This window comes from Amycolatopsis sp. cg9, from assembly GCF_041346945.1.
GTDB lineage: Bacteria > Actinomycetota > Actinomycetes > Mycobacteriales > Pseudonocardiaceae > Amycolatopsis.
The window spans coordinates 4,594,870-4,707,379 of record NZ_CP166850.1; the positions used below are offsets into that span (position 1 = coordinate 4,594,870).

Consider the following 112,510-nt stretch of genomic DNA (forward strand, 5'->3'; position numbering starts at 1 on the left):
TCGACGACGCCGCCATCACGTTCGCCTACTCGCGCAACGTCGCCGACGGCTTCGGCCCGGTCCTGCAGCCCGGTGCCTCGCCGGTCGAGGGGTACTCCAACCCGACCTGGATGGTGCTGCTCGCGCTCGGCAAGCTCGTCGGCCTGTTCGACCACGGGACGCTGTTCGGGGTCAACGACCAGATCCTCTTCCCGAAGGCGCTCGCGCTGGCGTGCTGCCTGGGTGTCCTCGTCCTGTTCTACTTCGGCGCCAAGACGCTCACCCGCCGCCCGGCGCTGGTCACCTTCCTCACCGGGGCCGTGCTCGCCGCGATCCCGTCGTTCGTGATCTGGTGCTTCTCCGGGCTGGAGAACTCCTTCTACGCCCTGACCGTCGCCGCGCTCGCGGTGCTGATCCTGCGCGCGGTCCAAGGCGGCCGGCTGCTCAGCACCCAGGTCGCGGCCGGCACCGGGCTGATCGCCATGCTCGCCGCGCTGACCAGGCCCGACGGCATCATCTACGCCGGCGCGTACCCGATCGTCGTCCTGCTCTTCCTCAAGCGGGAGCTGCTCGGCCGCAGCGTCCGCGCGGTCGTCGTGTCCGTCGCCGGGTTCGCCGTGCCGTACGGCGCCTACGTCGTCTTCCGCTGGTTCGAGTTCGGCCGGCTGGTGCCCAACACCGCGGTCGCGAAGGGGCAGGAGCCGCCGAACCTCGACGACCTCGCGCGGCCCGGGGAGATCGTCTCCTACGTCGGCTGGCTGGTCGTCGCGATCGCCGTCGCGTGTCTCGTGATGCTGATGATCCGCCCGTCGAAGCTGCGGACCGGCCTGATCGCGCTGCTGGCGCCGTTCGGGCTCACCGTCGTGGCCTACATCGTCCTCGAATACGACTGGATGGGGCAGCTGCGCTTCGCCACCCCGGTCTGGACGCTCGGCGCGTTCGGCGCCGCGGTCGTGGTCGTCGAGGCCCTGTCCGCGGCCCGGCTGCGCGGCCGGATCGTGCTCGCCTGCCTGCTGGTCGTGGCCGCGGTCAGCTCGGTGAGCGGGTTCTACACCCAGGGCACGACCTACCGCGCCAACGTCAAGACCGCGTTCTGCATCGTCGCCGAGCGTGACGCCCAGGCCGTCAACGGCTTCGCCGACATCCTCAAGCTGCCGGACACCGCGCAGGTCGGCCTGATCGACCTCGGCGGGACGTCGCTGGGCAGCCGCATCCGGGTGCTCGACCTGGCCGGCCTCGGCGACAAGCCGATCGCCGACTACCTGCACCGCGCCGACATGCAGGGCCTGCGCGACTACGTCTTCACGCAGGCCAAGCCGGAGCTGATCACGTTCATCGGCTCGTGGATCACCACGCTGCAGTTCGACAAGGACCCGCGGTTCGACCAGGACTACGTGACGATCTTCGTCAACCAGCCGATCGGGAACATGACCGTCGATTCGCGCAACTGGGTCAGCTACCACGTCCGGCGCGACCTGGTCGACCCGGTGAAGCTCGCGGAACTGCAGGCGTACGCGCAGAAGACGCTGCCGCCGATCCTGGAGCTGAACAAGACGGCCGGCCTGCGCGGCTGCGCGAACATCCAGCCCGGCATGAAGGTTTCCTGACAACCGGAACCCAAGACGCCCGCTTGGTCCACAAAGGACCGGGCGGGCGTTTTTAATTGCGTTGCCGCGCCCTCGCGACTCCGGCATCCTTTTCGCAGCCAGCCGGAACCGCCACCGAGAGGAGGAGATCGTGGACCGACAACTGAAGCGCTGCGGCACGATCTCCCGAGCCGTTCGCTGAAATCTTTCCGAAAAGCTCTTCGCGCCCACCCGCCGCTACCTTGGGTCGGCCGCGGCGAAGAGCGCGGTCTGCGCGCCCACCCGGGGAGGGGTGTGTGCGCGGACCGCCCCGTCCCGGTAGCTCAGCAGGACAGAGCGCGGCGCTACGAACGCCGAGGTCCGAGGTTCGACTCCTCGCCGGGACACCAGAAGAGCGCACAATGGAGTCATGACCACCGCCGCCGACCCCGTCGCCGGGTACGCCGGGTTCGCTGCCGCGCTGCGCGAAGCCGGGGTGGCCTGCGACGCCCGCCGCGTGCAGGCGTACCTGGCCGCCGTCGCCGAGATCGACGTCGCCGAGCCCACGCAGCTGTACTGGGCCGGGCGGCTGACGCTGTGCTCGAGCCCGGACGACCTCCCGAGCTACGAAGAAGCCTTCAGCCAGTGGTTTTCCATCGAGACGCCGACCCCGCAGCGCGCGAAGTCCGCCGTGCCGAAGCAGGCCCGGATCGCGCCGCTCGTCGACGCCGAAGGCGGGGACGCCGAGGGCGGGGACGGCCACGACCAGCTGAAAGTCGCCGCGAGCGGCCAGGAGGTCCTGCGCCACCGCGACCTCGCCGCGCTTTCCACGGCCGAGCGCGAACACCTCCGCGAGCTGCTGGCCACCCTCAAGCCGGTGCTCCCGAAGCGCCCGGCCGCCCGGCGGACGCCGTCGCGGCGCGGCCGGCTCGACCCGTCGCGCACGCTGCGCGCCATGCTGGCCAGCGGCGGCGAGCCCCTCACGCTCGTGCGCTCCCGCCGCGGCACGCGGCCGCGCCGGGTGGTGCTGCTCATCGACGTCTCCGGCTCGATGAGCCCGTACGCCGACGCGCTGCTGCGGTTCGCCCACGTCCTGACGCGGGCCGCGCCGCAGGCGGTCGAGGTCTTCACGCTCGGCACGCGCCTCACGCGGGTGTCGCGCCAGCTGCGCCAACGCGACCCGGAACGCGCCATGCTCGCGGCGGGGTCGGCGGTGCCGGACTTCGCCGGCGGCACCCGGCTCGGCGAGACGCTGCAGGCGTTCCTCGACCGCTGGGGCCGCCGCGGTGTCGCCCGCCGCGCGGTGGTCACCGTCTTCTCCGACGGCTGGGAACGCGGCGACACCGGCCTGCTCGGCGAGCAGCTCGCCCACCTGCGCCGGCTCGCGCACGCCGTATTCTGGGTGAATCCCCACGCCGGGAGGGCGGGGTACGCGCCGGTCCAATCGGGCATCGTGGCCGCGCTGCCCCACATCGACCGGCTGCTGGCCGGGCACACCCTGGCCACTTTGGAACGACTGCTCCGGGAGATTGCCGATGCGTGACGTACTGGACGACGTGTTCCGCCGCTGGGCGGGAGGCGAAACCGTCGGACTCGGCACCGTGGTCGCCACGTTCTCGTCGGCGCCGCGCGCGCCCGGCGCCGCCATGGTCGTCGCCCCCGACGGCACGGTCGCCGGCAGCGTGTCGGGCGGCTGCGTCGAAGGCGCGGTCTACGAGCTCGCCCAGGAGGTCGTCGCCGAGCGCAAGCCGGTGCTGCAGCGCTACGGCGTCACCGACGACGACGCGTTCGCGGTCGGCCTGACCTGCGGCGGGATCATCGACATCTACGTCGAGCACGTCGACCGCGAGTCGATGCCGGAACTCGGCGACGTCGTCGCGTCGGTGCGCGGCGGTGAGCCGGTCGCGGTCGTGACGATCATCGAGCACGAACGCGAAGGCCTGGTCGGCGAGCACATGATCGTGTGGCCGGACCGGACGGCGGGCTCGCTCGGCTCGTCCCGGATGGACGACGCCGTGGCCGACGACGCGCGCGGCCTGCTGGCCAGCGGCCGCACCGGCACCCTGCACTACGGCCCCGACGGGCAGCGCCGCGGCGAGGGCATGGCCGTGTTCGTCAACTCCTTCGAGCCGCCGCCCCGGCTGCTGGTCTTCGGCGCGATCGACTTCGCCGCCGCGATGGCCCGCATGGGTGCCTACCTCGGCTACCAGGTCACGGTGTGCGACGCACGGCCGGTCTTCGCGACCACCAGCCGCTTCCCGGACGCGCACGAGGTCGTGGTCGACTGGCCGCACCGGTATCTGCAGGCGGAGGCCGACGCGGGCCGGATCGACCGGCGCACGGCGATCGCGGTGCTGACCCACGACCCCAAGTTCGACGTGCCGCTGCTGGAAGTCGCGCTGCGCCTGGACGTCGGGTACGTCGGCGCGATGGGCTCCCGCAAGACCCACGACGACCGCTTCGCCCGCCTTCGCGAAGCCGGGATCGGCGAGGCGGAGCTGGAACGGCTGTCGTCCCCGATCGGCCTCGACCTCGGGGCGCGCACGCCGGAGGAAACCGCCGTTTCGATCGCCGCGGAGATCATCGCGCTGCGGTGGGGCGGCGGCGGCAAGCGGCTGGCGGAACTCACGGGACGCATCCACGGCTGACTGCTTGCGGGGGCTCCGGGTGGCGGAGCCCCCGGCCCGGGGCAAAGCCCCGGATGTCACTGCTACTCCGGGTGGCCCACAAAAGTTCACCCATCCGGATCTCCGCACATACGGAGTTGCGCCGGGCTTCGAGGCGCAGCTGCGGAACGGGTAGTTGAACGTGTGACATCAGGGCTTGTCCGCGCCAAGGTCGCGTAGCACGCTCGGGGTTTGTGAGCCCGATCACGGTCGGGCAGGCCGTTCCCGAACCGGCTTTTGGAGGCCTGATGCGCATCACCGTCACCGTCGACGGGACGAAGTACACCGACGAAGTCGAGCCCCGCACCCTGCTCGTGCACCACCTGCGCGAAAAACTCGGCAAGGTCGGCACCGTCGTCGGCTGCGACACCAGCAACTGCGGCGCGTGCACCGTCCACCTCGACGGGCACAGCGTGAAGTCCTGCTCCGTGCTGGCCGTGCAAGCCGACGGCTGCGAGGTGACCACCATCGAAGGCCTCGCCCGCGACGGGCAGCTGCACCCGGTGCAGAAAGCCTTCCACGACAACCACGCGCTGCAGTGCGGGTTCTGCACCCCCGGCATGATCATGCAGTCGATCGACCTGCTGGCCGACAACCCGGACCCGGACGAGCAGGCCGTCCGCGAAGGCCTCGAAGGCAACCTCTGCCGCTGCACCGGCTACCAGAACATCGTCCGCGCGGTCCGCGACGCCGCGCAGCACATGAGCCCCGGCGCCGGGCCCGAAGCGGAGCGCATCACCGAGAACAAGCACGTCGGCGTGGGTGGTGACTGATGACCGCCACGATCGAACCGGAGGTCGGGAAGTCCCGGCGGCGCAAGGAAGACGAGCGGCTGATCACCGGCCGCACCCGCTGGACCGACAACATCGCGCTGCCCGGGATGCTGCACATGGCGGTCCTGCGCAGCCCGTTCGCGCACGCCAAGATCGTCTCGATCGACACGTCGGCGGCGAAGGGCGCCGCCGGCGTCGTCGCCGTGTTCACCGCGAAGGACCTCGACCCGGACAGCTCGATCGGCATGCCCTGCGCGTGGCCGATCACGCCGGACATGAAGGCGCCGCGCCGTCCGGTGCTGGCCGCCGACCAGGTCAACTTCGCCGGTGAGGGCGTCGCGGTCGTCGTCGCGCGGACCTCGGCCGAAGCGCACGACGCGCTCGAAGAGATCGACGTCGAGTACGACGAGCTCCCGGTCATCCTCGACATGGAAGCCGCGATCGCCGACGGTGCCCCGCTGGTCCACGAGGACCAGGGCAGCAACACCAGCGCCGTCTGGAAGTTCGACTCCGGCGAGGCCGGCACCGGCGGGAACGTCGAGGAGGCGATCAGCTCGGCGGAGGTCGTCGTCAAGCGGCGCTTCCGCCAGCAGCGCCTGGTCCCGGCGTTCATGGAGCCGCGCGCCTGCGTCGTCGACCCGACCGGCACCCAGCTCACCATGTGGTCGGCCACGCAGGTCCCGCACATCCTGCGCGTGATGTCGGCGCTGACGCTCGGCATCCCCGAGCACAAGCTGCGCGTGATCGCCCCGGACGTCGGGGGCGGCTTCGGCGGCAAGATCGGCGTCCTGCCCGAAGAGATGATGTCGCTGCTGGTCGCGCAGAAGCTCGGCAAGCCGGTCAAGTGGAACGAGTCGCGGTCGGAGACGATGCTCGCCGCGCACCACGGCCGCGACCAGATCCAGGACATCACGATCACCTCGACCCGCGACGGCCGGGTGACCGGCCTCAAGGTCGAGCTGCTCGCCAACCTCGGCGCGTACAACGGCCTGGTCGGGACCGGCGTGCCGATCCTGGGCGCGTTCATGTTCAACGCGATCTACAAGATCCCGGCGTACCACTTCGCGTGCACCAACGTGTACACGACGACCACGCTGACCGACGCCTACCGCGGCGCCGGGCGGCCGGAGGCGACGTTCGCGATCGAGCGGATCATGGACGAGCTCGCCGCCGAGCTCGGCATGGACCCGATGGAGCTGCGCGAGAAGAACTGGATCAAGCACGAGGAGTTCCCGTTCACCACGGTGGCCGGGCTGACCTACGACTCCGGCAACTACGAAGCCGCGACGGCGAAGGCCAAGCAGCTCTTCGACTACGACGGCCTGCGCGCCGAGCAGGAGAAGCGGCGCGCGTCCGGCGACAAGGTCCAGCTCGGCATCGGCATCTCGACGTTCACCGAGATGTGCGGGCTCGCCCCGTCGCGGGTGCTCGGCTCGCTCGACTACGGCGCCGGCGGCTGGGAGCACGCCGCGATCCGGATGCTCCCGACCGGCAAGGTCGAGGTCATCACCGGTGCCTCCGCGCACGGCCAGGGCCACGAGACGGCGTGGAGCCAGATCGTCGCCGACCAGCTGGGCGTCGCGTTCGAGGACGTCGAGATCATCCACGGCGACACCCAGTCCTCGCACAAGGGCATGGACACCTACGGTTCGCGGTCGCTGGTGGTCGGCGGGATCGCCGTCGTCAAGGCGGCGGAGAAGGTGGTCGCGAAGGCCAAGCCGATCGCGGCGCACCTGCTCGAATGCGCCGAAGACGACCTCGAGTTCGCGAACGGCAAGTTCACCGTCAAGGGCACCGACACCTCGACCGGCATCGCCGACATCGCGCTCGCGGTGTTCGCGGCGCACAACCTGCCCGACGGGGTCGAGCCGTCCCTGGACTCGGACGCGACCTTCGACCCGGAGAACTTCTCCTACCCGCACGGCACGCACCTGTGCGCCGCCGAGGTGGACACCGAGACGGGCCGGATCAAGCTGCGGTCCTACGTCTGCGTCGACGACGTCGGCGTCGCGGTGAACCCGCTGATCGTCGAGGGTCAGGTGCACGGCGGGCTCGCCCAGGGCATCGCGCAGGCGCTGTTCGAAGGCACCGAGCACGACGAGAGCGGCACGCTCACCACCGGCACGTTCGCCGACTACCTGCTGCCGTCGGCGGCCGACCTGCCGTCGTTCACCACCGACCGCACGGAAACGCCGTCGACGACGAACCCGCTCGGCGCCAAGGGCGTCGGCGAGGCGGGCACCATCGCCTCGACGCCGGCGGTGGTCAACGCGGTGATCGACGCCGTGCGCCACTTCGGGGTGAACGACATCGAGATGCCGCTGACGCCGATGCGCGTCTGGCACGCGGTGCAGCACGGCACCACCGACGCGGGCGGCCCCGGCCGCGGCGAAGCCGGTGGCGGACTCGGTTCGATCGACGCCTCCGGAGGTGCGCAGTGATCCCGGCTCCCTTCGAGTACGTCCGCCCGTCCACAGTGGACGAAGCGGTGCAGGCGCTGGCGTCGGCGGGCGAGGACGCCAAGGTGCTGGCGGGCGGGCAGAGCCTGCTGCCGGTGCTGCGGATGCGGCTGGCCGCGCCGACGACGCTGGTCGACCTCGGGCGCGTCGCGGAGCTGCGCGGCGTGCGCGAGGACGGCGACGCGCTGGTGATCGGCTCGATGACGACGCACTACGACGTCCAGCGCGACCCGCTGGTCGCCGAGCACGCGGCCCTGCTCAAGGCGGCGACCGACACGGTCGCCGACCCGCAGATCCGCCACCGCGGCACGTTCGGCGGCGCGATCGCCCACGCCGACCCGGCGGGCGACCTGCTGGCGCCGGTGCTCGCGCTGGAAGCGTCGCTGGTGGTGGCCGGGCCGTCGGGGCGCCGGACGGTGCCGGCCGCGGAGTTCTTCCAGGACCTGTTCACCACGGCGCTCGCGCCGGACGAACTGCTCGTCGAGGTCCGCGTGCCCAAGCACACCGGGTGGCGGGCGCACTACGAGAAGTTCAACCGGGTCGCCCAGGCGTGGTCGATGGTCGCGGTCGCGGTCACCGTCCGCACCGAAGCCGGGGTCATCGAGGAGGCCAGGGTCGCGCTGACCAACATGGGCTCCACGCCGGTCCGCGCTTCGGGCGTCGAAGCGGCGCTGGTCGGCGTCCGGGCCGCGGCGGACTCGATCCGCGCGGCGGCCGAGCACGCGGCCGAAGGCACGAATCCGCCGGTCGACGGCAACGCCGACGTCGAATACCGCCGTCACCTGGCGAAGGTGCTGACGGGACGGGCCATCGCGGCGGCGGCCGGGACCTGAGGACTCCGGTCGCCCACCCGGCCGCCGCTCCGGCGGCGGCTAGGGTGGGCACCGGACACCCCAGGTCTGGCAGAGAGGAGGTCGGCCCGTGCGGCTCGACCACGAATTCACCGTCCCGGCCCCGATCGGCGAGGTCTGGCAGGCGGTCGTCGACCCCGAGCGCGTCGCCCCCTGCATGCCGGGAGCCACGCTGACCAAGGTCGAAGGGGACGCCTTCAGCGGGACGGTGAAGGTCAAGCTCGGACCGATTTCGCTGCTGTACAAGGGGAACGGCGAGTTCCTCGAAAAGGACGACGCGGCGCACAAGGTCACGATCAAGGCTTCGGGCAAGGATTCGCGGGGCGCCGGCACGGCGTCGGCGACGGTGACCTTGACCTTGACCGAGAGCGACGGCGGCACCCACGGCGCGGTGGCGACCGACCTGGCGATCACCGGCAAGCCCGCCCAGTTCGGGCGGGGGCTGATCAGCGAGGTGGGCGGCAAGATCCTGGACACGTTCGCCGGGTGCCTGTCCGGCAAGCTCGCCCCGGAGCCGGCCGCCGCCCCGGAGCCGGCCGTCGCGGCGGTCCCGGAGCCCGCGCCCGAGCCGGCCGTCAAGGCCGCGCCGACGACCGCGGAGATCAACACGGAACCCCGGCCTCCGGCGCCGCCGTCGGAGCGCCCGCCGCTGCGGAGCGTCCCGGCGGCCCCGGAGACGGAAGCGATCGACCTGCTCGACTACGCGGGGCAGTCGGTCTTGAAGCGGCTGGCCCCGGTGCTGCTCGGGGTCGCCGCGGTGCTCGGCCTGGTGGCGATCATCCGGGCGCTGCGCAAGTAGCCGTGAGCTGAAGGGGACTTTCCTCTCGTGTGACGGGAGGAAAGCCCCCTTCAGCGCGTCAGATGCGAGGAACGTCCCCTTCAGCGCAGCCGGTGATCTACTCTGCGCGGGTGTTCGGGCGGTCCGGTGCGGGCAATTCGTCCGGACTGGCGACGTGGCTCGTCCGAACGGCTACGCTGGGCTACCTGGTCGGCCGAACTTCGCGCAAGGGGTACGTCACGATGCCGGTTCGTCACACCCGTGGCCTCGGCTCTTGAGAGCCCAGGCCGCCGCGCGCCGGGAAGCGCTTTCCGACTGGCCGGGGTGGCCCGCGCGGTGGGACATGTGGACCGGGGCGAAGGCGCGCTGGATCGCCTACGCCCTCAGTTGCGAGCTGCTCGCCGTCGGCGCGACCGCGGTGGCGCTGGGCACCGGGTTCGGGGAGCCGGTGCGGCCGGTCTGGTTCGCGGTGCTCGTCGCGCTCGGGGTGGCGCAGGCCGAGATGTCGCGGCGCATCGAACGGCTGCGGCGGTGGATGAGCGGGCAGACGCACATCAACGTCACCTCGGTCTGGTACCTCGCCGGTGTCGTCCTGCTGCCGCCGGCGTGGGTGGCGCTGCTCGCGCTCGTGCTCTACGCCCACCTGTGGGTGCGGGTGTGGCGCCAGGTGCGCACGCGGCCCGCGCACCGCTTCGTCGCGAGCACGGCGTGGGCGATGCTCTCCTGCTTCGCGGCTTCGTCCGTTCTCACCGTGTCCGGGTTGCACGGGACGCCGCTGCAGACGCCGCGCGGGCTGTTCGCGCTCTGCCTGGCCGCCGCGGTGTTCGAGCTGGTCAACATCGGCCTCGTGGCGTCCGGCATCTACCTCTACACGAGCCAGCGCTCGGCGGCCGACCTGATCGGCACCTGGGAGGACAACGCCTTCGAGCTCGCGACCCTCTGCCTCGGCGGCCTGGCCGCACTGGCGCTGGCCGAGCAGCCGGTGCTGGTGGTGTTCGTGGTCGCGCCGTTGCTGCTGCTGCACCGGTACCTGCTGTTGAAGCAGCAGCTGCAGGTCGCCGCCGTCACCGACGAGAAGACCGGGCTGCTCAACACCGCGGGCTGGCACGACTCCGCGGTCCGGGAGCACGCCCGCGCGCTGCGCCGCGGCGGTGGCTTCGCGGTGCTGATGATCGACCTCGACCACTTCAAGAGGATCAACGACACCTACGGCCACCTGACCGGCGACGACGTGCTGGCCGCCGTCGCGGTGGCGATCTCCGGCTCGGTGCGCCAGGGCGACACGGTCGGGCGGTTCGGCGGCGAAGAGTTCGTGGTGCTGCTGCCGGCCATCGGCCACGCCGACGTGCTGGCCATCGCCGAGCGGGTGCGGGTGGCCGTCGGCGAGCTGAACGTGGTCATCTCGACCGGGAGCGGGACGGTCCGGGTGAGCGGCCTGTCGGTGTCGATCGGGGTCGCGCGCCACACCGGCACCGGACTGACGCTCGACGACGTGCTCCGGTCCGCCGACGCGGCGCTGTACCGGGCGAAGGAAGCCGGCCGCAACCGCGTCGCCGTGTGACGAACGGCGCGAAATAGCCGCTCCGGCAGGCCGTTGAACCCGGTATGAGCGGCGCGGATCACGAGACGGACGTGGTGGTGATCGGGGCCGGCCAGGCGGGCCTGTCCGCGGCGTACCACCTGCGGCGCGCCGGGTTCGCCAACCGGACCGGCTTCGTTGTGCTGGACCACGGGAAACGTGCCGGGGGTGCGTGGCAGTACCGCTGGCCGTCGCTGGTGCTCGGCAAGGTGCACGGCATCCACGACCTGCCCGGCATGGCCTTCGGCTCCCCGGACGTGACGCGGCCGGCTTCCGAAGTCGTTTCCGAATACTTCGCGCGCTTCGAAAGCGTGTACGACCTCCCGGTGCTGCGGCCGGTCGACGTCCGGTCGGTGACGCGCGCGGGGGACCGGCTGGTGGTTTCGAGCCCGGCGGAGTCCTGGGCCGCGCGGGCCGTGATCAGCGCGACCGGCACCTGGGACCGGCCGTTCTGGCCGCACTACCCCGGGCAGGAGACGTTCGCCGGCCGCCAGGTGCACACCGCGGACTACGCCGGGCCCGAGGACTTCCGCGGCGAGCGGGTGGTCGTCGTCGGCGGCGGGGCATCGGCCGTGCAGCTGCTGATGGAGTTCGCCCCGCTCGCCCGCGCCACGGCCTGGGTGACGCGCCGCCCGCCGGTCTGGCGGGACGAGCCGTTCAGCGAGGACTGGGGACGCTCCGCCGTCGCGAAGGTCGACGAGCGGGTGCGGGCCGGGCTGCCGCCGGAGAGCGTGGTGAGCGTGACCGACCTGGCCGTGACGCCGGAGGTGCGGGCCGCGCGGGCGGCCGGGATCCTGGACCGGCGCCCGATGTTCGCCCGGATCGTGCCCTCGGGCGTCGAGTGGGCGGACGGCTCGCGCTTCGACGCCGACGTGATCCTCTGGGCCACGGGTTTCCGCGCGGCGATCGACCACCTCGCCCCGCTGCACCTGCGCGAGCCGGGTGGCGGGATCCGCGTGGACGGCACGCGGGTGGCGCTCGAGCCGCGGCTGCACCTGGTGGGGTACGGGCCGTCGGCGAGCACGGTGGGGGCCAACCGGGCCGGGCGAGCCGCCGTGACCGAGATCCGGAAGCTTCTGAAAGGGGCGTAACCGCCACTTACGGGGGATTTGCCGAGTTTTCGCCCGGGACGCCCCGGTGCCGTGAAATGATCTTGAGGTGAAGAAGACACTGGGGCGTCTGAGCGCCGTAACGATCATCGCCGGTTCACTCCTCGGGCTCGCCGCGGGCACCGCTTCCGCGGGGAACCCGCAGTACATCCGCAGCTACCAATGGCAGGCGGACTGCGAGCGCGCGGCGGACGAAATCCGCAGCGGGGGCGACCTCGCCGCGTACTGCCGGTGGGACCAGGGACACACCGAGTGGGACCTGTACGTCCTCTCGCTCTGATTCCGCGACGAAAAGGTGCCGTCCCCCGGCCGCGACCGGGGAACGGCACCTTTTTTCGTGGCCGTCCCACGGCACGGAGCAGTATCCCGTTCAGCGAAACAGGACAAGACAAGTCTTGTCAGCCGAAGCTACTCGCCGATAAAGTCCGCTTTCGTTAGGAAACTTTCTTAACTGTTTGTCCGACGCCGCAGCCCGCCAAGCCACCGCCAAGGCCCTCGAAGGAGCGCGACGTGCCGTCCACCCGACTACGCCCACTCGCCCGACTCACCCCGGTGCTCGCCGCCGTGGTCCTGCTGCCCTCCGCCATCGCCGCGGCCGCCACCACCCAGGCCGCCGATGTCCTTCTCTCGCAGGGCAAACCGGTCGCCACCTCCACCACCGAAAGCTCGTCCTACACCGGGGCGAAGGCCGTCGACGGCAGCACCACGACCCGCTGGGCCAGTGCCGAAGGGGCCGACCCGCAGTGGCTGCGGATCGACCTCGGCCAGTCCGCCGCCGTCCACCGCGTGGTGCTGAACTGGGAAGCGGCCTACGCCAAGAAGTACCGCATCGAAGTCTCCGACGACGGCACGAACTTCACCACCGCCGCCACCGTGGACGCCGGCGACGGCAAGACCGACGACCTGACCGGCCTCACCGCCCACGGCCGGTTCGTGCGCTTCGTCGGCCTCACCCGCGCCACGAGCTACGGCTACTCCTTCTGGGAGATGCAGGTCTTCGGCAGCACCGACTCCTCCGGCGACACGCAGGCCCCGACCGTCCCGGCCGGGCTCACCGCCGGGACCGCGACCGCCACGAGCGTCCCGCTGAGCTGGAGCGCCGCCACCGACAACGTCGGGGTCACCGGGTACGACGTCCTGCGCAACGGCACCACGGTCGCCACCAGCGCGACGGCGTCGTACACCGACACCGGGCTCACGCCGGACACCGGCTACACCTACACCGTCCGCGCGCGCGACAACGCGGGCAACGTCTCCGCCGCCAGTGCGCCGATCACGGTGAAGACCGCGGCCGGGAGCGCGGGGTTCGTCCTCGCCGCCGCGGGCGACATCGCCGAGCGGTGCACCTCCAGCAGCTCGAGCTGCGCGCACGTCAAGACCGCGAAGCTCGTGGAGACCATGAACCCCGCGGCCGTGCTCACCATGGGCGACAACCAGTACGACGACGCCCACCTGTCGGACTTCAAGTCCTACTACGACAAGACGTGGGGCAAGTTCAAGAGCAAGACCCACCCGATCCCGGGCAACCACGAAACCTACGACGACACGCCGTACCGGGGTTACGACGACTACTTCGGTGCCGTCGCGAAGCCCAACGGCCAGCGCTACTACAGCTGGGAAATGGGCAACTGGCACTTCATCGCCCTGGACTCCAACGACTTCGCCACCCACGAGTTCGGCCCGGACGAGCAGATGGCGTGGCTGAAGCAGGATCTCGCGAACAACAAGAAGGGCTGCGTCGCCGCCTACTGGCACCACCCGCGGTGGAGCTCCGGTGACCACGGCGACAACCCCGACAGCATCGAGCTGTGGAACCTCATGGTGGCGAACAAGGTCGACCTGGTCCTCAACGGCCACGACCACGACTACGAGCGCTTCGTCCCGCAGAACGCCGACGGCAAGGCGGACGCGAACGGCCCGGTCGAGATCGTCGGCGGCTCGGGCGGGGCGAGCCTCTACGACCTGAGCTCGCCGCACGCCACGACCGCCAAGCTGCTCAAGACCTACGGCGTCCTGAAGCTGTCGATGACCGACACCAGCTTCCAGTCGCAGCTCATCGGCGTCGACGGCAAGGTCCTGGACAGCAGCCCGGCTTACACCTGCCACTAGGAGGGACGAGCATGTACATCGCGGCGAGCCGGACCTCGGACCTGGCGGCGGGCACCGACCGGAAACCCGCGCTGAAACGGGTTTCCGCCAACGTCGTGGCCCTCGGCGCGGTCAGCCTGGTCACCGACGTCTCCTCGGAGATGGTGACCGCCGTCCTCCCGCTCTACCTGGTGCTCGGCCTCGGCCTGAACCCGCTGCAGTTCGGGCTGCTCGACGGGCTCTACGCGGGCGCCACCGCGGTCGTGCGGGTGCTCGGCGGGCACCTCGCCGACCGGTGGCGGCGGCTCAAGGCGGTCGCCGGGTTCGGGTACGGCTTGTCCGCGGTGTGCAAGCTCGGGCTGGTCGCGGCCGGCTCGTCGGTCGCGGCGATCGGGGTCGTCCTCGCGGCCGACCGGACCGGCAAGGGGCTGCGCACCGGCCCGCGCGACGCGCTGATCTCGCTGTCCAGCGAACCGGAGGCGCTCGGCCGGTCGTTCGGGGTGCACCGGGCGATGGACACCGTCGGCGCGTTCCTCGGCCCGCTGGTGGCCATGGCCGTGCTCGCGCTGAGCCTCGGCAGCTACCCGAGCGTCTTCGTCACCAGCTTCTGCATCGCCGCCATCGCGGTGCTGCTGCTCGCCTTGTTCGTCCACGACCGGCCCGGCGCGGTCGACCGGGCCGCCGTCTCGCTGCGCGCCGCGCTCGGCCTGCTGCGGCAGCAGGACTTCCGGCGGGTCGCGCTCTGGGCGGCACTGCTGGGCCTGGTGACGGTCGGCGACTCGTTCGTCTACCTCGTCCTGCAGCGGCGGTGGGAGATCGCGGCGACGTGGTTCCCGCTGCTGCCGCTCGGCACCGCCGGTGTCTACCTGGTGCTGGCCGTGCCGCTCGGCAAGCTCGCCGACCGGGTCGGGCGCTGGCCCGTCTTCCTCGGCGGGCACGCCGCGCTGTGCCTCGCGCTGGTGCTGCTCTGCGGCCCGCAGGCCGGGCTCTGGCTCGGGATCATCGCGCTCGGCCTGCACGGCGTGTTCTACGCGGCCACCGACGGCGTCCTGATGGCCGCCGCCGGGCCGCTCATCCCGCGTGACCTCCGGGCCACCGGGATGGCCGTCGTGCAGACCGGGCAGGCCGTCGCCCGGATGCTCTCGTCCGTCCTCTTCGGACTGGCGTGGACGCTCTGGGACCTGCGGCCCGCGGTGCTCGTCGCTGCGGCCTGCCTGGCCGCCGTCGCCCTCGCCGCCGCTCTCGCGAAACCGGTGCGCCCGTGAAGAAGATCGTCCTCGCCCTCGCCGGAACCGCGCTCCTGGTCGCCGCGGCCGTGGTCTACACGGTCAGCTCGCGGCACGAAACCGCCGAAGCCGGCCCGGCCGCGCAGCTCACGCTCGCGCCCGGGCAGTTGTTCTACCGCGATACCGCCACTGGCCGCGTCGGGGCCGTCCCGCTCGCCGATGCGGGCGCGAAACCGCAGCTCAGCGGCCTGAAGTGCGACCGGTTCGCGGTCGCGGGGCAGACGGCGGTGTGCCTGGCCGTCAAGCCGGGGACGCTGCCGGCGGTCACCGACGTCCTCGTCCTCGACGGCCGGCTCGGCGTCCGCCACACCGAAACCCTGCCCGGCACCCCGAGCCGCGCGCGGGTCTCCCCGGACGGCAAGCGCGTCTACTGGACGTTGTTCGTCACCGGCGATTCCTACGCGCAGACCGGGTTCTCCACCCGGGCGGGACTGTACGAAGTGGACACCGGGCGGCTGGTCAAGACGATCGAGGAGCTGCCCGTCTTCGTCGAGGGCAAGCGCTACTTCGCGGCCGACGTCAACTACTGGGGCATCACGTTCGCCCCCGACGGCAACCGCTTCTACGCCACCCTCGGCAGCAAGGGCAAGACGTACCTCGTCGAAGCCGACTACGGGCGGTACCGCGGGAAGGCCCTGCGGGAGAACGTCGAGTGCCCGTCGCTGTCGCCGGACGGCAAGCGGGTGGCGTTCAAGAAGAAGGTCGGCGAGGGCGTCTGGCGGCTCTCGGTGCTCGACCTCGCGACCCTGCGCGAAACCGAGCTGGCCGAGACCCGCAGCGTCGACGACCAGGCGCTCTGGCAGGACGACCACACGGTCCTCTACGGACTGGAGAACGCCGTCTGGGCGGTCCCGGCCGACGGTTCCGGCGCACCGCGGCAGCTGGTCGGCGGGGCCGCGTCGCCCGCCGTCACGGGGTGACGTCGACCGCCGCGAACAGCGTCCGGACGCCGAGGTCGCGCAGCTCGGCCTGGGTGATCTTCGGCTGGTCGAGCCAGTCGAGGATGACGGTGGCGACGAACGCCAGCCAGCCGCGCACGGCCACCCGGGTCGTCTCGGTGACGGTGGTCAGGGTGCCGAGCGCGGCCAGGATGCGCTCGGCGTTCGCGGCCATCCCGGCTTCGCGGATCCGCAGGATCTCGCGGTCGGCGCCCGCGGCGGCGCGGTGCACGATCCGGTAGCCGTCCGGGTGGGTGCGCGCGAACTCGAGGTACACGTCGAGCCCGGCCCGCAGCTGCTCCGCGACGGGCAGCGCCGGGTCGGGCTCGCTCATCGTCAGCAGCTGGTCGCGCTGGCTCCGGACGATCTCCGCGAAGAACTCCTTCTTCGTCGGGAAGTAGTGGTACAGCAGGCCGCGCGAGACCTGCGCGATCTCGGCGACCTCTTCGATCCAGACCTCGTCGTACGGCCGCTTCGCGAACAGCCCGGCGCCGATGGTCAGCAGCTGCTCCCGCCGCTCCTGCGTGCTCAGCCTGGTCCGCATGCCCCCGAGCTTACTTGACACGGGTTCAGTAGCGGGGGATGGTGAGCCTATTGGATCCGGGTTCAACAAGGAGCTGCCGTGGACACCAGCGGGATTCCGCACCGGCCGGGCCGGCTTCCGGTGATCGGCGACCTGATCGGGGCGAACCCGCGCACGCCGCTGCAGGACACCGTGCGCATCGGCAAGCGGCTCGGGCCGATCTTCACCCGCAAGGTGTTCGGCTTCGAGATCGTCCTCGTCGGCGGCGTCGACCTGGTCACCGAGCTGAACGACGAGGCGAAGTTCGGCAAGCACGTCGGCATGGGCGTGGAGAACCTGCGCGCGCTCGGCGGCGACGGCCTGTTCACCGCCCACACCCACGAGCCGAACTGGCGGCTGGCGCACGACATCCTGCAGCCGGCGTTCTCCGCCGAGGCGATGCGCCGCTACCACCCGATCATGCTCGACGTCGCCCGCGAGCTCGTGGCGGCCTGGGACGCCGCGAGCGGCCCGGTCGACGTCTCCGCCGACATGACCCGGCTGACCCTGGAGACCATCGGCCGCGCCGGCTTCGGCTACCGCTTCGGCTCGTTCGAGCGCGCCGAACCGCACCCGTTCGTCACGGCGATGATCCGCGCGCTGCGGTACGCGCAGCTGCAGAACGTCAAGCTGCCGTTCGTCCGGCGCGCGATCGCCGGAACGCCGGAGCAGAACCGGGCCGACATCGCGGTGATGACGGACCTGGTCGACGAGGTCATCGCCGGGCGGCGCGGCAGCGGCGAGGAGAGCCGCGACCTGCTCGGCCTGATGCTCACCGAGGGTCACCCGGTGACGGGAGAGCGCCTGGACCCGGTGAACATCCGCAACCAGGCGATCACGTTCGTCGTGGCCGGTCACGAGACGACGTCCGGCGCGCTGTCGTTCGCGCTGTACTACCTGACCCGCCACCCCGAACTGCTGGCGAAGGCCCGCGCCGAGGTCGACGCGGTGTGGGGCGGCCGCGAGCCGGCGTTCGCCGACGTCGCGAAGCTGCGTTACGTCCGCCGCGTCCTGGACGAGGCGATGCGGCTCTGGCCGACCGCGCCCGGCTACTCCCGCGAAGCGCGCGAAGACGTCGTGCTCGGCGGGAAGTACCGGATGCGCCGGGGTGACTGGGTGATCGTCCCGCTCCCGCTGGTGCACCGCGACCCCGCGGCCTGGGGCGATGACCCCGAGGCGTTCGACCCGGACCGGTTCGAGCCCGCCGCGGTGAAGAAGCGGCCGGCACAGGCGTACAAGCCGTTCGGGACGGGCGAGCGCGCCTGCATCGGCCGCCAGTTCGCGCTGCACGAAGCCGTGCTGGCGCTGGGGGTGGTGCTGCAGCGCTACGACTTCGACGTGGATCCCGCGTACGAGCTGAAGATCGTGGAGTCGCTGACGCTCAAGCCGAGCGGCTTCACCCTGCGTCCCCGGGTCCGGCTCAGGACTTCAGATAGCGCACCTGCCCCGGCTTGACCCGCTCGTACTCGTCCCGGCCCGCGAGGTGCCCGGGCACGCCGACCTCCCACCAGGCCCCGGCTTCCGTCCACGTCGACGGCTGCGTCTGCACCACGACGACCGCCGGCCGCCGTTCGGCCACCGCGGCCTCCCGGGCGGCCGCGTACGCCGCCCGCAGCGAGTCCACTGTGGATGCTTCGAACACCAGGCAGCCCAGCGACTCGGCGTGCCGCGCGAAATCCACTCGCGGCGGGGAAGCGTGCGAAGTCGTGCAGTCGGCGTAGAAGTTGTTGAACGGCTTCCCGCCCTGCCCCTCCTGGAGCCGGGCGATCACCGCGTACCCGTCGTTGTCGCAGACGACCGCGACGAACGGGTGCCCCGCGAACGCCGCCGAGAACAGTTCCGAGTTCAGCATCAGGTACGAGCCGTCGCCCAGGAGCGTGGTCACCAGGCCCGGCCACGCGATCGCCGCGCCCCACGCGCCGGACAGCTCGTACCCCATGCACGAGAACCCGTATTCGACGTCCATCGACACCGAGCCGGAGCCGCGCCAGCCGCCGATCAGCTCGCCCGGCAGGCCGCCGGAGGCCGTCATGACGTAGTCGTCCGCCGCGGAGAGGTCGTTCACCACGCCGACCACCTGCGCGTAGGACGGGACCTCGGAAGCGGCCGACCGCAGCGAATCGACGTGCCCGTCCCACGAGGCACGTTCCGCCGATGCCCGCGAGGTCCACGCCGAATCCACCCGCCAGCTCTCCAGCTGGGCGGCGAGGTCGGCCAGGCCCGCGTCGGCGTCCCCGGTCACGGACAGGGCGCCGTGCTTGACCGAGTCGAAACGGGCCGCGTTGAGCGACACCAGGCGGACGTCGGGGGAGAACACCGTCCACGACGCCGTCGTGAAGTCCTGCAGCCGCGTCCCCACGGCCAGGACCACGTCCGCCGCGGCCGCCACGGCGTTCGCCGACGACGAGCCCGTGATGCCCAGCGGGCCCGCGTGCAGCGGGTGGTCGTGCGGGACGAGCGTGCGGCCGGCCGTGGTCTCCACGACCGGGATCCCGTGCCGCTCGGCGAAGTCGAGAGCCCGGCGAGCCGCACCCGAGTACCGGACGCCGCCGCCGAGCACCAGCAGCGGGTGGTGGGACGCCCGCAGGACGCCCGCCGCCTCGGTGACCGAACGCCGGTCCGGCCGGGGGCGCGGCGGCCGGTGCGTCACCGGCGCGAACAGCGCGTCCGGGAAGTCGTACGTCTCCGCCTGGACGTCCTGCGGGAGCGCCAGCACCACCGGCCCGCTGTCCGCCGGGTCCGTGAGCACCCGCGTGACCTGCGGCAACGTCGAGAGCAGCTGCTCGGGCCTGCTGATCCGGTCGAAGTAGCGCGAGACCGCGCGGAAGGCGTCGTTCACCGTCGCGGTCGCGTCGCCGAAGGGCTCGATCTGCTGCAGGACCGGGTCCGGCGCGCGGCCGGTGAACGTGTCGCCCGGCAGCAGCAGCACCGGCAGCCGGTTCGCGTGCGCGACCCCGGCCGCGGTGACCATGTTCAGCGCGCCCGGCCCGATCGACGACGTCGCGACGCCGACCTGCCGCCGGTGCGTGGCCTTCGCGAGCCCGACCGCGGCCAGTGCCATGCCCTGCTCGGTGTGCCCGCGCCAGACGGGGATCTCGCCGCGGTGCTCTTCCAGCGCGGTGCCGAGGCCGAGCACGTTGCCGTGCCCGAAGATCGCGAACACCCCGGGGAACAGCGGGACTTCCGCGCCGTCCAGGGTTTCCGAGCGCTGGGCGAGGAGCCAGCGGACCAGCGCCTGTGCCGTCGTCAGCTTCACTGAACACGCCCTTCGTGACTCGTGACGGGGCAGCGCGGATCGAGTTCCTGCGCGGCCCAGGTGTCGCGGACCCAGCCGTGCGCGGGGTCGTCGCAGAACGCCATGGACCGCTCTTCGGCCGGTCCCGCCAGGACGTTCAGGTAGTACATCGGGTAGCCCGGCGCCGCGACGCACGGGCCGTGGTAGCCGCGCGGGATCAGGAAGACGTCGTGGTCGCGCACGGCGACGTCCTCGTCCAGCTCGCCGTCGGCGGTGTAGGTCCGGTGCAGGCCGAAGCCCTCGCGGGAGGGCGTCACGCCGTCGCGGCCGGCGATGCGGAAGTAGTAGATCTCTTCGTTGACCACTTCGCATCCGGTGGCCTCGTCGTGCTTGTGCGGCGGGTACGACGACCAGTTGCCGCTCGGCGTGATCAGCTCGCACGCGTTGAGCTTGTCGGCGTGGTCCCAGACCCCGGGCACGCCGAAGTTGGTCACCTGCCGCGTCGCCTGCCCGGCGCCGCGGACCTCCACCGGCACGTCCTCCGCCGGGCCGTACTTCGCGGAGAGCCGGCGGGTGCAGCGGGCCATCGGCAGCGCGACGGTGAGACCGTCCGTTGTCGACAACTCGACTTCGGCTTCGCGGGGCACGTAGGCGAAGTCCGTCACGCGGGTGAAGACGGACTCGCGGCCGCGCAGCTCGAAGACCTGCCCGTCGGCCCGGACCGTCGCGGAACCGGACAGGGGCAGCACGAAGGCCTCGAACTCGCCGGTGTGCACGATCCGCGTCTCGCCGGGCGCCAGGGTCAGGACCCGCAGGCCGGTGTACGTCCAGCCCGCGCTGTCCGGGGTGAGCCGGACCGGGTCGGTGTCGTCGGACAGCGTCCCGAGTGGACGGTGGAGCTTGCTCACTTCGCGGCCTCCAGTACCTTCGCGGCGGCTTCGACAGCCGCACCGACGTCACCGCCGGGCGGGTAGAGCAGGGTGCGGCCGACGACCAGGCCGCGGACGACGTCGTGGCGCAGCGTCCGGCCCCACGAGGCCAGGTCGGCGGCCGGGTCGCCGGAGGGTACGCCGCCGAGCACGACCACCGGCAGCGTCGTCGCGCCGAGGACTTCGGGGGAATCGGTCGAGGGCAGCTTGAGCCACGTGTGCGCCGACGTCACGCCGAGGCCCGAGGCCACCGTGACCGCACGGGCCAGGGACACGGGATCCTGCTGCAGCACCAGTTTCCCGGCCGTCCGCGCGTACGGCAGCGGCTCGACCATCGCCACCAGGCCGTACGCCGCGAGCTCGGTGACGGCGTCGGCGCAGGCCTGCAGCGTCGGGATCGTGCCCGGGTCGGAGTCGACGAGCCGCAGCAGCATCTTGCCGCCGTCGAGCCCGCAGTCGACGAGCGTGCGGGCGTCGTAGCCGGTGAACCGGTCGTCGATCTCCCAGTCCGCGCCGGCCAGGCCGCCGCGGTTCATCGAGCCGAAGACGACCTTGTCGTCCAGTGCGCCGAGCAACAGCAGTTCTTCGACGACGTCGGGGGTGCCGAGGATCCCGTCGACGGCGGGGTTGGCCAGCGCCACGAGCAGCCGGTCCAGCAACGTCCGCCGGTCGGCCATGGCGAGCGGGTCCTCGCCCACACCCAGCGCCCCTCGTGCCGGGTGGTCGGCCGCGACCAGGAACAGCGTTCCGGTGTCGGACAGCAGTTTCGACCGGCGTTTGCGGGTCGCGTAGGCCTGCCGGACCGCGCCCGGGTCGGTGGCGCGGGTGTGCAGGAGTTCGCGCCAGCGCTCGTCGGTGAGGCTCACAGGAGCTCCTCGATTTCGGCCGCGGTCGGCATGGCGTCGGCGCAGGCGAGCCGGGACGCCACCAGCGCGCCCGCCGCGTTCGCGTACTCGGCGATCCGGACCGGGTCCCAGCCGGACAGCAGCCCGTGGACGAGCGCCCCGCCGAAGCCGTCGCCGGCGCCGAGCCCGCAGACGACCTCGACGCGTTGCGGCCGCACGGTCCAGCGCCCGTCCGGCGTGGCCACGAGGACGCCGTCCGCGCCCTTCTTGATCACCGCGAGCCGCAGCCCGCGGTCGAGCATGCGGTCCGCGGCGGCGTCCGGGTCCGCGGTGCCGACGGCGACCTCCGCCTCGGTCCGGTTGCCGACCGCCACGGTGACGTGGTCGAGCAGCGCGCCGATCTCTTCGCGCGCCTGCTCGACCGACGGCCAGAACATCGGCCGGTAGTCCAGGTCCAGCACGGTGTGCTCGCGGCGGCCCCGGGTTTCGAGGATCTTCCGCTGGGTCGTGCGGGCCGGGTCGGTGGACACGCCGGTGCCGGTGACCCACAGCAGCGGCACCGACGTGACGACGTCCCAGGGCACGTCGTCGTCGGTCAGCGTGAGGTCGGGGGCGATGGGGGAGCGGTAGAACAGCAGCGGTGGGTCCGCGGGCGGGTTCAGCTCGCAGAACACCACCGGCGTCTGCAGCTCCGGCGAAGTGCCCACGAAGGCCGGTGAGACGCCGAAGCCGTCGAGGGCCTGCCGGACGTAGTCGCCGAAGCCGTCCGGGCCGACCTTGGTCAGCACGGCCGTGCGCCGGCCGAGCCGCGCGGCGGCGACCGCGACGTTGGTCGCGGTGCCGCCGAGCGACTTGGCGAAGGTGCTGACCTCGGCCAGGGGGACACCGCTCTGCTCGGGGTAGAGGTCGACACCCACCCGGCCGATCGTCAGCGCTTCGAGGGTCATGACGTCTTTTCCACCTGCCGCAGTTCGTGTTCCAGGGCTTCCAGTTCCGCGCCGCCCGCCATCTGCCGGGTCAGCTCGTTGATGTCGATGTCCGCCTTCTCGTACGCCCCGAGCGGCGCACCCCGCTTGAGCAGCAGGAACCGGTCGGCGACCGGGTAGGCGTGGTGCGGGTTGTGCGTGATCAGCACGACGCCCAGCCCGCGGTCCCGGGCCTGCGCGACGTACTTCAGCACCACCCCGGCCTGCTTGACGCCCAGCGCGGCGGTCGGCTCGTCGAGGATCAGCACCTTCGCCCCGAAGTACACCGCCCGCGCGATCGCCACGCACTGGCGTTCGCCACCCGAGAGCGTCCCGACCGGCTGCTCGACGTCCCGCAGGTCGATGCCCATGTCGGACAACGCCTGCTTCGTCGTCTCGCGGCCCTTCTTCCGGTCCAGGAACCGGAACGGGCCGAAGCCGGTAGTCGGCTCCGAGCCGAGGAAGAAGTTCCGCCAGACGCTCATCAGCGGCACCACGGCGAGGTCCTGGTACACGGTCGCGATGCCGTGGTCCAGCGCCTCGCGCGGCGAGGCGAACCGCACGGGCTCGCCTTCCACGAGGAACTCGCCGCGGTCGTGCTGGTGCACCCCGGCCAGGATCTTGATCAGCGTGGACTTGCCGGCGCCGTTGTCGCCGAGCACGCAGGTGACCTCGCCCGCGTTGACCACAGTGGACACTTCGCGCAGCGCGATCACGCTGCCGTAGGTCTTCCCGATGTCGCGGACTTCGAGCAGTGGACTCATCGGCGTACCCTTTCCGCGCGCCGCCGGAAGGCGTTGTTCACCAGGACCGCGGCGAGCAGCATGATGCCGAGGAACAGCATGAACCAGTCGCTGTTCCACTGCGCGAACACGATGCCCTGGCGGGCCATGCCGAAGATCAGCGCGCCGATCGCCGCGCCCACCGCCGAGCCGAACCCGCCGGTGAGCAGGCAGCCGCCGATCACCGCGGCGATGATGTACTGGAACTCCAGCCCGATGCCCTGGTTCGCCTGCACGCTGGCGAAGCGCAGGATGTTGATCGAGCCGACCAGCCACGCGCCGAGCGCGGTGCCCATGAACAGCAGGATCTTCGTGCGCACCACCGGCACGCCGACCGAGCGGGCCGACACCTGCGAGCCGCCGACGGCGAAGATCCAGTTGCCGAAGCGGGTGCGCACGAGCAGCACCGCCGCGACCACCGTGACGACGATCCACCAGATGATCGACGACTGGAACTCGGTGCCGCCGACGGCGAACGTGGACGCGAACAGCGCGCCCGCCGACTCGTAGCCGCTGGTCGAGCGCATCCCCGACACCTGCACGGTGTTGGTGACCAGCCGCGTCACGCCGAGGTTGAGGCCCTGCAGCGCCAGGAACGACCCCAGCGTGACGATGAAGCTCGGCAGCCCGGTCTTCATCACCAGCCAGCCGTTGAACGCGCCGACCCCGAGGGCGAAGACGAGCGACACCGCCAGCGCGAGCCAGACGTTCCAGCCCGCCTGCGTCGCCAGGATCGCCGTGACCAGCGACGTCGACGCCGTCATGACGCCGGCCGAGAGGTCGAACTCGCCGCCGACCATCAGCAGCGCGACCACGACGGCCATGATGCCCAGCGTCGAGGAGTCGTCGAGCCAGGTCGCCACGCCCAGCGGGCTGAGGAACTGGCCGGTGACGACGGAGAAGAAGACGAACACCAGCACGGCGCCCAGCAGCGCGCCGATCTCCGGGCGGACCACCAGCCGATCGGTCAAGCTCTTCTTCCCGACGCGTTCGTCGGGCTGGGCTTGGATCGCCGCGGTCATCGCGTGCCGCGCTCCGCGTACGGGGCGACGGTGTCGATGTTGGTCTTGTCGACGAAGCCCGGGCCGGTCTGCACCGGCTTGCCGCCGCCGATGGTGTTGCCGTTTTCCTTGTACAGCTTCAGGAACACGATCGGCAGGTAGCCCTGCTCGTACTGCTGCTGGTCGACGGCGAAGAGGATCGTGCCCGCCTTGATGGCCGCGACGACGTCGGCGTTCAGGTCGAACGTCGCCACCTGGGCCTTCGAGCTCGCCTCCTTGGCCGCGTCCACCGCGCGGGCCGCGACCTGCGAGTTCAGCGCCAGCACCGCGTCGATCGACGGGTCGGACTGCAGCGCGCCGCGGATCCGGGCCTGCGCGTCGGTCGGGTTGGAGATGTCGACCTGCAGCGTGGAGACGGTGCCGAACGTCTGCTTCGCACCGTCGCAGCGCTGGTTCTGGCCGATGTTGCCGGCTTCGTGGATGACGCACAGCAGCTTCGTCTTGCCGGCCGCCTTGAGCCGCTGCCCGGCGCCCTGGCCGGCGAGGCCCTCGCTCTGGCCGACGTGCGCGATCGCGCCGAAGGCGGCGCTGGAGTCCTCGCCGGAGTTGATGGTGACGACCGGGATGCCCGCCTTGACCGCGTTCTGGATCGACGTCTGCAGCGCCTGCGGGTTCGCCATCGAGACGACCAGGCCGCCGACCTTCTGCGCGACCGCGTTGTCGATCAGCTTGGCCTGGTTGCCCGGGTCGCCGTCGGCGAAGTAGTCGACGCCGACGTTCAGGTCCTTGCCCGCCTGTTCGGCGCCGTTCTTGACGACGTTCCAGAAGGCGTCGCCGGCGGTGCCGTGGGTGACCACGGCGACCTTCAGCGGGCCGCCCGAGCTCGGTGCCGCCGCGGACGGCGCGCTGGAGCTGCTCGAGTTGTCGGCGGACGGGCCGCTGCAGGCGGACAGGACCAGCCCGGCGGCGGCGATCGCCGCCACGCCGGCCAGCTTCTTGATTGAGAACACAGTCACTCCTTTGGGACCAGGGATCAGAGGGAGTCGATGATCTTCGCGAGGTGGGCCAGGCTGCGCTCGGTGTCCCGCCGGGGTACGTCGTCGGGGCTCTCCGCGCCGAGGGCGGTGTCCTGTTCGAGGACGTACCAGCCGTCGTAGCCGGCCGCCTGGACGGAGCGCACCATCGACGCCACGTCCACGTCCCCCTCGCCGAGTGGGGTGTAGAGGCCCCGCCCGACCGCGTCGGTGTAGCCGAGCCGGCCCGCGCGGACTTCGGCCGCGAGGTCCGCCCGGACGTCCTTCAGATGCACGTGCCCCACCCGTTCGGGATACCGCTTCGCCAGCTCGACCGGATCCGTCCCGCCGATCATCAGGTGCCCGGTGTCGAGGCACAAGCCGAGCGCGGAATCGGCGAGGAACCGCTCGACTTCGGCCTGCTGCTCCACGTGCGTCCCGACGTGCGGGTGCAGCACCGTGCGCAGGCCGTGGGCGGAGGCGATGTCGCGGATCCTGCCCGCCGTGTCGACGAGCGTCGCCCATTCGGCGTCGGTGAGCTTCGGGCGTTCGTCGTAGCCGTCGAGGCCGGTCGCGGCGGCGAGCACCAGGACGTCGCCCCCGCACGCGGCGAACAGCGCGGCGGACTCTTCGGCTTCCTCGAGCGCGTGCTCCTGGCCGGCGTGCAGGACGACGGCGAGGAACCCGCCGACGAGCCGGAGGCCGTGCGTCCCCAGCAGGTCCCGGAGGGCGGCCGGGTCGCGGGGGAGGTAACCGGGCGGGCCCAGTTCGGTCGCCTGGACGCCGAGCTCCGCCATCTCGCCGAGCACGGTCGCCGCGTCCAGCACCCGGCCCCAGCCCGGGACTTCGCAGACACCCCAGGAGATCGGCGCGGCGGCTACTCGGATCGTCGCTGTCACAAGGGGCCTCCGTTGGTCCGTTGGAGCGCTCTATTGATTAGAGCGCTCTAATCTTGTAGCGTCCGTCACAGCAAGTCAAGGCCGAGTTTCCGGTGCTCAGGGGAGGTGTCGCGTGCGTCCGACCATGGAAGACGTCGCCGCGCGGGCGGGGGTTTCCCGCGCACTGGTCTCCTTGGTGATGAGGAATTCACCGAAGGTCTCCGACACCCGGCGCGCCGCGGTCCTGCGCGCGGCCGAGGAACTCGGCTACCAGCCGCACGTGATGGCGCGGTCGCTGGCCAGCCGGACGTCCACGGTGCTCGGCGTGATGGTGAACGACCTGCGCAACGCGTTCTTCGCCGACGTCGTCGAGGGACTGGACGCGGCCGCGCAGGCCGCGGGCTTCGACCTGGTCCTCAACACCGGCGGCCGCAGCCCCGCGCGCGAGGGCAATGCCTTGCGCAGCCTGCTTTCCTTCCGCCCGGCCGGGGTCGTCCTGCTCTCACCGGTGGTGCCGGCGTCGGCCATCGAAGCGGCCGCCCGGCAGTGCCCGGTGGTGCTGGTTTCCCGCACCTCGCGAGCGTCCGGTGTGGACACCGTGAACGACGACGGCGAGGCGGGCTCCGCGCTGGCCGTCGACCACCTCGTCGGGCTCGGGCACCGGCGCATCGCGCACCTCGACGGCGGGGGAGCGGCGGGCGCGGCCCAGCGCCGGCGCGGTTTCCAGGCGGCGATGCGGCGGCACGGCCTGGACCCGGTCGTCGTGCGCAGCGAGCACACCGACACGGCGGGCGAGAAGTCCGTGCGGGAGCTGCTGGCGACGTACGCGCGGGCCGAGCTGCCGACCGGTCTGGTGGCGGGCAACGACTTCAACGCCGTCGGCGCGATTTCGGCGCTCGAAGAGGCGGGCCTGCGCGTGCCCGAAGACGTCTCGGTCGTCGGCTACGACAACACGTCGCTGGCCGCGCTGCGGCACCTCTCACTGACCACAGTGGACCAGCCGCGCACCGAAATGGGGCGGCTGGCGTTCGAAGCGCTGGCCGAGCGCGTCCGCGGGGAACGCACGGAGCCGGTCCGGCACCTGCTGCACCCGTCCTTGGTGGTCCGGGCGACCACTGCCGGGATTTCTGCGACAGGAGGAGCACGACGATGAGGTTGGGACTGGCGGGCACCGGCCGGATCGGCACCGCGCACGCGGAGACGCTGAAGGGCTTCGAGGAGGTCGAGTCGGTCGTGGTGGCCGACGTCGACCCGGCGCGGGCCGCCGCGGCCGCCGCCAAGCTGGGTGTCGAAACGACTTCCCTCGACGACCTGTTCACCGCGGGGATCGACGGCCTGGTCGTCACGGCGGCGACGGACGCGCACCCCGGCCTGATCATCGCGGCGGTCGACGCGGGCCTCCCGGTGTTCTGCGAAAAGCCGGTGGCCGCGGACATCCCCGGCACATTGGCCGTCATCGACCGCATCGGCGCTTCCGACGTCGCAGTCCAGATCGGCTTCCAGCGCCGCTTCGACGCGGGCTACGCGGCGGCGCGGGCCGCGGTCGCGTCGGGCGAACTGGGCTGGCTGCACACGCTGCGGGCGACGACGTTCGACCCGGCGCCCCCGCCCGCGGAGTACGTCGCCCACTCGGGCGGCCTGTTCCGCGACTGCGGCGTCCACGACTTCGACATCATCCGCTGGGTCAGCGGCCGCGAGGTCGAGGAGGTGTACGCGATCGGCGCGAACCGCGGCGAGCGCTTCTTCGCCGACGCGGGCGACGTCGACACGGCGGCGGCCACGCTCACCCTGGACGACGGCACCCTGGCGACGGTGTCCCTGACCCGCTACAACGGCGCGGGCTACGACGTGCGCCTCGACGTGCTGGGTTCGGTTTCGGGCGTGGTGGTCGGCCTCGACGACCGGGCCCCGCTGCGCTCGGTGGAGCCGGGGGTGGCACCGCTGCCGGGCCCGGCGTACCCGGGCTTCATGGAGCGCTTCCGGCCGGCGTACACGACCGAGCTGACGGCGTTCCTGGACGTGGTCGCCGGCCGGGCGCCGTCCCCGTGCGGGGCGGCCGACGCGCTGGAGGCGTTCTACATCGCGGAGGCGTGCGAGGTCTCCCGTCGCGAACGGCGTCCGGTGAAGCTGGCGGAGGTCCGGCGCTGAAACCCGGTCGCGCGCCCCGGCACCCGGTGGGCAGACTCGGGGGGGTGATCGCGCTGACCCCGCTCGACGAGCCCGCCCTCGCGCGGCTGCTCGAAGCCGCCGTGGCCGGAGCCGGCCCGCTGGAGGTCATGCCGCCGGTCGAGGGTCCGCCCGGCTGGACCGCGGCGCGCCGGTCGGCGTTCCTGGCGTTCCACCGCGGCCGCTCGCTGAACCCGGCGACCGCGGTGGAACGCACGTGGGTGGTCGACGCGGACGGCGTCGCGGTGGGAGCCGCCCGGTTGGAGCGCCGCGGCGACGCGGTGGAGGCGGGCATCTGGCTGAGCCGGGACGCCCGCGGCCGGGGTGTCGGCCGCCGGGTCGCGCAGCTGCTGCTGGCCGAGGCCCGCCGCTCCGGTGCGGCGCAGTTCGTCGCTTCGACGACGGCGGGCAACGGCGGAGCCCGCGCGGTGCTCGCCGGGCTCGGCGCGTCCCTCACCATCGAAGGGGACGAGGTCGCCGCGGTGCTGCCGCTCAGGCCGTGACGCGCCAGTGCTCGACGATCCGGCCGTCCCGCAGCCGCTCGATCTGCATCTGCCGCGCCGGTTCCGGGCCGAAGCCGTGGACCAGCAGGTGCGCGGCCACGAATTCGCCGTCCGCCAGCAGGTGCACCTCCTCGAACCGCAGCTCCGGCGCCTGCCGCCGCAGGTCCGCGACGATCGGCTTCAAGCCATCGGGACCGGGCGGCAGGTCCGGCAGGCTCGGGCTGTGGTTGACGTACCCGGGGTCGATCAACTCGTCGAACGCGTCGAGGTCGCCGCGGTTGAAGGCGTCCAGGTAGCGGCGGACGACGTCGGTGTCGGTCATGCCGGCCAGGCAGCCGGCGGCCGCGCCGGAACGGAAATACGCCACTTGTGCTGAACCCGTATGAATGGGTTCGACGGGCCCGGCGCGCGGGGTCGCTGGTCGTCGTGTCCGAACCCGCGGAACTGCGGTTCGCGACCATGGGCGACGAAGCCGCGTGCCTGCTCCGCGACGGCCGCGGGGCTGGGCGGTGAAGACGCCGGCCGAAGCCCTCGCCCTCCCCGCGGTGACCTGGCCCGGCGTCGACGAGCGCCTCGACGCCTACTACCGCGCGAGGGACCGCGCCGGCGCGCCGCCCGCGAAGCAGGGGCCGCCGGCGAAGGACCTCGCCGAGGCGTTGCGCCTGGTCGAACTCGGTCAGGCCGTGACGTTCCCGCCGGAGTCGGTCGCCCGGCGCTACCCGCGTGCGGCGATCGCCTACCACCGGGTCGAAGGGCTCAGCGACGCCCGGCTCCAGGTGGCGTGGCCGGAGACGTCCCGCTCACCGCGGGTGGCGGAGTTCGTGCGGGCGGCGCTCGGCCAGTAGCGGCAGGAGCTCGGTCCGCACGTACTCCAGCGCGTCCCGCTCCGGCGGGATGTGCGGCCCCTGCACCCACCGGACGCCGTGCCGGACCGCCGCCGCCGTGACCCGTTCCCGCAGCGCGCCCACCACCCCCGCGCCCAGCACCAAGGCGTCCACGACGCCGAGCCGGGACAGCACAGCTTCCTCCGACGCGACGCCGTCCGCGGCGAGACCCGCCGCGGACAGCGCCGCCGTCACCCTCGAGACCGTGGCCGGGTTGCGGCCGAACAGGAGCACCTTCATGCCCCCAGCCTCACACCTCAAGGGCGCTCGAGGTCAAGACAGCTCGAGCGTGGGCTGGTACATCTCGATCCAGTGGTAGAAGTCGAGCACCCGGTCCAGGCCGATGCGCATGGCCGGGTCCATGGTCGCCGAGTCCACTTCGGACGCCCGGTGCGCCCAGGCCTTGTCGACCAGGCCGAACACGGCGTGCCCCGGCTCGGCCAGTACCTCCTTGACCTGCTGCTGCAACGCCGCCGCGTAGCCCGGGTCCTGCGTCGACGGGTACGGGCTCTTCACGCGGTCGCGCACCGAGTCCGGCAGCACGTGCTTCGTCGCGTGCCGCAGGAGGCTCTTTTCCCGGCCGTCGAACGTCTTCAGCGACCACGGCGTGTTGTAGACGTACTCCACCAGCCGGTGGTCGCAGAACGGCACGCGGACCTCCAGGCCCACCGCCATCGACGCGCGGTCCTTGCGGTCGAGCAGCATCCGCACGAACCGGGTCAGGTGCAGGTTGCAGATGGTCCGCATCCGCGCCTCGAGAGCGGACTCGCCGTCGAGGTGGTCGACCGAAGCGACCGCGGAGGCGTACTGGTCGGCGACGTACGACTCGACGTCCAGGTTCTTGACCAGCTCCGGCGTGTAGAGCGACGCCCGCTCGTCCATCATCGACGTCCGGAACGCCAGCCACGGGAACGTTTCGGCGTTGACGGCCTTCTCGTCGTGGAACCAGCGGTAGCCGCCGAACACCTCGTCGGCCGACTCGCCCGACAGGGCCACCGTCGACTGGCCGCGGATCGCCTTGAACAGCAGGTACAGCGACGTGTCCATGTCGCCGAGGCCGGCCGGGATGTCCCGGGCCCGCAGCACCGCGCGCCGGACCTCGGGGTCGGTGAGGTCGCCCGGGTTGAGCATGACGTCTTCGTGCGCGGAGTTCACCAGCTGAGCGACGTCCCGCACGAACGGCGAGTCCGCGGTGTCGCGCATCTCGTCCGGCTTGAAGTTCTCCTCCTGGCCGAAGAAGTCGACGGAGAACGTCCGCAGCTGCTCGCCCTGCTCGGCCAGCCGGGCCGCGGCCAGGCCGGTGACGGCGCTGGAGTCGAGCCCGCCCGAAAGCAGCACGCACCGCGGGACGTCGGCGACGAGCTGGCGGTTGACGATGTCGGTCATCAGCTCGCGCACGCGGGCGACCGTCGTCTCCTGGTCGTCGGTGTGCTTCTTCGCGTCCAGCTGCCAGTAGGTGCGGGTCTTGATGCCCTCGCGGGACACGGTGACGATCGTGCCCGGCTGGACCTCCTCCATGTCCTTCCACAGCGACCAGCCCGGCCGCTTGGTGAACCCGGCCAGCTCGCGGAAGCCGTCGAGGTCGACGACCTTCTTCGCCAGGGGGTTCGCCAGGATGGCCTTCGGCTCGGAGCCGAACAGGACGCCGTCGCGGGTCGGGTAGTAGTAGAACGGCTTGATGCCCATCCGGTCGCGGATCATGACGAGCCGGTCGTCGCGCTCGTCCCAGATCGCGAAGGCGTACATGCCGTTGAGGTGGTCGACGACCGCGTCGCCCCACTGCAGGTAGCCGTGCAGCACGACCTCGGTGTCGCTGTCGGTCTCCCACCGGTGGCCGAGCTTCGTCAGCTCGTCCTTCAGCTCGGTGAAGTTGTAGGCCTCACCGCTGTAGACCATCGCGACGTCGCCGTCCGGCGTGTGCACGGACATCGGCTGGCGGCCGCCCGGCAGGTCGATGATGGCGAGCCGCCGGTGGCCGAGCGCGACGTGCCGGCGAACCCAGGTGCCTTCGTCGTCCGGGCCGCGGCAGGACATGGTCGCGGTCATCGCGTCGACCACTTCCCGGCGGCGGGTGAGGTCGGCGTCGTAGGAAACCCAGCCGGCGATACCGCACATAGGTGATCCCCTCTCCCAAAGATTTGCTTAGCCGATACAACTATCGGTAACACAGGTGTAACACGGGCCTGAGATCTTGTCTGCCCGAATTGCACGTTCCGCACTTGTTCGGTCACGCGTTGTGTCGTGAGTCACTGACCAACTGCATGCGGTGACATCCAGGCAAACGTTTGCGTGACCGCCGCCACCAGCCATAAAGACGGCGTAAATGCGTGTCAGGAACGCATCAAGGCGCCATCAGCCGCAGGCCGGAACGGCGTCCCGGAGCCGCAGAGTGAACGACGTCCGGTCACCGAACCCGGTGACCCGTCTTGAGAGGTGCCTGTGGCCGACTTGCTCTACGCCGTCCTGCTGATCGGCGTGTTCGTGGTGCTCGCGCTGGCGCTGCGCGGGATGGAGAAGCTGTGAGCGGCGCGGGCACCGTGGCCAACGTCGTCGGCGGCCTGCTGGCGCTCGGCCTCCTCGTCTACCTGTTCGTCGCCTTGATCAGGCCGGAGAAATTCTGATGTCCGACACGACGGCCGGGCTCATCCAGCTCGGCCTGCTCCTCGCCGCCCTCGCCGCGGTCTACAAACCGCTCGGCGACTACCTGGCGCGCGTCTTCTCGACCGAGAAGCACTCGAAGCTCGAGAAGGGCCTCTACCGGCTCTTCCGGGTCAACCCCGACTCCGAACAGCGCTGGCCGACCTACGCCGCCGGCGTGCTCGGCTTCTCGTTCGTCTCGGTCGTCCTGCTCTACCTGCTGCAGCGGCTGCAGCCGCTCCTGCCGTGGGACCTCGGCCGCGGCTCGGTCAGCCCCGGCGTCGCCTTCAACACGGCGATCTCCTTCGTCACCAACACGAACTGGCAGTCCTACGTCCCCGAGACGACGATGGGCCACTTCGTGCAGATGGCCGGGCTCACCGTGCAGAACTTCCTGTCGGCCGGCGTCGGCCTGGCCGTGGCGATCGCCGTGACGCGCGGGTTCGTCCGCGCCAAGACCGACCGGCTCGGCAACTTCTGGGTGGACCTCACGCGCGGCACGGTCCGCGTGCTGCTGCCGATGGCGTTCGTGTTCGCGCTGGTCCTGGTCGCGCTCGGCGTCGTGCAGAGCCTCAAGGCCGGTGTCGCCGTCACCAACCCCGACGGCAGCCGGAGCACCATCGCCCTCGCCCCGGCCGCGAGCCAGGAGGCGATCAAGGAACTGGGCACCAACGGCGGCGGCGTCCTCAACGCCAACTCCGCGCACCCGTTCGAGAACCCCAACGCCTGGTCGAACCTCGTCGAGCTGTTCCTGATCCTGGTCATCCCGGTCAGCCTGACCCGCGCGTTCGGCAAGCTCGTCGGCAAGCCCAAGCAGGGGTACGTGCTGCTCGGCGTGATGGGCCTGCTGTGGGCGGCCTCGCTGGCGATCATCTGGTTCTCCGAGGCCTACGCGAACAACCCGGCGGCGCTGGCCGCGGGCGCGAGCACGGAGGGCAAGGAACAGCGGTTCGGCATCGGCCTGACGTCGATCTTCGCCGACACCACCACCGGCACGTCGACCGGCGCGGTCAACGGCGCCCACGACAGCCTCTCGGGCCTCGGCGGCGGGGGACCGCTGCTCAACATGCTCTACGGCGAGATCTCGCCGGGCGGCGTCGGCACCGGGCTCTACGGGATCCTGGTCATGGCGATCATCGCGATGTTCCTGGCCGGCCTGATGGTCGGGCGCACCCCGGAGTACCTGGGCAAGAAGCTCGGCAAGCGCGAGGTCACCTGCGCGGCGATCGCGATGCTGGCGATGCCGACCGTGGTGCTCCTCGGCTCGGGGATCGCGCTGCTGCTCCCCGACACCGCGGGCGCGCTCGGCAACGGCGGCGCGCACGGCCTGTCCGAGATCCTCTACGGCTACGCGTCCACCGGAAACAACAACGGCAGCGCGTTCGGCGGCCTGACCGCGACGAGCGACTGGTTCCAGTCCTCGTTCGGCGTCGCCATGGCGTTCGGCCGGTTCATCCCGATCGTCGCCGTGCTCTGCCTGGCCGGTTCCCTGGCCGCGCAGCGCAAGGTGCCCGAAACCGCGGGCACGCTGCCCACCACCGGGCCGCTGTTCGCCACCATGCTCACCGGCACGGTGGTGCTCGTCGCGGCCCTCACGTTCATCCCGGCGCTCGCGCTCGGGCCCATCGCGGAGGCACTCGCATGACCGTCACCGAAGAACGACCCCAGGTGACTCCCGCCGAACCCACGAGCCGGGTCGGCGCCGGGGTGTTCAGCCCCCGCCAGCTCTGGACGTCGCTGCCCGACGCGTTCCGGAAGCTGAACCCGAAGCACCAGCTCGGCAACCCGGTGATGTTCGTGGTGTGGGTGGGTTCCGCGCTCACCACGGTCTTCGCGGTCACCGACCCGAGTGTGTTCACCATCCTGATCGCGGTCTGGCTGTGGTTCACGGTCCTGTTCGCGAACCTCGCCGAAGCCGTCGCGGAAGGCCGCGGCAAGGCGCAGGCGGAGTCGCTGCGGAAGGCGAAGAAGGAGACCGTCGCCCGCCGGCTCACCGGCGACGGCTCCGAAGAACAGGTGCCCGGTGTCGAACTGAAGATCGGCGACCTGGTCGTGGTCGAGGCGGGGCAGGTGATCCCGGGCGACGGCGACGTCGTCGAGGGCATCGCGACCGTCGACGAGTCGGCCATCACCGGCGAGTCGGCCCCGGTCATCCGCGAGTCCGGCGGCGACCGCAGCGCCGTCACCGGCGGCACGACCGTGCTGAGCGACCGGATCGTCGTCAAGATCACGACCAAGCCCGGTGAGTCCTTCGTGGACCGCATGATCGCGCTGGTGGAAGGCGCGTCGCGGCAGAAGACGCCGAACGAGATCGCGCTGACCATCCTGCTCTCGACGTTGACGATCATCTTCCTGCTCGCCGTCGTCGCGCTGCAGCCGATGGCCCGGTACTCCGGCAGCGAGCAGTCCGTGATCGTGCTGACCGCGCTGCTGGTCTGCCTGATCCCGACGACGATCGGCGCGCTGCTGTCCGCCATCGGCATCGCGGGCATGGACCGCCTGGTGCAGCGCAACGTCCTCGCGACCAGCGGCCGCGCGGTCGAAGCCGCCGGCGACGTCTCGACGCTGCTGCTCGACAAGACCGGCACCATCACCTTCGGCAACCGCCGGGCCACCGAGCTGATCCCGGTCGGGACGTCCACCCCGGACGAACTGGCGCGCGCCGCCCGGCTGGCGAGCCTCGCCGACGAAACCCCCGAGGGGCGCAGCGTCGTCGAGCTGACCGAGGCCCACGCGGGCGACGACGTCCAGGGTGAGTTCGTCCCCTTCACCGCGCAGACCCGGATGAGCGGCCTCGACGTCGGGAGCCGGCGGATCCGCAAGGGGGCCGCTTCGGCGGTCCGGGCGTGGGTGCGCGACAACGGCGGTGAGTTCCCCGACGAGACCGAGCGCGTGGTCGACGAGATCAGCGCCCAGGGCGGCACGCCGCTGGTCGTCGCCGAGGACACCGTGGTGCGCGGCGTGATCCGGCTCTCCGACGTGGTCAAGCCGGGCATGAAGGAGCGCTTCGGGGAACTGCGCGCGATGGGCATCAAGACGGTGATGATCACCGGTGACAACCCGCTCACCGCACGGGCCATCGCCGCGGACGCCGGCGTCGACGACTTCCTCGCCGAGGCCAAGCCCGAAGACAAGATGGCGCTCATCAAGAAGGAGCAGGAAGGCGGGCGCCTGGTCGCGATGACCGGCGACGGCACCAACGACGCGCCCGCGCTCGCCCAGGCGGACGTCGGCGTCGCGATGAACACCGGCACCTCGGCCGCCAAGGAAGCCGGGAACATGGTCGACCTCGACAGCGACCCGACGAAGCTGATCGAGATCGTCGAGATCGGCAAGCAGCTGCTGATCACCCGGGGCGCGCTGACCACGTTCAGCGTCGCCAACGACCTGGCCAAGTACTTCGCCATCCTGCCCGCGATGTTCACCGGCATCTACGCCCAGCTGGGCGGGCTGAACATCATGCACCTGGCCACGCCGAAGTCGGCGATCCTGAGCGCGGTCATCTTCAACGCGCTGATCATCGTCGTGCTCATCCCGCTGGCCCTGCGGGGCGTGCGGTACAAGCCGTCCTCGGCGTCCGCGCTGCTGCGCCGCAACCTGCTCGTCTACGGCCTCGGCGGGATCGTCAGCCCCTTCCTCGGGATCTGGCTGATCGACCTGCTCGTGCGCCTCATCCCTGGAATCGGGTGAACGTCGTGAACACGCTCGTCAAGCAGACCTGGGCGGGGCTGCGCGTCCTCATCGTGATGACCGTCCTGCTCGGGATCCTCTACCCCTTGGCCGTGTGGGCCATCGCCCGCATCCCCGGCCTGGAATCGAACGCCGAAGGCTCGGTCGTCACGCGGAACGGCCAGGCCGTCGGGTCGTCGCTCATCGGCGTCGACCCGGTCCCCGCCGACCCGGCGCGCGACCCGTGGTTCCACACGCGGCCGTCGGTGGTCACCCCCGAGATGCCGTCCGGCGCGTCCAACAAGGGCCCGTACAACGAAGACCTCGTGAAGACCATCGGGGAGCGGAAGGACGCCATCGCGAAGCGCGAAGGCGTGTCGCCCGATCAGGTACCGCCGGACGCCGTGACCGCGTCGGGTTCCGGCCTCGACCCGGCGATCAGCGTCGCTTACGCCGACCTCCAGATCGCCCGCGTCGCCCGGAACACCGGGCTTCCGGCGGACCGCGTGCGGCAGCTGGTCGAAGCGAACACCTCCGGCGCGGGGATCGGCGTCCCCGGGGTGAATGTGCTCCCGCTCAACTTGGCCGTGCAAGCCGCGTCCGGAGGGGCACACTGACAGCGTGACCACCGAAAACAAGCCGCGCCGAGGGGAGCTGAGGATCTACCTCGGCGCGGCTCCGGGCGTCGGCAAGACGTTCGCCATGCTCGGCGAGGCGCGGCGGCGGCTGGACCGCGGCACCGACGTCGTCGTCGGGCTGGTGGAGACGCACGGCCGGGAGAAGACCGCGGTGCTGCTCGAAGGTCTCGAGATCGTCCCGCGGCGGCACGCGGACCACCGCGGCCGGGCGTTCGAGGAGATGGACGTCGACGCGATCCTCGCGCGCGCGCCCGAGGTCGCCGTGGTCGACGAGCTCGCGCACACCAACGTGCCGGGCTCCCGCAACGCCAAGCGCTGGCAAGACGTCGAGGAGCTCCTGGACGCGGGCATCGACGTGCTGTCCACGGTCAACGTGCAGCACCTGCAGAGCCTCAACGACGTCGTCGAGCGGATCACCGGCGTCACCCAGCAGGAGACCGTGCCGGACGAGGTCGTCCGCCGCGCCGAACAGCTCGAGCTGGTCGACATCACGCCGGAGGCGCTGCGGCGGCGGCTCGCGCACGGCAACGTCTACCCGGCCGAGCGGATCGACGCCGCGCTCGGCAACTACTTCCGGCCCGGCAACCTGACGGCGTTGCGCGAGCTGGCCCTGCTCTGGGTCGCCGACCAGGTCGACGTCGCCCTCCAGCGCTACCGCGCCGAGCAGCGCATCACCGACACCTGGGAGGCGCGCGAACGCGTCGTCGTCTCCATCACCGGCGGCCCGGAGAGCGAGACGCTCATCCGCCGCGCCAGCCGGATCGCCACCCGGGCCGGCGCCGAGCTGCAGGTGCTGCACATCCTGCGCGGCGACGGCCTGTCCGGCATCGGGCCGACCGCGATGGCCCGCTGCCGCACCCTGGCCGAGGAGGTCGGCGCGACCTTCCACACCGTCGTCGGCGACGACGTGCCGGCCGCGCTGCTGGACTTCGCCCGCGGCGTCAACGCCACCCAGCTCGTCATCGGCACCTCGCGGCGCTCCCGCGTGGCGCGGCTGTTCGACGAGGGCATCGGCGCGTCGGTGGTCCGCCGCTCGGGGCCGATCGACGTGCACATGGTCACCCACTCCGAGGCGGGCGGCCGGCTGCGGGCCCGGCTCGGCGCGAGCCCGCTGGGGTTCTCGCGGCTGGTCGCGGGCTGGGTGCTGAGCGTCGTGCTGCCGGTGCTGGTCACCCTGGTCGGCGTCGCCGTGCCGAGCGGCCTCGACTTCGCCACCGACGTCATCTCCTACGTGCTGGCCACGGTCGTCGTGGCGCTGGTCGGCGGTCTCGGCCCGGCGCTGGTCGCGGCCGTGCTCGGGGCCGGGCTGCTCAACTTCTTCTTCACCCCGCCGCTGTACACGCTCAACGTGCACACGCCGCAGAACCTCGTGACGCTGATCGCGATGGTCGTGGTCGCGGTGCTCGTCGCGCTCGTCGTCGACCAGGCCGCCCGCCGGGCCACGCAGGCGGCGCGGGCGCGGACGGAAGCGGCGCTGCTGGCCTCCTACGCCCGGACCGTGCTGACCCACGCGAACCCGATCGAGCGGCTGCTGGAGAAGGTCCGCGAGAACTTCGGGCTGACGTCGGTGACGCTGCTGGAGAAGCAGGACGGCGTGTGGCAGGGCGTGGCGGCCGCCGGTGAGCGGCCGTGCGCCGACCCCGACGAGGCCGACGTCGACATCGCCGTCACCGCCGACGTCCACCTGACCCTGCGCGGGCGCGCGCTGCCGGCGGCCGACCGGCGGGTGCTGGAAGCCGTGGCCGGGCAGGCGCTGCTCGCGTTGCGCCAGCAGCGCACGGCGGCCGCGGCGGCGCGGGCCGAGCGGAAGGCGGAGGCGACCGAGCTGCGCACGACGTTGCTGTCGGCCGTCGGGCACGACCTGCGGACGCCGCTGACGTCGATCAAGGCGTCCATCGGCAGCCTGCGCGCGCCCGACCTCCGGCTGTCCGAAGCGGACACCGCCGAGCTGATGGAGGCCATCGAGCTGTCCGCCGACCGGCTCGCCGGCCTGATCGACAACCTGCTGGACTCCTCGCGGCTGGCCACCGGCGCGGTGCAGCCGCACCTGCGCCCGGTGGGGTACGACGAGGTGGTCGCGCACGCTCTGTCCAATGTGGACAACTCGGACGACGTGCGGGTGGCTGTCGACGACCAGCTGCCGACGGTGCTGGCCGACCCCGGCCTCCTGGAGCGGGTGGTGGCGAACGTGCTGGACAACGCGCTCCGGCACGGCGGCGCGCCGGTCTCCGCGCGCGCTTCGGCCCACTCCGGCCAGGTGGAGCTGCGGATCGTCGACCACGGCAAGGGCCTGCGCAAGGGTGCGGCGGCGTCGGCGTTCGCACCGTTCCAGCGCCTGGGCGGCGACCGCGACACGACCCCGGGCGTCGGCCTCGGGTTGTCGGTGGCGAAGGGCTTCACCGAGGCGATGGGCGGCACGATCCGCGCCGAGGACACCCCGGGCGGCGGGCTCACGATCGTGGTCTCCCTGCCCGCGTTCAGCGTCGAGTTCCAGGAAGAGGGGGTGCGATGAGCGACCCGGGTGCCACCGTGCTGGTGGTGGACGACGAGCCGCAGATCGTGCGGGCACTGCGGATCAACCTCAACGCCCGCGGCTACAAGGTGATCACCGCGCACGACGGCACGGCCGCGCTCAAGGCGGTGGCCGAAACCAAGCCGGACGTCGTCGTCCTCGACCTCGGCCTGCCGGACCTGGACGGCACGGAGGTGATCGCGGGCCTGCGCGGCTGGACGACGGTCCCGATCATCGTGCTCTCGGCCCGCGGCGACTCGGCGGACAAGGTCCAGGCCCTCGACGCGGGCGCGGACGACTACGTGACGAAACCGTTCGGCATGGACGAGCTGCTGGCCCGCCTGCGCGCCGCGGTCCGCCGCTCGGCGGTGGCGGGCGCGGACGGCGCCGAGGCGGTGGTGGAGACGTCGTCGTTCAGCGTGGACCTGGCGGCCAAGCGCGTCCGCCGCACCGACGGTTCGGAAGTCCACTTGACGAAGACGGAGTGGGGCGTGCTGGAGCTGCTCGTCCGCAACCGCGGCCGGCTGGTGGCGCAGAAGCAGCTGCTGCACGAGGTGTGGGGCCCGTCGTACGAGACGGAGTCCCACTACCTGCGCGTGTATTTGGCCCAGCTGCGGCGCAAGCTGGAGCCGGAGCCTTCGCGGCCGCGGCACCTGCTCACCGAGCCGGGCATGGGGTACCGCTTCGAGGCCTGAGCCGGTGGGTACCCCGCCCGGGTGATGGAGGGGAAACGGCTACCGGGCGGCCGCTTGCCGGCGACGGCCGCACTGGCGTTGGCGATCACGTCGGCGGTGTGCGCGCTCGCCACCGGCTTGCTCACACTCGGCGGCGGGATGACCGGGCTGCAGCGGGGGATTCAGCTCGCCGTGACGGCGTTGTGGCTGGTCCTGTCCGGGTGCTATTGGTTCCGCTTCGCCCAGGCGCGCCGGAGCCGCGGATGAGCGGGTCCGCGCCGCACCGCAGCCGACGATCCCGGCTGCTGGGCCTGCTCACCTTGGCGGCGCTCGGCTACCTCGCCGGTGTGGGGGTGTCGGCCGCGTTCGGCGTCGATGACCCGTGGACCCGCGGCATCATCGGGATCGGCCCGGCGCTCGGGGGTGCGCTGGCGGAGTGGATCCGGCGGCGCTCCCGCGGCACCTAGAAACGCCGGAAGGCCCCTTCCCCGGCGGTGCTGCCGGGGAAGGGCCCTTCCGGGCGTTCGCTTACTGCGCGCGGGTCGAGCTGCCGGTCACGCCGGAGGACGTAGCCGTCGTGGTCGGCGCGCCGCCGGTGCTCGTGCCGCCGCCCGTGGTCGTCGACGGTGGCGGGTCGTCCGTGGTGGTCGGCGGTGGGGTCGTGGTCGGCGGCGTCGTCTTCGGCGTCGTCGGGGTCGTCGGCGGCTTCGGCGTCGTCGTGACCGGTGGCGGGTTGCCGCCCGTGTCGCTGCGCGGGGGTGGCGGGGGCTGGGTCACCAGCGTCGTCGTGGTCTTGCCGTCCGGGCTCACCGACACGACCGTGGTCGGGGCGCTGGAGGACGTCGTGGCCGACTCGGTCGTCGGGGCGCCGACGGTCGAGGGGCCGGCCGAGGACGGGGTGTTCGGGACCGTCTGCAGGCCGGCCTGCGAGGTGCCCTGGCCGCCGGTGCCGCCGGTGCTGCCCGCGGTCGTGGCCGGGTCCGGGCCCGCCAGCTCCGCGACGGCGGCGAACGCGGTCGCGACCACCAGGCCGGCGACCCCGAGCACGACGTACCCGGTGCGGTTGGGTTTGCTGCTCTTCGGCGGCGCGGTGTCGATCCTGGTGATCCCGTCGGGGCGGGGCATACAGGCTCCTTGGGGGAATCTTCGGGGAGGCGCGGGCGAGGTCGGTAACGGGGCACTGCGCCCGCGGCGGGGGAGCGACCTCGGCCCGGAGGTTATCACCGGCGTGCGGGTATTCGCCCAGGTAGTGGGCTTGATCCGTTACTGTGCGCTGTCGGTTGACCCGGAAGGGAGGAAAAGCATGAGTGAGCAAGAAACGAACACGCGGTTGACGGCGTGGGTGCGCGGCCGGGTCCAGGGTGTCGGTTTCCGCTGGTGGACGCGCAGCCGCGCGCTCGAGCTCGGCCTGGTCGGCAGTGCGAGCAATCTGGCCGACGGCCGTGTCGAGGTCATAGCGGAGGGTAGTCGTGACCACTGTGAGCGGCTGCTGACGGCGCTGCGGTCGGGAGAATCACCCGGAAGTGTGGAGCACGTCGCCGAGCGCTGGTCCGACCCGAAAGGGGGACTCAAGGGGTTCGTCGAGCGGTGACTGGTGCGGCTCGTGAGGTTGCTGTGACCACGTCGGATGTGCTAGGGCGCGCCGACGAGGGGGCGCGTCCGGCGGACCCCGGAGGCCCCCAGGTAGCCTGGGACGATTGAAACGCCAGTACCGGCAGCCAGAGGGGTCAGCACCCAGTGCACCTGAAAAGCTTGACGCTGAAGGGCTTCAAGTCCTTCGCCTCGGCCACCACGCTGCGCTTCGAGCCGGGCATCACCTGCGTGGTCGGCCCGAACGGCTCCGGCAAGTCGAACGTGCTGGACGCGCTGCGCTGGGTCATGGGCACCCAGGGCGCCAAGGACCTGCGCGGCGGCAAGATGGAAGACGTCATCTTCGCGGGCACCGCCGGCCGCGCCCCGCTCGGCCGCGCCGAAGTCACCCTCACCATCGACAACGCCGACGGCGCGCTGCCCATCGAGTACTCCGAGGTGTCGATCACCCGCCGGATGTTCCGCGACGGCGCGAGCGAGTACGAGATCAACGGCGACCGCTGCCGCCTGATGGACGTCCAGGAACTGCTCTCGGACTCCGGTATCGGCCGCGAGATGCACGTCATCGTCGGGCAGGGCCAGCTCTCGGCGATCCTCGAGTCCAAGCCCGAAGAACGCCGCGCCTTCATCGAAGAGGCCGCCGGCGTCCTCAAGCACCGCAAGCGCAAGGAACAGACCCTGCGCAAGCTGGCCAACATGCAGGGCAACCTCGACCGCCTCGGCGACCTCACCACCGAGCTGCGCCGCCAGCTCAAGCCGCTGGGCAAACAGGCCGAGATCGCCCGCAAGGCCCAGTCCGTCCAGTCCGAGCTGCGCGACTCCCGCCTGCGCCTGCTCGCCGACGACCTCGTCACCCAGCGCGACGCGATCGCGCGCGAAGAGGCCGACGAGCGCACCGCCCGGCAGCGCCGCGCCGAGGTCGAGCAGCACCTCGAGATCGTCTCCGCCGAAGAAGCCGAGCTGGAAGCGTCGCTGGCCGAGGACGCGCCGCTCCTGCAGACCGCCCAGGAGACCTGGTACAAGCTCTCCGCGCTGGCCGAGCGCCTCCGCGGCACCGTCCGCCTCGCGATCGAGCGGCAGCGGCACCTCTCCGCCGACGTCTCGACGTCGACCGGCGGCCGCGACCCCGAAGAGCTTCTCGAAGAGGCCGAGCGCGTCGCGGAGCAGGAAGAGGAGCTCAACGAGGCCGTCATGGAGGCCCGGGAGCTGCTCGCCCAGACCGTCCTGCGCCGCGAAGACCTCGAACAGCGCGTCCAGGCCGCCGAGCGAGCGCACTGGGCCGCCGTCCGTGCCATCGCCGACCGCCGCGAGGGCATGGCCAAGCTGACCGGCCAGGTCGAGGCGCTGCGCAGCAAGAACGGCGCGACCTCCGACGAGATCGACCGCCTCAGCGTCTCCCTCGAAGAGGCCGCCGAGCGCGCCGAAATCGCCGTCGAGGAACTCGAGATGGCGAAGGCCGAGGGTGGCGTCGAGGAGTCCGACGACGCCGGCCTGGTGGACCGCCACGACCGCGCGGTCGAGGCCAACAACGCGGCGAAGGCCCGGGTCGAAGAGCTGGTCAAGGCCGAACGCGCGGCCGAGCGCGAGATCGCGTCCGAGAAGGCGCGCGTCGAAGCGCTGTCCATGGGGCTCAAGCGCAAGGACGGCGCGGGCGCTTTGCTCGGCGCGTCCCACGAGCTGCCGGGCCTGCTCGGCTCGGTCGCCGCGCTGCTCACCGTCGAGCCCGGGTACGAGGTCGCGCTGGCCGCGGCGCTCGGCCCGGTGGCCGACGCGGTCGCCGTCACCGGCGGCGAAGACGCCCTGCGTGCCCTGAAGTACTTGAAGGAAACGGACTCCGGTCGCGCGGGCATCCTGCTCGGCGGCCCCGAGTCCACTGTGGACATCTACTCGTGGCCGTCGCTGCCGGAAGGCGCGCGCTGGGCCCGCGAGGTCGTCACCGCGCCGGCGCAGCTGCGGCCCGCCGTCGAGCAGGCCCTCGACAAGCTGGCGATCGTGCGAGACCTCGACGCGGCCCGGCACCTGGTCGCGGTGCACCCGGAGGTCCGCGCGGTCACCGCCGAGGGCGACGTCTTCGGCGCCCGCTGGGCGATCGGCGGCTCCGGCAAGCGCGAGAGCGTGATCGAGGTCCAGGCCGCCGTCGACGAGGCGGCGGCGCGGTTGCGCACGGCCGAACGCCAGCTGGAGCAGTATGCGGCCGAGCTGGAAGGCGCCCGCGCCGAGCAGCAGGCGCGTCGCGAAGAGGTCTCCCAGGCCAAGGACGCGCTCGGCGAGGCGAAGGTCCGCAAGGCCCGGTCGTCGGAGCGGCTCAACCGGATGCAGCAGGCGGCCCGCCAGGCGCAGGCCGAGGTCGAGCGGTTCTCCGGGCAGCGCGCGAAGGTCGAGCAGAGCCGCGTCCAGGCGCTGGCCCAGCTCGCCGAGCTGGAGGAACGGCTCGCCGCCGTCGCCGAGCAGCCCGTCGAGGACGACCCGGACACCGCCGAGCGCGACGCCGCCGTCGAAGAGCTGGCCGTCGTCCGGCAGGAGGAGATGGAGGCGCGGCTCGCGCAGCGCACCTCCGAAGAGCGGGCGCGCAGCATCGCGGGCAAGGCCGAAGGGCTCCGCCGCGCCGCGCACGCCGAGCAGCAGGCCCGGGAACGCGCCGAGCGCGCCGCCGCGGCCCGCAAGCGCGGCGCCGAGATCGCCAATGCCGTCGTCAACGGTGGCGAGCTCGCGCTGGAGCGCATCGAGCACTCCGTCCAGCGCGCGGCGACCGAACGCGACGAGGTCCAGGCCCGCCGCCAGACCCGCGAGCAGGCGCTGACCGGCGTCCGCGCCAAGGTCCGCGAGCTGACCGGCGAGCTGGAGAAGCTGACCGACGCCGTCCACCGCGACGAGGTCCTGCGCGCCGAGCAGCGGCTGCGCCTGGAGACCCTCGAAGCGAAGATCGCCGAGGACTTCGGCATCGGCCTCACGGACCTGGTGCAGGAGTACGGCCCGGACGTCCCGGTCCCGCCGAGCGCCGGCGAGGTGGCCGAGTACGAGGCGGCCAAGGACCGCGGCGAGGACGTCACCCCGCCGCCGCCGATGCCCTACGACCGCGACACCCAGGCCCGCCGCGCCAAGCGCGCCGAGAAGGACTTGTCGCTGCTGGGCAAGGTGAACCCGCTCGCGCTCGAGGAGTTCGCGGCGCTGGAGGAGCGGTACAAGTTCCTCTCCACGCAGCTGGAAGACCTCAAGGACACCCGCAAGGACCTCGAAGCCGTCATCAAGCAGGTCGACGAGAAGATCCTCGAGGTCTTCGCCGGCGCCTACGCCGACGTGGCCCGCGAGTTCGAGACGGTGTTCGGCGTGCTCTTCCCGGGCGGCGAGGGCCGGATGGTCCTCACCGAGCCGGACGACCTGCTCAGCACCGGCGTCGACGTCGAAGCGCGCCCGCCGGGCAAGAAGGTCAAGCGGCTGTCGCTGCTCTCCGGTGGCGAGAAGTCGCTGGTCGCGGTGGGCATGCTGGTCGCGATCTTCCGCGCCCGCCCCTCACCCTTCTACGTGATGGACGAGGTCGAGGCGGCGCTCGACGACACCAACATGCGCCGCCTGATCGGCCTGCTGGAGCAGCTGCGCGACTCGTCGCAGCTGATCATCATCACCCACCAGAAGCCGACGATGGAGATCGCCGACGCGCTCTACGGCGTGAGCATGCAGGGCGACGGCATCACGAAGGTGATCTCACAGCGCCTGCGCACGGCCGAAGAAGAGCCGGTCCCGGCCGGCTGACCCCGCCCCGAGCGCCCCAATGTGGCGTTGGTTGCGTCAGACGCACCGAACGCCACATTGGGTGCGCCGGACGCACCGAACGCCACATTGGGGCGCTTGCTAGCCGGCGACCCAGAACGCGTAGTCGGCCGAGTAGCGGACCGCCGTCTGGGCGCCGTCGGTGCAGGTCCCGGCCGGAGCGACGCCGCCGCGGGTGTTGAGGCGCTGGATGTAGGTCACCTTGCCGAAGATCCCGTCCCCGGTGTTGAGGTTCGCCTTCAGCAGCAGCTCCGGGATCGCGCCCTCGCGCGGGGAGTTGGCCTGCGCCGAAGCGCCGACCGTGCTGCCGTCCACGATGGACGTCCAGACCGGGCCCTTGCTGTGCAGCGCCACCGGCTTGCCGTGTTTCGACAGCACCGCCGCGGGCTGGATCAGCGTCCACGCGCCGGCGGTGCAGCCGTAGATCTGCACGCCCTCGGCCGGGTACGCGGCCAGGGCCTTGTTGCCCGCCGGGACCTTGATCGCGTCCGGCACGCGCGGGGCCGCCGGGGTGGCCGAGGCCGTCGCCGCGCCGCCGAGCAGCAGGGCGCCGATCGCGAGCGCCACCGTCATCCGCTTCATGAAGTCCACCTTCGATGTCCTCCCGCCGCTTCTCGGCGGGCTCCCGCTGATCGACACGGGCGCCCGCCGGAAACGGTTCAGAAGGATCAGGCGGCGGTGACCTCTTCGCTCTCGCCCACGGCTTCGGCTTCGGCCGCCTTCGGGTCCGGCGTGCGGTGCCGCAGCGCCAGCAACCCGCCCACGACCAGCGTGATCACCACGCCCAGCAGCGTGTACCACGGGTACGCCAGGGCCACGCGATCCCCGGCCGCCTTCGAGAAGTCGATCCCGATGAGCCCGCCGGTCTTCGCGCTGAACTTCACCCCGAGGATGACGAACGCCATCACCACGACCGTGGCCACGAACGCGATGATCGCGTCCACCTGCCGGGCCTTCTTGATCAGCAGGCCGAGCAGGAACGACCCGAGCAGCGCGCCGTAGGTGTAGCCGGTGATGGCGAGGCCCAGCTCGATGACCGAGTTCTTCGTGGTGGAGAACAGCGAAGCGAACACCGCGAACACGACGGCCCAGATGAGCGTCCACATGCGACCGTGCTTGAGCAGCTTCGAATCTTCGGGCGCACGCTTGGTGAACCGCTGGTAGAGATCGGCCACGGTGGACGTCGAGAGCGCGTTGAGCGCCGACGCCAAAGCACCCATCGTCGACGCGAGCACGCCCGCGATGAGCAGCCCCGAGACCCCGACCGGCAGGTCGTCGATGATGAACCGCGAGAACACGTCGTCCGGGCTCTGCAGGCCGAGCTGGGCGACCGACTTGCGGCCGTTGAACACCCACAGCATCGCCCCGACCAGCAGGAACAGCGCGAACTGGATGGTGACGATGATGCCGCTGCCGATCAGCGCCTTCTGGCCGTCGCGCAGGCTGCGCGTGGCCATCAGCCGCTGCGCGATCAGCTGGTCGGCGCCGTGCGAGGCCATCGACAGCGCCGCGCCGCCGAGCACCGCCGTGATGAACGCGTACGGGCTGGTGAGCAGGTTCTTCGTGAAGTCGACGAGCATGAACTTGCCGTCCGCCGACGCCTGCGTGGCCCAGTCGGCGGGCAGCTTGTTCAGCAGCACGATCGCGGCCACCGCCGCGCCGCCGAGGTAGAGGGTCAGCTGGATGACGTCGACCCAGACGACCGCCTTGATCCCGCCGATGTAGGCGTAGATCAGCGTCAGCGCGGTCAGGATCACCACGATCACCCAGTAGTCCAGGTGGATGTTGTAGTGCCCGAGGATCACCTTGATCGGGATCGCGCCGGCGAACAGGCGCACGCCCTCGGCGAGCAGCCGGGTGATCACGAACGTCACCGACGCCGTGCCCTGCAGCCCCGAGCCGAACCGCTTCCCGAGGAACGCGTACGCGCTCACGAGGTTGCCGCGGAAGTACCGCGGCAGCAGCACGAACGCGGCGACCGTCCGGCCGATGATGTAGCCGAAGGCCAGCTGCAGGAACAGGAACGCGTTGCCGAAGACGAGGCCCGGCGTGCTGATCACGGTCAGCGTCGAGGTCTCCGTGGCCACCACGGACAGCATCACCGCGCCCCACGGCAGGCTGCGCTCGCCGACGAAGTAGTCGGCCGCCGACCGTTGCTTCCGGCCGACGAGCACGCCTATCAGCGGCATCGCCGCCAGGTAGACCACGATGATCGCGAGGTCAACACCGCGCATGGAAGTTCTCCTACCGTCTATCCGGCCTTCTCCGCGACTCGCAACCGCGTCACGGTGCCCCCCAGCGGGGCGGGAAGGATCAGGGGCCCGGCGCCCGGGACGAGCGCGCCGAGCAGGCGCGGGCCGCGCGCACCGGTTGCCGACGGCACCGTACCGGGCACGCCGCACCAGGTGAGCCAGCCCAGCAGGGCGGTCAGGTACGCCTCCTTGCCGGCGCCGGGCAGCCCGAGGTCGTCGCTGGTCTTGAGCACCGCGGACGGCAGGTTCCGGGTGAGGGCCGTCATGAGGGCCGGGTTCCGGATGCCGCCGCCGGAGGCGATGACGATCGTGACGCCGTGGCGCAGGCACTGGTCGGCCACCGTCACGGCGGTCAGCTCGGTCAGCGTCGCGAGCAGGTCGCCCGCGTCGACCGGGCCGAGGCCGGCCAGCGCGGCGTCGAGGTAGGTCTCGTTGAAGTGCTCCTTGCCGGTCGACTTCGGCGGCGCGGCGGCGAAGTAGGGGTCGGCGAGCAGCCGGGCGAGCAGGTCGGAGCGCACCGAGCCGCCGAGCGCGAGCCGCCCGTCGACGTCGCTGCGGTGCCCGGTGACGCGGTGGGCGGCGAGGTCGAGCAGGGCGTTGGCGGGGCCGGTGTCGTAGGCGATCGCCGGTTCGCCGTCGGCGACGACGGTGATGTTGGCGATGCCGCCGAGGTTGAGCGCCGCGACCGGGCGCCCGGTGTCCTGGGCGAGGCCGCGCAGCCACAGCTGGTCGAGCGTGCTCGCCAGGGGAGCGCCGTGCCCGCCCGCGGCGACGTCGCGGGCCCGCAGGTCGGCGAGCACCGGCAGCCCGGTGCGCTCGGCGATCCAGGCGGGCTGGCCGAGCTGCAGCGTGCCGCGGACGTGGCCGTCCTCGACCCAGTGGAACACCGTCTGGCCCAGGGAGGCGACCAGGTCCGCGGTGCCACCGGCGAGCTCCACGGCGCCGCGCAGGGCCGCGTCGGCGAACGCCTGGCCGACGCCGGTGTCGAGCCGCGTCAGCTCGCCGGCGGTGCACGGGTTCGGCGGCAGGGCGGCCAGGAGGGCTTCGCGCAGCGGTTCCGGGTACGGGACGTCGAGCTCGCCGAGCGGGGTGAGGACCACCGTGTCGCCCTCGGCGCGCAGGTCGGCGGCGGCCACGTCGATGCCGTCGACCGACGTGCCCGAAATCAGCCCGATCACCCGGAAGCCGTGGTTGGCGCGAATCCCCATCCGGAGGGGTTTAGTGCAGGTCCGACGTGTGACGCAACCCACTTGGTGAAGTCTTGGCCCAATCGGGATCCACGTTGTTGCGAATTGCCTGTGCGGACGGGGTGTCCGGTGGGCGCGGGTGCGGATGAAAGGATGGGTCCCGTGTCGAGCACCTGGTTCCTGTTCGTAGTCCTCGCCGTCGTCGTGCTGGTCGCCCTCCTGGTGACCGGCCTGCTGGTCGCGCGCAAGCGCCGGATCAGCCTGGACGCCAAGCGCGAGGTCGAGGAGAAACCGAAGGGCGGCTCCTACGCGGCCAGCGGGGGCATCGCGCTCGCGCCCGGCGGCGAGGCTCCCGAGGTCGACCACCCGGTCGAGGACCGGCCGGAGACCGACGGCCAGCCCGCGGTCGGCGACGACGCCGCCGTGCCGCGCGATTCGGCGCAGCGCACGGTCCGCGACGTCAAGCTGCCCGAAGAGCCCGCGGAAGCCCCGGTCGTCGAGGAGATCGAGCCGGCGACCGGCCGCATGGAACGGCTGCGCGGCCGCCTGTCGAAGTCGCGCTCGGTGTTCGGGACGAGCCTGCTCGGCCTGCTCGGCGCCGGCGACCTCGACGAGGACTCCTGGCAGGACGTCGAAGACACGCTGCTGATGGCCGACCTCGGCGCGGCCACCACGACCCAGATCGTCGAGCGCCTCCGCGACGAGCTCTCCCGGCGCGCGATCCGCTCGTCGGCCGAGGCCCGCGAGGTGCTCCACGAGGTCCTCACCGCCCAGCTGTCCACCGACAGCGAGCGCGCGGTGCGGGCGCTGCCGCACATCGTCGACGGCAAGAAGCAGCCCGCGGTGGTCCTGGTGGCCGGCGTCAACGGCACCGGCAAGACGACGACCACGGGCAAGCTCGCCCGCGTCCTGGTCGCCCAGGACAAGACGGTGGTCCTGGGCGCGGCGGACACCTTCCGCGCGGCGGCGGCCGACCAGCTGCAGACGTGGGCCGAGCGCGTGGGCGCGGAGGTCGTCCGCGGCAAGGAAGGCGCGGACCCGGCCGCGGTGGCGTTCGACGCGGTCAAGCGCGGCGTGGACACCGGCGTGGACGCGGTCCTGGTCGACACGGCGGGCCGGCTGCACACGAAGACGGGCCTGATGGACGAGCTGGGCAAGGTCAAGCGCGTCGTGGAGAAGCAGGCGAAGGTCGACGAGGTGCTCCTCGTGCTGGACGCGACGACGGGCCAGAACGGCCTGATGCAGGCCCGGGTGTTCGCCGAGGTCATCGACGTGACGGGCATCGTGCTGACGAAGCTGGACGGCACCGCGAAGGGCGGCATCGTGTTCCAGGTCCAGCGCGAACTGGGTGTCCCGGTGAAGCTCGTCGGGCTGGGCGAAGGGCCGGACGACCTGGCGCCGTTCGAGCCGGGCGCGTTCGTCGACGCCCTGCTCGGCTAGAGCCGGAACAGCGGGGTCCCGTCCGCCTTCCGCAGGCCCAGCTGCAGGATCACCGGCGCCGACGGGCGGCCCGCCGGGATGAGGCACGGGGACGTCCGGCGGGCGGCCACGGTGAGCCTGGACCAGCCGATGCCCTGCAGGGTGCGGCGGGCCGGGTCGACCACCATCGCGGCGCCGAAGTAGGCGCCGCCCGGGACGGCGATGCGCGCCGTGTTCCCCAGCACGACCGAGAAGACCGTGCCCGTGCGGCTGCCGTCCTCCTGCAGCGTGAGGATCACCGGCGTGCGGACCTTCGCGGCCGAGTGGTGGCGCACGGAGATCTCGACGGTGCCCGCCGGGGCGCCGCCGGGACTTGGCCACGCCGGTGGCGGCGGCGAGCCGTCGAGCGCGCGGTCCACCAGTCGGTCCAGCAGGTTCGAAGCGGCGCCCTGGGCGAGCCAGGTCAGGGCACCGGTGTGCGCGTCCATGCGGCCTCCGGCGATATTCGGGTGACGGGTGCCCGCGCGGCGGCGCACACTCCCGGTATGCCCGGTTGACGCACTTCCGCTCGTGCCCCTCCCCGTAGCAGACGCTCAGAAGCCGTCATCCGCTACGAAGAGAGGACAATCATGACCGCCATCCACGGCGAACGGGTGCGGCTGCGCCCGATCGGCCCAGCGGACCGCGCCCGCGCGCACGAAATCCTGGCCACCCCGGAGGTCGCCCGCTGGTGGGGCGAGCCGGACTCGGAAACCGAAGGCATCTACACCGTCGAGGACGGCTTCCGCTGCTACGCCATCGAAGCGGACGGCGCCGTGGTCGGGCTGATCCAGAGCTGCGAGGAGCTCGACCCGCAGTACCGCAGCGCGGGCATCGACATCGCGATCGACCCGGCCTGCCACGGCCGCGGCCTCGGCACGGACGCCCTCCGCGCCCTGGCGAGGCACCTGTTCGCCCAGGGCCACCACCGCCTGACGATCGACCCGGCGGCGGCCAACGAGCCCGCGATCCGGGTGTACACGAAGGTGGGCTTCCGGCCGGTGGGCGTGCTGCGCCGGTACGAGCGGGCGGCGGACGGCAGCTGGCACGACGGCCTGCTGATGGACCTGCTGGCGGGGGAGCTGAAGTGAGGAGTCAGTCCTTGTCGATGACCTGCTGAAGCAACCGGCTCATCTGCTCCATGTCGACATTGATCTTGGTGAACCCGCTGCGCATCTCGGCCCTGAGGTCGATGACTTCCGTCTTGAGACTTGTGATGTCCTGGCCCTGCTCTACCTGCGTTTCGCGCAACGCGTTCAGGACCTTGGTGTGGCCGGTCAAGGTCTGCTTGAAGTCGGAGACATCCCGGTCCGCCGTCCCGGCGAGGATGCGTGCGGCCGCGGCGTCCTGCCGAGTCGACCGCACCTGTTCTTCCAGAGCGGTCACGCGGGCTTCGAGATCTTCGAGTCTTGCCATGTCGTCGAGATTACCGTTGGGGTCACCTTCAGTCACTAGATATCACTCTCCGTCACACTGATAGTGGGGTCTGGGAGAGGCTCGCCCCCAGGGCGTCCGCCACCCGCTGCACCGCCGGGGCGATGTGCGCCACCGCCTCGGCGGTCAGCCGTCCCGACGGGCCTGACACCGACACCGCCGCCGGGACCGGTGCCCCCGGCACGGCGACGGCCACGCACCGGACCCCCAGCTCCTGCTCCGCCTCGTCCAGCGCATACCCCTGCGAAGCGATCCGCGAAAGCTCGACCGCCAGCGCGTCCGCGTCGGTGAACGTGTGCTCGGTGTACGCCGGCATGCCCGTCCGCGAGAGAAGCTCGCGCACGTCGGCCGCGGGCAGGTGTGCCAGCATCGCCTTCCCCACTCCGGTCCCGTGCGGCAGCAGCCGCCGGCCGACCTCGGTGAACATGCGCATCGAGTGCTTCGAGGGCACCTGGGCCACGTACACGACCTCGTCGCGCTCCAGGACCGCGAGGTTCGCCGTCTCGCCGACCTCCTCCACCAGCTCCGCCAGCAGTGGCCGCGCCCACGCGCCGAACTGCATGCTCGCGTTCTCGCCCAGCCTGATCAGCCGGGCGCCCAGCGCGTAGCGGCGGTTCGTGTTCTGGCGGACGTAGCCGAGGTCGACCAGGGTGCGGATCAGCCGGTGGATCGTCGGCATCGGCAGCCCGGACAGCGTCGCCAGCTCCGACAGGCTGGCTTCGCCGCCGGTGTCCGCGAGGTGTTCCAGCAGCTCGAAGGCGCGCTGCAGGGACTGGACGCCGCCGTCGCGACCGTTCTTCTCCGCCGGCACGGTGGCCCTCCTTACGTCGGCGTTGAGCTTCCGCTATGCAGAAACTATAGTCCGGCTGGTAGAAAACCGTAGGGCCGTTATCCAAAGATCCGAACCCTCGAGGTGTTTCCCCATGTCTTCTGAAGTCCAGGTGCTGGGCGACCCGGTCGAGCGCGGCGACGAGATCCTCACGCCGGAGGCGCTCGCCTTCCTCGCCGGTCTCCACGACGCCTTCGCCGGCCGCCGCGACGAGCTGCTCCAGGCGCGGAGCAAGCGCCGCGAAGAGGCCCGGACCACCGGCAAGCTCGACTTCCTGCCGGAGACGAAGGAGATCCGCGAGAGCGACTGGCAGGTCGCCGGCGCGCCCGCCGCGCTGCGGGACCGCCGCGTCGAGATCACCGGGCCGACCGACCGCAAGATGACCATCAACGCGCTCAACTCCGGCGCGAAGGTGTGGCTCGCCGACCTCGAGGACGCCAACACCCCGCACTGGGTGAACGTCGTGTCCGGCCAGGTCAACCTCTTCGACGCCGTCCGCGAGACGATCACGCTGGAGAGCGGCGGCAAGAGCTACGCGCTCAAGGACGACGTCGAGCACGCCACGATCGTGGTCCGCCCGCGCGGCTGGCACCTCCCCGAGAGCCACCTGACGTTCGGCGGCCGCGAGGGCGTCGGCGCGCTCGTCGACTTCGGCCTGCACTTCTTCCACAACGCGGCCGAGCTGCTGAAGCGCGGCAAGGGCCCGTACTACTACCTCCCGAAGATGGAGAGCCACCTCGAAGCGCGGCTCTGGAACGACGTCTTCACCCACGCCGAGAAGGCGCTCGGCATCGAGCACGGCACCGTCCGCGCGACCGTGCTGATCGAGACCATCCCGGCCGCGTTCGAGATGGAAGAGATCCTCTACGAGCTGCGCGAGCACGCCTCGGGCCTCAACGCCGGCCGCTGGGACTACCTGTTCAGCGTGATCAAGTACTTCCGCGACGCGGGCGAGAAGTTCGTGCTGCCGGACCGCAACTCCGTCACCATGACCGCGCCGTTCATGCGCGCCTACACCGAGCTGCTCGTGCGCACCTGCCACAAGCGCGGCGCGTTCGCGATCGGCGGCATGGCCGCGTTCATCCCGAGCAAGGACCCCGAGACCAACAAGGGTGCCTTCGACAAGGTGCACGCGGACAAGTCCCGCGAAGCCGGCGACGGGTTCGACGGCTCCTGGGTCGCGCACCCGGGCATGGTCGAGCTCTGCAAGGAGGAGTTCGACAAGGTCCTCGGCGAGGAGCCGAACCAGCTCGGGCGCACCCGCGACGAGGTGAGCGTCACCGCCGACCAGCTGCTCGACGTCGCTTCGACGCCGGGTGGCGCGACGGCGGCCGGCCTGCGCGCCGCGGTGGACGTCGGCGTCCGCTACATCGCGTCCTGGCTCGGCGGCAACGGCGCGGCGGCCATCCACAACCTGATGGAGGACGCCGCCACCGCCGAGATCTCGCGCTCGCAGATCTGGCAGTGGGTCAAGAACGGGACCACTTTGGACACCGGCGACACCGTCACCTCGGAGCTGGTCCGGGGCGTGCTGGCGGACGTCCGCGGCGAGCTGGCCGGCGAGCTCAAGCCGGAGCTGCTGGAGCCGGCCGTGGAGCTGTTCGAGCAGGTCGCGCTGGCCGACGAGTTCCCGGACTTCCTGACCCTGCCGGCGTACGAGCGGATCAAGTAGGTGCGTCTTCCCGAAGACGTCTACGCCGCCGCCGACGCGCGCCTGGCTTCGGCCGACGCGCGCGTCGCGGCGGCGTACCCGGGGAGCGGCCGGGACGGCAGCCGGTGCACACGGTCTACGTGCCCGCGTCGCAGTACCGGACGCGCCTGGTCGCCGACTGGGGCAAGCAGGCGATGCGCGTGTTCGTCGAGCACGAGGACCTGCTCGGTCTCGACGCGGCCGGGTACGAACGCGTGCGCGCCAAGCTGCTCACCGAGCCGATCGAGGACCTGCGGATCGACTTCGAGGACGGCTACGGCCGCGTCCCCGACGACGTCGAGGACGCCGCCGCGCTGGCCGCCGGGCAGACACTGGCCACCACCGGCGGGACACCGTTCTGCGGCATCCGGTTCAAGAGCTTCGAGGCGGCGACGCGCCGGCGCGGGATCCGCACCCTGGACCTGTTCCTGGGTGCGTTGCTCGACAACGGGCCGCTGCCGCCCGGGTTCGTCGTCACGCTGCCGAAGGTGACGGCGATCGAGCAGGTCTCGGTGGCGGCGGAAGTGCTGGCCCGCCTGGAATCCGCATATGACCTGCCCGGGCACAGGCTCCGGTTCGAAGTCCAGATCGAGACGGCCCAGTCCATTGTGGACCTCGACGGGACGCTCGCGGTCCCGCGGATCGTGCAGGCGGCCGACGGCCGGTGCACGGGTCTGCACTACGGGACGTACGACTACAGCGCGGGCCTCGGCATCGCGGCGGCCTACCAGAGCATGGAGCACCCGGCGGCGGACCTCGCCAAGGGCCTGATGCAGGTCGCGGCGGCGGGCACCGGCGTCCGGCTGTCGGACGGCTCGACGAACAAGCTCCCGATCGGCGACGCGCTGCCCGCGGCGTGGGCCGAACACCTGCGCCTGGTCCGGCGGTCGCTGGAACGCGGCTTCTACCAGGGCTGGGACCTGCACCCGCACCAGCTCCCGACGCGCTTCGCGGCGACGTACACGTTCTACCGCTCGGGGTTCGTCGAGGCGGTCGAGCGGCTGACGGCGTACGCGTCGAAGGTGGCGGGCGGAGTGCTCGACGAACCGGCGACGGCACAGGCACTGGCGGTGTACCTGCTGCGCGGCCTCGACTGCGGCGCGCTCGACGAAGGCGAGCTGCCGTTCGGCCGCCCGGAACTGGAGAAGTACGCCCGGCGCGAGGTGTGAGGATCACTCGCCGAGCCGGGCGCGGTCGGCGGCTTCGCGGCCCGCGCCCCAGCCCTCGTGGCTCCGCACGGTCACCGACTTGTGCACCACTTCGGGGAACCGCTTGGTGAAGGCCGACTCCACCTTCAGCTCGTGCGACGCCAGCACCGGCAGCAGCCGGGCCGCGTCGGGTGACTCCGCGATCGCCGCTTCGGCCGCCTGCTCGAGCCGCTCGCCGATCCGGGTGGCGTAGGCGACGAGGAACGACTTCCGGAACGCCCGCGACCGGCCGGCCGGGTCGGCGATCATCGCCCGCGTCGCCTGGACGAGCAGGGACGTCGTCATCAGCTCGACGGAGTCCAGGTCCGCCTCGTCGCCGACGACGGTGACGAAGCCCCAGCGCGGGTCGAAGATCGCGCGGCACCGGTCGGCCTTCGCGACGACGTGGACCAGCAGCGACTTGGCGTCGACGTACGGCGTGTCGAGCCAGATCCGGCGGGCCGCCGGCGCCTCGGGCCCGGCCTCGCCGGCTTCGACCAGCACGCGGTCGAGGGCGTACCGGGTCATCAGCTCCTGCGCCTTCGCCGAAAGGGCTTCGGCCTCCTCGGGGAACGAGCTCGACTCGGCCTTCGCCAGCAGCGCGCGCACCCGGCCCAGCTTCTTCTCGTCGACGGCGTGGTGCGCGGGCCGTTCCGGGAGCGCCGTCCCCGGCACGGGCAGCACGGGGGTGACGGCCGGCAGGGTCAGCAGGAAACCGAGGGCTTCGATCACCGACGCCAGCGCCTCGGCGGGGGTGAGGATGTGCTTCGCCGCCCACTCCGCCAGGTGCGGCTCGGACCACCAGCGCCCGGCGCCCACCTCGGCGAGCTGCTCCCGCCAGCGCGGGTGCACCGTCTCCGGCGCGAACCGCTCGACGTGGGCGGCGAGGGTGTCGAGCACGTAGGACCGGGCGAACTCGTCGACGTGGCGGCGGGCGGCCTGGTCGAGGTCCTCGGGCAGCCAGCCGCCCCGGCAGGCTCGGGCGATCAGCTGCTCCCCGGCTTGGTGCGCGCCACTGGCCAGTTCGGCCGTCAGTTCGAGGCCGGGCGCGAGCCGCTTCGCGTGCTTCTTGGCCGCACCCGGAACACCCCGCGCGGTCTCGTAGCCGGCGGCGAGCAGCGTGTCGCGTACCTCCTCCGCCGTCGGCGACGCCCCGGCCCACGGGACGGCTTCCTCGACGGCCACGCGCTGACGGCGGTTCTTCTTGCCCACGCAGGGAGTGTGCCGCAGCGCTCCGCCGCCCCCCGAGCACCCCAATGTGGCGTTGGTTGCGTTCAACGCACCGAACGCCACATTGGGTGCGCTGGACGCACCGAACGCCACATTGGGGTGCTTTCAGCGGAGCCGGGGGAGGGCGTCGCGGGCGGCGTGGCTCAGCGCCCGCAGGTCGTCGGCGAAGCGCTCGCGGTGCTCCGCCGGCACCGGCCGGAAGAAGAACTGCTCGATGTTCTCCACGTGCAGCCGGCTGGCGCGGACCGTCGTCTCCTCGCCCAGCGGCGTCAGCCGCACCAGCTGGACGCGGCCGTCGCGCGGGGACGGCGTGCGGGTCACCAGGCCGAGCGCGGCCATCCGGTCGACCAGCCGGGTCGCCCCGCCCGTCGTCAGGACCTGCTCCTGCGCGATCGAGCGCATCGTCAGCCCGTCCGGGCCCGCGCGGCCGACGATCAGCAGCACCTCGTACATCAGGTGCGTGATCCCGCATTCCCGCTCCAGCGCCCGCCCGAGCAGGTACTCGAGGCGGTTCGCCGCGCCCTGCAGCCGCCCGAAGGCCAGGATCCGCGGGTCGTGCCCGGCCTGCTCGGCCGACGTGATCTCCACTTCACTCCTCCGTGCACAACGCGAGGTAGACGTCGAGCTGGTCGGTGAACTCGGTCAGGTCCGCGCCGAGCAGCTCGCCCGCCCGGCCGATGCGGTAGCGCAGCGTGTTGACGTGGACGTGCAGGGCCTTCGCCGCCCGGGTCGGCGAGCCCGAGCACTCCAGGAACACCCGCACCGTGTGCACCAGGTCCGTGTGCTGCTCGGCGTCGTAGGCCAGCAGCGGCCCGAGGACCCGCCGCCGCAACGCCGCGCGCAGCCCGTCCGGGGCGCCGGCGAGCAGCAGCCGGTGCGCCGCCACCTCGGCGGCCGGGACGACCACGACGCGGCCCGGGCGCCGGGCCGCCACCCCCAGCGCGTACCGCGCGGTGTCCCACGCCTCGGCTCGCGGGGCCGGATCGCCGACCCCGCAGACGATCCGCGTCGCCCGGAGCAGCGGTTCCACAGTGGACAGCTCGGCCGGGGACGGCCGCCCGGTGGTCGCCGCGTACGAAGTGTCCCCTGTGGACTCCAGCAGGAGCCCGTCCGGCAGCAGCTCGCGCAGGAGGTCCCGGCTCTCGTCGCTGCCTTCGGTCCGCAGCGCGACGACGCGGGCGTCGCCGGGCAACTCGGCTTCGGCCGGGACGGCACGCGCCCGCGTGACGCCGATGAGCCCCGCGAGCTCCTCGGCCAGCTCGGCCTGCGCGGTGCTCAGCGGGCCCCCGGCGGCGATCAGCCACGGCACGGCGTGCCGCCCCTCGACCGGGACCACCGTCAGCGGCCCGGACTCGCGGGCCGCGTGCCGGCGGACGACGTCGCCGGCGGGCAGCGGCAGCGGTGCGGTCCCGGCGATCACCCGGCCGAGGCCCGACAGCACCCAGCACGGCAGCCCGAGCTCCGCCGAAGCGCGCTCCAGCAGCGTCTCGACCGGCGCGTCCGCGGCGGCCTGCAAACGTTTGCGCGCGCTGTCGGACGCGGCGGCCAGCGCCAGCACCACCTGCTCGGTGATCACCGAGAACGACAGGTCCGCCGGCACCTCGAGGAGCGGCATCCGGTGCCGCTCGCAGGCGTCGACGACGTCGGCCGGGATCCCGCCGGAATCGGCGCCGGACGCGGCCAGCGCCGCCGCGCCCGAGCGGGCCAGCGCGGCCACGAACGGCTCGGCGTCACCCGGGCGCCGCCACCAGAGCAGGCCGGACAGCACCAGCTCGCCCGCCGACAGGTACCGTCCGGGGTCGGGCAGCTCCGTGACGTAGATGCGCGTCACGGGCCGGTCGAGCAGGTCGGCCCCGGCTCGCGGGCGCAGCCGCAGGCCGGAGAGGCCCAGCAGAGTTTTCACGGTCGTCATCAGGCTTGTAGGAAAGCACAACCGGCCCCCGGTTCGCTCCTGTGCGTTTCATGCGACGCGCCGTTGCCGCCCGTGCCCGGTTCGGCGTCTACTGGTCTATCGCCCTCGTGAAGGAGCACACCTGTGGACTTCCTGCGTCCCACGACGCTCGCCGAGGCCCTCGCCCTGAAGGCGGAGCGGCCGGACGCCGTGCCGATCGCCGGCGGCACCGACGTCATGGTCGAGCTGAACTTCGACCACCGGCGCCCCGAGGCCCTGCTGGACCTGACGACGGTCCGCGAGCTGACGGAGTGGTCCACATCGGACGGCACCGTCCGGCTCGGCGCCGGCGTCCCGTACTCCCGCGTCATCGCTGAACTGGGTGAATCCGTCCCTGCCCTGGCCATGGCGTCCCGCACGGTCGGCTCGCCCCAGATCCGCAACCGCGGCACGGTCGGCGGCAACCTCGGCGCCGCGTCCCCGGCCGGTGACACCCACCCGGTGCTGCTGGCCCTGGACGCGCGGATCGAGGCGGCCTCCGTCCGGGGGACCCGGATCCTCCGCGCGGAGGAGTTCTACGTCGGCGTGAAACGCCACGCGCTCGACCCCGACGAGCTGATCACCGCCGTCCACCTGCCCGCGGACGCCGGGCCGCAGCAGTTCGCCAAGGTCGGGACGCGCAACGCGATGGTCATCGCGGTCTGCTCGTTCGCGCTGTCCCTGCGCGACGGCGTGGTGGGCGCGGCGATCGGGTCCGCCGCGCCGACGCCGCGGCACGCCCGCGAAGCCGAAGAGTTCCTGGCCGGGGAGCTGCCGTGGGGGTCGTCCGACGCGTTGCCCGACTCCCTGAAGCGCCGCTTCGGCGAGCTGGTGGCCGGAGCGGCGTCACCGATCGACGACGTCCGGGGCAGCGCCGCCTACCGCAAGCACGCGCTTTCGGTGCTCGCGCGGCGTACGTTGACCTGGGCCTGGGAAGACCACCGGACGGGGGAGCGCGCATGCGCCTGAACGTGACGATCAACGGCGAAGACCGGCAGGCGGACGACGTCTGGGAAGGCGAAAGCCTGCTGTACGTGCTGCGCGAGCGGCTCGGCCTCCCGGGGTCGAAGAACGCCTGCGAACAGGGCGAATGCGGGTCCTGCACGGTCTACCTCGACGACGCCCCGGTGTGCGCCTGCCTGGTCGCGGCCGGGCAGGCCGAGGGCCGCGCGGTCCGCACGGTCGAGGGACTGGCCGACGGCGACACCCTCCACCCGATCCAGCAGTCCTTTGTGGACAACGGCGCGGTGCAGTGCGGGTTCTGCACGCCGGGCCTGGTCGTCGCCGCGCACGACCTGCTGGACCGCGTACCGGATCCCTCCGACGAGGAGATCCGCGAGGCGCTCGCCGGCAACCTCTGCCGCTGCACCGGCTACGAGAAGATCCTCGACGCGGTGCGCGCGGTGGCGAAGGGTGGTGTCGCGTGAGAACCCTCATCGCGAACGCGGCGATCGCCACGGTCACCGGCGCGGAGTACGCGTCCGGCCACGTCGTCGTGGAGAACGACCGGATCGCCGAAGTCGGCGAAGGCGTCTACACCGGCGAGTTCGACGAGCGCGTCGACGCCGGGGGCTGCCTGGTCACGCCCGGCCTGGTCAACACCCACCACCACCTCTACCAGTGGGCGACCCGCGGGATGGCCGCCGACCACACGCTCTTCGAGTGGCTGGTCGCGCTCTACCCGGTCTGGGGCCGCCTCGACGACGAGATCACCCACGCCGCCGGCACCGCCGGGATGGCGCGGCTGGCGCTGACCGGCTGCACCACCGTCGCCGACCACCACTACGTCTTCCCGCGCGACGGCGGCGACCAGGTGGCGGCGCTGGCCTCGGCCCGGCAGCGGATCGGCGTCCGGCTGCACGTCGTGCGCGGGTCGATGGACCGCGGCGAGTCCGACGGCGGCCTGCCGCCGGACAACCTGGTCGAGACGACCGAGGCCGCGCTGGCCGGCACCGAGGCGGCGATCGACCGCTTCCACGACGACTCGGCCGGAGCGCACCTGCAGATCGCCGCGGGCCCGTGCTCGCCGTTCTCGGTCACCGAGCGGCTGATGTCCGGCGCGGCCGAGCTGGCCCGCCGCAAGGGCGTCCGCCTGCACACCCACCTCGCGGAGACCGACGACGAAGAGCGCCAGTGCCTCGCCGAGGTCGGCTGCACGCCCGCCGAGTACGCCGACAAGCTCGGCTGGCTCGCCGACGACGTCTGGCTCGCGCACACCATCCACCTCGCGCCCGACGCGATCCGCCGGTTCGGCGCGACCGGCACCGGCTCGGCGCACTGCCCGACGTCCAACGGCCGCATCGGCGCCGGCATCGCCCCGGTCCGCGACCTCCTCGACGCCGGCGTCCCGGTCGGCCTCGGTGTCGACGGGGCCGCGTCCAACGAGTCCGGCGGCCTCGGCGAAGAGCTGCACCAGGCGCTCCTGCAGGCCCGCCAGCGCGGCGGGCCCCGCGGCCTGACCACGCGGGAAGCGCTGTGGATGGGCACGATGGGCGGCGCCCGCTGCCTGGGCCGCGCCGACGACCTCGGGTCGATCGAACCCGGCAAGCTCGCCGACCTGGCCGTCTGGGACCTGACCGGGCTGAACTACGCGGGCATCGCCGACCCGGTCGCGGCCCTGGTGCTCGGTACGACCCCGCCGCTGCGCCGGCTGTTCGTCGGCGGCAAGGCCGTCGTCGAGGACGGCACCCTGCGCGAAGCCGACGAGTCCGCCATCGCCCGCGAGCTGGCGGCCGCGAGCGCCCGGTTGCGGGAGGCCCGATGACCACCACCGTCAGCACGCAGCCGGTCGACGGCGTCGGCACGTCCCCGCAGCGCCCCGACGGCACGGTCAAGGTGCGCGGCGAATTCGCGTACTCCTCGGACCTGTGGCACGAGGACATGGTGTGGGGCGTGACGCTGCGCAGCCCGCACCCGTACGCGCGGATCACCTCGATCGACATCACCGGCGCCCTCACCGTGCCCGGCGTCCGCGCGGTGCTGACGCACGAGGACGTCCCGGGCGTCAACCGGTACGGCCTGGAGCACGCCGACCAGCCGGTGCTCGCGTCCGAAGTCGTGCGCTACCAGGGTGAACCGGTCGCGCTCGTCGCCGCCGACCACCCGGAGACCGCGCGCCGCGCGATGAAGCGGATCGTCGTCTCCTACGAGGAACTGGAGCCCGTCACGGACTCCGAAGCGGCAGTCGCGGGCGAAGGGCCTTCGCTGCACGACGGCGGCAACGTCGTACGGCACGTGAAGATCCGCCGCGGTCCGCAGGACGTCCCGGCCGACGTCGTGGTCTCCGGCGTCTACGAGGTCGGCATGCAGGACCAGGCGTTCCTCGGCCCGGAGTCCGGGCTCGCGGTGCCGGACACCGAAGGCGGCGTCGACCTGTACGTCGCGACGCAGTGGCTGCACGTCGACCAGCAGCAGATCGTCGCCGCGCTGGGCCTGCCGGTGGAGAAGGTGCGGCTGACGCTCGGCGGTGTCGGCGGCGCGTTCGGCGGCCGCGAGGACCTGTCGATGCAGGTGCACGCGTGCCTGCTGGCGCTGCACACCGGCAAGCCGGTGAAGATGGTCTACAACCGCGAAGAGTCCTTCTACGGCCACGTCCACCGCCACCCGGCGAAGATGTACTACGAGCACGGCGCCACCCGCGACGGCCGGCTCGTGTACGTCCGCACGCGGCTGTACCTCGACGGCGGCGCGTACGCGTCCTCGACCGGCGCGGTGGTCGCGAACGCCGCCACCCTCGGCGTCGGACCGTACAAAGTGGACAGTGTGACCGTCGACTGCTGGGGCACCTACACGAACAACCCGCCGTGCGGTGCGATGCGCGGGTTCGGCGCGGTGCAGGCGGCGTTCGGCTACGAGTCCCAGATGGACAAGCTCGCTGACGCCTGCGGTCTCGACCCGGTCGAGATCCGCGTCCGCAACGCGATGAGCGAGGGCGACCTGATGCCGACCGGCCAGGCCGTCGACTCCGCCGCCCCGGTCGCCGAGCTGCTGGGGCTGGTGCGGGACAAGCCGATGCCGCCCGAGCGGCCCTTCGACCTGCGGCACATGCCGGGCGGGGTGTCGAACACGACCCACGGCGAAGGCGTCGTCCGCGGGGTCGGGTACGCCGTCGGGATCAAGAACGTCTGCTTCTCCGAGGGCTTCGACGACTACTCGACCGCGCGCGTGCGCCTGCAGCTGGTCGGCGGCGAGCCGGCGGCGACCGTGCACACCGCGGCCTGCGAGGTCGGCCAGGGCCTGGTGACGATCATGCAGCAGATCGTCCGGACCGAGCTGGGCGTCGAGCAGGTGACGATCCTGCCGATGGACACCTCGATCGGCAACGGCGGTTCGACCTCGGCGTCGCGCCAGACCTACGTCACCGGCGGCGCGGTCCAGGCCGCCTGCGGTGCGGTGCGGGCGAAGCTGCTCTCCCGGTTCGACCGGACGACGCGCATCGTCGGCGGCAAGCTCGTCGCGGCCGACGGCCAGGTGCTCGCCGACCTGGTGGACGTCCTCGGCGACGACGTCTTCGACGAAACCGTGGAGTGGCGGCACCGGCCGACGACCGCGCTCGACCCGGAAACGGGCCAGGGCAGCGCGCACGTGCAGTACGCGTTCGCCGCGCACCGGGCGGTCGTCGACGTCGACACCGAGCTGGGCCTGGTGAAGGTGGTGGCGCTCGACTGCGCCCAGGACGTCGGCAAGGCGCTGAACCCCCAGGCCGTGCTGGGCCAGATCCAGGGCGGCTCGGCGCAGGGCCTCGGGCTCGCGGTGATGGAGGAGATCCAGACCTCCGGCGGGAAGATCCGGAACCCCTCCTTCACCGACTACCTGATCCCGACCGTCCTGGACATGCCGCCGATGAGCATCGACGTCCTGGAACGCCCGGACCCGCACGCGCCGTACGGCCTGCGCGGGGTGGGCGAGCCGCCGACGATCTCCTCGACTCCGGCGATCGTGGCCGCGATCCGGGCCGCGACCGGGCTCGCGCTCCCGCGCGTCCCGGTGCGGCCGGAGCACCTGACCGCTACCTGAGCTGCCAGTTCTGGTTGGCGTCGTCGTTGCAGCCCCACAGTTCGAGCTGCGTGCCGTTGACGTTGCCGGCGGGCTTGTCCCCGCCGGTGACGTCGACGCACAGGCCGGTCTGCGTGCCGGTGATCGAGCCGTCGGCGTTGAGCTTGAACTTCTGGTTCGCGCCGCCGTGGCAGGTCCAGGCGATCAGCTTGGTCCCGGCGGCGGTGCCGCCTTCGCTGGCGTCGAGGCAGAGGCCGCCGGCCTGCAGCTCCCCGGCGCTCGTGAACGTCCAGGTCTGGTTGGCGCCGCCGTCGCAGTCCCAGATGTCGACCTTCGCGCCGGACGTGGCGCCGCCGTTGATGTCGATGCAGCGTGCCGACGACGCGCCCTGCAGCGGACGGGCGGTGCTGCTGCCGCTCGCGTTCGCCTTGACTCGGTGGATCACGGTGCCGTGCGAGGGCACGGCGGCGCTGATCGCGCCGGTGCTCGTGGTCTGCTCCTTCGACCACAGGTTGGTCAGCCGGTAGCTCGGCGCGGCGGGCAGCCCGGCCGCGGCGGCGGTCGTCGAGACGGTCTTCGTGGTGCTGTTCTCGTTGAACAGCACCACGGCCACGTCGCCGTCGGACAGCGGCTTCGCGAGGACGTCCAAGCCGCCGGACGACGAGATCCGCTTGGCCTGCTTGCCGAGGGAGTCCTGGTCGACGGCGATGACGTCGGAGTTGAGGTACGTCGAGAACGTGGCGACGCTGGCCGAGCGCAGGTCGGCGCCCGCGATCAGCGGCGCGGCCATCGCGGCCCAGAGCGTGAAGTGGGCGCGGTCCTCCTGGAAGTCCATGCCGTCGCCGACTTCGAGCATGTCCGGGTCGTTCCAGGCGCCCGGCTTCGCGGCGGACGCGAGCCCGACGTTCTGGCGGTAGATCGAGTCGATGCTGCCCCAGTTGTTGGTGATGTCACCGGTGGTGCGCCACAGGTTGCCGACGTCCGGTGCCCACGTCGACGGGCTGAAGTTGCCCCATTCGCAGATGCTGTAGGCGATCGGGCGGCCGGTGGCCTTGAGCGCGTCGCGCATCGCGGAGTAGCGGCGGACGTAGTCCTGCTGGGTCTCCCCGGCGGGGCTGCCGCAGTTGTCGTACTTGAGGTAGTCGACGCCCCAGCTCGCGAAGCTGTTCGCGTCGGCCTGCTCGTGCCCGAGGCTGCCGGGGTAGTGCTGGCAGGTCTCGGAACCGGCGCTCTCGTAGATCCCGAACTTCATCCCGCGCGCGTGGATGTAGTCGCCGAGTGCCTTGAGGCCACTGGGGAACTTCGCGGGGTCGGCGACGAGGTTGCCCGCGCCGTCGCGGCTGCGCGTCATCCAGCAGTCGTCGAGGTTGACGTAGGTGTAGCCGCGGTCGCGCATCCCGGAGCTGACCATCAGGTCGGTGGTCTGCTTGACCAGCGTCTCGTTGATGTCGCACTCGAAGGTGTTCCAGGTGTTCCAGCCCATCGGCGGCGTGCGCGCGAGGCCGTTTTCGAGGGCGTCGGCGGGTGGGGAGACGAGCCCGAGGGCGGCTACGGCGGTGGCGAGGACGGTGAGGACACGGCGCATGGCAGCTCCAACCGACGGCATTGGGGGAGGAGAAGAGCAGCTTCCGTGTCCCCTGCTGTGCGGTCAAGCGCCATCTTGAGTATTCGTGTTGGATTCCCGACTAAAGTTGTGCGTTCTCGTTGAGGAGTCGACGGGCGACGTCGACGGTCGCGGCCCCGGCGACGGCCATCGCTTCGGTGTCGCGCAGCGCGCGGCAGAGCACGAACGCTCCTTCGAGGTTGTTGACGGCGGTGATCGTCAGCGTCCGGGCCGCTTCACGGCCGATGCCGAACTTCGCGAACTTCTCGGTGCCGGCGTCGATCCACGCGGTGAAGACCTCGGCGGTGGCCTGCCGCAGCGGCTCGTTGGTCGAGGCGACCTCCAGCGCGACGGTCGCGATCGGGCAGCCCTCGACGTAGTCGGTGGCTTCGAGGGTCGCGATCCCGGCGGCGAAGAAGGACTCGACCCCGCTGATCAGGTCCGGCGCCGGCGCGATGAAGAGGTCGAAGAGCTGGATGTAGGCGAGCCCGGAGGTGCGGATGACCTCCCGGCCGAGCTGCTCCTTGCCGCCGGGGAAGAAGTGGTAGAGCGACCCGAAGGGCGCGTTGGCCTCCGAGACGATCTGCTTGAGCCCGGTGCCGGTGTAGCCGTTGCGCCGGAACAGTTCCGCGCCGGCGGCCATGATGCGTTCCTTGGTCCCTGCCACAGCCCCATGATAGAGCGATCTATCCACCGCACTTTCACGTGAAAGTGCGGGCTAGTGGAGGTCCCAGGCCGGGCCGGCGTCCTCGGCGTCGTCGCGCAGGATGGTGCCCTCGATCAGGCCGTAGGGGCGGTCCGCGGCGTAGAACACCTCGTTGTCGTTCTTCAGCCCGAACGGGCTCAGGTCGACCAGGAAGTGGTGCTTGTTCGGCAGCGACAGCCGGACCTCGGCGACCTCTTCGCGGGCCTCCAGCACCGCTGCCCCCATCGCGTACAGCGTCTGCTGCAGGGAAAGGCTGTGCTTCGTCGCGAAGGTCTCCAGCATCAGGCGCCGGATCTCGCGGTGGCTCTCCGCCCAGTCGACGTCCACGCCCTGGTAGCGCCACTTCGCCGTGACGGCGGTCGCGAGGATGCGGTCGTCGGTCTCGGCGAGGGTCGTGTACTCCTCGCGCGGGAAGCCGTGGAACTCCGAACCCGTGGACTTGAGCAGGGTCAGGCCGTCGATGCCGGACACCACCCACGCGCGCTCGCCCTGGATCGTCACGGCGGTCGTGCGCCGTTCGTCGCCCGAGCGGCTGAACGCGTGGTCGTGCGGCGCGCCGCCGACCGTGATCCGGTCCCAGCCGTGCTCGTCGATCTTGACGCGCGCGCCGGTGATGTTCCCCTGCGTGCCGACGAAGTGGCGGGCCAGGCGCAGGCCGAAGTCCTCGATCTCGCCGACCGGCGCCTCCTTCGCGAAGGCGTACACGGTGTTCTTCTGCGTGTCGGTCGCGAGCACGCCCGCGTTGTCGCCGGTCAGGTGCGTCGCGGCCAGCTCGCCGCGCAGCGACGTCGACACGGTGAGGTCCGTCAGGTGGTGCACGGGGCCGTCGCGGCGCACCGTGACCAGGCGGACCTCCGCCTTGCCGTACTGGTTGGGGCCCAGGGTGATGGCCACGGTCAGCTCCCTCGGTAGGTCGAATGGGCGAACGGGCTGAGCAGGAGCGGCACGTGGTGGTGCGCGGTGCCGTCGAGGATCCGGAAGGTCAGCGCGACCTCCGGGAAGAACGCGTCCGGGCCCAGGTAGGCCCCGGTGTCGAAGACCAGGCGGTAGACGCCGGGCTCGAGGGTTTCCGGGCCGAGGTCGCGGATGCGGCCGTCGGCGTCGGTGCGGCCGTCGGCGATCGGCTTCCCCGCGGCGGTCTCGAAGCGGACGGCGATCCCGGGCGCGGGACGGCCCTTCGCCGTGTCGAGGACGTGGGTGGTCACGAGGCTCACGCGGTCACCGCTTTCGCGAGTCGGAGTTCGGCGATCTTGAGGAGTTCCCGCCCGGCCACGGCGAGTTCGGTCGCCGGGTCGTTGCCGAGCCGGTCGCGCAGGATCTTCAGCAGTTCTTCGCCGCTGCGGCCGCTCGCGCAGACCAGGTAGACGTGCCCGAACTTGGCTTCGTACTCGGCGTTCGCGGCGGCGAACGCGTCCGCGTTGTCCACACCGGACTGTTCCGAGCGGGCCCAGCCGTCCGCCGGCTTTTCGCCGATCCGCGGGTGGGCGGTCATGGCCTGCCGGATCTCTTCGCCGCTCAGCGGCAGGTCGGCGGCGGCCTTGAGTGCATCCAGGTCGGCGTACGGCCGGCCGCCGGCGATCGCGTCCACCCAGCGGGGGACGGCGAGGCAGGCCGTCAGCAGCGGGCGGACGTCGTCGGCGGTGTTGAACTCGGTGAGCAGCACGGCCTGACCGTACGTCGACCCCGGAGTTCCGTCAACATTTTGTTGAAAGCGCTGGTCAGTCCGCTTCCCGGTTGAGGTAGTTGTAGACCGTGAACCGCGTGACCCCCAGCGCGTCGGCCACCGACGAGACCGATTTCCGCAGGCCGAAGGCGCCGCGTTCGCGCAGGAGCCGGACCGCGCGCTGCTTGCCGGCGCGGTCGAGTTCGCCGAGCTTGGCACCCAGTTCGCGCTCGACGTCGGCGATCAGCCGGGCCAGCGCGTCGTTCAGCTCGACCGCGGGCGCGCTCCGGTCGTCGTCGGCCCGGCGCAGCTGCAGCGTGACGCGGGTGGCGCCGCCCTCCAGCGCGGCTTTCGCGATCGCCGGGAGCGCGTCGTACAGCTCCTTCGCCTCGCCCCTCGCGAGGGTCCCGAGCGGCCCGAAGTCGGTCTCCAGCCCCGCTTCCGCGGCGGCGTCCCGCGCGGCGAGCGCGTGCTCGGGTGGCGAACCTTCGCCGTGGAACGGTTCGCTGGTGAACTCCGCTTCAAGCCGCACGAAGATGACCGTAACGCGCTACGTCCGTCGTTGACGAGCGGCGCGCGCCGTGGTTACTGTCGTTGTGCGAAACCGTCTTTCCGTTCTGTGGAATCGATGGTGCTCATCCTCCCGGCGAAGGGCTTTCGGATGGATCTTGTGGTGCGCGCCGCCCGGGCCGTGACGGCCGACGGCGAAGTTCCCGTGACGCTCGGCGTCGACGGTGGCCGGATCGTCGCGGTCGAACCCGGCGGCGCTCCGCTGTCCGGCGACCGCGTCCTCGACCTCGGCGACGACGTCGTGCTGCTGCCGGGACTCGTCGACACGCACGTCCACGTCAACGACCCCGGCCGCGCCGAGTGGGAGGGCTTCGAAACGGCGACCCGCGCGGCCGCCGCGGGCGGGGTGACCACGATCGTGGACATGCCGCTGAACAGCCTCCCGCCGACGGTCGACGTCGCCGCGCTGGAGGTCAAGCGCAAGTCGGCGGCCGGCCGGGTGCACGTCGACGTCGGCTTCTGGGGCGGCGCGATCCCGGGCAACACCGGGGACCTGCGCGGGCTGCACGAGGCCGGCGTGTTCGGGTTCAAGTGCTTCCTGCTGCACTCGGGTGTCGACGAGTTCCCGCCGCTCGACCCGGCCGGGCTCGACGAAGCGTTGCGGGAGCTGAGTTCCTTCGACGCGCTGATGATCGTCCACGCCGAGGACGCGCACGAGATCGACTCGGCGCCGGAACCGCACGGCGGTCGCTATGTCGACTTCCTGCACTCGCGGCCGCGGCAAGCGGAGAACCTGGCGATCACGCACGTGATCGACGCGGCCCGCCGGAACTCCGCGCGGGCGCACATCCTGCACCTGTCCTCTTCGGACGCGCTGCCGCTGATCGCCGCGGCTCGGCGTGACGGCGTGGCGCTGACGGCGGAAACCTGCCCGCACTACCTGAGTTTCGTCGCCGAGGAGATCCGCGACGGCGCGACGCAGTTCAAGTGCTGCCCGCCGATCCGCGAGGCGGCCAACCGCGAGCAGCTCTGGCGGGGGCTCGCCGACGGCGTGATCGACACGATCGTCAGCGACCACTCGCCGTGCACGCCGGAGCTCAAACGCTTCGACAGCGGCGACTTCGGCGAGGCCTGGGGCGGGATTTCCAGCCTGCAGCTGGGCTTGCCGGCGATCTGGACGCAGGCGCGCCAGCGCGGGTTCGCGCTCACCGAGGTCGTCCGCTGGATGGCCGAGCGCCCGGCGGCGCAGGCCGGGATGCGCCGCAAGGGCCACCTGGCGGTGGGCTACGACGCCGACTTCTGCGTGTTCGCGCCGGAGGAGGCGTTCGTGGTCGACGTCGCGAAGCTGAAGCACCGCAACCCGGTGAGCGCCTACGACCGCCGCCCGCTGGCCGGCGTCGTGCGCTCGACGTGGTTGCGGGGCACCGAAATCACCGGTGATGCGCCGCACGGCGAGCTGCTGACCCGGGGGAACTGCTGAAATGGAGGCTGTGGTGTCCGACCGTCCTGAGTGGACAGAACTGCCCGACCTCGCGTCCCGGCGCTTCGGCGGGACCGTGATGTGGGCGACCGACGAGCTGTTCGCCGAGAAGGAGAACCTGGTCAACCCGTGGGTCCCGGCGCACCGCGCGGAGACGTTCGGCCCGAAGGGGCAGGTCTACGACGGCTGGGAAACCCGCCGCCACCGCGAACCGGGCGACGACCAGGCGGTGCTGCGCCTCGGCCTGGCGGGCACGGTCACCGGCGTCATCGTCGACACGGCGTTCTTCAAGGGCAACTACCCGCCGTTCGTCTCGGTGGAGGCGACGTCGGTCCAGGGCTACCCCTCGGCGGCGGAGCTGGCCTCGGCCGACTGGGACGTCCTGGTCGACCGCGCCCCGGCCGCGGGCCACACGGAGAACTTCTACGCGGTCAACGGTTCCCGCCGCTACACGCACGTCCGCCTGACGCAGCACCCGGACGGCGGCGTCGCCCGCCTGCGCGTCCACGGCCGGCCGATCCCGGACCCGGACCTCCTGGACCTCGACGCGCTCGACCTGGCGGCGCTGGAGAACGGCGCCGTCGTCACCGGCTGCAGCAACAAGTTCTACTCGTCCCCGAACAACCTGCTGTCCCCGGGTTTGGCGGCGCACCAGGCGGAGGGCTGGGAGACGGCCCGCCGCCGCGACGACGGCAACGACTGGGTGACCCTGCGCCTCGCGGGCGCGGGCATCGTCCGGTTCGCCGAGCTGGACACGAGCAACCTGAAGGGCAACGCCCCGGGCTGGGCGTCGGTGAGCGGCCGCGACACCTACGGCGAGTGGGTCGACCTGCTCCCGAAGACCCGCCTGCAACCGGACACCCGCCACCGCTTCGCCCTGAAGGACGGCCCGGAGGTGACGGAGGCCCGCCTGGACATCTACCCGGACGGCGGCCTCGCCCGGCTGCGCCTCTTCGGACGGCTCACGGAAGCGGGCCGCACGAACCTGAAGGCGCGGTTCGCGAAGACGCGCTAGCTTTGGTTCCTGTCGACGAGGTAGACGGATCGCAGCGGGAGAAGGCGCTTGTAGTCGAGACTGAACTCGTCGTAATGCTCGAAGATCAGCTTGACCAGCTGGCGTCCGTTGATCAACCGGAGATTCTGGCGGTGCCGTTCTTCGTGCTGCGCGTCGGCGGAGTAGCTGCCCAGCGTCACGAACAAGCCGAGTTCGGAACCGCCGCTCGCGAGCGTGCCGGTCAACTGCTGCACCTCGGGGCGGCCGATCGGCGAGGTCGTGCGCTTGCACTGGACCTTGATGATCGGCGGCTCCAGCAGGAGCGGGTCGTGGGAAGCGAGGATGTCGAAGCCGCCGTCGCGTGATGGCCGGGTCACCTCGGTCCGGTACCCCATGGCGCCGAGGAGGTGGGCGACGAAGTGCTCGAATTCGATTCCCTCCAGCTTGGTCATCAGGGTCTCGATGATGAAGTCGCGGGTGTAGGTTTCGATCCGTTCGGGATCGGGCTGATCCGCGGCTTCATCCGCGGCGGCTTCGGGTTCGGCTTCGACCGCGGACGGAGCCGTGGTCAGGGGTGCGCCGTCCAGGAAGTCGAGGAACTCCTGCTTGTGCTGCTTGACCTGGAACACGGTCACGGCCGAGCCGATCTCGTAGCGCGCGCTTTGGGAGAACGTCGTGCGAGGGACATCCTTCCGCAACCAGGTCACCGGTCGCCGGTTGGCGTGGGTCGCGACGCCGTTCTCGAAGTAGTAATCACCCGTGATGCGGCCGATGTTGATCGTGCTGTCCGGCTTGTACGGATAGATCACCAGGTCCCCGGGACGCATTCGGTGCCGGAACGAAAGCAGCGTGCCGGCGGTGACTGGGATGGCGCCCGGCTTGAGGTACGGGCGCTTCCGAGCGACCCGCTCTTTCGCGTCCTCGCGATCGTCTTTGAGGTCCGAGAGATCGCCGAGATCGTCCCAGCCGATCGACACGAATCCGTTCGCGACCAGGTCTAGTTGCGGCTGGTCGTTGTGGACGCCCCAGATCGTCGTCATGGAGTCGCGCTAGCCGTTCGCGCCCGGGCGGTTGAGGTAGGCCGAGGCCAGCGACAGGACGCACGCGCAGCCGACGATCGCGCTGACCCACCACGGCAGGCCCGTCACGACGCTCCAGACGAAGCCCGCCGCCGCCAGGAGGGCGACGAGGAGGTTGCGGAACTGGAGCGGGGTCGGCTTGGCCATGCCGCCAGCCTCTCACGGCCTGCTCAGACGTCCGCGCGCTGGCCGGGTTCGAGGAGCACCAGCCGGTCGGCCAGGCCGGCCGCCTCGAACGCTTTCCGGAGCACGTCCGGGCCCTCGCTGAAGTGCTGCCAGCCGCGGAAGTGCAGCGGGACGACCTTCGCCGCGTCGAGCACCTTCGCGGCTTCGACGGCGTTCTCGCTGGTCAGCGTCAGGGGAGCGCCGTCGAAGAAGACCGTCCGGGCGGCGCCGGCGAACAGCACCGCGATGTCGACGCGGAAGCGCCCGGCGATCTCGCGCACGAGGTCGACCGAAGCGTTGTCGCCGCTGACGTACACGGTAGGGAGGCCGTCGCCGGTCAGGACGAACCCCGTCACGTCGCCGGTGAGCCGCGAAGCGCCTTCAGGGCCGTGCAGCGCCGGGACGGCGGTGACGCTCAGCGGCCCGACGCGCGTCTCTTCCCACGGCGCCAGGCCCTTCGCCGTCCCGCCGAGCCGCTCGGCGCCGGCGGGCGTGATCAGCGTCAGCGGCACAGTGGCGAGGTACGCGCGGCCGCGGTCGTCGAGGTTGTCGGGGTGCTGGTCGTGGGACAGCAGCACCGCGTCCACCACGCCGACCGCGTCTTCGGTCAGCACCGATTCCTCGGTCTTGACCAGCACGCGCTCGCCGACGGGGTGGTCGCCGGGCGCGTCGAAGGTCGGGTCGGTGAGCAGCCGGACGCCGCCCAGCTCCAGCAGGGCGGTCGGGCCGCCGGAAAGCGTGATCCCCAAGGTCATACCCGGGCCAACAGCGGGAACGGCCGTTCTCTTCCCGGGGCGCCTAGGGGGCCGACTGCCGCCGCGAGCTGATCACGCCGGTGTTGAACCCGGCCAGGTGCAGCCCGCCGGCGAAGCGCGCGTGCTCGATCTTCACGCACCGGTTCATCACGACGTCGAGCCCGGCCTCCCGTGCCCGGTCGGCCGCCGGTTCGTGCCACAACCCGAGTTGCAGCCACAGCGTCCGCGCGCCGGCGCCGACGACCTCCTCGGCCACCTGCGGCAGGTCGTCGTGCTTGCGGAAGACGCTGATCAGGTCGAGTTCGCCGGGGACGTCCCCGAGCGAGGGGTACACCGGCTTCCCGAACAGCGTGTCCAGCCGCGGGTTGACGAAGTTGACCTCGTACCGCGTCGAGGCGAGCAGGTAGGTCGCCACGAAGTAGCTGGGCCGCGCCGGGTTCGCGGACGCGCCGACCAGCGTCACCGACTTCGTCCGGTTGAGGATCGCGCGCCGCTCGACGGCCCCGACGTCGTAGGTCATCCGGCCACCGCCTTGCCGAGCGCCTGGTCGAGGTCCCAGAGGATGTCGTCGGCGTCCTCCAGCCCGATGGACAGCCGGATCAGGTCCGGCCCGACCCCCGCGGCCGCGAGCTGCTCTTCCGACAGCTGCGCGTGCGTCGTGGACGCGGGGTGGATGACGAGGGACCGCGCGTCCCCGACGTTCGCCAGGTGCGACAGGAGCTCGACCGACTCGACGAACTTCTCGCCCGCCGCCCGGCCGCCGTCGATGCCGAAGGAGAACACCGCGCCCGGCCCGGCGGGCAGGTACTTCTTCGCCAGCTCGTGGTGCGGGTGCGACGGCAGCCCGGCGTAGGACACCCACGCCACGCGCGGGTCGGCTTCGAGGTGCTCGGCGATCGCGACGGCGTTGGCGACGTGCGCGTCCATCCGCTGCGGGAGCGTCTCGATCCCTTGCAGCAGCAGGAAAGCCGAGTGCGGCGAGAGCACCGCGCCGATGTCCCGCAGCTGCTCGGCGCGCAGCCGGGTGCAGAACGCGTACTCGCCGAAGTTCTCCCAGTACTTCAGGCCGCCGTAGCTGTCGACGGTCTCGGTCATCCGCGGGAACTTCCCGTTGCCCCAGTCGAACTTCCCGGACTCGACGACGATCCCGCCGAGCGTCGTCCCGTGCCCGCCGAGGAACTTCGTCGCCGAGTGCAGCACGATGTCGGCACCGTGCTCGATCGGGCGGCAGAGGTACGGCGTCGCCAGCGTCGCGTCGACGACCAGCGGGACGTCGTGGGCGTGCGCGAGGTCGGCCAGCGCCGCGAGGTCGGCGATGCCGCCGCCGGGGTTGCCGATGACCTCGGTGTAGAGCAGCCGCGTCCGGTCGGTGATGGCGGCGGCGTAGTCGTCGATCCCGCCGCTGACGAACGTCGTCTCGACCCCGAAGCGCCGGAGCGTCCCGGTGAGCTGCGTGACGGTCCCGCCGTAGAGCCCGCTCGCGGACACGATGTGGTCCCCGGCCTCGGTGAGCGCGCTGAAGGTGAGGAACTCGGCGGCCTGCCCGCTCGCGGTGGCAACCCCGCCGATGGCCCCTTCGAGACTGGCGACCCGCTCCTCGAACGCGGCCACGGTCGGGTTCCCGATCCGGCTGTAGACGTTCCCGTACTTCTGCAGCGCGAAGAGACTGGCGGCATCGGCCGCGTCCTCGAAGACGAAACTGGTGGTCTGGTAGATCGGCACGGCCCGCGCGCCGGTGGCCGGATCGGGGGTGCCACCCGCGTGCAGGGCGCGGGTGCGGAAGCCCCAGGTGCGTTCGCTCATCAAGGCTCACGGTACCCAGGGGTTCGTGGCGTCGCTATCCGTCCCAGCCGCTGGGTGGTTCAGCCGATGCGCCAGATCTCGGTGTCGACACCGCCGTAGACCTGCAGGAACGCCTCCGGCGCCGGGCGGGTCAGGTGCCCGCGGTACGCCGGCTCGAGCATGCCGAGCAGCTGCGCTTCGACCTTCCACTCGTCACGCAGGTCTTGCATGGTGCGGGTGAGCTCGGCCCCGCTCAGGTTCGATGATCCCGCCGTGCGGGCGCAGGCTTCGTCGATGAGGTCGATCGCGCTGCTCGGCAGCCGATGCTGCCGGTCGTACCGCGAGGCCAGCTCCACCGCCATGGTGAGTACTTCATCTTCGATCGCGAGGCGGTGGTGGTCAGTCAGCCGGCCGCGCATGACCTGCAGGACTTCGACCGCCGTTTCCAGGGACATCTCCACCACCTGGATGGGCTGGAAGAGCTGCGCCAGTGCGGGACTCTCGGCGTTGACCAGGCGGTAGCTTTCGGGCGTCGCGGTGCACCCGACGAGGATGTCGCCGTGCAGCACCGCCGTGCTCAGGATTTCGGCGTGCTTGCCGTTCAGGAGGTCCGAGATGTCGTCGAGCACCAGGATGACGTCGTCGCGGGCCTGGATTTCGGCCAGTGCTCGGCGTAGCTGATCTCCGCTGCCGCGGTTGTTGCGGTCGAGGGCGTGGATCTCTTTGTCCTTGAGCCGCTCCGGGACCTCACCGGCGGCGATCCGCTGAGCGAGGCCGTCGAAGACCGCCGCCTTGCCGACCCCGTGTTCGCCGACGAGGACCGGGTTGTGCCGGGTCCGGCGGGAGAGGACCTGGACGAGCCGATCGATCTCCTTCGCCCGGCCGACGGTGGGGTCCAATCCGCCGGCTTGGGCGAGCTGGGTGAGATTGCGCGCTCGTTGTTCCCACGGCGAAGGCCGGCTCCGCGCGGCGACTTCTTGCTCGGCCGCTTTCTGCTCGGCCTCGGCCGCCAGTTTTCTTTCGTGGTCGGCGAGCGCGTCCAAAACGCCGCGCCGTAGCTGCTCGAGAGTCACGTCCAGCGTGCCCAGCACCTTCGCCGCGACGCCTTGTCCTTCGCGGATCAGCGCGAGCAGGATGTGTTCTGTCCCGATGTAGTTGTGGCCGAGCTGCAGGGCTTCCCGGAGTGCGAGCTCCAGGACTTTCCTCGCCCGTGGTGTAAACGGGATGTGCCCGTCGTGGCGCGTGTCACCCAGCCCGATGATCGCTTCCACCTGAGCGCGGATCAGGTCGTAGCCGGCACCGTTGGAGATCAGTACGCGGGCAGCTGGTCCTTCGCCTTCGTGGGCTAGGCCGATCAGGAGGTGCTCGGTCCCGATGTGGTCGTGGTTCAGGCTCTTGGCCGCTTCTTGGGACAGGACCACGACACGTCGCGCTCGATCGGTGAAGCGCTCAAACATGGTCGGAGGCCTCCGGGGAGAGCAGCATCAGGTCGCGCCTGACCCGGCCCGTCTGCGGTGCGTCTTCGCCCAGGTGGATCTTCTGCATCGTCAGCAGCTCCTTCATGAGAGCGGCGCTCTCCTCGGTCAGGCCGGTCAGGGCGAGATTGACGGCGAGGACGTGCTGGGCCCGCCAGCAGGCTGGGTCGAGGTGCCCCGAGATGCGGCGGAGGTCGGGCAAAAGTGCCCGGAGCAGTGTGATCGCTTCTTCCCGAAGCCCGGACTCACCCAGGTTCACCGCGAGCAGATGCCGTGACCGCAACGTGTCGGTGTGCTCGCTGCCGAGTTCGGCGGACTGCCGGGTGAGCAGGTTCCGCAGCTGTTCGACCGCTTCCGAGGGGTCACCGGCCTCCCCGATCGCGTGGGCGACGAGCTGCTCGCTACGCCACACCTTCGGGTTCCGATCACCGAGAAGCGCCTGTTGACGGGCAAGAACCTTCTGCAAGTCCGGCAGCTGCTTCGCCCAGCTCTCCGCACGCCCGCGGCGGACGATCTCCTTGATCCGGGCGTCGAGGTCCGCTTCGCTCTCGGCCGAAATGGCGTGGTTGCGCGCGATCCGGAACCGGCCGGAGTTCTGGCTCCCCCGCTTCTGCGGCCGCGGAAGCCCGGCCGCTGTCATCGTGGTCGACAGGTACTGGAAGACGTCGTCGACCGTCAGATATTCGCCTGCGTCGGGAATCCCGTTCTTCAGCACCCTCAGCAGCCGGCCGGTGAACGCGGTGTGCGGCTCGCCGTCGAGCACCAGCGCGACCTGGTCGCGATGCGCGGACGTCATCAGGTAAGTGCCGTCGATGTCCAGCTGACCCACGACCGCGCCGACCGGATCCGCGAGCGTCTCGCCCATCGCCCGGCCCGAGTAGCAGGAATCCAGGATGACGACCTTCGTCCGCGCCGGGCTGTCCAGGATCTGGTCTCGCAAGGCGTCGTACGACAAGGACCCGAACGTGGGGTGCTCGAGGTCGCTGTCGGGCAGGCCCAGGTACAGCTCGTGCCGGCGGCCGATGATGCCATGCCCGACGAAGTAGACGACCAGCAGGCCCGTCGCACCCGCCATCGCCTCGCGGATCCGCCGCCCCAGCTGGGCGATATCCGGTTCGTCGAGCAGGACCGTGCAGTGCTCGGACCCGACGAGCCCGTGGTCCGGGTCGGTGAAAACGTCCCGCAAGTCGTTCAGGCACTGCTCGACGACGGGAATGGGAGGCAAGCGCTCGTCGGTGTACTCGGAAGTGCCGAGGAGAACGACGCGCGATTCCTCCGGAACCGCGAGCGTCATGCCGATTCGCCCTCCCGGAACACGCGGTCGAGGATCGTTTCGATGTCGTCCGAGCCGACCCGCTCGGCGTCGATCTCCGCGACGCGGTCACCACGGCTCACCCGGAGGACTACGTGCTTGCCCCGTGGCCGCTGAACCCAGGCCTTCAACGCGGAAGCGAGCACGGTCAGGGCGCCGCTGCTGCCGACCGAGATGACGACCGCGTCCACGAGCGTCCCGAGCTCTCCCGGCTTCGGCGCCGCGTAGCGCTTTTTCACCGCCGGCCTCAGCTCGGGGTCCCCGCGCAACCAATCGAGCAAAGACTCCTGCAGCGCTGGATCGTTCACGGAAACGGCGATGTCCATGCGAATGCTCGCCCACCCTCTCGGCCGGTGCAACGTGCCGGGGATGTCGCCGGGTCGTTCAATCTTGTTACGCGCGGTGCCGAGGCGCGAGCGAGGCTACCCTTCCCCCGTGACGGTGCGCTGGAGCCTGACGATCGACTGCGCGGAACCCCGCGAGCTGGCGAAGTTCTGGGCGGTGGCCCTCGGCTACATCGAGCGCCCGCCCCCACCGGGGTTCGCGAGCTGGGAAGCGTGGTTCGAGCAGCAGGGCGTACCCGAGCCGGAATGGGACGACGGCGCGTACCTCAGCGACCCCGAGGGCGTCCTGCCGAGCATGAGCTTCCTCAAGGTCCCCGAGGGCAAGATCGCGAAGAACCGCCTCCACCTGGACGTCCAGGCCGGCGGCGGCCGCGAGGTGCCCTGGGAGACGCGCTGGGAACGGGTCGTCGAAGCGATCGCCCGCCTCACCGCGGCGGGCGCGACGGTGCTGCAGGAGCACACCCTGGACGGCCGCCCCGACCACTTCGTGCTGGCGGACCCCGAAGGCAACGAGTTCTGCGTGCTCTGAGGAGCTGACATGGCGTTCACCGCCGAAGAGATCACCTACCTGCGTTCCCAGCCGCTCGCCCGCGTCGCCACGCTCGGCGCGGGGGAGCAGCCGGACCTCGTCCCGCTCGCCTTCGAGTTCGACGGCGAGTTCTTCTGGGTCGGCGGCGTCGGCGCGGCCGTGCTGGCGACCCGCAAGTTCCGCAACGTCGCCGCCGGCCGCCGGAAGGTGGCCCTGCTGGTGGACGACCTGGTGTCGCTGCAGCCGTTCGTCGCCCGTGCCATCCGCGTGTACGGCGAAGCGGACGAACCCGTCGAGCGCACCGGGCTGGTCGGGCCGGGTCACTACACGCGCATCACCCCGCGCGTCTCGTGGAGCTGGAACATGGCCGGCGAGCCCGCGGGCGAGACCTGGTACGAGCCGAGGCGGGCCGTCCACCGCCGGGGATGACCCAGATCACGCCCATTCCGGTCACATCGCCCGCCGCCGCGGGGTCTACTCCTATGACCCCGGGCGAGAGGAACAGAGTGGACGCGCTGACCGAGCGGTTCGAGCAGGAGCGGCCGCGGTTGCGCGCGGTCGCCTACCGGATGCTGGGTTCGGCCGCCGAAGCCGACGACGCCCTCCAGGAAGCCTGGCTGCGGTTCCACCGCACCGGCGCCGCCGAGATCGACAACGTCCCCGCGTGGCTGACCACCGTGGTCGCGCGCGTGTGCCTCTCGGCGCTGCGGGCGCGCCGCACCCACCCCGAGGAGACCCTCGACGGGCAGCCCGAGCCCGACGACGAGCGCCGCGATCCCGCGCAGGAGGCCGAGCTGGCCGACGAGGTCGGGCTGGCGCTGCTGGTCGTGCTCGACGCGCTGGCCCCGGCCGAGCGGGTCGCGTTCGTGCTGCACGACATGTTCGCGGTGCCGTTCGACGAGATCGCGCCGATGCTCGGCAAGACGCCGGCCGCGACCCGGCAGCTCGCGAGCCGCGCCCGCCGCCGCGTCAAGGGCGGGTCGGTGGCGGACGCGGACGTGCCCCGGCGGCGCAAGGTCGTCGAAGCGTTCCTGGCGGCCTCCCGCGGCGGCGACTTCGAGGCGCTGCTCGCCCTCCTCGCCCCGGACGTCGTCCTGCACGCGGACCCGTTCGTCGGCCCGAGCCCGGCGCCGATCGTGCTGCGCGGTGTCGAGAGCGTCCGCCGCGGCGCGATCCTGGCGTCCGAACGCGCCCGCGCGAGCGAACTGGCCCTCGTCGACGGCGCGCCCGGCCTGCTCATGGTCCGCGAGGGACGGCTCGCGGTCGTCCTCGCGTTCCGCGTCGAGGACGACCGGATCGCGGGCATCGAGGTCATCGCCGACCCCGACCGGCTGGCGAAGCTCGAGCTGGCCGTCATCGACTGAGCGCGGCGCGAAGCCGGGCGTCGCGCTCGGCGGGCGTCTGACGCGGGCAGCTCACGCACTTGGGGTTGCCCACCTCGTAGATCAGGCAGCACGACGCCCGCCGCACGGCCGGGGTGCGCCCGACGTGCACGAACCGCGGCTTCGGCAGGCCGAGGCCGATCGCGGCCACCAGCGGCTCGGCCAGGGCGAGCGCCCGCGAGGGATCGGGCGTCCAGAGCAGCCGGTTGCCGATCGAGTCGGTCGCGATGGCGCCCAGCGCCCGCTCCCGGGCCCCGCTGACGGCGGCGATGGTGCCGATCGCGGTGCCGAGGGCGACCTTGAGCGCCGCCCCCAGCTCGGGCAGCCCGCCGTCGAGCGCGCGGGTGGACCGGGCGCCGAGGAACCGGCCGTCGGCGACGAGGTCCAGCTCCACGGCGTCCAGGGACGGATCGACGAGGCGACCGGCGACCAGGCCCTCGACCGCCGGCGCCACCAGCACCGACGAGAGCGAGTACCACCAGATCGTGCCCAGCACCTCCGGCCGCGCGCACCCGTACAGCTTCGCGGCGCCGCCGATGCGGGCCCGGACCCACTCCGCGTCCGCGAGCCGGGTCGCGGGGGCGGTCCAGTCGGGCTTCACCCCTTCACCCTTCCAGACTCACAGCCGCCGGTACGTCGAGACCGTGAACGACACCGTCACCACCTGCGGCTCGCTCAGCGCCGCCAGCCGCGCCCGACGGTCGCCCCGGTCCAGGTGGAACGCCGCCGGCCCCATCCCGACCACCTGGCGCACCTGCTCCGGGGACAGCTCGATCTCCTGGCGGACCGCCGTGCGGCCCGTCCGGGCGAAGTACTCGCCGAGGGCGCCGTCCAGGCGTTCGTCCTTGCGCTCGTCCACGGCCAGCACCAGGTCGCCCAGCTCGCGCAGGTGGTCCGGGGCCGGGGCCGCCACGACCAGCAGGCCGCCGGGGCGCAGGACGCGGTGGAACTCCGGCCCGTTGCGCGGCGCGAAGACGTTCAGCACGACCGACGCCACCTCGTCGCCGACCGGCCACGGCTCCCACAGGTTCCACACCGCCGCGCCCAGCCGCGCGTGGGCGCGGGCAGCGCGCTTCAAGGCCACCGCCGAGACGTCCAGCGCGAGGCCGGACGCGCCGGACGCGTCCAGCACCCGCGCCAGGTAGTAGCCGGTGCCCGCGCCCGCGTCGATGACGAGGTCGCCGGCCTCGGCGCACACCCGCGCCAGCTCGTCGGCGAGTCCGCGGTAGGCACCCGACGCGAGGAAGTCCGCGCGCGCCGCGACCATCTCCGCGGTGTCCGCCGTCCCCGCTGGGATTCGCGCGTGCAACAAGTTCACGTAACCCTGTCGCGCTAGATCGAAAGAGTGGCGGTTCCCGCAACGCAGTGTGCGATCGGCTAGCCCGATCGGGTCACCGCACACCGAACACCGCAATGCCTCCACCACCTGGGGTGGCAGTGGGTCATTCCCGTGGCCGCTCGCGCTCATGGGGCTATTCGACCACGGCGTAAAGCAACCGGACACTTCAGCACAGGTCTCCGGAAACCTGCCCGTAACAACCCGGCGCGGACAGTTCACGCGGGTGAAACCTCACGCGCCGCCCCGTGAAACACCGCGCGCCAAAACTGCCAACGCACGAACCCAGGGCACGGGAGGACGATGTGCTGAACGCAGGAGACACCGCATGGGTACTGGCCAGCGCCGCGCTGGTCATGCTCATGACCCCAGGACTGGCGTTCTTCTATGGCGGCATGGTCCGCGCGAAGAGCGTCTTGAACATGCTGATGATGAACTTCATCGCGCTGGCCGTCGTGGGGGTGCTGTGGGCCCTGTACGGCTTCTCGATGTCCTTCGGCGACGACGCATTCGGCGGCTTGCTCGGTAACTTCCACTTCGCCGGCCTCGAGAACACCTTCGGCAAGCTCGCCGGGTTCGCGACGGCCGCCACCGACACCAGCCCCGCCGTCGCGTGGCCCGGCTCCGACGGCCTGCCGGTCCTCGCGTTCGTCATGTTCCAGCTGATGTTCGCGATCATCACCCCCGCGCTGATCTCCGGCGCCATCGCCGACCGCGCGAAGTTCTGGGGCTGGACGCTGTTCGTCGTCGTCTGGGTGACGATCGTGTACTTCCCGGTCGCGCACTGGGTGTTCTCGTTCAACGGCTTCGTCGGCGAGAACGCCGTCGGCGGCTGGATCGCCAACAACCTCAAGGCACTCGACTTCGCCGGTGGTACCGCCGTCCACATCAACGCCGGCGCCGCGGGTCTCGCCCTCGCCATCGTGCTCGGCAAGCGCAAGGGCTGGCCGAAGGACACCGGCCGCCCGCACAACGTGCCGTTCGTGCTGCTCGGCGCGAGCCTGCTGTGGTTCGGCTGGTACGGCTTCAACGCCGGTTCGGCGCTGGCCGCCAACGACCTCGCCGCCGTCGCGTTCACCAACACCACCGTCGCCACCGCCGCCGCCGTGCTCGGCTGGCTGGTCGTGGAGCAGCTGAAGTTCGGCAAGCCGACCACCCTCGGCGCGGCTTCGGGCGCGGTCGCCGGCCTGGTCGCGATCACCCCGGCGTGCGGTTTCGTGAGCCCGATCGGGGCCATCGCGATCGGCCTCATCGCGGGTGTGCTCTGCGCGCTCGCCATCTCGCTCAAGTTCAAGCTCGGCTTCGACGACTCGCTCGACGTCGTGGGCGTCCACCTGGTCGGCGGCATCGTCGGCACGCTGCTGATCGGCTTCTTCGGCACCACCAGCGTGAACTCGCTGGGCGCGGACGGGCTCTTCTACGGCGGCGGGTTCACCCAGCTGGGCCGCCAGGCGCTGGCCGCCGGCGCGGTGCTCGCGTACTCCTTCGTGCTGTCCTTCATCATCGGCTTCGTGATCAAGAAGGCCGGCGGCTTCCGCGTCAGCACCGAGGACGAGGTCAGCGGCATCGACGAGGCGCAGCACGCGGAGAGCGCGTACGACTTCACCGGGTTGTCCGGCGGTGGCGCTCCGTCCATCCTTCCGGTCAAGACGGCCCCGGCTGCGAAACTCGAGGAGAGCAAGGCATGAAGCTCATCACGGCGATTGTGAAGCCGTTCACGCTGGACGACGTGCGTTCCGCGCTGGAGCAGCTGGGCGTTCTGGGCATGACGGTCAGCGAGGTCCAGGGTTACGGCCGCCAGAAGGGCCACACCGAGGTCTACCGCGGTGCGGAGTACTCGGTCGACTTCGTGGCCAAGCTGAAGATCGAGGTCGTCACCGACGACACCAACGTGGAGAAGGTCCTCGAGGCCATCACCACGGCCGCGCACACCGGCAAGATCGGTGACGGCAAGGTGTGGGTGACCCCGGTCGAGACGGTCATCCGGGTACGCACCGGCGAGCGCGGCACGGACGCCCTATAAGGCGACGGGGATGGCCGACGGGGGCGAACTGGTCAAGGCCACCGAGCGCTTGCTCGAGGGCAGGCACGGGAGGCTGGGGGCGTCCGCACTGCGGGCGGCCCTGGTCGACCTCTACGAGTTCTGGCTGGGCAGGGGAGCCTCGGCGGCCGGCGTCGACACCGCGGAACCGGGTGTCGCGCTGGTCGCCGTGGGCGGGCTCGGCCGCCGGGAGCTGGTGCCGTTCTCCGATCTCGACCTGCTGCTGGTGCACAACGGCAACAGCGGCGTCGGCGAGATCGCGGACGCGCTCTGGTATCCCTTGTGGGACGCGAAAGTCGGGCTCGACCACTCGGTCCGCACGCCCGGCGAAGCGCTGAAGGTCGCTTCGGAGGACCTTCGCGTGGCCATGGGCCTGCTGGACGCACGGCACCTCGCGGGCGACGCCGAGCTGAGCGGGCGGCTGCTTTCGGCGGCGCGCGAGCAGTGGCGCCGCACCGCGCGCAAGCAGCTCCCGGACATGACGGCGTCGGTCCGGCAGCGCTGGACCCGCAGCGGCGAGATCGCGCAGTCCGCCGAACCCGACCTGAAGCACGGGCGGGGCGGGCTGCGGGACTTCGCCGTCCTGGAAGCCCTCGCCGCGGCGCAGCTGACGGCGCGTCCGGGCGAAGAACTCCTGGAGGCCAAGGAACTCCTGCTCGACGTCCGCACCGAGCTGCGGCGGGAGATCCGGCGCGAACGGGACGTGCTGGCCGCGCCGGAGGCCGAGCTGGTCGCCGCCGAACTCGGCTTCGGCGACCGGTTCACGCTGGCGCGCAAGCTGTCCGGCGCGGGCCGCACCATCGCGTACGCGCTGGACGTGGCTCTGCGGTCCACTGTGGACCCGCCGAAGACGCGGTTCGGGCGCCGTCCTTCGCGGACGCCGCTCGCGGAAAACGTGGTGCTGCACGGGAACGAGGTCGCGCTGGCCCGCGACGCCGTCCCGGCGAAGGACCCGGCGCTGCTGCTGCGGGTCGCCGCGGCGTCGGCGCGCACCGGGAAGCCGATCGCGCTCGGCACGCTCAAGGCACTGGCGGAAACGGCGCCGGAACTGCGCGCGCCGTGGCCGTCGGAGGCGCTGAACGCGCTGGTCGAACTGCTGGGCGCGGGGGAGGGCCTGGTCGACGCGGTCGAGTCGCTCGACCGGACCGGCCTGTGGTCCCGGCTGTTCCCCGAGTGGGGCGCGGTCCGCGACCTGCCGCCGCGCTCGCCGGTGCACCAGTGGACGGTCGACCGCCACCTGGTGCGCACCTGCGTCGAGGCGGCCAAGCTGACCACCACGGTGCCGCGGCCGGACCTGCTGCTGATCGGCGCGCTGCTGCACGACATCGGCAAGGGCCGCGACGCCGACCACTCGGAACTGGGCGCGAAGATCTCCGCCCAGGTCGCGACCCGGCTCGGCCTCACCCCGGCCGATGTCGCGACGGTGTCGGCGATGGTCCGCCACCACCTCCTGCTGCCGCACACGGCGACCCGGCGCGACATCAGCGAGCCGGCCACCGTGGCGCGGGTGGTGAAGACGCTGGACAGCGACCTGGTGCTGGTCGAGCTCCTGCACGCGCTGACCCAGGCCGATTCGCTGGCCACCGGTCCGGGCGTCTGGACGGACTGGAAGGCTCGCCTGCTCGCCGAACTGGTCTCCGGCTGCGAAGAAGTGCTGCGCGGCAAGGGGTTCACCGCCCCGGAGCCGATGGACGCCGAACAACGCGAGCTCGTCGCGGCGGCGGTGGCCTCGGGAACCGGCGAGATCCGGATCAGCTCCCACGGCAAGGTCGTGACGGTCCTGCTGGCGGTCCCGGCCCGCGCGGAGCTGCTGGCCCCGGCGGCGGGCGTGCTGGCGCTGAATTCACTGGAGGTTCACTCGGCGGTCCTGCGCGGCCACGACGGCGGCCGCGCGGGCGTGTTCACGGCGTCCCCGAAGTTCGGCTCCCTGCCGGACGCGACGCTGCTGCGCGAGCAGTTCGCCAGGGCGGTCGCGGGCACACTGCCCCTGACCCAGCGCCTGGCGGCGAAGGAACGCGACTACGGCTCCCCGGCGGCGGCGTCGGTGGCCCCGAAGGTCCTGTGGTTCGACGACGAGACGACGGGCCCGGACACGGTGGTCCTGGAACTGCGCGCGGCCGACCGCATCGGCTTGCTGTTCCGGGTGGCGGGCGCGTTGCGGAGGTGCGACGCGGAGGTCCGCTGGGCCAAGGCATCGACCCTGGGCGGCGCGGTGGTCGACTCGTTCGCGGTCACCCCCCGCAGCGGCCGCATCGAACCGGGCTGGCGCCGAGAGGTGGAGCAAGCCGTCCTGGCGGCGGCTTCCTAAGCCGGCGCCGTGCCGTCGACCACCTGGTTGCGGCCCGCGTCCTTGGCCCGGTAGAGGGCCTTGTCCGCGGCCTGCAGCAGGCGGTCGACGGCCGTGCCGCCGTCCGGGTACGTCGCCACGCCGATCGATGCCGAGAGGTCGCCGATCACCCGGGACGCGGCGCCGTCGAAGTACTCGACCTTCAGCGTCTCGATCGCCGACCGGATGCGCTCGGCCACCGCCAGGACCGCGGCCGGGCCGATGTCCGGGAGGAGGACCACGAACTCCTCGCCGCCGAAGCGGCCGACCGAGTCGTAGTCGCGGACCGCGGACTTGATCGTCGCGGCGACCGCGCGCAGCACCGCGTCGCCCGCCAGGTGGCCGTGCTCGTCGTTGATCAGCTTGAAGTGGTCGAGGTCGATCATCAGCACGCCGAACGTGCTCCGTTTGTTGCGCTGGGCGCGCGCGAGTTCGCGTGAAGCCAGCAGGTGCCAGCCGGTCGTGTTGAACAGGCCGGTCTTCTCGTCCGTCGTCGCCGCGATCTCCAGCTGCTTGATCAGCACTGCCCGGTGCAGCACCAGCAGCGGCGGCACGATCGCGACGGCGAGCGCGGGCAGCGTCGCCAGCGTCAGCGCCGTGAGCAGGCCCAGGCAGAGCGTCGCGACCTCGAGGAGGTTGTCGCCGAGCCCGCCGAAGAACGCCTTCACCGAGCGCGTCGTGATGGTCAGCGCCGGCAGGATGGTGATCGCCGAGACCAGGAAGTACGCCGCCGCGGCGAGCGCGATGGCCGTGACGCCCCGCCAGCCCGACGTCAGCGCCGTGTACATGTCCGGGACGCCGAGACGGTGCAGCACGACCTCGGCCGCGTAGCAGGTGATGACGACCAGCGTCGCGTTCAGCGTGGTCCGGAACGGCGGGACGCGCTTGATCCGCGCGAGGCTGCGCGTCGCCAGGTGCGTGTACAGGATGGCGATCAGCGCGGTGACCAGCGCGGGCGGCAGGAGCAGCACGCCGGCGAACGTCCAGACCGACGTCAGGTTGATGTGCGGGGTGTCCGACACCAGCCGCCGGACGCGCTCGACCTGCCGGCCCAGCTCCGCCTGCAGCACACCGAGCCCGGCGAGCACCCCGAAGACGGCCAGGTCCCACGCCCGCACGGGCACCACGGCGGCCGTCCGGACGGTCGCCACGAGCGCCACGGACTCGACGAGGAAGCAGTAGAAGACGAGCGATCGGCGCTGCCGCCAGAGCGTCCAGCGAGCAGGGTTCAGCGCCCCTCGGATCCGGGCCGCGTGGCGTTCGGCCGGACGGGCGCCGTCCATACTCAAGGCGGTCCAACTCCCCTGGGTGAGCCGACGATCCGCGTCCACCCCACCACACCGGGCGGCCGCGATCGACGATTGCCACACGATCGGAGCAGCGAAGGGAGGCCGCCGCCGTGCGCAACCGCGAATCCTGAGCCCCGGTGTCCGATTTTCGCTGTGGACCTTCGAAGGGAGGCCGTCGTGCGCAACCGCGAATCCTGAGCCGCCGCAGCCCCAGCCGTACGCCCGGAAGGAGCAGCGCCGTGCGCAACCGCGAGTCCTGAACCGCAGTCAACCCCGTCGCCGCGCTTGAGAGGAGCCGTGCCGTGCGCAACCGCGAGTCGTGACCCCGAGCCCGCCCGTCAGCACGCCCGGAAGGAGGGCCTCGTGCGCAACCGCGAGTCCTGAACCGCAGCCGTCCCCAGCCGCGCCGCCCGGAAGGAGAGCCCCGTGCGCAACCGCGAGTCCTGACCCCACCGCACCCCGTACCGCCCGGCACGAGAAGGGAACGTCACCATGCGCAACCGTGAGTCCTGAAGGAGCCGCGGGCCCGGGTGGGGCCGCTCAGGCGGTCGCGCCGCCGTCGACCACCAGGTCGTGCCCCACGGTGAAGGCCGCTTCGTCCGAAGCCAGCCACAGCACCGCGGCCGCCACCTCGGCGGTGGCACCCACCCGGCCCAGCGGGATCGCGCCCTTCAGCCGCTCGGCGCGGTCGGCGTCGGTTTCGCCGGGGCGCAGCGACATCCCGGTGTCGGTCGCGCCCGGGCTCACCGCGTTGATGCGGACCCCCTCGGCGATGTGGTCGCGCGCCGCCGTGCGGGTCAGCGCGCTCACCGCGGCCTTCGACGCCGCGTAGGCCGCCATGTTCGGCAGCCGCCCGTGCGCGCCGATGTTCGACGAGATGTTGACGATCGCGCCGCCGCCGTGCGCCCGCATGTGCGCGACCTCGTGCTTCAGGCACAGCCACGTCCCGGTGACGTTCGTGTCCAGCACCGCGCCGAACCCGTCCTCGTCGAGGTCCGCGGCCGGCGCCGGCGACCCGAGGATGCCCGCGTTGTTGACCGCGACGTGCAGCCCGCCGTGCCGCGCGATGACCGTCCCGACCAGTCGCGCCACGTCCGCCGAGTCCGTGACGTCCACGGTCACGGCGCCCCCGTCGATCTCCTTCGCCGCGGCCGCCAGCCGCTGCTCGTCGCGCCCGGCGACGACCACCGTCGCGCCTTCGGCCGCGAACGCCCGCGCCGTCTCCTGCCCGATGCCCGAGCCGCCGCCCGTCACCAGGACGACCTTGCCCGTGAACCGTGCCCCCATGGTGTGCCTTCTTTCTGGTCCGATCAGTCTTGAATGAGTCGCATCGCCTGCGAAACGGCCGCGTCCAGCCGGCGTGCCGCGTCCGCGCCCTTGCCCAGGACGCGCAGGCCCTGGAGCACGGTGAGCAGGAAGCGCGCCAGTGCCGCCGGCTCGCCGCCGCCGGTGAGTTCGCCCTGCGCCTTGGCGCGTTCCAGCGCCATCGTCAGCGCGACTTCGAGGGTGTCCCAGCTGCGTTCCACCAGCCGGGCGACCTCGGGGTCGTGGGGGAGCAGCTCGATCGCCGCGTTGACGACGAAGCAGCCCATTTTCGTTTCGTCGCCGAGGATTTCCGCCAGGTAGCCGTCGAACAGCCGTCGCACGGCCGCCACGCCCGAGCCCGGGCTCGACAGCTCGGCCAGTACCCTCGCGTCGGCCCGCTCCGCGTAGCGCTTCAGTGCTGTCACGTAGAAGTCGTGCTTCGAGCCGAAGGTGGCGTACAGGCTGGCTTTGGCGACGCCGACGTGCGTGACGAGGTCGCTGACCGACGTCGCCTCGTACCCCTGCCGCCGGAAGAGCGTGAGCGCGGCGTCGCAAGCTTCGTCGACGTCGAACTCCTTGACCCGGGACATGATCAAAACCCTAGCTGTATCTAGAACGATTGGTCAAATAAGTGGACGGCGGTGTGTCGCGTCCGGTGGCGGGGTGCGCGGTGGCACTATGGCGGCTCGGACCGGCCCGAGGGGGTGCGCGATGCAGGATCGGCTGACACTGCCGCCGACCGTCGTCGCCTCCCACCTGCGGTCGTGCGCCGAGGAGCTCGCCACGGGCCTGCGCTGCGGCGGCCCGGGCGCGACGACCGCCGAGCTCACCGACGTCGTCGCTCAGCTCGTCGCCGGCCAGGAAGCGATTTCGCACGCGCTCGCCGGTCTCGCCGCCCGCGTCGAAGCCGGGTCCGCCGCGCTCGCCGCGGCGCCACCGCTGGACGTCGAGGTGGTCACCGAGGTGCTCCGCGCGGCCGCCATCGCGTCCCGCTGTTCGGCCGAAGCGCTCGACGAAGTCACGCCGTCGTTCGAATGTGTGAGCGAATCCGTCGCGCCTGACACCCGTTTGTAGCTGTCGGGCCGCGGGACCGCCTGGCTAGCCTGGGACCTGCGGAGGTGCGCGCATGCGGGCGGTCTGGACGGGCACGATCGGGTTCGGGAGCTACGCCGTTCCGGTGAAGGCGTACAGCGCGACGGAAGAGCGCGAGATCCCGCTGCACCAGGTCCACGAAACCGACGGCGGCCGCGTCCGGGTCAAGCGCGTGTGCGAGGTCGACGGCGAAGAGGTGCCGCCGGCCGAGATGGTCCGCGGCTACCCCGTCCCGGGCGGCGACGTCGTCCTGCTGTCCGACCACGAACTCGCGTCGCTCCCGATGCCCGCCCGCACGATCGCCATCCGCGGCTTCGCCCCGCTCGCCGACGTCGACCCGATCTGGTTCGCGCGCAGCTACTACCTCGAACCCGAACCGGCGGGCACGAAGCCGTACGTGCTGTTCAGCGAGGCGCTCCAGCAGTCGGGACGGGTCGCGCTGGTGACGGTCGCGCTCCGTCGCCGCGAGACGCTCGGCGCGCTGCGCGTGCGCGACCAGGTGATCGTGCTCGAAACCATGCTGTGGCCGGGCGAAGTGCGCGAGCCCGACTTCCCGTTCCGCCACGCCGACGTCGACATCCGGCCCGGCGAGCTGCGCCGCGCGGTGAGCCTCATCGAGGAGCTGACCGGCGAGTTCGACCCCGGTCGAGTACCCGACCGTTACCGTGAGGCGCTCCAAGCGTTGATCCAGGCGAAGATCGACGGCGCCGAGGTCGTCCAGCCGACGGCCGCCGAGCAGGCGGACGGCGTCACCCGCCTGCTGGCGGCGCTGCAGGAGACCGCCGCGGACGCTCGTCCCGCGGCCGTCGTGAAGGCCAAGGCCGCTGCGGCCAGGGCGGCGAAGGCGCGCACGACGGCGAAGCGAGCCGCCGGCCGCGGGCGCGCGAAGACGTCTTGAGTATTACTACCCACGGGTAATTGAGGGTTCTCACACTCAACCCGCCGCCCCGGGCGCGGCAGACTCCTTCCTGTCAGCGGATACCGGATCGCTGACAGGGGGGAATCCGGACGGCCCCTGGGGAGGTGAGCCGTCCGGGGACCAGGGTTCCGGAGCGGGCCGATGGAGGAGCGGCCCGTTTCCGGAACCCGTGTTCCGCACCGCGGGGAGGCGGCGCGGACGGAGGGGAGCTTGAAGCCGCCGTGGAGGGATCGAGGGGTCTCCGCGGCGGCCTTCAGGCGTCCGCCACCCGCACCAGCAGATCGGCCGCCAGCTTGAGCAGCTGCCGCTCGGTCGGCGACAACGTCGACTCCAGCGCCGCCGCCAGCCACCGTTCCCGCTGCACGCTGTACTCCCGCAGCACCGCCAGCCCCGCCGGGGTGATGCTGATCAGCGAGCGGCGCCCGTCCTCCGGATCGGCCGTCCGGGTGACCAGCTCGCGCTCCGACACCCACGCGAGGATCCGCGTCAGCGACTGCGGCTGCAGCCGTTCCGCCTCGGCCAGCTCGGTCGGCGTGTGCGTGCCCGCCCGGTAGAGCCGGCTCAGCACCGCGAGCACCGCCGGGCCGGGGCCGCTCGGGTCGCGCTCGGCGCGCATCCGCCAGTTGAGCCGCCCGACGCCCTCGCGGACCCGCCAGGCCAGGTCGGCTAGCTCGGCGTCGGCGCTCACGCGCGAAGCGGTGTCGGGGTCCGGGTGCATGGCCCCAGGTTAGGCGGTTCCCCGCACGAGCCGGGCATACCGCCCGTTGCGCGCCAGCAGCTCCGCGTGCGTCCCGCGTTCGGCGATCCGGCCCTCGTGCAGCACCACGATCTGGTCCGCGTGCTCCACAGTGGACAGCCGGTGCGCGATGGTCAGCGTCGTGCGCCCCGCGGCGAGCCGGTCGAGCTCGGCCTGGACCGAGCGTTCCGTGCGGGTGTCGAGCGCGCTGGTCGCTTCGTCGAGGATGAGCACCGGCGGGTTGCGCAGCAGGATCCGGGCGATCGCCATCCGCTGCTTCTCCCCGCCGGAGAACCGGTAGCCGCGCTGGCCGACGACGGTGTCGTACCCCTCCGGCAGGCCGGCGAGGGTGTCGTGGATGTGCGCGGCCATCGCCGCCAGCTCGATCTCCTCGTCGGTCGCGTCCGGTTTCGCGAAGCGCAGGTTCTCGCGCACGGTGTCGTGGAAGAGGTAGGTCTCCTGCGACACCAGCCCGACGCCCGCGGCGAGCGAGGCCAGCGTGACGTCGCGGACGTCGGTGCCGTCGATCCGCACCGACCCGGACTCCACCTCGTACAGCCGCGCCACCAGGTAGGCGAGCGTCGTCTTGCCCGAACCGGTCGAGCCGACCAGCGCCGTCGTGGTCCCGGCGGGGACGTCGAGGTCGATCTCGTGCAGCGTCAGCGGCCCGTCTTCGCCGTAGCGGAACGACACCCCGCGCATCGAGACGTCCCCGCGCCGCACGACCAGTTCCCGGGCCCCCGGCTTGTCGGCGATCTCCACCGGCAGGTCGAGCACCTCGAAGATGCGGCCGAACAGCGCCTTCGACGTCGCCACGTTCTGGCCGATCGTCTGCATCGCGGTCGCCGGGGCGACCAGCCGGTTGAGCATGCTGGTGAACGCCACGACGGTGCCGAGCGAGAACGGCGTCGCGCCGCCGGCCAGCGCGAGCCCGGCGATCCAGTAGACCAGCGCGGGGATGACGGTCAGGCTCATCCCGCGGGAGGCGACCTGCCAGCGCCCGGCGAGCGCGGCGGCGCGTTCGAGCGCCGCGATCTCCCGCGACTCGGCGCCGAACCGCTCGCGCACCGCCCGCTCGTTGCCCATCGTCTTGGCGAGCAGCACGCCGGTGACCGACAGCGACTCCTCGACCATCGTCGTCAGCCGGGCCATCCGCCGGGTCCGGCCACGGGCCAGCGTCCGCCGCCGCTTGCCCAGCCGCAGCGTGAACAGCAGGAACAGCGGGACGACGATCAGCGACAGCCCGGCCAGCTGCCAGTCCAGCGCGATCAGCGCCACGGTGATCGCGATCGTGGTGGTCGCGTTCTGCACCACCGAGCCGGCGGTCGTGGTGATGACGTTGTCGACGCCGCCGATGTCGTTGAACACCCGCGAGAGCACTTCGCCGCTCTTCGTCCGCGTGAAGAAGCCGAGCGACATCCGCTGCAGGTGGCCGTAGACCGAGACGCGCAGCTCGTTCATGACGCGCTGCCCGATCGTGTTCGACAGCCCGGTGGTGGCGACGCCGAGGGAGCCGCTGCCGACCGCGCAGGCGATCATCCCCGCCGCCAGGAGGCTGATCAGGAGCGTGTCGCGGTGCGGCAGGGCGTCGTCGAGGATCTCGCGCAGCAGGAACGGCGAGACGACGCCGAGGCCGGCCTGCACCACGATCAGCGCGAACAGCGCGGTGAGCGGCGCGCGGTGCGGGCGGAACAGCCCGGCGATCCGCCGCAGCGGGACCGGCTCGTCGGCGTCGGAGTCCGGTTCGCGGAGGACGGGAGCGAAAGTCATACACGTATGTTTACTGAACTCTGGCTGTGATTCCAGTCTTTTTCCGGTAGTCGCTGAGATGTTAGTACGCGTATGCGTAGTACGTGCGCGTACCCGCGAAGAGAACGAGCCGGAGCGACTACCCTCGAAGGGGCCGGCCTCGTCCGGCGCGCCACTCTCGACCCAGCTGGAGCGTGCACACCCGTGTTCGACACCCTCTCCGATCGGCTCACCGCCGCCCTGCAGACGCTCACGCGCAAGGGCAGGCTGTCCGACGCCGACATCGACGCCACCGCGCGCGAGATCCGCATCGCGCTGCTGGAGGCCGACGTCGCCCTCGGCGTGGTCAAGACCTTCATCGCGAAGATCAAGGAGCGGGCGAAGGGCGCCGAGGTCTCGCAGGCGCTCAACCCCGCGCAGCAGGTCGTCAAGATCGTCAACGAGGAGCTCGTCGCGATCCTCGGCGGCGAGACGCGCCGGCTCAACCTGGCCAAGACGCCGCCGACCGTGATCATGCTGGCGGGCCTGCAGGGTGCCGGTAAGACGACCCTCGCCGGCAAGCTCGCGCTGTGGCTGAAGAAGCAGGGCCACGCGCCGATGCTGGTCGCCTGCGACCTCCAGCGCCCGAACGCCGTCACGCAGCTGCAGGTCGTCGGCGAGCGCGCCGGGGTCACAGTCTTCGCGCCACATCCGGGCGCGACAGCGACCGGTGCATCAGCACAGCCCGGCAACGGTGTCGGCGACCCGGTCGACGTCGCCCGCCGCGCCATCGCCGAGGCCAAGCACGCGCAGCACGACGTCGTCGTGGTCGACACCGCGGGCCGCCTGGGCGTCGACGAAGAGCTGATGAAGCAGGCCGCGGACATCCGCGACGCGGTCGAGCCGGACGAGGTCCTGTTCGTCGTCGACGCGATGATCGGCCAGGACGCCGTGACCACGGCCGAGGCGTTCCGCGACGGCGTCGGCTTCAGCGGCGTCGTGCTCACCAAGCTCGACGGCGACGCCCGCGGTGGTGCCGCGCTGAGCGTCCGCGAGGTCACCGGCCAGCCGATCCTCTTCGCCTCGAACGGCGAGAAGCTCGAGGACTTCGACACCTTCCACCCGGACCGGATGGCGTCGCGCATCCTCGGCATGGGTGACGTCCTGACCCTGATCGAGCAGGCCGAGCAGGCCTTCGACCAGAACCAGGCCGAGAAGGCCGCGGCGAAGCTGTCCAGCGGCCAGCTCACCCTCGAGGACTTCCTCGAGCAGATGCTCGCGGTCCGCAAGATGGGCCCGATCGGCAACCTGCTCGGCATGCTCCCGGGCGCCGGTCAGATGAAGGACCAGCTCGCCCAGGTCGACGACAAGCACCTGGACAAGCTGCAGGCGATCATCCGGGGCATGACCCCGGCCGAGCGCGACGACCCCAAGATGATCAACGGCTCGCGCCGGCTGCGCATCGCCAACGGCTCCGGCGTCACCGTCCGTGAGGTCAACGACCTGGTCAACCGGTTCTTCGAGGCTCGCAAGATGATGGCGCAGATGGCCGGCCGGTTCGGCTTCGGCGGCGGGGGCGGCAGCTCGAAGCGCAAGGGCAAGAAGGGCAAGAAGGGCGGGCGCGGCCCGACCCAGCCCAAGGTCCGCGGCGGCTTCCCCGGCGGCATGCCGATGCTGCCCCCGGGCGGGCAGATGCCGGGCGGCATGCCCGACCTGTCGCAGCTGGGCGGCATGAACGACGTCCCGGGCTTCGACCCGTCGAAGTTCAAGCTGCCGAAGAACCCCAAGGACAATTGAGCACCGCGCTGCACGCCGCCGGGGTGGTCCTGCCCGGCGGCGAGTCCCGCGAACTCTGGATCACCGGCGGCCGGATCTCGTTCGAGCCGGTACCGGACGCCGAGTCGCTGGGCCGGGACGTCTTCCTCGTGCCAGGGCTGGTCGACGCGCACTGCCACCCCGGCATCGGCGTCGGCGGGCCGGTCTCGCTCGAAGAGGCGACCGAGCAGGCCCTGCAGGACCGTGCGGCGGGCACGCTGCTCATCCGCGACTGCGGGCTGCCGATCGACGTCCGGCCCCTGCAGCGGCGCGCCGACCTGCCGACGATCATCCGCGCCGGGCAGCACCTCGCGCTGACCAAGCGGTACATCCCCGGCCTGGGCATCGAGCTGGACGACCCCGCGCAGCTGCCCGGCGCGGTCGCCGAGCAGGCGCGGGACGGCGACGGCTGGGTCAAGCTCGTCGGCGACTGGATCGACCGCGGCGTCGGCGACCTCGCGCCGCTGTGGCCGGACGACGTCCTCGCCGAAGCCGTCGAGGTGGCGCACGAGCACGGCGCCCGCGTCACCGCGCACGTGTTCGGCGAAGCGGCGCTGCCCGGGCTGATCGCGTCGGGCATCGACTGCCTCGAACACGGCACCGGCCTGAGCGCCGACCAGCTCGCCGAGCTGGCGCGCCACGACGTCGCCCTGGTGCCGACGCTCATCAACATCGACAACTTCCCGGGCATCGCGGACAAGGCGGGCAAGTACCCGGTGTACGCGGACCACATGCGGGCGCTGCACGCCGGCGTCGGCGAGATGGTCGCGACGGCGATCGAAGCGGGCGTACGCGTCTTCGCGGGCAGTGACGCCGGCGGCATGGTCGAGCACGGCAGGCTCGTCGACGAGATCGAGGCGCTGCACCGCGCGGGCATGACCCGCGAGCAGGCGCTCGCGAGCGCGTCCTGGGCGGCCCGCGACTGGCTCGGCCACCCCGGCATCGCCGACGGCGCCCCGGCCGACCTGCTCGTCTACCCGAGCGATCCGCGCGACGACCTGGGCGTCCTGCGGCATCCCTCGCACGTCGTGCTCGGCGGCGTCGTCTACGCGTAGACCCCGCTGTTTTCCTTGCGGGGTCGGCACTTTAGCGTGGGGAGCGTGACGGACGACGACGGCGCACGGCGCGTACTGGGAGCGCACTGGTGTTTCGTGGCGTTCATCGCGGGGATCGCGGGCTACTACCTCATCAACCTGATCATCGCCGCGGCGGTGAACCGCAACGTCGGCGAGTTCGACCCCCTCGAGCTGCACGACATCGGCCCGCTCCTGCTCCTCGCCTTCGTGCCCAACCTCCTGCTCGGCCTCGGCCCGGCGGTCGGCTCGTGGCGGTGGGGCCAGGGGCTGCGCGCCGACTTCGGGCTCAAACCGACCTGGCGCGACGTCCGCATCGGCCTGGCCTGCGGGGTGCTCGCGCTGGTCGTCGGCTACGGGCTCAACCTGGTGCTGATCGCGGTCTACGGCGCCGACGACGCCTCCGACAGCCCGCTGACCGACCTCGCCGACACCTTCGACGGCGACACCGTGTGGCTGGTGCTGGCCGCGGTGATCGTCATCGCCGGCGCCCCGATCACCGAAGAACTGCTGGTCCGCGGCACGCTCTGGAACGCGCTGGCCTTCCACAAAGTCCCGCCGTGGGTGGTGCTCCTGCTGACGTCGGTGGTGTTCGCCCAGCTCCACGGCGAGCCGACCCGTACGCTCGCGCTGATCGGCCAGGGCATCGCGATCGGGCTCGCCCGGCACCTGTCGGGCCGGGTCAGCGCCGGCGTGATCGCCCACGCCGCCAACAACCTCCCGCCCGCCGTGCTGCTGTTCGTCGCGCACTGAACGTTGCGAACATCGATGGACAGTAGTCGGACGGATACTGTGTGATCACCTCCCGGCGGCTAGGCTCGAGGCAGGAGCCGAGCGACGCGGAGGGCAAGGCGTGACCACTTCCCAGCCCCGGGACCCGGCTGCCGACGCCACGCCCCTGCCCGAACCGGACGAGCCCGTCTTCCTGCCGGCCGCGCCGCGGCACCGGTGGGGGTTCGGTGCCTTCCTGCTCGTCGAAGCCGTCCTGCTGGCCACCGCCGCGTTCGTGTCCGTGCTGGTCGGGGACACCGGGCCGGGTCCGCTGCCGATGCGTGTCGTCCTGCTCGGCACCATGCTGCCGACGATGATCGCCGCGGGTGTCGCGGTGCTGATCACGTACGTGCGCGGGAACGGGCCCGTCGCCGACTTCAAGATCGAGTGGCGCTGGGCCGACGTGAAGACCGGCTTCCGGTACGGCTGCGTCGGGCTCGTCTTCACCACGATCGCCGCCTACCTCTGGACGCGGCTGGTCGGCGACGCCAACGCGACGTCGGCGATCAGCGCGCTGGTCGAGGACCGCCGGATGTCGGTCTCGGCGGCCGTCGTGATGTTCGTCTACCTCTGGCTGCTCGGCCCGATCTGCGAGGAGATCATCTACCGCGGCCTGCTGTGGGGCGCGGCCGAGCAACTGCAGTGGCGCAGCGAGCGCTGGGGCCGCGTCGCCGCCTTCCTGCTGTCCACGGCGGTGTTCGCGGCGAGCCACCTCGAGCCGCTGCGGACGACGTTGCTGCTGGTCATCGCGGTTCCGATCGGCCTGGCGCGGCTGGTCACCGGACGGCTGCCCGCCAGCATCGTCGCGCACCAGGTCAACAACTTCCTCCCGGCGCTCACCATCCTGCTCGGCGCGCTCGGCGTGGCCTCTTTCTGAGCCTCTTTCCGGGGCCGCGGCAGCCGTCTGGCAGAATGGGTCACTGCCTGCTTCCGCCGGACCCTCTCACCGTGCGAAAGCTCCTGACCTTCGGGTGCCCGCGTCCGTGTCCCCACTCGGCCCGCGTGCGCCCAGCCCAGCACCAGAGAGATTCGAGGAGAACCCACACCCGTGGCCGTCAAGATCAAGCTGCAGCGCCTCGGCAAGATCCGTGCGCCGTACTACCGCATCATCGTCGCCGACGCGCGCACCCGCCGGGACGGCAAGGCCATCGAGACGATCGGCAAGTACCACCCGAAGGAAGAGCCGAGCCTGATCGAGGTCGTCTCCGAGCGCGCCCAGTACTGGCTGGGTGTCGGCGCGCAGCCGACCGAGCCGGTCCAGCGCCTGCTGGAGATCACCGGTGACTGGCAGAAGTTCAAGGGCCTGCCGGGCGCCGAGGGCACCCTGAAGGTGGCCGAGCCGAAGCCGTCGAAGCAGGACCTGTTCAACGCGGCCCTGGCCGCCGCCGGCGAGGAGCCCTCCACCGAGGCCACCACGCCGAAGAAGAAGTCGACCCCGAAGAAGGCCGAGGCCGAGAAGGCCGAAGCCACCGAGGGTGAGAAGGCCGAGTGAGCTTTCTGGCTGACTCCCTCGAGCACCTGGTGCGCGGGATCGTCGACAACCCGGACGAGGTCCGGGTCGAGCTGCTGACCACTCGCCGTGGCCGGACGCTCGAGGTGCACGTGCACCCCGACGACCTCGGCAAGGTGATCGGCCGGGGTGGTCGCACGGCGACCGCCCTGCGCACCGTCATGGGCGGCATCGGTGGCCGCGGCGTCCGCGTCGACGTCGTCGACACCGACCGCTGAGCCTTTTCGGAAACGGTCAGGATGGACGTCGTAGTCGGCCGCATCGCCAAGGCGCACGGAATCCGCGGGGAACTCGCGGTGGACGTGCGCACGGACTCGCCGGACGAGCGGTTCCGCGTCGGTGCGGCCGTGACGACGAAGCTGCGTGACGGCAGCAAAAGGGAACTCACCATCGCAGCCGCCCGCGAACACAGCGGGCGGCTGCTGGTGCGTTTCGAGGAGGTCCTGACCCGCGACGTCGCCGAGACGCTGCGGGGCGCCCTCCTGCTCGCCGACACCGACACGCTGCCGCCCACCACCGACCCGGACGAGTTCTACGACCACGAGCTGGCCGGCCTGCGGGCCGAGCTGACCGACGGCACGGTCGTCGGCAAGGTCGTCGAGGTCGTCCACTCGCCCGCGGGCGAGCTGCTGGAAATCGACGTCGAGGGCCGCGAGGTGCTGGTGCCCTTCGTCCGCGCGATCGTCCCCACCGTGGACGTCGCCGGCGGCCGGGTCGTGCTCGACCCGCCGGAAGGGCTCCTGGACGCCTGAAATGCGGATCGACGTCGTCACGATCTTCCCCGAATACCTCGACCCGCTGCGCGCCGCGCTGCTGGGCCGGGCGATCGACCGCGGCCTCATCGAGGTCGGCGTGCACGACCTGCGCGACTGGACCCACGACGTGCACCGCGCGGTCGACGACGCCCCGTACGGCGGCGGTCCCGGCATGGTCATGAAGCCGCAGATCTGGGGCCCGGCGCTGGACGACGTCTGCCGTCCGGAGACGCGGCTGGTCGTGCCGACGCCGGCGGGCCGGCCGTTCACCCAGGACCTGGCGCACGAGTACGCCTCGGAAAAGCACCTGGTGTTCGCCTGCGGCCGGTACGAGGGCATCGACCAGCGCGTCGTCGACGACGCGGCCCGCCGGATGCCGGTCGACGAGGTGTCGATCGGCGACTACGTCCTGGTCGGCGGCGAGGCGGCGGTGCTGGTCATCGTCGAGGCCGTCGTCCGGCTGCTGCCCGGGGTGCTCGGCAACGCGCGTTCGGCCGCCGAGGACTCGTTCTCCGACGGCCTCCTCGAAGGGCCCAGCTACACGCGCCCCGAGGTGTGGCGGGAGCTGGCCGTGCCGGACGTGCTGCGCTCCGGGAACCACGCGCTGATCGACCGCTGGCGGCGCGACCAGGCGCTCGAGCGCACCGCCCGGCGCCGCCCCGATCTCCTGGCGGCGCTGCCGGAAGGTAGTCTCGACAAGCACGATCGCGGGGTCCTCCAGGGCTTGGACCCCGAGCAGGCCTAGGGCCGGTTGCTCGACCGGTGCCGGCGTCTGCGATACTTGACAGGTTGGCGTGAGTGGACCTCGTCGTCCGCGAGCCCGCCAGCAGCCCCCCGGGTCGCCCGCAGCGGCACCGTTGCGCGCCTGGGGACGTGTACGCAAGCCATACGAAGACGAGGACGGACCACCGATGAACACCCTGGACGCGCTGGACAAGCAGTCGCTGCGTTCCGACATCCCGGACTTCCGCCCGGGCGACACGCTCAAGGTGCACGTCCGCGTCATCGAGGGCAACCGCGAGCGCAACCAGGTCTTCCAGGGCGTCGTGATCCGCCGTCAGGGCGGCGGCATCCGGGAGACCTTCACCGTCCGCAAGGTCTCCTTCGGCGTCGGCGTGGAGCGCACCTTCCCGGTGCACTCGCCGAACATCGCCGAGGTCGAGGTGCACAAGCGCGGTGACGTGCGGCGCGCGAAGCTCTACTACCTGCGCGACCTCCGCGGCAAGAAGGCCAAGATCAAGGAGCGCCGCGAGAACCGCGAGACGGCCTCGGCTAACTGAGTCACAACCCGGTTACCGGTAGCCTGACGACGTGGCCGAACCCGTGTCCCAGAACGCTCCCGAGGATGACCCCGATCGCTCCGAAGAGGACAAGCCGCGGCTGTCCCGTTCCGAGGAGCGCGGGGGATCCCGCCGGCGGCGAGCCAAGCCCGCCAAGAAACGGTCGTTCTGGAAGGAACTGCCGATCCTGCTCGTGATTGCCTTGGTGCTCACGATCCTGATCCAGACATTCCTCGCGAAAGTCTTCATGATCCCTTCGGGGTCCATGGAGGCCACGCTGCACGGGTGTCCCGGCTGCCACGGTGACCGGATCCTCGTCGACCGCGTCACCTACGACTTCACCGAGCCCGCCCCGGGTGACGTGATCGTGTTCAAGGGCCCGCCGGCCTGGATCAACAACGAGATCGCGCCGCAGGAATCCGGCAACATCGTCGTCCGCGCGATCCAGGGGCTCGGCTCGCTGGTCGGGTTCGCCCCGCCGGACGAGCGCGACTTCGTCAAGCGGGTGATCGCGGTCGGCGGCCAGACCGTCCAGTGCTGCGACTCGCAGGGCCGGATGGTCGTGGACGGCAAGTCGCTCGACGAGCCGTACATCCACTGGGAAGACCCGTCGGTCCAGGAGCAGAAGACCTTCGAGCCGGTCAAGGTGCCGGCCGGGATGGTCTGGGTCCAGGGCGACAACCGCAACAACTCCGACGACTCCCGGTTCCAGGGCGGCGGCGGCGTGAACGGCGCGGTTCCCGTGGACAACATCATCGGCAAGGCGCGGATCATCGTCCTCCCGCCGAGCCGCTGGGGCGGGATCAGCGACCACAACCCGCAGGAGTCGGCGCAGCCGGTGGCGCTCGGCGCGCCGGCGTGGCAGAGCGGGCTCCCGCTCGGCGCCGGGATCGCGGCGGCCTGGCCGACGCTGTTCCTCGGGCGCAAGCTGAAGTCCGGACTGCGCCGGAAACGCTAACCACCCCCGACGGGTGATCCAGCCTTGACTCTTCCCGTTCCCCTCACCGCGGCCGAGCCGATCCGGCCACCGCGGGCCGTGGTGCGCGGCGACCTCTTCTGGGGTCTGCAGGGCGCGCTCGACCGCCGTGGCCTCGGCCCGGTCGCCGGTGTGGACGAAGCCGGCGCCGGGGCGTGCGCGGGGCCGCTGGTGGTCGCGGCTTGCGTGCTCAAGCAGGGCGACGCGGCGAAGCTGACCGAGCTGACCGACTCCAAGCTGATGACGGCGAAGGCGCGCGACCGGGTCTACGACCTGGTCCTCGCCCGGGCCGTCGACTATTCGGTGATCGTCATCCCGACGGCGGAGGTCGACCTATACGGCATCCGGGTGATGAACCTCGAGGGCATGCGCCGGGCCGCGTCGGCGTTGCGCGTGCACCCCGGCTACATCCTCACCGACGGCTTCCGCGTCCCGGGCCTGACCGCCCCGAACACGGCGGTGATCAAGGGCGACCGCTCGGTGGCCTGCATCGCGGCCGCGTCGGTGCTGGCGAAGGTGACGCGGGACCGCATCATGGCGGGCTATCACGACGACCTGCCGCACTACGGTTTCGACGTGCACAAGGGTTACAGCACGTCGGACCATTTGGCGGCCCTGCGCGAACACGGCCCCAGCGACGTCCACCGCTGGTCTTACACGAACGTGGCCACGGTGGCGGTCAAGCACGGCGTGCGCCCCACCAGGCCGGTCCTGCTGACGTACGCGGCCCTGGAGAAAGCCATGGAGGCCGGCACGACGGCGACCTTGTCCGCGGCTCTCGACGAAGCACTCGAGCCACAACTCAGCCTGCCGCTGCATGCCCCGGCCGCGGGTGTGGGTCACAATGAACGCTCCGCCGGCGGAGCAGCAGCACGATCCCGAGGAGGGGCGCGGATTTCATGAGCGCAGAGGATCTCGAGAAGTACGAGACCGAGATGGAGCTCTCGCTGTACCGCGAGTACCGCGACATAGTGGGTCAGTTCTCGTACGTGGTGGAGACCGAGCGGCGGTTCTACCTGGCCAACGCAGTGGACGTCCAGGTCCGCGACGGCGGCGGCGAGGTGTACTTCGAGGTCCGCATGTCGGACGCCTGGGTCTGGGACATGTACCGCCCGGCCCGCTTCGTCAAGCACGTCCGGGTCATCACGTTCAAGGACGTCAACGTGGAGGAGCTCGACAAACCCGACCTACGCCTCCCGGAAGACGGCCCGTTCTCGGGCTGACCCCGCTCTCGAAGGAACCGCGCCGCCTCACCTCCCCGGGTGAGCCGGCGCGGTTTCTTTTCGTACGCCCTCGGCTTCCCCCGATGCGAGCAGGTCTTTCGGCTGGCGTGACAGCCGCGGTTCGCGCCGGAGACCCGTCCTGCCGACGCGGCTCTTCGTCCCACTTCGCTGGCTCGCAGCCCGCTGAGCTGCCACTTCTCATGCCGGTCACCTCGGAGCTTCCGATCGCTGGCACGCAGCGGCCGTGTCCAGGACGGCCCGGCATCAGGTGCGCCGGCTGTCCTGGCTCGCGCCTTCCACCAGCGGCGCCCTCGGCTCGGGCTCCTAGCACACCGCACCGACAATCCGAGCGCCTTCCGCCGCACCCCGGGACCAGTTGTCCACAACACCCCGGTTGTCCACAGGTCCGCGAATCGGCTCTGGTCGAGCTCCTCCGCCCGCTGGCATCGTCGAACGCACACGCACCGTGATCGCCGGGACCACCCCGGTGACCGGCGCGGACCGACGAGGGGGCGAACACGATGACGGGCACCGACGAGCTCGCAAGACACCGCCGCGACCTGGGCGCCTGGGGCGAGGACTTGGCCCTCCGCTACCTGCAGGACCGCGGCCTCGTCCTGCTGGCCCGCAACTGGCGCTGCCGCGAAGGCGAGCTCGACCTGGTCTTCACCGACCGCGCCCGCGTCATCGTCTGCGAGGTGAAAACCCGCTCCGGCACCGAATTCGGCCTCCCGACGGAAACCGTCACGGAGGAGAAAGCCGGCCGCGTCCGCCGGGCCGCTCAGCGCTGGCTGCGCGAGTTCCGCATCGGCTGGTGCCCCGTCCGCTACGACGTCGTCACCATCCTCGCCGAACCGGGCACAAAGCCCCGCCTCCAGCACCTCGAGGCGGCGTTCTGATGCCCATCGCCAAAGCCTGGAGCGTCGCGTTGCTGGGGATCGACGGCCGGGTCATCGAGATCGAAGCCGACCTCGGCGGCGGCCTCAGCCGCATCACCCTGGTCGGCCTGCCCGACGCCGGGCTGCGCGAAGCGAAGGACCGCGTCCGGTCGGCCGTCCGCAACTCCGGGCAGCCGTGGCCTGAGGGCAAGGTGACGCTCGGCCTGTCCCCGGCGAACCTGCCGAAGGTCGGCTCGGCCTACGACCTCGGCATCGCCGCCGCGGTGCTCGCCGCGACCGGCTCGGTCCCGGCGACCCGGCTGCTCGGCACGGTCCTGCTCGGCGAGCTCGCCCTCGACGGCCGCGTCCGCCCGGTCCGCGGCATCCTCCCCGGCCTGCTGGCGGCCCGCGCGGCCGGCTACGAACGCGCCGTCGTCCCGGCGGAGTCCCTCGTGGAGGCCGCGCTGGTCGACGGCATCGAAGTCGCGGGCGCACCGCACTTGCGGGATTTCGTCGCGTGGCTGAAGCGAGAAGGCGAGCTGGCGCACCCGGAGCCACCCGGCCCGGCGGTCCCGCCGGTCGTGCCGGACCTCGCCGACGTCGTCGGACAGCCGGAAGCCCGCTGGGCCTTGGAGGTGGCCGCCGCGGGCGGGCACCACGTCCTGTTCACCGGCCCGCCCGGCGTCGGCAAGACGATGCTGGCGAAACGCCTGCCCGGCCTGCTGCCCCGGCTGTCGCCCGAGGAGTCCCTGGAGGTCACCGCGGTGCACTCGGTCGACGGGTCGCTGTCGAAGTCGTCACCGCTGGTCACCGTGCCGCCGTTCGTGGCCCCGCACCACTCGATCACGGTCGCGGCGCTCATCGGCGGCGGCAGCGGTCTCGCCTCCCCGGGCGCGATCAGCCGCGCCCACCGCGGCGTGCTGTTCCTCGACGAAGTCTGCGAGTTCGGCGGCGAGCGCCTCGAATCACTGCGGACGGTGCTCGAAGAAGGCGAGGTGCGCATCGCGCGCGTCAAAGGCGCGATCACTTACCCGGCGCGGTTCCAGCTCGTGCTGGCGACCAACCCCTGCGCGTGCGCGCCACCGAAGGACACCGACTGCGTCTGCACACCGACGGCCCGCCGCCGCTACCTCAGCCGCCTCTCCGGGCCACTGCTCGACCGCGTCGACCTGTCCGTCCGCCTGCGCCCGCTGAGCGCGCTCAGCGCCCACGACACCGACGCGGCGGAGCCGACGGAGAAAGTCCGTGAGCGCGTGCTCGAGGCTCGCCACCGCGCGGCCGACCGGTGGAAGGAGCAGGGCTGGCGCTCGAACTCCGAGGTACCCGGTCCGGCGTTGCGCCGCGAGTTCGCGCTGCCCCCGGACGCAACGGTCCTCCTGGACCGCGCCATGGACCGTGGTTTCCTGAGTGGCCGCGGCGCCGACCGTTGCCTGCGCATCGCGTGGACCCTGGCCGACCTGGACGGCGAGGACCGCCCCGGCGCCGAACAGGTCGGTGCGGCGCTGGACTTCCGCGAACGGGTGGCGGCATGAGTCCCGACGAGGTGCGCCAGGCCCGCGCCTACCTGCTTCGAGTCGCCGAACCACCGGCACCGGCGCTGGTCGCCTTCGTCGCCGAACACGGGCCGGTCGCGGCTGCCCGGCGAGTCCGTGGCGGCGACTGCCCGGCCGAGGTGCTGAAGGCGACCGAGGCCCGGCGGGAGTACGACCTGGTCGCCCAGGACTTCGCCCGGGCCGCCGAGGCCGGTGCGCGGCTGGTCGTGCCGGAGGACGACGAGTGGCCCGGCTGGCCGCTGCTCGCCGTCGAGCAGGCCGCGCAGCGCGGGGTGACCGAGGCCGTGCCGCCGCTGGCGCTGTGGGTGGCCGGGGAGGTCGCCCTCGGTACCGCCACCGACCGGGCCGTGGCTGTCGTCGGCGCCCGAGCGGCCACCGAGTACGGCGAACACCACGCGGCCGAGCTCGCCTACGGGCTGGCCACCCGGGGCGTACCGGTGTTCTCGGGGGCGGCGTACGGCATCGACGGGGCGGCGCACCGCGGCGCGCTCGCCGCCGGCGGGGTCACCGTGGCGGTGCTCGGCTGCGCCGTCGACGCCGGTTATCCGGCCGGTCACGTCGGCCTGCTCAACCGGATCGTGCGCTCCGGCGGCGCGGTCGTCAGCGAGTACCCGCCCGGCACCCCGCCGGCTCGGCACCGCTTCCTCGTTCGCAACCGGCTCATCGCGGCGCTCACCGAAGGCACCGTCGTGGTCGAGGCCGGGCAACGCAGCGGCGCCCGCAACACCGCGAGCACCGCCGGCGCCTTCGGCAAGATCGTGATGGCGCTGCCGGGGCCGATCTCGTCCGCCATGTCCGTCGGCTGCCACGAGCTGATCCGCGACTCCCGGGCGACGCTGGTTTCGACGATCGACCAGGTCCTCGAGACGGTGGGCCACTTCGGCATCGCCGAGGAAACCGCATCTGATCGCCGAACGCGGTCCACTGACCGGCTCGGGCCCGAAGCGCTGCGCACCTACGAGGCCTTGGCCGTGCGCGCGGACCGGTCCGACGCGGAGATCGCGGTCGAAGCGGGCATTCCGCTGCGGCGCGTGCGGGCCCTGCTGCCGGCCCTGGAGATCGACGGATTCGCCGTCCGCGGGGAAGCGGGGTGGCGACGCCGGAGGGAAAGCGCGTGAACGCCACGAAATCCGGGAGAAATCGTCGACGGGGTTCGGCCGGTCCGGTGGGCCCGCGTGGCGATCCTTGACCGCGGGCGGTAGTTCGCGCAGCGTGACAGCATGCCGTCACCACGCTCTGGCCGGGCCCGCCGTCCCGACTTGCGCGCGCTCCGGGCCGCGCTGCCCGAGCCCGCCCGGGCCGTCGTCACCGGGTACGAACGGCACCTCGGGCTCGAACGGGGCCTCTCCGCGCACACCGTTCGCGCGTACATCGGCGATGCGGTGTCGCTGCTGGGCTTCGTCGCGGACGGCGGGGGCGGCCTCGCCGACCTCGACCTCGCCCGGCTGCGGGCGTGGCTCGCCGCGCAGCAGTCCGGTGGGGCGAGCCGCACGACGCTCGCGCGGCGGGCCGCCTCGGCCCGGACGTTCACCGCGTGGGCGCACCGGACCGGTGTCCTGGCCGCCGACCCGGGCGGCCGGCTCGCCGCCCCTCGGGCGCACCGCACCCTGCCCGGAGTGCTGCGTGCCGGGCAGGCGGGGGAGGTCATGCAGGCGTCGGCGGCGGGTGCGGAGCAACGCGATCCGGTCGCACTGCGTGATCGCGCGATCGTCGAGCTGCTCTACGCCACGGGCATCCGCGTGTCCGAGTTGTGCGGTCTGGACGTCGGCGGGGCCGATTTCTCCCGTCGTGTCGTGACGGTGCTCGGCAAGGGCGCGAAGGAGCGCGTGGTCCCGTTCGGCGTGCCGGCAGCGGCGGCGCTGACGGACTGGATCGAGGAGGGGCGGCCGAAGATCGTCGCCGAAAGCGGTGGTGACGGCGCCGAGCCCGCGCTTTTCCTGGGGGTCCGCGGCAAACGCGTCGACCCGCGGGCGGTGCGGCGCGTGGTGCACGACGCCGTCACGGCGGTGCCCGGAGCACTCGACATGGGGCCGCACGGCCTGCGTCATTCCGCCGCGACGCATCTGCTCGAAGGGGGCGCGGATCTCAGGAGCGTTCAGGAACTGCTTGGTCACGCTACGCTTGCCACGACGCAGCTCTACACTCATGTGACCGTCGACCGGTTGAAAGCGATCCATGACCGAGCGCACCCCAGGGCCTGAGGCGGCCCCGGGGGTCTCGCCGGGGTCGTCAGCAGCGGGCCCGGCGGCGCACGCGCATCCGCACGAGCACGGAGACGACACTGAGCCGCATGCCGAGAACGACTGTGCAATGACCGCAGGACCGCACGTGACCGAAGCCGCCGGAGTGACCACTCACGGTGAGGCCGCCGCGCCCGCGGACACCCGGGCCGGCTACGACGTCGACGCCGGGATCGCGGCGCTGTGGCGGCAGTTCGCCGACAGCCCGGACCAGGCGTCGCGCGATCGGCTCGTGCTGCACTACGCCCCGCTGGTCAAGTACGTCGCGGGCCGGGTCGGCACCGGCCTGCCCACCCACGTCGACGTCGGCGACCTCGTGCAGTCGGGCATCTTCGGCCTCGTCGACGCGATCGAGAAGTTCGACCCCGAGCGCGGCCTCCGCTTCGAGACGTACGCGATGCAGCGCATCCGCGGCGCGATCCTCGACGACCTCCGTTCGCAGGACTGGGTGCCGCGCGCGGTCCGCAGCAAGGCCAAGGAGGCCGAGCGCGCGATGGAGCGCCTCGGCGCCCGCCTGCACCGCACCCCGACCGACGCGGAGCTGGCCGCCGAACTCGGCATCGGCCTCGACGACCTGCGCGACTTCTACGGCCAGCTGCAGCTGACCAGCGTCGTCGCGCTGGAGGACCTGGTGGCCGCCGGCAAGGACAGCGGCTCCCTGGTCGACACGCTGCCCGACGACGACGCCGTCGACCCGGTCGCGGTGCTCGTCGACCAGGACAACCGCCGCCAGCTCGCGCAGGCCATCGCGCAGCTCACGGAGCGGGACAAGATCGTCGTCAGCCTCTACTACTTCGAGAGCCTGACCCTCGCCGAGATCGGCAAGGTCCTCGGCGTCACCGAGTCGCGGGTCAGCCAGCTGCACACCCGGGCCGTCATGCGCCTGCGCGCGAAGCTCGTCGAGCAGACCGGCACCTGATCACGCACCGCCTCCCCACGCCTTGAGCCGGTATTCGCCCACCTCGCCGGTCAGGGCCAGCGGATCGACGTACTCGTCGCCCCGCCGCACGCCCCAGTGCAGGCAGGCCGCCACCAGGCACCCGGGGTGCCCGGCGAGGACGGTCCCGAGCACCTGCCCCCGGTACACCTGCTCGCCCACGGCCACCTTCGGCAGGACGGGCTCATAGGTTGTGCGCAGCCCACCGTCGTGGTCGACGGACAGGACGGTCCGCCCGCCCACCGGCCCGACGAACACGACGACCCCCGCATCGGCCGCGAGCACCTCCTGCCCGGGCACGGCGGCCAGGTCGACCCCGCGATGGCCGGCGCCGTAGGGCGTCTCGGGGGCGTCGAAGTACTTGGTCACCACCGGAACGGGTGACAACGGCCAGGACAGCCGCGGCTGCCGCACATCCCGCGCCGCCCCGGGGCCCGCCAGGAGCGCAGTTGCCCAGGAGGGTGCTGCTCGCCCGGCCGGCGAGCCCGCGGTCGAGAGGACAGACTGCCGGAACGCCGCCGCCGACCCGAGCAGCCGAGGCGCGGGCAGCAAGTCCGGCCACGCCCCTGCCGAGGCGAGCAGCTGCCACGACCTTGGCGGCCCGGCGCGCACCGAAAGCGGCTGCGACGCTGGCGGCGAGGCGCGCAGCAAGGGCGGTCCAGGTTCCGACCGCGAGGCGAGCAGTGGTTGCGATGCCGGTGGCGAGGCGCGCACCAAGGGCGGTCCAGGTTCCGACCGCGAGGCGAGCAGTGGTTGCGATGCCGGTGGCGAGGCGCGCACCAAGGGCGGTCCAGGTTCCGACCGCGAGGCGAGCAGTGGTTGCGATGCCGGTGGCGAGGCGCGCACCAAGGGCGGCCCAGGTTCCGACCGCGAGGCGAGCAGTGGTTGCGATGCCGGTGGCGAGGCGCGCACCAAGGGCGGCCCAGGTTCCGACCGCGAGGCGAGCAGTGGTTGCGATGCCGGTGGCGAGGCGCGCACCAAGGGCGGCCCAGGTTCCGACCGCGAGGCGAGCAGCAGCTGCGACGCTGGCGGCGAGGCGCGCACCAAAGGCGGCCCAGGCTCCGACCGCGAGGCGAGCAGCGGTGGCGGCCGAGACCCCACAGGCGGGGCCGGCAGGGGAGGCGGCCACAGCCCAGCCGGCGGCGCGGGCAAGGACAACGGCGACGTCGGCGGCACCCCCGCATCGACGCCCCGCCCACCAGCTATCCCCAGCTCCACCGCCCCCGCGGCCGAGGACGCGACCGCCGTCTCGGGTCTCTCCGAAACCGGATCCCGGGCAGGCGCCATCGCCGTCCCGACCCCACCTCCCAACCCCACGCAAACCGCCACTACCAGCACGAACACCACTCCGAACCAGCCCGGCACCCACCGCCGGGAACGCATGATCGACTCCATGCCTCCAGCCTGCGGCACCCGACGGCCCCGTGGGGGAGCGCCGGCGAATCTGTGGATAACCGGACCCCATGTGGACAACTCCGCCGTCCAATCGCCGCCGGTGGGGGGTGGGGTGGTGGGAGGGGGTAGAATCTTTTGCGCGGTCCGTGTGAGCGGACTGACTTCGCGTGCACGTGCGCGTTCCCCTCGATTTTCCACGCGGGGGAGACGCACGGGGTCCGGCGGTCCCTGGGGTTCCTCATCACCTCGGGGTCCGGACGCCGCCACGGGCACCAGGGCGAACGGCCACCCGGCCGGGAGCGACAAAACCGAGCAGCGCGCCGATCAACACCGGCGCGCACTACACAGAAGAGGTGTGATTCCGGCAATGGCCGTCGTCACCATGAAGCAGCTGCTCGACAGCGGCGTGCACTTCGGGCACCAGACCCGCCGGTGGAACCCGAAGATGAAGCGCTACATCTTCACCGAGCGCAACGGCATCTACATCATCGACCTGCAGCAGACGCTGACCTACATCGACCGCGCGTTCGAGTTCATCAAGGAAACCGTCGCGCACGGTGGCACGATCATGTTCGTCGGCACCAAGAAGCAGGCTCAGGAAGCCATCGCGGCCGAAGCCTCGCGCGTGGGCATGCCCTACGTGAACCAGCGCTGGCTCGGCGGCATGCTGACCAACTTCCAGACGGTGCACAAGCGTCTTCTCCGCCTGAAGGAGCTCGAGTCGCGGGAGCAGACCGGCGGCTTCGAGGGTCTCACCAAGCGCGAGATCCTGACGCTGACCCGCGAGAAGGACAAGCTCGAGAAGACCCTCGGCGGTATCCGCGACATGGCCAAGGTGCCGAGCATCGTGTGGATCGTCGACACGAAGAAGGAGCACATCGCCGTCGGCGAGGCTCGCAAGCTGAACATCCCGGTCGTCGCGATCCTGGACACCAACTGCGACCCGGACGAGGTCGACTACCCGATCCCGGGCAACGACGACGCGATCCGCTCGGCCGCGCTGCTGACCAAGGTCGTCGCCGAGGCCGCGGCCGCCGGTCTGATGGCGCGTTCCAGCCGCAACGGTGCGTCGGCCGACGCGAAGCCGGAGCCGGGTGTCGCCACGGACGAGCCGCTGGCCGAGTGGGAGAAGGAGCTGCTCGCCGGCTCCGAGACCGCCGCCGCCGACGCGACCGAGGCCGCTGCCGCGACCGAAGCCGCCACCGAGCAGGCGACCGCCTCCTCCTGATGTTCACCCGCCCGTGCGGCCGGTTCCGGCCGGCCGCACGGGCGCAGCACCCTCCAAGGCTTACGTACCTGAAAAGGACGGATTTACCAGAATGGCGAACTACACCGCCGCTGACGTGAAGCGCCTGCGCGAGCTGACCGGCGCGGGCATGATGGACTGCAAGAAGGCCCTGGAAGAGAACGGCGGCGACTTCGACAAGGCCGTCGAGTTCCTCCGCATCAAGGGTGCCAAGGACGTCGGCAAGCGCGCCGAGCGCGCCACCGCCGAGGGCCTGGTCACCGGCGACGGCGGCGTCCTGATCGAGCTCGACTCCGAGACCGACTTCGTCGCCAAGAACGCCGACTTCCAGGCGCTGGCCGCGAAGATCGTCGAGGTCGCGAAGACCCTCAAGACTTCCGACGTCGAGGCGCTCAAGGCCGCCGAGCTCGACGGCAAGACCGTCAGCGAGGTCGTCCAGGAGCTGTCGGCCCGCATCGGCGAGAAGCTCGAGCTGCGCCGCGTCGTGGCCTTCGAGGGCCAGACCGCGACCTACCTGCACCGCCGCGGTTCCGACCTGCCGCCGGCCGTCGGCGTGCTCGTCGAGTTCACCGGTGACGACGCCGAGGCCGCTCGCGGCGCCGCCATGCAGGTCGCCGCGCTGCGCGCGAAGTACCTGACCCGCGACGAGGTGCCGGCCGAGATCGTCGAGAACGAGCGCTCGATCGCGGAGAAGACCGCTCGCGAAGAGGGCAAGCCGGAGCAGGCCATGCCGAAGATCATCGAGGGCAAGGTCAACGCCTACTACAAGGACAACGTCCTGCTCGAGCAGCCGTCGGTCAAGGACAACAAGAAGACCGTCAAGGCCCTGCTCGACGAGGCCGGCGTGACGCTGACCAAGTTCGCGCGGTTCGAGGTCGGCCAGGCCTGACCCCAGGCCAGGGCGTAGGTTTCACACCCACAGTGCCCCGTCTCCGTCCATCGGGGACGGGGCACTGTCGGGTCCAGAAAAGAAAATGACGGTCGAGGGGCCTAGGAGGCGACATAGATGGGTGACCGGGTCGAAGGTGGCTACCGGCGGGTGCTGCTGAAACTGGGCGGCGAAATGTTCGGCGGTGGTTCGATCGGCGTCGATCCGGATGTCGTCCACTCGGTCGCGCAGCAGATCGCCGACGTCGCCCGCACCGGCGTCCAGGTCGCGGTCGTGATCGGTGGCGGCAACTACTTCCGCGGCGCCGAACTCTCGCAGCGCGGCATGGACCGCGACCGCGCCGACTACATGGCGATGCTGGGCACGGTGATGAACTGCCTGGCGCTGCAGGACTTCCTGGAGAAGGAGGGCCTGCCCACCCGCGTGCAGACCGCCATCACGATGGGCCAGGTCGCCGAGCCCTACATCCCGCGCCGCGCCGAGCGGCACCTGGAGAAGGGCCGCGTCGTGATCTTCGGCGCCGGGGTCGGCATGCCGTACTTCTCCACCGACACCGCGGCCGCGCAGCGGGCGCTGGAGCTGGGCTGCGAAGCCGTGCTGATGGCGAAGGCCGTCGACGGCGTCTACACCGCGGACCCGAAGAGCGACCCGACCGCCGAGATGTTCCGCGAGATCACCCACCGCGAGGTGCTGGAGCGGGACCTCAAGGTCGCCGACGCGACGGCGTTCAGCCTCTGCATGGACAACAACATGCCGATCATCGTGTTCAACCTGCTCACCGAGGGGAACATCGCCCGCGCGGTGAGTGGTGAAAGAATCGGCACGTTGGTCAGCACCCCCGCCGACGGGGTGCCGGCCTAGACCTGCTGGGATCAGCAAGCGCCACCCATCACAACAACGGGAGTAGCCGTGATCGACGAGACCCTCCTCGATGCCGAGGAGAAGATGGAAAAAGCGGTGTCCGTCGCCAAGGACGAGCTGACGTCGGTACGCACCGGGCGGGCTTCCTCGACGATGTTCGCGCGGATCGTCGTCGAGTACTACGGCTCGCCGACCCCGCTGAACCAGCTGGCGAGCGTGAACGTGCCGGAAGCCCGGATGGCGCTCATCAAGCCCTACGACCAGACGCAGCTCGGCGCGATCGAGAAGGCGATCCGGGAGTCGGACCTCGGCGTCAACCCGAGCAACGACGGGCAGGTCATCCGCATCGTCATCCCGCAGCTCACCGAGGAGCGGCGCAAGGAGATGGTGAAGGTCGCCAAGGGCAAGGGCGAGGACGCCCGGGTGTCGATCCGCAGCATCCGCCGCAAGGCCAAGGACGAACTGGACCGCATCGCCAAGGACGGCGAGGCCGGCGAGGACGACGTCGCGCGCGCGGAGAAGGAACTGCAGAACCTGACCGACACCTACGTGCACAAGGTCGACGAGCTGGTCAAGCACAAGGAAGCCGAGCTGCTCGAGGTCTGATGGCACAGGTGAGCGAGGAACGCGAGGACCGGGTGGACGCCACCGGAGAACACCCGGCGGCCGCGCCCGGGACGCCGGCGCCGGCACAAGCCGGCACCCCGGCCGCGCCGGAGTTCCCGGGGACCGGCACGACGGCGGAGACGCCGGTCGTACCGGAGACCTCGGGAACGGCGGCCTCGGCAGCCGGCAGCGCGGCTTCGGGACCCGGTAAGGCGGCCCGATCGGCGGCTTCGGCGACCTCGGAAGCCGGCAACGCCGCGGCTTCGGGGCCCGGCAGTGCGGCCCGGTCGGCTTCGGCGACCTCGGAAGCCGGCAGCGCCGCGGCTGCGGGAACCGGTGAAGCGGCCCGGCTGTCGGCCGCCGGTACCGCGGCGGCGGAGACGCCGGCCCCCGGGACCGACGCCGCGCCGGAGGCCAAGAAGGCTTCCAAGGCCGGT

111 protein-coding genes, 1 tRNA gene and 1 pseudogene (2 of these 113 running past the window's edge) are annotated in these 112,510 nt (G+C 71.7%); 69 read left to right on the top strand and 44 right to left on the bottom strand.

The features are described from left to right. From AB5J73_RS22025 to AB5J73_RS22090, 14 genes are all read left to right on the top strand, one after another. A protein-coding gene (locus AB5J73_RS22025) for a hypothetical protein (protein WP_370971782.1) crosses the window boundary here: on the top strand, positions 1–1,586 show its 3' portion. The gene continues 181 nt to the left of window position 1, outside the view; only the last 1,586 of its 1,767 coding nucleotides appear in the window; the start codon falls outside the window, past its left edge; the stop codon is at positions 1,584–1,586. Between the two features lie 291 nt (positions 1,587–1,877). Next, a tRNA-Arg gene (locus AB5J73_RS22030) sits at positions 1,878–1,954 on the top strand. A gap of 20 nt (positions 1,955–1,974) precedes the next feature. Then, positions 1,975–3,087 (top strand): VWA domain-containing protein, encoded by a 1,113-nt coding sequence (locus tag AB5J73_RS22035; RefSeq protein ID WP_370971784.1) that lies wholly within the window; start codon positions 1,975–1,977, stop codon positions 3,085–3,087. Then, positions 3,080–4,192, top strand: coding sequence for an XdhC family protein (locus AB5J73_RS22040; protein ID WP_370971786.1), 1,113 nt, complete (start codon positions 3,080–3,082; stop codon positions 4,190–4,192). Before AB5J73_RS22035 ends, AB5J73_RS22040 begins: the two co-directional genes overlap by 8 nt. A gap of 266 nt (positions 4,193–4,458) precedes the next feature. Next, on the top strand, positions 4,459–4,983 hold the full coding sequence (locus tag AB5J73_RS22045; protein WP_370971787.1) for a (2Fe-2S)-binding protein: 525 nt from the start codon (positions 4,459–4,461) through the stop codon (positions 4,981–4,983). Further along, on the top strand, positions 4,983–7,424 hold the full coding sequence (locus AB5J73_RS22050; RefSeq protein ID WP_370971789.1) for a xanthine dehydrogenase family protein molybdopterin-binding subunit: 2,442 nt from the start codon (positions 4,983–4,985) through the stop codon (positions 7,422–7,424). Before AB5J73_RS22045 ends, AB5J73_RS22050 begins: the two co-directional genes overlap by 1 nt. After that, on the top strand, positions 7,421–8,275 hold the full coding sequence (locus AB5J73_RS22055; protein ID WP_370971791.1) for a xanthine dehydrogenase family protein subunit M: 855 nt from the start codon (positions 7,421–7,423) through the stop codon (positions 8,273–8,275). The genes AB5J73_RS22050 and AB5J73_RS22055 overlap by 4 nt, the downstream gene beginning before the upstream one ends. An 88-nt stretch (positions 8,276–8,363) precedes the next feature. After that, complete coding sequence (locus tag AB5J73_RS22060; RefSeq protein WP_370971793.1) at positions 8,364–9,092, top strand: SRPBCC family protein; 729 nt, start codon at positions 8,364–8,366, stop codon at positions 9,090–9,092. Between the two features lie 322 nt (positions 9,093–9,414). After that, positions 9,415–10,632: a diguanylate cyclase gene (locus AB5J73_RS22065; protein ID WP_370973274.1), complete on the top strand. Its 1,218-nt coding sequence runs from the start codon at positions 9,415–9,417 to the stop codon at positions 10,630–10,632. 44 nt (positions 10,633–10,676) lie between these two features. After that, positions 10,677–11,741: an NAD(P)-binding domain-containing protein gene (locus AB5J73_RS22070; RefSeq protein ID WP_370971794.1), complete on the top strand. Its 1,065-nt coding sequence runs from the start codon at positions 10,677–10,679 to the stop codon at positions 11,739–11,741. A 67-nt stretch (positions 11,742–11,808) separates the two neighbouring features. After that, positions 11,809–12,039 (top strand): hypothetical protein, encoded by a 231-nt coding sequence (locus AB5J73_RS22075; protein ID WP_370971796.1) that lies wholly within the window; start codon positions 11,809–11,811, stop codon positions 12,037–12,039. 272 nt (positions 12,040–12,311) lie between these two features. Then, complete coding sequence (locus tag AB5J73_RS22080; RefSeq protein ID WP_370973276.1) at positions 12,312–13,868, top strand: discoidin domain-containing protein; 1,557 nt, start codon at positions 12,312–12,314, stop codon at positions 13,866–13,868. An 11-nt stretch (positions 13,869–13,879) separates the two neighbouring features. Further along, the gene (locus AB5J73_RS22085) at positions 13,880–15,112 is read left to right on the top strand and encodes an MFS transporter (RefSeq protein ID WP_370971798.1); all 1,233 of its coding nucleotides are present in this window, start codon (positions 13,880–13,882) and stop codon (positions 15,110–15,112) included. Then, positions 15,109–16,053, top strand: a complete 945-nt coding sequence (locus AB5J73_RS22090; protein ID WP_370971800.1) for a TolB family protein — start codon at positions 15,109–15,111, stop codon at positions 16,051–16,053. The genes AB5J73_RS22085 and AB5J73_RS22090 overlap by 4 nt, the downstream gene beginning before the upstream one ends. Here the strand turns inward: AB5J73_RS22090 and AB5J73_RS22095 are convergent. Next, entirely contained in the window at positions 16,043–16,615 is a 573-nt protein-coding gene (locus AB5J73_RS22095; RefSeq protein WP_370971802.1) for a TetR/AcrR family transcriptional regulator, read from the bottom strand. The genes AB5J73_RS22090 and AB5J73_RS22095 overlap by 11 nt on opposite strands. 78 nt (positions 16,616–16,693) lie before the next feature. Between AB5J73_RS22095 and AB5J73_RS22100 the strand changes: the two genes are divergently transcribed. Beyond that, on the top strand, positions 16,694–18,088 hold the full coding sequence (locus AB5J73_RS22100) for a cytochrome P450 (protein ID WP_370971803.1): 1,395 nt from the start codon (positions 16,694–16,696) through the stop codon (positions 18,086–18,088). Here the strand turns inward: AB5J73_RS22100 and iolD are convergent. Genes iolD through AB5J73_RS22140 form a run of 8 tightly spaced genes read right to left on the bottom strand, consistent with a single transcriptional unit; the run spans position 18,054 to position 26,302 of the window. After that, the gene (gene iolD / locus AB5J73_RS22105) at positions 18,054–19,889 is read right to left on the bottom strand and encodes a 3D-(3,5/4)-trihydroxycyclohexane-1,2-dione acylhydrolase (decyclizing) (RefSeq protein WP_370971805.1); all 1,836 of its coding nucleotides are present in this window, start codon (positions 19,887–19,889) and stop codon (positions 18,054–18,056) included. The genes AB5J73_RS22100 and iolD overlap by 35 nt on opposite strands. Beyond that, positions 19,886–20,776 carry a 5-deoxy-glucuronate isomerase gene (gene iolB, locus AB5J73_RS22110; RefSeq protein WP_370971807.1) on the bottom strand — a complete coding sequence of 297 codons (891 nt, stop codon included), beginning with the start codon at positions 20,774–20,776 and terminating at the stop codon, positions 19,886–19,888. The genes iolD and iolB overlap by 4 nt, the downstream gene beginning before the upstream one ends. Next, entirely contained in the window at positions 20,773–21,663 is an 891-nt protein-coding gene (locus AB5J73_RS22115; RefSeq protein WP_370971809.1) for an aldolase, read from the bottom strand. The genes iolB and AB5J73_RS22115 overlap by 4 nt, the downstream gene beginning before the upstream one ends. Continuing rightward, a complete protein-coding gene (iolC, locus tag AB5J73_RS22120) occupies positions 21,660–22,589 on the bottom strand; it encodes a 5-dehydro-2-deoxygluconokinase (RefSeq protein WP_370971811.1) in 930 nt (309 codons plus the stop codon). Before iolC ends, AB5J73_RS22115 begins: the two co-directional genes overlap by 4 nt. After that, a complete protein-coding gene (locus tag AB5J73_RS22125; RefSeq protein WP_370971813.1) occupies positions 22,586–23,371 on the bottom strand; it encodes an ATP-binding cassette domain-containing protein in 786 nt (261 codons plus the stop codon). Before AB5J73_RS22125 ends, iolC begins: the two co-directional genes overlap by 4 nt. Then, positions 23,368–24,411, bottom strand: a complete 1,044-nt coding sequence (locus tag AB5J73_RS22130) for an ABC transporter permease (RefSeq protein WP_370971815.1) — start codon at positions 24,409–24,411, stop codon at positions 23,368–23,370. The genes AB5J73_RS22125 and AB5J73_RS22130 overlap by 4 nt, the downstream gene beginning before the upstream one ends. Beyond that, complete coding sequence (locus tag AB5J73_RS22135) at positions 24,408–25,400, bottom strand: sugar ABC transporter substrate-binding protein (RefSeq protein WP_370971817.1); 993 nt, start codon at positions 25,398–25,400, stop codon at positions 24,408–24,410. Before AB5J73_RS22135 ends, AB5J73_RS22130 begins: the two co-directional genes overlap by 4 nt. A 23-nt stretch (positions 25,401–25,423) precedes the next feature. Continuing rightward, positions 25,424–26,302 (bottom strand): TIM barrel protein, encoded by an 879-nt coding sequence (locus AB5J73_RS22140; protein WP_370971819.1) that lies wholly within the window; start codon positions 26,300–26,302, stop codon positions 25,424–25,426. 124 nt (positions 26,303–26,426) lie between these two features. On the opposite strand from AB5J73_RS22140, the gene AB5J73_RS22145 reads away from it, so the two are divergent. The 3 genes from AB5J73_RS22145 to AB5J73_RS22155 are packed head-to-tail and all read left to right on the top strand — an operon-like array spanning position 26,427 to position 28,950. Next, positions 26,427–27,434: a LacI family DNA-binding transcriptional regulator gene (locus AB5J73_RS22145; protein WP_370973278.1), complete on the top strand. Its 1,008-nt coding sequence runs from the start codon at positions 26,427–26,429 to the stop codon at positions 27,432–27,434. Further along, entirely contained in the window at positions 27,431–28,429 is a 999-nt protein-coding gene (locus tag AB5J73_RS22150) for a Gfo/Idh/MocA family oxidoreductase (RefSeq protein WP_370971820.1), read from the top strand. Before AB5J73_RS22145 ends, AB5J73_RS22150 begins: the two co-directional genes overlap by 4 nt. 44 nt (positions 28,430–28,473) lie before the next feature. Continuing rightward, positions 28,474–28,950, top strand: a complete 477-nt coding sequence (locus tag AB5J73_RS22155) for an N-acetyltransferase family protein (protein WP_370971822.1) — start codon at positions 28,474–28,476, stop codon at positions 28,948–28,950. Here the strand turns inward: AB5J73_RS22155 and AB5J73_RS22160 are convergent. Next, positions 28,940–29,317 carry an ester cyclase gene (locus AB5J73_RS22160; RefSeq protein WP_370971823.1) on the bottom strand — a complete coding sequence of 126 codons (378 nt, stop codon included), beginning with the start codon at positions 29,315–29,317 and terminating at the stop codon, positions 28,940–28,942. The genes AB5J73_RS22155 and AB5J73_RS22160 overlap by 11 nt on opposite strands. A 109-nt stretch (positions 29,318–29,426) precedes the next feature. Here AB5J73_RS22160 and AB5J73_RS22165 point away from each other — a divergent pair, with 109 nt between their 5' ends. Next, the gene (locus AB5J73_RS22165) at positions 29,427–29,795 is read left to right on the top strand and encodes a hypothetical protein (RefSeq protein WP_370971825.1); all 369 of its coding nucleotides are present in this window, start codon (positions 29,427–29,429) and stop codon (positions 29,793–29,795) included. Here the strand turns inward: AB5J73_RS22165 and AB5J73_RS22170 are convergent. Further along, a complete protein-coding gene (locus AB5J73_RS22170; RefSeq protein WP_370971826.1) occupies positions 29,751–30,074 on the bottom strand; it encodes a hypothetical protein in 324 nt (107 codons plus the stop codon). The genes AB5J73_RS22165 and AB5J73_RS22170 overlap by 45 nt on opposite strands. Before the next feature lie 33 nt (positions 30,075–30,107). After that, positions 30,108–31,949, bottom strand: coding sequence for an asparagine synthase (glutamine-hydrolyzing) (gene asnB / locus AB5J73_RS22175; protein WP_370971828.1), 1,842 nt, complete (start codon positions 31,947–31,949; stop codon positions 30,108–30,110). A gap of 404 nt (positions 31,950–32,353) precedes the next feature. Between asnB and kdpF the strand changes: the two genes are divergently transcribed. The 8 genes from kdpF to AB5J73_RS22215 are packed head-to-tail and all read left to right on the top strand — an operon-like array spanning position 32,354 to position 40,431. Beyond that, complete coding sequence (kdpF, locus tag AB5J73_RS22180; protein ID WP_247062298.1) at positions 32,354–32,455, top strand: K(+)-transporting ATPase subunit F; 102 nt, start codon at positions 32,354–32,356, stop codon at positions 32,453–32,455. Beyond that, entirely contained in the window at positions 32,455–34,116 is a 1,662-nt protein-coding gene (gene kdpA / locus AB5J73_RS22185; RefSeq protein WP_370971830.1) for a potassium-transporting ATPase subunit KdpA, read from the top strand. The genes kdpF and kdpA overlap by 1 nt, the downstream gene beginning before the upstream one ends. Continuing rightward, positions 34,113–36,161 (top strand): potassium-transporting ATPase subunit KdpB, encoded by a 2,049-nt coding sequence (gene kdpB / locus AB5J73_RS22190; RefSeq protein ID WP_370971832.1) that lies wholly within the window; start codon positions 34,113–34,115, stop codon positions 36,159–36,161. The genes kdpA and kdpB overlap by 4 nt, the downstream gene beginning before the upstream one ends. 5 nt (positions 36,162–36,166) lie before the next feature. After that, positions 36,167–36,757 carry a potassium-transporting ATPase subunit C gene (locus tag AB5J73_RS22195; protein WP_370971834.1) on the top strand — a complete coding sequence of 197 codons (591 nt, stop codon included), beginning with the start codon at positions 36,167–36,169 and terminating at the stop codon, positions 36,755–36,757. 4 nt (positions 36,758–36,761) lie between these two features. Next, on the top strand, positions 36,762–39,290 hold the full coding sequence (locus AB5J73_RS22200) for a DUF4118 domain-containing protein (protein ID WP_370971836.1): 2,529 nt from the start codon (positions 36,762–36,764) through the stop codon (positions 39,288–39,290). Continuing rightward, positions 39,287–39,985 (top strand): response regulator, encoded by a 699-nt coding sequence (locus tag AB5J73_RS22205; RefSeq protein WP_370971838.1) that lies wholly within the window; start codon positions 39,287–39,289, stop codon positions 39,983–39,985. The genes AB5J73_RS22200 and AB5J73_RS22205 overlap by 4 nt, the downstream gene beginning before the upstream one ends. 21 nt (positions 39,986–40,006) lie before the next feature. Further along, positions 40,007–40,231, top strand: coding sequence for a hypothetical protein (locus AB5J73_RS22210; RefSeq protein WP_370971839.1), 225 nt, complete (start codon positions 40,007–40,009; stop codon positions 40,229–40,231). Beyond that, positions 40,228–40,431: a hypothetical protein gene (locus AB5J73_RS22215; protein WP_370971841.1), complete on the top strand. Its 204-nt coding sequence runs from the start codon at positions 40,228–40,230 to the stop codon at positions 40,429–40,431. Before AB5J73_RS22210 ends, AB5J73_RS22215 begins: the two co-directional genes overlap by 4 nt. Positions 40,432–40,492: 61 nt before the next feature. Here the strand turns inward: AB5J73_RS22215 and AB5J73_RS22220 are convergent, their stop codons facing one another. Beyond that, positions 40,493–41,089 carry a hypothetical protein gene (locus AB5J73_RS22220; protein WP_370971843.1) on the bottom strand — a complete coding sequence of 199 codons (597 nt, stop codon included), beginning with the start codon at positions 41,087–41,089 and terminating at the stop codon, positions 40,493–40,495. A 178-nt stretch (positions 41,090–41,267) separates the two neighbouring features. On the opposite strand from AB5J73_RS22220, the gene AB5J73_RS22225 reads away from it, so the two are divergent. Both AB5J73_RS22225 and smc read left to right on the top strand, forming a co-directional pair. Next, positions 41,268–41,555 (top strand): acylphosphatase, encoded by a 288-nt coding sequence (locus AB5J73_RS22225; protein ID WP_370971845.1) that lies wholly within the window; start codon positions 41,268–41,270, stop codon positions 41,553–41,555. 146 nt (positions 41,556–41,701) lie between these two features. Further along, positions 41,702–45,304: a chromosome segregation protein SMC gene (smc, locus tag AB5J73_RS22230; protein ID WP_370971846.1), complete on the top strand. Its 3,603-nt coding sequence runs from the start codon at positions 41,702–41,704 to the stop codon at positions 45,302–45,304. A gap of 99 nt (positions 45,305–45,403) precedes the next feature. Here the strand turns inward: smc and AB5J73_RS22235 are convergent, their stop codons facing one another. The 3 genes from AB5J73_RS22235 to AB5J73_RS22245 form a co-directional block, all read right to left on the bottom strand. After that, positions 45,404–45,904 carry a DUF3455 domain-containing protein gene (locus AB5J73_RS22235; RefSeq protein WP_370971848.1) on the bottom strand — a complete coding sequence of 167 codons (501 nt, stop codon included), beginning with the start codon at positions 45,902–45,904 and terminating at the stop codon, positions 45,404–45,406. Between the two features lie 86 nt (positions 45,905–45,990). Then, positions 45,991–47,556 carry a sodium:solute symporter gene (locus AB5J73_RS22240; protein WP_370971850.1) on the bottom strand — a complete coding sequence of 522 codons (1,566 nt, stop codon included), beginning with the start codon at positions 47,554–47,556 and terminating at the stop codon, positions 45,991–45,993. Between the two features lie 17 nt (positions 47,557–47,573). Then, positions 47,574–48,782, bottom strand: a complete 1,209-nt coding sequence (locus tag AB5J73_RS22245) for an anhydro-N-acetylmuramic acid kinase (protein ID WP_370971852.1) — start codon at positions 48,780–48,782, stop codon at positions 47,574–47,576. A 141-nt stretch (positions 48,783–48,923) separates the two neighbouring features. On the opposite strand from AB5J73_RS22245, the gene ftsY reads away from it, so the two are divergent. After that, complete coding sequence (ftsY, locus tag AB5J73_RS22250; RefSeq protein ID WP_370971853.1) at positions 48,924–50,201, top strand: signal recognition particle-docking protein FtsY; 1,278 nt, start codon at positions 48,924–48,926, stop codon at positions 50,199–50,201. On the opposite strand, the gene AB5J73_RS22255 is transcribed toward ftsY, so the two are convergent. Then, on the bottom strand, positions 50,198–50,668 hold the full coding sequence (locus tag AB5J73_RS22255; RefSeq protein WP_370971855.1) for a hypothetical protein: 471 nt from the start codon (positions 50,666–50,668) through the stop codon (positions 50,198–50,200). The genes ftsY and AB5J73_RS22255 overlap by 4 nt on opposite strands. Before the next feature lie 141 nt (positions 50,669–50,809). Between AB5J73_RS22255 and AB5J73_RS22260 the strand changes: the two genes are divergently transcribed. Beyond that, complete coding sequence (locus tag AB5J73_RS22260; RefSeq protein WP_370971857.1) at positions 50,810–51,310, top strand: GNAT family N-acetyltransferase; 501 nt, start codon at positions 50,810–50,812, stop codon at positions 51,308–51,310. A 4-nt stretch (positions 51,311–51,314) separates the two neighbouring features. Here the strand turns inward: AB5J73_RS22260 and AB5J73_RS22265 are convergent, their stop codons facing one another. Further along, positions 51,315–51,635 carry a hypothetical protein gene (locus tag AB5J73_RS22265; RefSeq protein WP_370971859.1) on the bottom strand — a complete coding sequence of 107 codons (321 nt, stop codon included), beginning with the start codon at positions 51,633–51,635 and terminating at the stop codon, positions 51,315–51,317. 52 nt (positions 51,636–51,687) lie between these two features. After that, entirely contained in the window at positions 51,688–52,464 is a 777-nt protein-coding gene (locus AB5J73_RS22270; RefSeq protein ID WP_370971861.1) for an IclR family transcriptional regulator, read from the bottom strand. A gap of 112 nt (positions 52,465–52,576) precedes the next feature. On the opposite strand from AB5J73_RS22270, the gene aceB reads away from it, so the two are divergent. Continuing rightward, complete coding sequence (aceB, locus tag AB5J73_RS22275) at positions 52,577–54,154, top strand: malate synthase A (protein ID WP_370971863.1); 1,578 nt, start codon at positions 52,577–52,579, stop codon at positions 54,152–54,154. After that, positions 54,155–55,341, top strand: a pseudogene (locus AB5J73_RS22280) (aldolase). A gap of 3 nt (positions 55,342–55,344) precedes the next feature. Here the strand turns inward: AB5J73_RS22280 and AB5J73_RS22285 are convergent. From AB5J73_RS22285 to AB5J73_RS22295, 3 genes are all read right to left on the bottom strand, one after another. Beyond that, positions 55,345–56,571, bottom strand: coding sequence for a DUF2786 domain-containing protein (locus tag AB5J73_RS22285; protein ID WP_370971865.1), 1,227 nt, complete (start codon positions 56,569–56,571; stop codon positions 55,345–55,347). 123 nt (positions 56,572–56,694) lie between these two features. Further along, positions 56,695–57,177, bottom strand: a complete 483-nt coding sequence (locus tag AB5J73_RS22290) for a MarR family winged helix-turn-helix transcriptional regulator (RefSeq protein ID WP_370971867.1) — start codon at positions 57,175–57,177, stop codon at positions 56,695–56,697. A 1-nt stretch (position 57,178) separates the two neighbouring features. After that, the gene (locus tag AB5J73_RS22295) at positions 57,179–58,501 is read right to left on the bottom strand and encodes a PucR family transcriptional regulator (RefSeq protein ID WP_370971868.1); all 1,323 of its coding nucleotides are present in this window, start codon (positions 58,499–58,501) and stop codon (positions 57,179–57,181) included. A 123-nt stretch (positions 58,502–58,624) separates the two neighbouring features. On the opposite strand from AB5J73_RS22295, the gene AB5J73_RS22300 reads away from it, so the two are divergent. Genes AB5J73_RS22300 through pucD form a run of 4 tightly spaced genes read left to right on the top strand, consistent with a single transcriptional unit; the run spans position 58,625 to position 63,535 of the window. After that, positions 58,625–59,488, top strand: coding sequence for a xanthine dehydrogenase family protein subunit M (locus AB5J73_RS22300; protein ID WP_370971870.1), 864 nt, complete (start codon positions 58,625–58,627; stop codon positions 59,486–59,488). Next, positions 59,479–59,946 (top strand): (2Fe-2S)-binding protein, encoded by a 468-nt coding sequence (locus AB5J73_RS22305; RefSeq protein WP_370971872.1) that lies wholly within the window; start codon positions 59,479–59,481, stop codon positions 59,944–59,946. Before AB5J73_RS22300 ends, AB5J73_RS22305 begins: the two co-directional genes overlap by 10 nt. Beyond that, entirely contained in the window at positions 59,943–61,283 is a 1,341-nt protein-coding gene (locus tag AB5J73_RS22310; protein ID WP_370971873.1) for an 8-oxoguanine deaminase, read from the top strand. Before AB5J73_RS22305 ends, AB5J73_RS22310 begins: the two co-directional genes overlap by 4 nt. Continuing rightward, on the top strand, positions 61,280–63,535 hold the full coding sequence (pucD, locus tag AB5J73_RS22315; protein WP_370971875.1) for a xanthine dehydrogenase subunit D: 2,256 nt from the start codon (positions 61,280–61,282) through the stop codon (positions 63,533–63,535). The genes AB5J73_RS22310 and pucD overlap by 4 nt, the downstream gene beginning before the upstream one ends. Here pucD and AB5J73_RS22320 read toward each other — a convergent pair. From AB5J73_RS22320 to AB5J73_RS22345, 6 genes are all read right to left on the bottom strand, one after another. After that, positions 63,528–65,099: a ricin-type beta-trefoil lectin domain protein gene (locus AB5J73_RS22320; RefSeq protein WP_370971877.1), complete on the bottom strand. Its 1,572-nt coding sequence runs from the start codon at positions 65,097–65,099 to the stop codon at positions 63,528–63,530. The two genes, pucD and AB5J73_RS22320, sit on opposite strands and share 8 nt — an antisense overlap. A 100-nt stretch (positions 65,100–65,199) precedes the next feature. Beyond that, positions 65,200–65,760, bottom strand: a complete 561-nt coding sequence (locus AB5J73_RS22325; RefSeq protein ID WP_370973280.1) for a TetR/AcrR family transcriptional regulator — start codon at positions 65,758–65,760, stop codon at positions 65,200–65,202. Between the two features lie 75 nt (positions 65,761–65,835). Beyond that, positions 65,836–66,717: a factor-independent urate hydroxylase gene (gene pucL / locus AB5J73_RS22330; RefSeq protein WP_370971879.1), complete on the bottom strand. Its 882-nt coding sequence runs from the start codon at positions 66,715–66,717 to the stop codon at positions 65,836–65,838. Between the two features lie 2 nt (positions 66,718–66,719). Next, a complete protein-coding gene (gene uraH / locus AB5J73_RS22335) occupies positions 66,720–67,037 on the bottom strand; it encodes a hydroxyisourate hydrolase (RefSeq protein ID WP_370971881.1) in 318 nt (105 codons plus the stop codon). After that, positions 67,034–67,486 carry a 2-oxo-4-hydroxy-4-carboxy-5-ureidoimidazoline decarboxylase gene (locus AB5J73_RS22340; protein WP_370971883.1) on the bottom strand — a complete coding sequence of 151 codons (453 nt, stop codon included), beginning with the start codon at positions 67,484–67,486 and terminating at the stop codon, positions 67,034–67,036. The genes uraH and AB5J73_RS22340 overlap by 4 nt, the downstream gene beginning before the upstream one ends. 55 nt (positions 67,487–67,541) lie before the next feature. After that, positions 67,542–68,018 (bottom strand): helix-turn-helix domain-containing protein, encoded by a 477-nt coding sequence (locus AB5J73_RS22345; protein WP_370971885.1) that lies wholly within the window; start codon positions 68,016–68,018, stop codon positions 67,542–67,544. 129 nt (positions 68,019–68,147) lie between these two features. Between AB5J73_RS22345 and allB the strand changes: the two genes are divergently transcribed. Further along, positions 68,148–69,476, top strand: coding sequence for an allantoinase AllB (gene allB / locus AB5J73_RS22350; protein WP_370971887.1), 1,329 nt, complete (start codon positions 68,148–68,150; stop codon positions 69,474–69,476). Between the two features lies 1 nt (position 69,477). Further along, entirely contained in the window at positions 69,478–70,491 is a 1,014-nt protein-coding gene (gene alc / locus AB5J73_RS22355; RefSeq protein ID WP_370971889.1) for an allantoicase, read from the top strand. Here alc and AB5J73_RS22360 read toward each other — a convergent pair. Genes AB5J73_RS22360 through AB5J73_RS22395 form a run of 8 tightly spaced genes read right to left on the bottom strand, consistent with a single transcriptional unit; the run spans position 70,488 to position 77,364 of the window. Next, positions 70,488–71,510 (bottom strand): restriction endonuclease, encoded by a 1,023-nt coding sequence (locus AB5J73_RS22360; protein WP_370971891.1) that lies wholly within the window; start codon positions 71,508–71,510, stop codon positions 70,488–70,490. The two genes, alc and AB5J73_RS22360, sit on opposite strands and share 4 nt — an antisense overlap. Positions 71,511–71,519: 9 nt before the next feature. After that, on the bottom strand, positions 71,520–71,696 hold the full coding sequence (locus AB5J73_RS22365) for a hypothetical protein (RefSeq protein ID WP_169735210.1): 177 nt from the start codon (positions 71,694–71,696) through the stop codon (positions 71,520–71,522). Between the two features lie 23 nt (positions 71,697–71,719). Then, positions 71,720–72,469, bottom strand: coding sequence for an MBL fold metallo-hydrolase (locus AB5J73_RS22370; protein ID WP_370971893.1), 750 nt, complete (start codon positions 72,467–72,469; stop codon positions 71,720–71,722). 43 nt (positions 72,470–72,512) lie between these two features. After that, positions 72,513–72,989, bottom strand: a complete 477-nt coding sequence (locus tag AB5J73_RS22375; RefSeq protein ID WP_370971895.1) for a CoA-binding protein — start codon at positions 72,987–72,989, stop codon at positions 72,513–72,515. Continuing rightward, the gene (locus tag AB5J73_RS22380) at positions 72,986–74,272 is read right to left on the bottom strand and encodes an O-acetylhomoserine aminocarboxypropyltransferase/cysteine synthase family protein (protein ID WP_370971896.1); all 1,287 of its coding nucleotides are present in this window, start codon (positions 74,270–74,272) and stop codon (positions 72,986–72,988) included. Before AB5J73_RS22380 ends, AB5J73_RS22375 begins: the two co-directional genes overlap by 4 nt. 59 nt (positions 74,273–74,331) lie before the next feature. Next, positions 74,332–75,708, bottom strand: coding sequence for a Clp protease N-terminal domain-containing protein (locus AB5J73_RS22385; protein ID WP_370971898.1), 1,377 nt, complete (start codon positions 75,706–75,708; stop codon positions 74,332–74,334). Next, positions 75,701–77,020, bottom strand: a complete 1,320-nt coding sequence (locus AB5J73_RS22390; protein ID WP_370971900.1) for a caspase family protein — start codon at positions 77,018–77,020, stop codon at positions 75,701–75,703. The genes AB5J73_RS22385 and AB5J73_RS22390 overlap by 8 nt, the downstream gene beginning before the upstream one ends. Next, positions 77,017–77,364 carry a hypothetical protein gene (locus tag AB5J73_RS22395; protein ID WP_370971902.1) on the bottom strand — a complete coding sequence of 116 codons (348 nt, stop codon included), beginning with the start codon at positions 77,362–77,364 and terminating at the stop codon, positions 77,017–77,019. The genes AB5J73_RS22390 and AB5J73_RS22395 overlap by 4 nt, the downstream gene beginning before the upstream one ends. A 127-nt stretch (positions 77,365–77,491) precedes the next feature. Here AB5J73_RS22395 and AB5J73_RS22400 point away from each other — a divergent pair, with 127 nt between their 5' ends. The 3 genes from AB5J73_RS22400 to AB5J73_RS22410 all read left to right on the top strand — a co-directional run bounded on the left by AB5J73_RS22400 (position 77,492) and on the right by AB5J73_RS22410 (position 79,275). Next, entirely contained in the window at positions 77,492–77,911 is a 420-nt protein-coding gene (locus tag AB5J73_RS22400; RefSeq protein WP_370973282.1) for a VOC family protein, read from the top strand. A 9-nt stretch (positions 77,912–77,920) separates the two neighbouring features. Further along, positions 77,921–78,340: a PPOX class F420-dependent oxidoreductase gene (locus AB5J73_RS22405; RefSeq protein ID WP_370971904.1), complete on the top strand. Its 420-nt coding sequence runs from the start codon at positions 77,921–77,923 to the stop codon at positions 78,338–78,340. A gap of 77 nt (positions 78,341–78,417) precedes the next feature. Then, positions 78,418–79,275, top strand: a complete 858-nt coding sequence (locus tag AB5J73_RS22410; protein ID WP_370971906.1) for a sigma-70 family RNA polymerase sigma factor — start codon at positions 78,418–78,420, stop codon at positions 79,273–79,275. Here AB5J73_RS22410 and AB5J73_RS22415 read toward each other — a convergent pair. Next, entirely contained in the window at positions 79,265–79,894 is a 630-nt protein-coding gene (locus AB5J73_RS22415; protein ID WP_370971907.1) for a (2Fe-2S)-binding protein, read from the bottom strand. The genes AB5J73_RS22410 and AB5J73_RS22415 overlap by 11 nt on opposite strands. 18 nt (positions 79,895–79,912) lie before the next feature. Further along, the gene (locus tag AB5J73_RS22420; RefSeq protein ID WP_370971909.1) at positions 79,913–80,761 is read right to left on the bottom strand and encodes a putative RNA methyltransferase; all 849 of its coding nucleotides are present in this window, start codon (positions 80,759–80,761) and stop codon (positions 79,913–79,915) included. 173 nt (positions 80,762–80,934) lie between these two features. On the opposite strand from AB5J73_RS22420, the gene AB5J73_RS22425 reads away from it, so the two are divergent. The 3 genes from AB5J73_RS22425 to AB5J73_RS22435 are packed head-to-tail and all read left to right on the top strand — an operon-like array spanning position 80,935 to position 84,978. Then, positions 80,935–82,317: an ammonium transporter gene (locus AB5J73_RS22425; RefSeq protein WP_370971911.1), complete on the top strand. Its 1,383-nt coding sequence runs from the start codon at positions 80,935–80,937 to the stop codon at positions 82,315–82,317. Next, positions 82,314–82,652: a P-II family nitrogen regulator gene (locus tag AB5J73_RS22430; RefSeq protein WP_086677886.1), complete on the top strand. Its 339-nt coding sequence runs from the start codon at positions 82,314–82,316 to the stop codon at positions 82,650–82,652. Before AB5J73_RS22425 ends, AB5J73_RS22430 begins: the two co-directional genes overlap by 4 nt. Before the next feature lie 10 nt (positions 82,653–82,662). After that, the gene (locus AB5J73_RS22435; protein WP_370971913.1) at positions 82,663–84,978 is read left to right on the top strand and encodes a [protein-PII] uridylyltransferase; all 2,316 of its coding nucleotides are present in this window, start codon (positions 82,663–82,665) and stop codon (positions 84,976–84,978) included. Here the strand turns inward: AB5J73_RS22435 and AB5J73_RS22440 are convergent. The 3 genes from AB5J73_RS22440 to AB5J73_RS22450 form a co-directional block, all read right to left on the bottom strand. Continuing rightward, complete coding sequence (locus AB5J73_RS22440; RefSeq protein WP_370971915.1) at positions 84,975–86,279, bottom strand: diguanylate cyclase; 1,305 nt, start codon at positions 86,277–86,279, stop codon at positions 84,975–84,977. The genes AB5J73_RS22435 and AB5J73_RS22440 overlap by 4 nt on opposite strands. A 546-nt stretch (positions 86,280–86,825) precedes the next feature. Then, positions 86,826–87,572 carry an SDR family NAD(P)-dependent oxidoreductase gene (locus tag AB5J73_RS22445; protein WP_370971917.1) on the bottom strand — a complete coding sequence of 249 codons (747 nt, stop codon included), beginning with the start codon at positions 87,570–87,572 and terminating at the stop codon, positions 86,826–86,828. A gap of 23 nt (positions 87,573–87,595) precedes the next feature. Beyond that, positions 87,596–88,180 carry a TetR/AcrR family transcriptional regulator gene (locus AB5J73_RS22450; RefSeq protein WP_370971919.1) on the bottom strand — a complete coding sequence of 195 codons (585 nt, stop codon included), beginning with the start codon at positions 88,178–88,180 and terminating at the stop codon, positions 87,596–87,598. A gap of 121 nt (positions 88,181–88,301) precedes the next feature. On the opposite strand from AB5J73_RS22450, the gene AB5J73_RS22455 reads away from it, so the two are divergent. Both AB5J73_RS22455 and AB5J73_RS22460 read left to right on the top strand, forming a co-directional pair. Beyond that, positions 88,302–88,664 carry a hypothetical protein gene (locus tag AB5J73_RS22455; protein WP_370971921.1) on the top strand — a complete coding sequence of 121 codons (363 nt, stop codon included), beginning with the start codon at positions 88,302–88,304 and terminating at the stop codon, positions 88,662–88,664. A gap of 52 nt (positions 88,665–88,716) precedes the next feature. Continuing rightward, positions 88,717–89,580 (top strand): Ku protein, encoded by an 864-nt coding sequence (locus AB5J73_RS22460; protein WP_370971923.1) that lies wholly within the window; start codon positions 88,717–88,719, stop codon positions 89,578–89,580. Between the two features lie 274 nt (positions 89,581–89,854). On the opposite strand, the gene AB5J73_RS22465 is transcribed toward AB5J73_RS22460, so the two are convergent. Then, positions 89,855–90,319 (bottom strand): MarR family winged helix-turn-helix transcriptional regulator, encoded by a 465-nt coding sequence (locus AB5J73_RS22465; RefSeq protein WP_370971925.1) that lies wholly within the window; start codon positions 90,317–90,319, stop codon positions 89,855–89,857. 9 nt (positions 90,320–90,328) lie between these two features. Then, entirely contained in the window at positions 90,329–92,107 is a 1,779-nt protein-coding gene (locus AB5J73_RS22470) for an ABC transporter ATP-binding protein (protein WP_370971927.1), read from the bottom strand. A 183-nt stretch (positions 92,108–92,290) separates the two neighbouring features. Here AB5J73_RS22470 and ffh point away from each other — a divergent pair, with 183 nt between their 5' ends. The 17 genes from ffh (at position 92,291) to AB5J73_RS22555 (ending at position 107,058) form a co-directional block, all read left to right on the top strand. Then, positions 92,291–93,862 carry a signal recognition particle protein gene (ffh, locus tag AB5J73_RS22475; protein WP_370971929.1) on the top strand — a complete coding sequence of 524 codons (1,572 nt, stop codon included), beginning with the start codon at positions 92,291–92,293 and terminating at the stop codon, positions 93,860–93,862. Continuing rightward, positions 93,859–94,935, top strand: coding sequence for an amidohydrolase family protein (locus tag AB5J73_RS22480; protein ID WP_370971931.1), 1,077 nt, complete (start codon positions 93,859–93,861; stop codon positions 94,933–94,935). The genes ffh and AB5J73_RS22480 overlap by 4 nt, the downstream gene beginning before the upstream one ends. 45 nt (positions 94,936–94,980) lie before the next feature. Beyond that, positions 94,981–95,706, top strand: a complete 726-nt coding sequence (locus tag AB5J73_RS22485) for a lysostaphin resistance A-like protein (protein ID WP_370971933.1) — start codon at positions 94,981–94,983, stop codon at positions 95,704–95,706. 100 nt (positions 95,707–95,806) lie between these two features. Further along, positions 95,807–96,601 (top strand): lysostaphin resistance A-like protein, encoded by a 795-nt coding sequence (locus AB5J73_RS22490; RefSeq protein ID WP_370971934.1) that lies wholly within the window; start codon positions 95,807–95,809, stop codon positions 96,599–96,601. A gap of 171 nt (positions 96,602–96,772) precedes the next feature. Next, a complete protein-coding gene (rpsP, locus tag AB5J73_RS22495; protein WP_370971936.1) occupies positions 96,773–97,216 on the top strand; it encodes a 30S ribosomal protein S16 in 444 nt (147 codons plus the stop codon). Beyond that, positions 97,213–97,452, top strand: coding sequence for an RNA-binding protein (locus AB5J73_RS22500; RefSeq protein WP_003103110.1), 240 nt, complete (start codon positions 97,213–97,215; stop codon positions 97,450–97,452). The genes rpsP and AB5J73_RS22500 overlap by 4 nt, the downstream gene beginning before the upstream one ends. Positions 97,453–97,473: 21 nt before the next feature. After that, positions 97,474–97,986, top strand: coding sequence for a ribosome maturation factor RimM (gene rimM, locus AB5J73_RS22505; RefSeq protein WP_370971938.1), 513 nt, complete (start codon positions 97,474–97,476; stop codon positions 97,984–97,986). Between the two features lies 1 nt (position 97,987). Continuing rightward, positions 97,988–98,734, top strand: coding sequence for a tRNA (guanosine(37)-N1)-methyltransferase TrmD (trmD, locus tag AB5J73_RS22510; RefSeq protein ID WP_370971939.1), 747 nt, complete (start codon positions 97,988–97,990; stop codon positions 98,732–98,734). Between the two features lie 166 nt (positions 98,735–98,900). Next, positions 98,901–99,269 (top strand): 50S ribosomal protein L19, encoded by a 369-nt coding sequence (gene rplS / locus AB5J73_RS22515; RefSeq protein ID WP_086855881.1) that lies wholly within the window; start codon positions 98,901–98,903, stop codon positions 99,267–99,269. Positions 99,270–99,300: 31 nt separating this feature from the next. Continuing rightward, positions 99,301–100,227 carry a signal peptidase I gene (gene lepB / locus AB5J73_RS22520; RefSeq protein WP_370971941.1) on the top strand — a complete coding sequence of 309 codons (927 nt, stop codon included), beginning with the start codon at positions 99,301–99,303 and terminating at the stop codon, positions 100,225–100,227. A 78-nt stretch (positions 100,228–100,305) separates the two neighbouring features. Continuing rightward, positions 100,306–101,148: a ribonuclease HII gene (locus AB5J73_RS22525; RefSeq protein ID WP_370973284.1), complete on the top strand. Its 843-nt coding sequence runs from the start codon at positions 100,306–100,308 to the stop codon at positions 101,146–101,148. After that, positions 101,145–101,468, top strand: a complete 324-nt coding sequence (locus tag AB5J73_RS22530; RefSeq protein ID WP_003096226.1) for a DUF2469 domain-containing protein — start codon at positions 101,145–101,147, stop codon at positions 101,466–101,468. Before AB5J73_RS22525 ends, AB5J73_RS22530 begins: the two co-directional genes overlap by 4 nt. A 521-nt stretch (positions 101,469–101,989) precedes the next feature. Beyond that, the gene (locus tag AB5J73_RS22535) at positions 101,990–102,367 is read left to right on the top strand and encodes a YraN family protein (protein ID WP_370971943.1); all 378 of its coding nucleotides are present in this window, start codon (positions 101,990–101,992) and stop codon (positions 102,365–102,367) included. After that, positions 102,367–103,878, top strand: a complete 1,512-nt coding sequence (locus AB5J73_RS22540; protein ID WP_370971945.1) for a YifB family Mg chelatase-like AAA ATPase — start codon at positions 102,367–102,369, stop codon at positions 103,876–103,878. Before AB5J73_RS22535 ends, AB5J73_RS22540 begins: the two co-directional genes overlap by 1 nt. Beyond that, positions 103,875–105,017: a DNA-processing protein DprA gene (gene dprA / locus AB5J73_RS22545; RefSeq protein ID WP_370971947.1), complete on the top strand. Its 1,143-nt coding sequence runs from the start codon at positions 103,875–103,877 to the stop codon at positions 105,015–105,017. Before AB5J73_RS22540 ends, dprA begins: the two co-directional genes overlap by 4 nt. Before the next feature lie 102 nt (positions 105,018–105,119). Then, positions 105,120–106,100 (top strand): tyrosine recombinase XerC, encoded by a 981-nt coding sequence (locus AB5J73_RS22550; RefSeq protein WP_370971949.1) that lies wholly within the window; start codon positions 105,120–105,122, stop codon positions 106,098–106,100. A gap of 109 nt (positions 106,101–106,209) precedes the next feature. Next, complete coding sequence (locus tag AB5J73_RS22555) at positions 106,210–107,058, top strand: FliA/WhiG family RNA polymerase sigma factor (protein WP_160697626.1); 849 nt, start codon at positions 106,210–106,212, stop codon at positions 107,056–107,058. Here the strand turns inward: AB5J73_RS22555 and AB5J73_RS22560 are convergent, their stop codons facing one another. After that, a complete protein-coding gene (locus AB5J73_RS22560) occupies positions 107,059–107,517 on the bottom strand; it encodes a M23 family metallopeptidase (RefSeq protein WP_370973286.1) in 459 nt (152 codons plus the stop codon). It abuts the gene before it with no gap. Between the two features lie 1,321 nt (positions 107,518–108,838). On the opposite strand from AB5J73_RS22560, the gene rpsB reads away from it, so the two are divergent. The 5 genes from rpsB to AB5J73_RS22585 form a co-directional block, all read left to right on the top strand. After that, positions 108,839–109,699 carry a 30S ribosomal protein S2 gene (gene rpsB, locus AB5J73_RS22565; RefSeq protein ID WP_370971951.1) on the top strand — a complete coding sequence of 287 codons (861 nt, stop codon included), beginning with the start codon at positions 108,839–108,841 and terminating at the stop codon, positions 109,697–109,699. Positions 109,700–109,790: 91 nt separating this feature from the next. Beyond that, on the top strand, positions 109,791–110,606 hold the full coding sequence (gene tsf, locus AB5J73_RS22570) for a translation elongation factor Ts (RefSeq protein ID WP_370971953.1): 816 nt from the start codon (positions 109,791–109,793) through the stop codon (positions 110,604–110,606). Between the two features lie 117 nt (positions 110,607–110,723). After that, positions 110,724–111,467 carry a UMP kinase gene (gene pyrH, locus AB5J73_RS22575; protein ID WP_072480944.1) on the top strand — a complete coding sequence of 248 codons (744 nt, stop codon included), beginning with the start codon at positions 110,724–110,726 and terminating at the stop codon, positions 111,465–111,467. A 48-nt stretch (positions 111,468–111,515) separates the two neighbouring features. Further along, positions 111,516–112,073, top strand: a complete 558-nt coding sequence (frr, locus tag AB5J73_RS22580; protein ID WP_086855890.1) for a ribosome recycling factor — start codon at positions 111,516–111,518, stop codon at positions 112,071–112,073. A 350-nt stretch (positions 112,074–112,423) separates the two neighbouring features. After that, positions 112,424–112,510: the 5' portion of a phosphatidate cytidylyltransferase gene (locus tag AB5J73_RS22585; protein ID WP_370973288.1), read on the top strand. Its footprint extends 801 nt past the window's final position; the window shows 87 of its 888 coding nt (coding positions 1–87); it begins with the start codon at positions 112,424–112,426; the stop codon falls past the right edge of the window.

What these genes read in the sequence shown, in the direction of transcription:
- AB5J73_RS22375 (WP_370971895.1), bottom strand. Translation starts at nt 72,989, where the DNA reads ATGACCTACGACGTCGGGGCCGTCGAGCGGCGCGCGATCCTCAACCGG.
- allB (WP_370971887.1), top strand. Translation starts at nt 68,148, where the DNA reads ATGGATCTTGTGGTGCGCGCCGCCCGGGCCGTGACGGCCGACGGCGAA.
- AB5J73_RS22470 (WP_370971927.1), bottom strand. Translation starts at nt 92,107, where the DNA reads ATGACTTTCGCTCCCGTCCTCCGCGAACCGGACTCCGACGCCGACGAG.
- AB5J73_RS22455 (WP_370971921.1), top strand. Translation starts at nt 88,302, where the DNA reads ATGCAGGATCGGCTGACACTGCCGCCGACCGTCGTCGCCTCCCACCTG.
- AB5J73_RS22555 (WP_160697626.1), top strand. Translation starts at nt 106,210, where the DNA reads ATGACCGCAGGACCGCACGTGACCGAAGCCGCCGGAGTGACCACTCAC.
- AB5J73_RS22260 (WP_370971857.1), top strand. Translation starts at nt 50,810, where the DNA reads ATGACCGCCATCCACGGCGAACGGGTGCGGCTGCGCCCGATCGGCCCA.
- AB5J73_RS22040 (WP_370971786.1), top strand. Translation starts at nt 3,080, where the DNA reads ATGCGTGACGTACTGGACGACGTGTTCCGCCGCTGGGCGGGAGGCGAA.
- AB5J73_RS22245 (WP_370971852.1), bottom strand. Translation starts at nt 48,782, where the DNA reads ATGGGGATTCGCGCCAACCACGGCTTCCGGGTGATCGGGCTGATTTCG.
- AB5J73_RS22295 (WP_370971868.1), bottom strand. Translation starts at nt 58,501, where the DNA reads ATGACGACCGTGAAAACTCTGCTGGGCCTCTCCGGCCTGCGGCTGCGC.
- alc (WP_370971889.1), top strand. Translation starts at nt 69,478, where the DNA reads ATGGAGGCTGTGGTGTCCGACCGTCCTGAGTGGACAGAACTGCCCGAC.
- AB5J73_RS22265 (WP_370971859.1), bottom strand. Translation starts at nt 51,635, where the DNA reads ATGGCAAGACTCGAAGATCTCGAAGCCCGCGTGACCGCTCTGGAAGAA.
- AB5J73_RS22405 (WP_370971904.1), top strand. Translation starts at nt 77,921, where the DNA reads ATGGCGTTCACCGCCGAAGAGATCACCTACCTGCGTTCCCAGCCGCTC.
- AB5J73_RS22445 (WP_370971917.1), bottom strand. Translation starts at nt 87,572, where the DNA reads ATGGGGGCACGGTTCACGGGCAAGGTCGTCCTGGTGACGGGCGGCGGC.
- AB5J73_RS22220 (WP_370971843.1), bottom strand. Translation starts at nt 41,089, where the DNA reads ATGCCCCGCCCCGACGGGATCACCAGGATCGACACCGCGCCGCCGAAG.
- pucD (WP_370971875.1), top strand. Translation starts at nt 61,280, where the DNA reads ATGACCACCACCGTCAGCACGCAGCCGGTCGACGGCGTCGGCACGTCC.
- AB5J73_RS22385 (WP_370971898.1), bottom strand. Translation starts at nt 75,708, where the DNA reads ATGTTTGAGCGCTTCACCGATCGAGCGCGACGTGTCGTGGTCCTGTCC.
- AB5J73_RS22535 (WP_370971943.1), top strand. Translation starts at nt 101,990, where the DNA reads ATGACGGGCACCGACGAGCTCGCAAGACACCGCCGCGACCTGGGCGCC.
- AB5J73_RS22045 (WP_370971787.1), top strand. Translation starts at nt 4,459, where the DNA reads ATGCGCATCACCGTCACCGTCGACGGGACGAAGTACACCGACGAAGTC.
- AB5J73_RS22450 (WP_370971919.1), bottom strand. Translation starts at nt 88,180, where the DNA reads ATGTCCCGGGTCAAGGAGTTCGACGTCGACGAAGCTTGCGACGCCGCG.
- AB5J73_RS22420 (WP_370971909.1), bottom strand. Translation starts at nt 80,761, where the DNA reads ATGAGCGCGAGCGGCCACGGGAATGACCCACTGCCACCCCAGGTGGTG.
- AB5J73_RS22215 (WP_370971841.1), top strand. Translation starts at nt 40,228, where the DNA reads ATGAGCGGGTCCGCGCCGCACCGCAGCCGACGATCCCGGCTGCTGGGC.
- AB5J73_RS22430 (WP_086677886.1), top strand. Translation starts at nt 82,314, where the DNA reads ATGAAGCTCATCACGGCGATTGTGAAGCCGTTCACGCTGGACGACGTG.
- tsf (WP_370971953.1), top strand. Translation starts at nt 109,791, where the DNA reads ATGGCGAACTACACCGCCGCTGACGTGAAGCGCCTGCGCGAGCTGACC.
- AB5J73_RS22125 (WP_370971813.1), bottom strand. Translation starts at nt 23,371, where the DNA reads ATGAGTCCACTGCTCGAAGTCCGCGACATCGGGAAGACCTACGGCAGC.
- AB5J73_RS22130 (WP_370971815.1), bottom strand. Translation starts at nt 24,411, where the DNA reads ATGACCGCGGCGATCCAAGCCCAGCCCGACGAACGCGTCGGGAAGAAG.
- AB5J73_RS22145 (WP_370973278.1), top strand. Translation starts at nt 26,427, where the DNA reads ATGGAAGACGTCGCCGCGCGGGCGGGGGTTTCCCGCGCACTGGTCTCC.
- rplS (WP_086855881.1), top strand. Translation starts at nt 98,901, where the DNA reads ATGAACACCCTGGACGCGCTGGACAAGCAGTCGCTGCGTTCCGACATC.
- AB5J73_RS22435 (WP_370971913.1), top strand. Translation starts at nt 82,663, where the DNA reads ATGGCCGACGGGGGCGAACTGGTCAAGGCCACCGAGCGCTTGCTCGAG.
- AB5J73_RS22035 (WP_370971784.1), top strand. Translation starts at nt 1,975, where the DNA reads ATGACCACCGCCGCCGACCCCGTCGCCGGGTACGCCGGGTTCGCTGCC.
- AB5J73_RS22070 (WP_370971794.1), top strand. Translation starts at nt 10,677, where the DNA reads ATGAGCGGCGCGGATCACGAGACGGACGTGGTGGTGATCGGGGCCGGC.
- AB5J73_RS22235 (WP_370971848.1), bottom strand. Translation starts at nt 45,904, where the DNA reads ATGAAGCGGATGACGGTGGCGCTCGCGATCGGCGCCCTGCTGCTCGGC.
- AB5J73_RS22225 (WP_370971845.1), top strand. Translation starts at nt 41,268, where the DNA reads ATGAGTGAGCAAGAAACGAACACGCGGTTGACGGCGTGGGTGCGCGGC.
- rimM (WP_370971938.1), top strand. Translation starts at nt 97,474, where the DNA reads ATGGACGTCGTAGTCGGCCGCATCGCCAAGGCGCACGGAATCCGCGGG.
- AB5J73_RS22085 (WP_370971798.1), top strand. Translation starts at nt 13,880, where the DNA reads ATGTACATCGCGGCGAGCCGGACCTCGGACCTGGCGGCGGGCACCGAC.
- AB5J73_RS22320 (WP_370971877.1), bottom strand. Translation starts at nt 65,099, where the DNA reads ATGCGCCGTGTCCTCACCGTCCTCGCCACCGCCGTAGCCGCCCTCGGG.
- AB5J73_RS22440 (WP_370971915.1), bottom strand. Translation starts at nt 86,279, where the DNA reads ATGGACGGCGCCCGTCCGGCCGAACGCCACGCGGCCCGGATCCGAGGG.
- AB5J73_RS22170 (WP_370971826.1), bottom strand. Translation starts at nt 30,074, where the DNA reads ATGAAGGTGCTCCTGTTCGGCCGCAACCCGGCCACGGTCTCGAGGGTG.
- AB5J73_RS22465 (WP_370971925.1), bottom strand. Translation starts at nt 90,319, where the DNA reads ATGCACCCGGACCCCGACACCGCTTCGCGCGTGAGCGCCGACGCCGAG.
- AB5J73_RS22205 (WP_370971838.1), top strand. Translation starts at nt 39,287, where the DNA reads ATGAGCGACCCGGGTGCCACCGTGCTGGTGGTGGACGACGAGCCGCAG.
- AB5J73_RS22395 (WP_370971902.1), bottom strand. Translation starts at nt 77,364, where the DNA reads ATGGACATCGCCGTTTCCGTGAACGATCCAGCGCTGCAGGAGTCTTTG.
- AB5J73_RS22370 (WP_370971893.1), bottom strand. Translation starts at nt 72,469, where the DNA reads ATGACCTTGGGGATCACGCTTTCCGGCGGCCCGACCGCCCTGCTGGAG.
- asnB (WP_370971828.1), bottom strand. Translation starts at nt 31,949, where the DNA reads ATGTGCGGTATCGCCGGCTGGGTTTCCTACGACGCCGACCTCACCCGC.
- kdpA (WP_370971830.1), top strand. Translation starts at nt 32,455, where the DNA reads ATGTCCGACACGACGGCCGGGCTCATCCAGCTCGGCCTGCTCCTCGCC.
- AB5J73_RS22550 (WP_370971949.1), top strand. Translation starts at nt 105,120, where the DNA reads ATGCCGTCACCACGCTCTGGCCGGGCCCGCCGTCCCGACTTGCGCGCG.
- AB5J73_RS22095 (WP_370971802.1), bottom strand. Translation starts at nt 16,615, where the DNA reads ATGCGGACCAGGCTGAGCACGCAGGAGCGGCGGGAGCAGCTGCTGACC.
- AB5J73_RS22150 (WP_370971820.1), top strand. Translation starts at nt 27,431, where the DNA reads ATGAGGTTGGGACTGGCGGGCACCGGCCGGATCGGCACCGCGCACGCG.
- AB5J73_RS22360 (WP_370971891.1), bottom strand. Translation starts at nt 71,510, where the DNA reads ATGACGACGATCTGGGGCGTCCACAACGACCAGCCGCAACTAGACCTG.
- pyrH (WP_072480944.1), top strand. Translation starts at nt 110,724, where the DNA reads ATGGGTGACCGGGTCGAAGGTGGCTACCGGCGGGTGCTGCTGAAACTG.
- aceB (WP_370971863.1), top strand. Translation starts at nt 52,577, where the DNA reads ATGTCTTCTGAAGTCCAGGTGCTGGGCGACCCGGTCGAGCGCGGCGAC.
- iolC (WP_370971811.1), bottom strand. Translation starts at nt 22,589, where the DNA reads ATGACCCTCGAAGCGCTGACGATCGGCCGGGTGGGTGTCGACCTCTAC.
- AB5J73_RS22530 (WP_003096226.1), top strand. Translation starts at nt 101,145, where the DNA reads ATGAGCGCAGAGGATCTCGAGAAGTACGAGACCGAGATGGAGCTCTCG.
- AB5J73_RS22255 (WP_370971855.1), bottom strand. Translation starts at nt 50,668, where the DNA reads ATGGACGCGCACACCGGTGCCCTGACCTGGCTCGCCCAGGGCGCCGCT.
- AB5J73_RS22365 (WP_169735210.1), bottom strand. Translation starts at nt 71,696, where the DNA reads ATGGCCAAGCCGACCCCGCTCCAGTTCCGCAACCTCCTCGTCGCCCTC.
- trmD (WP_370971939.1), top strand. Translation starts at nt 97,988, where the DNA reads ATGCGGATCGACGTCGTCACGATCTTCCCCGAATACCTCGACCCGCTG.
- AB5J73_RS22460 (WP_370971923.1), top strand. Translation starts at nt 88,717, where the DNA reads ATGCGGGCGGTCTGGACGGGCACGATCGGGTTCGGGAGCTACGCCGTT.
- dprA (WP_370971947.1), top strand. Translation starts at nt 103,875, where the DNA reads ATGAGTCCCGACGAGGTGCGCCAGGCCCGCGCCTACCTGCTTCGAGTC.
- AB5J73_RS22380 (WP_370971896.1), bottom strand. Translation starts at nt 74,272, where the DNA reads ATGAGCGAACGCACCTGGGGCTTCCGCACCCGCGCCCTGCACGCGGGT.
- rpsB (WP_370971951.1), top strand. Translation starts at nt 108,839, where the DNA reads ATGGCCGTCGTCACCATGAAGCAGCTGCTCGACAGCGGCGTGCACTTC.
- AB5J73_RS22050 (WP_370971789.1), top strand. Translation starts at nt 4,983, where the DNA reads ATGACCGCCACGATCGAACCGGAGGTCGGGAAGTCCCGGCGGCGCAAG.
- AB5J73_RS22325 (WP_370973280.1), bottom strand. Translation starts at nt 65,760, where the DNA reads ATGGCCGCCGGCGCGGAACTGTTCCGGCGCAACGGCTACACCGGCACC.
- AB5J73_RS22305 (WP_370971872.1), top strand. Translation starts at nt 59,479, where the DNA reads ATGCGCCTGAACGTGACGATCAACGGCGAAGACCGGCAGGCGGACGAC.
- AB5J73_RS22065 (WP_370973274.1), top strand. Translation starts at nt 9,415, where the DNA reads ATGTGGACCGGGGCGAAGGCGCGCTGGATCGCCTACGCCCTCAGTTGC.
- AB5J73_RS22390 (WP_370971900.1), bottom strand. Translation starts at nt 77,020, where the DNA reads ATGACGCTCGCGGTTCCGGAGGAATCGCGCGTCGTTCTCCTCGGCACT.
- AB5J73_RS22540 (WP_370971945.1), top strand. Translation starts at nt 102,367, where the DNA reads ATGCCCATCGCCAAAGCCTGGAGCGTCGCGTTGCTGGGGATCGACGGC.
- kdpB (WP_370971832.1), top strand. Translation starts at nt 34,113, where the DNA reads ATGACCGTCACCGAAGAACGACCCCAGGTGACTCCCGCCGAACCCACG.
- AB5J73_RS22240 (WP_370971850.1), bottom strand. Translation starts at nt 47,556, where the DNA reads ATGCGCGGTGTTGACCTCGCGATCATCGTGGTCTACCTGGCGGCGATG.